The 115,343-nt window shown below is 44.4% G+C and carries 94 protein-coding genes, 1 tRNA gene and 1 other RNA gene (1 of these 96 only partly in view); 85 read left to right on the top strand and 11 right to left on the bottom strand.

The features are described 5' to 3' along the window. Position 1: 1 nt before the first annotated feature. The 18 genes from hisJ to J2X75_RS26870 all read left to right on the top strand — a co-directional run bounded on the left by hisJ (position 2) and on the right by J2X75_RS26870 (position 23,254). Positions 2–826: a histidinol-phosphatase HisJ gene (gene hisJ / locus J2X75_RS26955; RefSeq protein ID WP_150364652.1), complete on the top strand. Its 825-nt coding sequence runs from the start codon at positions 2–4 to the stop codon at positions 824–826. Between the two features lie 80 nt (positions 827–906). Next, complete coding sequence (locus J2X75_RS26950; protein WP_036616184.1) at positions 907–1,854, top strand: ribose-phosphate diphosphokinase; 948 nt, start codon at positions 907–909, stop codon at positions 1,852–1,854. Between the two features lie 256 nt (positions 1,855–2,110). Next, entirely contained in the window at positions 2,111–4,372 is a 2,262-nt protein-coding gene (locus J2X75_RS26945) for a helix-turn-helix domain-containing protein (protein ID WP_307540764.1), read from the top strand. A gap of 447 nt (positions 4,373–4,819) precedes the next feature. Further along, complete coding sequence (locus tag J2X75_RS26940; RefSeq protein ID WP_150364654.1) at positions 4,820–6,409, top strand: extracellular solute-binding protein; 1,590 nt, start codon at positions 4,820–4,822, stop codon at positions 6,407–6,409. A gap of 131 nt (positions 6,410–6,540) precedes the next feature. Continuing rightward, positions 6,541–7,440 (top strand): ABC transporter permease, encoded by a 900-nt coding sequence (locus J2X75_RS26935; RefSeq protein ID WP_124118325.1) that lies wholly within the window; start codon positions 6,541–6,543, stop codon positions 7,438–7,440. A 71-nt stretch (positions 7,441–7,511) separates the two neighbouring features. Then, positions 7,512–8,384 (top strand): carbohydrate ABC transporter permease, encoded by an 873-nt coding sequence (locus J2X75_RS26930; RefSeq protein ID WP_307540761.1) that lies wholly within the window; start codon positions 7,512–7,514, stop codon positions 8,382–8,384. 49 nt (positions 8,385–8,433) lie between these two features. Next, positions 8,434–9,384: a sugar phosphate isomerase/epimerase family protein gene (locus tag J2X75_RS26925; protein ID WP_310342124.1), complete on the top strand. Its 951-nt coding sequence runs from the start codon at positions 8,434–8,436 to the stop codon at positions 9,382–9,384. A 253-nt stretch (positions 9,385–9,637) separates the two neighbouring features. Then, positions 9,638–11,389, top strand: coding sequence for a hypothetical protein (locus J2X75_RS26920; protein WP_310342122.1), 1,752 nt, complete (start codon positions 9,638–9,640; stop codon positions 11,387–11,389). Between the two features lie 600 nt (positions 11,390–11,989). Beyond that, positions 11,990–13,723 (top strand): tetratricopeptide repeat protein, encoded by a 1,734-nt coding sequence (locus J2X75_RS26915; protein WP_310342119.1) that lies wholly within the window; start codon positions 11,990–11,992, stop codon positions 13,721–13,723. Positions 13,724–13,894: 171 nt separating this feature from the next. Further along, complete coding sequence (gene trxB / locus J2X75_RS26910; RefSeq protein WP_036674745.1) at positions 13,895–14,854, top strand: thioredoxin-disulfide reductase; 960 nt, start codon at positions 13,895–13,897, stop codon at positions 14,852–14,854. Positions 14,855–15,016: 162 nt separating this feature from the next. Continuing rightward, complete coding sequence (locus J2X75_RS26905) at positions 15,017–16,048, top strand: AI-2E family transporter (RefSeq protein WP_036616412.1); 1,032 nt, start codon at positions 15,017–15,019, stop codon at positions 16,046–16,048. A gap of 441 nt (positions 16,049–16,489) precedes the next feature. Beyond that, positions 16,490–17,440: an ROK family glucokinase gene (locus J2X75_RS26900; protein ID WP_017691252.1), complete on the top strand. Its 951-nt coding sequence runs from the start codon at positions 16,490–16,492 to the stop codon at positions 17,438–17,440. Positions 17,441–17,491: 51 nt separating this feature from the next. Beyond that, on the top strand, positions 17,492–18,391 hold the full coding sequence (gene rapZ / locus J2X75_RS26895; RefSeq protein ID WP_017691251.1) for an RNase adapter RapZ: 900 nt from the start codon (positions 17,492–17,494) through the stop codon (positions 18,389–18,391). Between the two features lie 13 nt (positions 18,392–18,404). After that, the gene (locus J2X75_RS26890; protein ID WP_017691250.1) at positions 18,405–19,391 is read left to right on the top strand and encodes a gluconeogenesis factor YvcK family protein; all 987 of its coding nucleotides are present in this window, start codon (positions 18,405–18,407) and stop codon (positions 19,389–19,391) included. Positions 19,392–19,397: 6 nt separating this feature from the next. Beyond that, entirely contained in the window at positions 19,398–20,336 is a 939-nt protein-coding gene (gene whiA / locus J2X75_RS26885; RefSeq protein WP_076216883.1) for a DNA-binding protein WhiA, read from the top strand. 254 nt (positions 20,337–20,590) lie between these two features. Beyond that, positions 20,591–20,860 carry an HPr family phosphocarrier protein gene (locus tag J2X75_RS26880; RefSeq protein WP_017691248.1) on the top strand — a complete coding sequence of 90 codons (270 nt, stop codon included), beginning with the start codon at positions 20,591–20,593 and terminating at the stop codon, positions 20,858–20,860. Positions 20,861–21,016: 156 nt separating this feature from the next. Beyond that, entirely contained in the window at positions 21,017–21,769 is a 753-nt protein-coding gene (locus tag J2X75_RS26875) for an SIMPL domain-containing protein (protein WP_074092967.1), read from the top strand. Between the two features lie 387 nt (positions 21,770–22,156). Beyond that, positions 22,157–23,254 (top strand): stalk domain-containing protein, encoded by a 1,098-nt coding sequence (locus J2X75_RS26870; protein WP_310342108.1) that lies wholly within the window; start codon positions 22,157–22,159, stop codon positions 23,252–23,254. Positions 23,255–23,420: 166 nt separating this feature from the next. On the opposite strand, the gene clpP is transcribed toward J2X75_RS26870, so the two are convergent. Then, positions 23,421–24,017, bottom strand: coding sequence for an ATP-dependent Clp endopeptidase proteolytic subunit ClpP (gene clpP / locus J2X75_RS26865; protein ID WP_017691245.1), 597 nt, complete (start codon positions 24,015–24,017; stop codon positions 23,421–23,423). A 176-nt stretch (positions 24,018–24,193) separates the two neighbouring features. After that, positions 24,194–24,268 (bottom strand) — tRNA-Arg (locus J2X75_RS26860). 427 nt (positions 24,269–24,695) lie between these two features. Between J2X75_RS26860 and J2X75_RS26855 the strand changes: the two genes are divergently transcribed. The 16 genes from J2X75_RS26855 (at position 24,696) to J2X75_RS26780 (ending at position 43,746) form a co-directional block, all read left to right on the top strand. After that, on the top strand, positions 24,696–25,721 hold the full coding sequence (locus J2X75_RS26855; protein WP_221822444.1) for a sugar-binding transcriptional regulator: 1,026 nt from the start codon (positions 24,696–24,698) through the stop codon (positions 25,719–25,721). Between the two features lie 106 nt (positions 25,722–25,827). Beyond that, positions 25,828–26,835, top strand: coding sequence for a type I glyceraldehyde-3-phosphate dehydrogenase (gap, locus tag J2X75_RS26850; protein WP_056695277.1), 1,008 nt, complete (start codon positions 25,828–25,830; stop codon positions 26,833–26,835). 151 nt (positions 26,836–26,986) lie between these two features. Next, the gene (locus tag J2X75_RS26845) at positions 26,987–28,168 is read left to right on the top strand and encodes a phosphoglycerate kinase (protein ID WP_310342101.1); all 1,182 of its coding nucleotides are present in this window, start codon (positions 26,987–26,989) and stop codon (positions 28,166–28,168) included. A 36-nt stretch (positions 28,169–28,204) separates the two neighbouring features. Beyond that, positions 28,205–28,957, top strand: coding sequence for a triose-phosphate isomerase (gene tpiA / locus J2X75_RS26840; protein WP_076216888.1), 753 nt, complete (start codon positions 28,205–28,207; stop codon positions 28,955–28,957). 1 nt (position 28,958) lies between these two features. Further along, positions 28,959–30,503 (top strand): 2,3-bisphosphoglycerate-independent phosphoglycerate mutase, encoded by a 1,545-nt coding sequence (gene gpmI, locus J2X75_RS26835; RefSeq protein ID WP_310342097.1) that lies wholly within the window; start codon positions 28,959–28,961, stop codon positions 30,501–30,503. A gap of 240 nt (positions 30,504–30,743) precedes the next feature. After that, positions 30,744–32,030 (top strand): phosphopyruvate hydratase, encoded by a 1,287-nt coding sequence (gene eno / locus J2X75_RS26830; RefSeq protein WP_076291983.1) that lies wholly within the window; start codon positions 30,744–30,746, stop codon positions 32,028–32,030. 212 nt (positions 32,031–32,242) lie between these two features. Continuing rightward, positions 32,243–32,476, top strand: a complete 234-nt coding sequence (gene secG, locus J2X75_RS26825; protein WP_062837740.1) for a preprotein translocase subunit SecG — start codon at positions 32,243–32,245, stop codon at positions 32,474–32,476. 555 nt (positions 32,477–33,031) lie between these two features. Beyond that, on the top strand, positions 33,032–35,824 hold the full coding sequence (rnr, locus tag J2X75_RS26820; RefSeq protein ID WP_310342089.1) for a ribonuclease R: 2,793 nt from the start codon (positions 33,032–33,034) through the stop codon (positions 35,822–35,824). A gap of 260 nt (positions 35,825–36,084) precedes the next feature. Further along, positions 36,085–36,567 carry an SsrA-binding protein SmpB gene (gene smpB, locus J2X75_RS26815; RefSeq protein ID WP_036674736.1) on the top strand — a complete coding sequence of 161 codons (483 nt, stop codon included), beginning with the start codon at positions 36,085–36,087 and terminating at the stop codon, positions 36,565–36,567. Between the two features lie 587 nt (positions 36,568–37,154). Further along, positions 37,155–37,519: a transfer-messenger RNA gene (gene ssrA / locus J2X75_RS26810) on the top strand. Positions 37,520–37,757: 238 nt separating this feature from the next. Beyond that, entirely contained in the window at positions 37,758–38,825 is a 1,068-nt protein-coding gene (locus J2X75_RS26805; protein WP_310342084.1) for a DNA cytosine methyltransferase, read from the top strand. Next, positions 38,825–39,883 carry a DNA cytosine methyltransferase gene (locus J2X75_RS26800; RefSeq protein ID WP_310342083.1) on the top strand — a complete coding sequence of 353 codons (1,059 nt, stop codon included), beginning with the start codon at positions 38,825–38,827 and terminating at the stop codon, positions 39,881–39,883. The genes J2X75_RS26805 and J2X75_RS26800 overlap by 1 nt, the downstream gene beginning before the upstream one ends. 241 nt (positions 39,884–40,124) lie before the next feature. Then, on the top strand, positions 40,125–41,678 hold the full coding sequence (locus J2X75_RS26795) for an AAA family ATPase (protein ID WP_310342081.1): 1,554 nt from the start codon (positions 40,125–40,127) through the stop codon (positions 41,676–41,678). Positions 41,679–41,688: 10 nt separating this feature from the next. Next, positions 41,689–43,164: an LlaJI family restriction endonuclease gene (locus J2X75_RS26790; RefSeq protein ID WP_310342078.1), complete on the top strand. Its 1,476-nt coding sequence runs from the start codon at positions 41,689–41,691 to the stop codon at positions 43,162–43,164. A gap of 223 nt (positions 43,165–43,387) precedes the next feature. Further along, a complete protein-coding gene (locus J2X75_RS26785) occupies positions 43,388–43,567 on the top strand; it encodes a hypothetical protein (RefSeq protein WP_310342076.1) in 180 nt (59 codons plus the stop codon). 14 nt (positions 43,568–43,581) lie between these two features. Beyond that, the gene (locus J2X75_RS26780; protein ID WP_310342074.1) at positions 43,582–43,746 is read left to right on the top strand and encodes a hypothetical protein; all 165 of its coding nucleotides are present in this window, start codon (positions 43,582–43,584) and stop codon (positions 43,744–43,746) included. A 41-nt stretch (positions 43,747–43,787) separates the two neighbouring features. Here the strand turns inward: J2X75_RS26780 and J2X75_RS26775 are convergent, their stop codons facing one another. After that, positions 43,788–44,132 (bottom strand): helix-turn-helix domain-containing protein, encoded by a 345-nt coding sequence (locus tag J2X75_RS26775; RefSeq protein ID WP_310342071.1) that lies wholly within the window; start codon positions 44,130–44,132, stop codon positions 43,788–43,790. Positions 44,133–44,326: 194 nt separating this feature from the next. On the opposite strand from J2X75_RS26775, the gene J2X75_RS26770 reads away from it, so the two are divergent. From J2X75_RS26770 to J2X75_RS26635, 28 genes are all read left to right on the top strand, one after another. After that, positions 44,327–45,322: a copper amine oxidase N-terminal domain-containing protein gene (locus J2X75_RS26770; RefSeq protein WP_310342068.1), complete on the top strand. Its 996-nt coding sequence runs from the start codon at positions 44,327–44,329 to the stop codon at positions 45,320–45,322. A gap of 23 nt (positions 45,323–45,345) precedes the next feature. Beyond that, positions 45,346–46,287, top strand: a complete 942-nt coding sequence (locus tag J2X75_RS26765) for a hypothetical protein (protein WP_310342065.1) — start codon at positions 45,346–45,348, stop codon at positions 46,285–46,287. A 49-nt stretch (positions 46,288–46,336) separates the two neighbouring features. Next, the gene (locus J2X75_RS26760; protein ID WP_310342062.1) at positions 46,337–47,200 is read left to right on the top strand and encodes a hypothetical protein; all 864 of its coding nucleotides are present in this window, start codon (positions 46,337–46,339) and stop codon (positions 47,198–47,200) included. Positions 47,201–47,213: 13 nt separating this feature from the next. Then, complete coding sequence (locus J2X75_RS26755) at positions 47,214–47,456, top strand: hypothetical protein (protein WP_310342061.1); 243 nt, start codon at positions 47,214–47,216, stop codon at positions 47,454–47,456. A gap of 134 nt (positions 47,457–47,590) precedes the next feature. Beyond that, complete coding sequence (locus J2X75_RS26750; protein ID WP_310342058.1) at positions 47,591–48,865, top strand: hypothetical protein; 1,275 nt, start codon at positions 47,591–47,593, stop codon at positions 48,863–48,865. A gap of 160 nt (positions 48,866–49,025) precedes the next feature. Beyond that, a complete protein-coding gene (locus tag J2X75_RS26745) occupies positions 49,026–49,562 on the top strand; it encodes a hypothetical protein (protein ID WP_310342055.1) in 537 nt (178 codons plus the stop codon). Continuing rightward, positions 49,563–51,155, top strand: a complete 1,593-nt coding sequence (locus tag J2X75_RS26740; RefSeq protein ID WP_310342053.1) for a DNA primase family protein — start codon at positions 49,563–49,565, stop codon at positions 51,153–51,155. Between the two features lie 164 nt (positions 51,156–51,319). Beyond that, complete coding sequence (locus J2X75_RS26735) at positions 51,320–51,508, top strand: helix-turn-helix transcriptional regulator (RefSeq protein WP_310342050.1); 189 nt, start codon at positions 51,320–51,322, stop codon at positions 51,506–51,508. 60 nt (positions 51,509–51,568) lie between these two features. Then, positions 51,569–52,681, top strand: a complete 1,113-nt coding sequence (locus J2X75_RS26730) for a site-specific integrase (protein ID WP_310342048.1) — start codon at positions 51,569–51,571, stop codon at positions 52,679–52,681. An 838-nt stretch (positions 52,682–53,519) separates the two neighbouring features. After that, positions 53,520–54,365: a ParA family protein gene (locus J2X75_RS26725; RefSeq protein ID WP_310342046.1), complete on the top strand. Its 846-nt coding sequence runs from the start codon at positions 53,520–53,522 to the stop codon at positions 54,363–54,365. A 2-nt stretch (positions 54,366–54,367) separates the two neighbouring features. Continuing rightward, positions 54,368–54,724: a hypothetical protein gene (locus J2X75_RS26720; RefSeq protein ID WP_310342044.1), complete on the top strand. Its 357-nt coding sequence runs from the start codon at positions 54,368–54,370 to the stop codon at positions 54,722–54,724. Then, the gene (locus J2X75_RS26715; RefSeq protein WP_310342040.1) at positions 54,717–55,400 is read left to right on the top strand and encodes a hypothetical protein; all 684 of its coding nucleotides are present in this window, start codon (positions 54,717–54,719) and stop codon (positions 55,398–55,400) included. The genes J2X75_RS26720 and J2X75_RS26715 overlap by 8 nt, the downstream gene beginning before the upstream one ends. 192 nt (positions 55,401–55,592) lie before the next feature. After that, on the top strand, positions 55,593–56,354 hold the full coding sequence (locus J2X75_RS26710) for a hypothetical protein (protein ID WP_310342037.1): 762 nt from the start codon (positions 55,593–55,595) through the stop codon (positions 56,352–56,354). A 237-nt stretch (positions 56,355–56,591) separates the two neighbouring features. Beyond that, on the top strand, positions 56,592–57,242 hold the full coding sequence (locus J2X75_RS26705) for a hypothetical protein (RefSeq protein ID WP_310342035.1): 651 nt from the start codon (positions 56,592–56,594) through the stop codon (positions 57,240–57,242). Between the two features lie 97 nt (positions 57,243–57,339). After that, on the top strand, positions 57,340–57,537 hold the full coding sequence (locus tag J2X75_RS26700; protein ID WP_310342033.1) for a hypothetical protein: 198 nt from the start codon (positions 57,340–57,342) through the stop codon (positions 57,535–57,537). Next, positions 57,530–58,102 carry an ATPase gene (locus tag J2X75_RS26695; RefSeq protein WP_310342030.1) on the top strand — a complete coding sequence of 191 codons (573 nt, stop codon included), beginning with the start codon at positions 57,530–57,532 and terminating at the stop codon, positions 58,100–58,102. The genes J2X75_RS26700 and J2X75_RS26695 overlap by 8 nt, the downstream gene beginning before the upstream one ends. 827 nt (positions 58,103–58,929) lie before the next feature. Then, complete coding sequence (locus tag J2X75_RS26690) at positions 58,930–59,544, top strand: hypothetical protein (RefSeq protein WP_310342028.1); 615 nt, start codon at positions 58,930–58,932, stop codon at positions 59,542–59,544. 218 nt (positions 59,545–59,762) lie between these two features. Further along, positions 59,763–60,470, top strand: coding sequence for a uracil-DNA glycosylase (locus tag J2X75_RS26685; RefSeq protein ID WP_310342025.1), 708 nt, complete (start codon positions 59,763–59,765; stop codon positions 60,468–60,470). 110 nt (positions 60,471–60,580) lie between these two features. Next, positions 60,581–60,943 (top strand): hypothetical protein, encoded by a 363-nt coding sequence (locus J2X75_RS26680; RefSeq protein WP_310342022.1) that lies wholly within the window; start codon positions 60,581–60,583, stop codon positions 60,941–60,943. 570 nt (positions 60,944–61,513) lie between these two features. Beyond that, positions 61,514–63,655: a cache domain-containing sensor histidine kinase gene (locus tag J2X75_RS26675; RefSeq protein WP_310342019.1), complete on the top strand. Its 2,142-nt coding sequence runs from the start codon at positions 61,514–61,516 to the stop codon at positions 63,653–63,655. Next, positions 63,646–65,424, top strand: coding sequence for a response regulator (locus J2X75_RS26670; protein ID WP_310342017.1), 1,779 nt, complete (start codon positions 63,646–63,648; stop codon positions 65,422–65,424). The genes J2X75_RS26675 and J2X75_RS26670 overlap by 10 nt, the downstream gene beginning before the upstream one ends. 194 nt (positions 65,425–65,618) lie before the next feature. Next, on the top strand, positions 65,619–66,932 hold the full coding sequence (locus tag J2X75_RS26665) for an extracellular solute-binding protein (protein WP_310342015.1): 1,314 nt from the start codon (positions 65,619–65,621) through the stop codon (positions 66,930–66,932). Positions 66,933–67,073: 141 nt separating this feature from the next. Continuing rightward, positions 67,074–67,943 carry a carbohydrate ABC transporter permease gene (locus J2X75_RS26660; RefSeq protein WP_310342013.1) on the top strand — a complete coding sequence of 290 codons (870 nt, stop codon included), beginning with the start codon at positions 67,074–67,076 and terminating at the stop codon, positions 67,941–67,943. 15 nt (positions 67,944–67,958) lie between these two features. After that, positions 67,959–68,834, top strand: coding sequence for a carbohydrate ABC transporter permease (locus tag J2X75_RS26655; RefSeq protein ID WP_017691224.1), 876 nt, complete (start codon positions 67,959–67,961; stop codon positions 68,832–68,834). A 187-nt stretch (positions 68,835–69,021) separates the two neighbouring features. After that, a complete protein-coding gene (locus J2X75_RS26650) occupies positions 69,022–69,663 on the top strand; it encodes a polysaccharide deacetylase family protein (protein ID WP_310342010.1) in 642 nt (213 codons plus the stop codon). A gap of 146 nt (positions 69,664–69,809) precedes the next feature. After that, a complete protein-coding gene (locus J2X75_RS26645) occupies positions 69,810–71,063 on the top strand; it encodes a mechanosensitive ion channel family protein (RefSeq protein ID WP_307540712.1) in 1,254 nt (417 codons plus the stop codon). 189 nt (positions 71,064–71,252) lie between these two features. After that, positions 71,253–72,500 (top strand): macrolide family glycosyltransferase, encoded by a 1,248-nt coding sequence (locus J2X75_RS26640; protein WP_310342006.1) that lies wholly within the window; start codon positions 71,253–71,255, stop codon positions 72,498–72,500. 187 nt (positions 72,501–72,687) lie between these two features. Beyond that, positions 72,688–73,542: an aldo/keto reductase gene (locus J2X75_RS26635; RefSeq protein ID WP_310342003.1), complete on the top strand. Its 855-nt coding sequence runs from the start codon at positions 72,688–72,690 to the stop codon at positions 73,540–73,542. Between the two features lie 109 nt (positions 73,543–73,651). On the opposite strand, the gene J2X75_RS26630 is transcribed toward J2X75_RS26635, so the two are convergent. After that, the gene (locus J2X75_RS26630) at positions 73,652–76,825 is read right to left on the bottom strand and encodes an alpha-mannosidase (protein WP_310342000.1); all 3,174 of its coding nucleotides are present in this window, start codon (positions 76,823–76,825) and stop codon (positions 73,652–73,654) included. A gap of 199 nt (positions 76,826–77,024) precedes the next feature. Between J2X75_RS26630 and J2X75_RS26625 the strand changes: the two genes are divergently transcribed. Then, positions 77,025–77,948 carry a helix-turn-helix domain-containing protein gene (locus tag J2X75_RS26625; protein ID WP_310341997.1) on the top strand — a complete coding sequence of 308 codons (924 nt, stop codon included), beginning with the start codon at positions 77,025–77,027 and terminating at the stop codon, positions 77,946–77,948. A 138-nt stretch (positions 77,949–78,086) separates the two neighbouring features. Here the strand turns inward: J2X75_RS26625 and J2X75_RS26620 are convergent, their stop codons facing one another. The 7 genes from J2X75_RS26620 to J2X75_RS26590 form a co-directional block, all read right to left on the bottom strand. Beyond that, complete coding sequence (locus J2X75_RS26620) at positions 78,087–78,770, bottom strand: ABC transporter ATP-binding protein (protein ID WP_310341994.1); 684 nt, start codon at positions 78,768–78,770, stop codon at positions 78,087–78,089. Continuing rightward, complete coding sequence (locus tag J2X75_RS26615; RefSeq protein ID WP_310341991.1) at positions 78,770–79,891, bottom strand: ABC transporter permease; 1,122 nt, start codon at positions 79,889–79,891, stop codon at positions 78,770–78,772. The genes J2X75_RS26620 and J2X75_RS26615 overlap by 1 nt, the downstream gene beginning before the upstream one ends. 123 nt (positions 79,892–80,014) lie before the next feature. Next, a complete protein-coding gene (locus J2X75_RS26610; RefSeq protein ID WP_124118296.1) occupies positions 80,015–80,581 on the bottom strand; it encodes a TetR/AcrR family transcriptional regulator in 567 nt (188 codons plus the stop codon). Between the two features lie 306 nt (positions 80,582–80,887). Beyond that, a complete protein-coding gene (gene pdxA, locus J2X75_RS26605) occupies positions 80,888–81,889 on the bottom strand; it encodes a 4-hydroxythreonine-4-phosphate dehydrogenase PdxA (RefSeq protein ID WP_310341989.1) in 1,002 nt (333 codons plus the stop codon). Then, positions 81,886–83,181: a four-carbon acid sugar kinase family protein gene (locus J2X75_RS26600; RefSeq protein WP_310341986.1), complete on the bottom strand. Its 1,296-nt coding sequence runs from the start codon at positions 83,179–83,181 to the stop codon at positions 81,886–81,888. Before J2X75_RS26600 ends, pdxA begins: the two co-directional genes overlap by 4 nt. A 92-nt stretch (positions 83,182–83,273) precedes the next feature. Then, on the bottom strand, positions 83,274–84,260 hold the full coding sequence (locus J2X75_RS26595) for a 2-keto-3-deoxygluconate permease (protein WP_124118293.1): 987 nt from the start codon (positions 84,258–84,260) through the stop codon (positions 83,274–83,276). A 166-nt stretch (positions 84,261–84,426) separates the two neighbouring features. Next, the gene (locus J2X75_RS26590; protein ID WP_310341983.1) at positions 84,427–86,109 is read right to left on the bottom strand and encodes a sigma-54-dependent transcriptional regulator; all 1,683 of its coding nucleotides are present in this window, start codon (positions 86,107–86,109) and stop codon (positions 84,427–84,429) included. Between the two features lie 227 nt (positions 86,110–86,336). Between J2X75_RS26590 and J2X75_RS26585 the strand changes: the two genes are divergently transcribed. The 22 genes from J2X75_RS26585 to J2X75_RS26480 all read left to right on the top strand — a co-directional run. After that, positions 86,337–86,555: a hypothetical protein gene (locus tag J2X75_RS26585; RefSeq protein WP_310341980.1), complete on the top strand. Its 219-nt coding sequence runs from the start codon at positions 86,337–86,339 to the stop codon at positions 86,553–86,555. 105 nt (positions 86,556–86,660) lie between these two features. Then, on the top strand, positions 86,661–87,614 hold the full coding sequence (locus tag J2X75_RS26580) for an alpha/beta fold hydrolase (RefSeq protein ID WP_310341978.1): 954 nt from the start codon (positions 86,661–86,663) through the stop codon (positions 87,612–87,614). 204 nt (positions 87,615–87,818) lie between these two features. Next, positions 87,819–88,520 carry a PspA/IM30 family protein gene (locus J2X75_RS26575; RefSeq protein WP_310341975.1) on the top strand — a complete coding sequence of 234 codons (702 nt, stop codon included), beginning with the start codon at positions 87,819–87,821 and terminating at the stop codon, positions 88,518–88,520. 182 nt (positions 88,521–88,702) lie between these two features. Next, positions 88,703–89,734: a TFIIB-type zinc ribbon-containing protein gene (locus tag J2X75_RS26570; protein ID WP_047841485.1), complete on the top strand. Its 1,032-nt coding sequence runs from the start codon at positions 88,703–88,705 to the stop codon at positions 89,732–89,734. Continuing rightward, positions 89,731–90,531 (top strand): TPM domain-containing protein, encoded by an 801-nt coding sequence (locus tag J2X75_RS26565; protein ID WP_397384340.1) that lies wholly within the window; start codon positions 89,731–89,733, stop codon positions 90,529–90,531. Before J2X75_RS26570 ends, J2X75_RS26565 begins: the two co-directional genes overlap by 4 nt. 46 nt (positions 90,532–90,577) lie before the next feature. After that, complete coding sequence (locus J2X75_RS26560; RefSeq protein WP_310341971.1) at positions 90,578–91,633, top strand: SPFH domain-containing protein; 1,056 nt, start codon at positions 90,578–90,580, stop codon at positions 91,631–91,633. 240 nt (positions 91,634–91,873) lie between these two features. Continuing rightward, the gene (locus tag J2X75_RS26555) at positions 91,874–92,104 is read left to right on the top strand and encodes a DUF896 domain-containing protein (protein WP_307540680.1); all 231 of its coding nucleotides are present in this window, start codon (positions 91,874–91,876) and stop codon (positions 92,102–92,104) included. Between the two features lie 132 nt (positions 92,105–92,236). Then, positions 92,237–93,190, top strand: a complete 954-nt coding sequence (locus J2X75_RS26550) for a ring-cleaving dioxygenase (RefSeq protein ID WP_310341966.1) — start codon at positions 92,237–92,239, stop codon at positions 93,188–93,190. Between the two features lie 117 nt (positions 93,191–93,307). After that, positions 93,308–94,396 (top strand): low temperature requirement protein A, encoded by a 1,089-nt coding sequence (locus J2X75_RS26545; protein ID WP_310341964.1) that lies wholly within the window; start codon positions 93,308–93,310, stop codon positions 94,394–94,396. A gap of 456 nt (positions 94,397–94,852) precedes the next feature. Beyond that, positions 94,853–97,642: a glycoside hydrolase family 3 C-terminal domain-containing protein gene (locus J2X75_RS26540; protein ID WP_310341962.1), complete on the top strand. Its 2,790-nt coding sequence runs from the start codon at positions 94,853–94,855 to the stop codon at positions 97,640–97,642. Positions 97,643–97,829: 187 nt separating this feature from the next. Beyond that, complete coding sequence (locus J2X75_RS26535) at positions 97,830–98,021, top strand: hypothetical protein (protein ID WP_062837718.1); 192 nt, start codon at positions 97,830–97,832, stop codon at positions 98,019–98,021. Between the two features lie 450 nt (positions 98,022–98,471). Further along, positions 98,472–99,236, top strand: a complete 765-nt coding sequence (locus J2X75_RS26530; RefSeq protein ID WP_310341955.1) for a copper homeostasis protein CutC — start codon at positions 98,472–98,474, stop codon at positions 99,234–99,236. Between the two features lie 30 nt (positions 99,237–99,266). Next, positions 99,267–100,727: an alpha-L-fucosidase gene (locus J2X75_RS26525; RefSeq protein WP_310341953.1), complete on the top strand. Its 1,461-nt coding sequence runs from the start codon at positions 99,267–99,269 to the stop codon at positions 100,725–100,727. 1 nt (position 100,728) lies between these two features. Continuing rightward, on the top strand, positions 100,729–102,498 hold the full coding sequence (locus tag J2X75_RS26520) for a glycoside hydrolase family 35 protein (RefSeq protein ID WP_310341951.1): 1,770 nt from the start codon (positions 100,729–100,731) through the stop codon (positions 102,496–102,498). Between the two features lie 267 nt (positions 102,499–102,765). Next, complete coding sequence (locus J2X75_RS26515; RefSeq protein ID WP_310341948.1) at positions 102,766–103,632, top strand: sugar phosphate isomerase/epimerase family protein; 867 nt, start codon at positions 102,766–102,768, stop codon at positions 103,630–103,632. A gap of 256 nt (positions 103,633–103,888) precedes the next feature. Continuing rightward, on the top strand, positions 103,889–104,947 hold the full coding sequence (locus tag J2X75_RS26510; RefSeq protein ID WP_310341945.1) for a Gfo/Idh/MocA family protein: 1,059 nt from the start codon (positions 103,889–103,891) through the stop codon (positions 104,945–104,947). Between the two features lie 845 nt (positions 104,948–105,792). Then, entirely contained in the window at positions 105,793–107,205 is a 1,413-nt protein-coding gene (locus J2X75_RS26505; protein WP_310341942.1) for an alpha-L-fucosidase, read from the top strand. A 379-nt stretch (positions 107,206–107,584) separates the two neighbouring features. After that, entirely contained in the window at positions 107,585–108,562 is a 978-nt protein-coding gene (locus J2X75_RS26500; RefSeq protein ID WP_373428286.1) for an ABC transporter permease, read from the top strand. 15 nt (positions 108,563–108,577) lie between these two features. Then, positions 108,578–109,486 carry a carbohydrate ABC transporter permease gene (locus J2X75_RS26495; RefSeq protein ID WP_307540661.1) on the top strand — a complete coding sequence of 303 codons (909 nt, stop codon included), beginning with the start codon at positions 108,578–108,580 and terminating at the stop codon, positions 109,484–109,486. Positions 109,487–109,615: 129 nt separating this feature from the next. Next, entirely contained in the window at positions 109,616–111,253 is a 1,638-nt protein-coding gene (locus J2X75_RS26490) for a type 2 periplasmic-binding domain-containing protein (RefSeq protein WP_083679689.1), read from the top strand. 175 nt (positions 111,254–111,428) lie between these two features. Further along, entirely contained in the window at positions 111,429–113,648 is a 2,220-nt protein-coding gene (locus J2X75_RS26485) for a helix-turn-helix domain-containing protein (RefSeq protein ID WP_310341937.1), read from the top strand. Between the two features lie 50 nt (positions 113,649–113,698). Beyond that, positions 113,699–115,343: the 5' portion of a glycoside hydrolase family 3 N-terminal domain-containing protein gene (locus tag J2X75_RS26480; protein WP_310341934.1), read on the top strand. Its footprint extends 668 nt past the window's final position; the window shows 1,645 of its 2,313 coding nt (coding positions 1–1,645); its start codon is at positions 113,699–113,701; the stop codon falls past the right edge of the window.

Genomic DNA, 115,343 nt, shown 5'->3' with positions numbered 1-115,343 from the left:
CGTGCGTATAGACTATCATACACACCATGAGCGGTGTGGACATGCTGTTGGCAAACTGGAAGAGTACGTGCAACGTGGTGTGGAGATCGGACTATCCCAGATTGGATTGTCCGATCACATGCCCTTGTTGCATGTCGATCCGGCTCAATATTATCCGGAAATGGCGATGCCTATGGATGAACTGCCGCGTTACGTAGAGGAGTGTTTCTCCCTGAAAGAACGTTATCGTGGGCAGATTGACGTACGTGTTGGTCTGGAAGGTGACTATATCGAAGGCTGGGAAACAGAGATCCGTGCGATCATTGAGCGTTATCCATGGGATTATGTGATTGGCTCTGTGCATTTTCTCGGCGAATGGGACATTACGGATTTCCGCCAGACCCATCACTGGGAGGGCAAAGACATCCTTGAAGTATATCGTCAGTACTATGATGCCGTGAGCAAGGCAGCTACGACGGGCCTGTACGATATTATGGGCCATACGGATGTCATTAAACGGTTTGGCTATGTTCCTTCAGCTGAACAGACAGAAGAACGTATCTCACTGGAGAACGCAGCGCTGCAGGCTATTGCCAAAAGTGGCTGCGCCATGGAGTTGAATGCTTCCGGGTTATCGAAGCCTTGTGCCGAGATGTTCCCTAGTCGCAGAATGCTGACGGAAGCCATTCGCTTGGGGATTCCATTAACCATGGGCTCTGATGCACATGACCCACTGAAGCTGGGGGATTATTTGCCCGAAGCTGAAGCACTTTTGCATGAGTTGGGCTGTACGGAAGTCGCTGTTTTTGAAGGCCGTCATCGCTCGTTCATTCCTTTAAATGTATAAGCCAGTAGAGTATAATGAGGGTAGGAAATAACCTTTTAGCTAAGGGATTATATAGGGACTTCAACCCTCGGGAGGGCATTATGCAGCATTCGTTACGTATTTTTTCCGGTTCATCGAACCCTAAGCTGGCAGAACAGGTATGTGACAAGCTGGGTGTACAACTGGGCAAGATCAAGCTGTCCAGGTTCAAGAGCGGAGAAATATACGTTCATTATGAAGAAACGATCCGTAATTGTGATGTGTTTCTGGTACAGTCGTTGTCTCATCCGATCAATGAGCTGTTTGTCGAGTTGCTTGTGATGATTGATGCCGCAAAGAGGGCTTCAGCGCGCACTGTGAACATCATTGTTCCGTATTACGGCTATGCTCGTCAAGAGCGCAAATCCGCTCCACGGGAACCGATCTCGGCCAAGATGGTAGCAGATGTATTAACTACGGCTGGTGCCAATCGAGTGGTGACGATCGACCTGCACGCAGCGGCCATTCAGGGATTCTTCAACATTCCGGTTGACCATATGACATCACTGGATCTGATTAGTGATTATCTGTTAAGCAAAGGAATTGAGAACCCTGTTGTAGTATCCCCGGATGCGGGGCGAGCATCGATGGCAGAGAAGCTGGCGAACCGCCTGGATTCCCCATTTGCCATTATGATCAAGAAACGTCCAAGCCATAATGAATCAGTGATTACCCATGTCATTGGTGATGTAGAAGGACGGACACCGATTATTATTGAGGATCTGATCGACACCGGAACAACCATTCTGAATGTGGTGGAAGGGTTGAAGGAACGCGGGTCCAAAAATGTATATGTATGTGCAACACACGGATTGTTCTCGGATGGGGCAGTAAGTAAGTTGAATCACCCGTCAATTGAAGAGGTGGTAGTTACGGACTCAATTGCACTGCCAGATGACCACCCTGAATGCTTCAAAGTGTTACCTGTTGCGCCAATGCTGGCCCGCGCCGTACGCATTATTGTGGATGGTGGCTCCATGGCCACATTGTTTAAGGATTCTGGCATTTAGAGCATCGAGGATATAACGGTGTGCTGCCAGATGAACTGTTCCGTGTCTGAGTTGTTGTCTGCTCAGCACGGTTTTTTTTGTTTTGGCTCTTGGAATTCAATTCTTGCATTGCTGCTCAGAGGCTTGTGCTATAATAACATAAAATCAGTTATGATAGCGTTATCATTATAGCATTCAGCCCTCAAGGTGAGATGGATGCTGAACAGTAGAACCACGGCTGAGAACATTGGCATCGTGGAGTGAGGAGTGGGGTCTATTGTCTCGTAATTGGTACTACCGGTTACTGTTCTCGTATTTCCCAATTTTTTTTCTTACGGTGACCATACTCATTTTCATCGCGTTTGTTTTCATCAATGACATCTCTAAAGAGGAAACCAAAAAAGCAGACCGGATCTCCTCCAGTTATATGATAGACACGGTGGATCGCACAATCAGGGATATTGAACTATCCATCCTGGAAACGGTACAGAGTCAGCAGGCATACAAACTCTATTTTAATAACACAAACCTGACCAGCTCGGACACGGTGTATGCAATTGCGCAGAATTTACGTGAGTTAACCAATTCGTCCTCATGGATTCAATCCATCTATCTATATGACAAGCGAAATAAACATGTTCTTACCGTAAGTGGTTCCAGAGAAGCGGAAAGTTTCTCGGATAAGGCATGGATTGATCAGATGGCTACCGGGTCTATCGGTTCAGGCTGGCAGCCAGTCCGGGAATTCGATGCGGATTCTGTTCAACGTAACCCGACTCGCGTATTAACCGTGAACAAGGAAATGCCTTTGCCTTTTGGCTCTCAGGGCACATTGGTCATTAATATCAAGATGAGCAGCATTGAACAGAGCGTAGATAGTATGGTTAATGGTCAGCTCTCATTTCTGACGATTACGGATCGGGACGGTAAGGTTGTGTATAATGCACACTCGGACCAAGAGGGCTCGATAGACGGTCAGGAACTGAATAGGCTAGCGCTAGAAAGATTGGGCTGGACAATATCCAGTGGAATTAAGGCCGGCAACTTATTTGGCTGGGTATCTGTCATATCTTATGTATGGGTAATCATTGCCATTGTGACGGTCATCTGTGCGATTGTGTATATCGTGTATATTACTCGTCGTAACTATAAACCCATTCAAATCATCATGAACCGGATTGAGTCTCATCAGATACGGGCGTTTGAACACTCGGGAGCTCGCACGGATGAGATGAAGATGATTGACGGTGTACTTGAGAATCTGATTAATCACATGATGGATTATGACAAGAAAAGCAGGGAAAATGTACTCATGCAGCGTAGCAAGTTGTTCAATGCCCTATTGCATGGTGAACACATCGAAAATGTAGCAGAGCAATTAAAGGAGCTCTCTCCACTGAATGACGTGCATGACTCCTCGCGCTTTGTGGTTGTTGTTGGAGAGATTAACCGTTATGAGAAGGGATTTCAGGAGAGGTACACGAGAGGTGAACAAAATACGCTGAAGTTTGCCTTGATGAACGTTTTGCAAGAGCTGTCACGTAATACGGGAGTACAATGCTGGATGGAATGGATTAGTGTGGATCGAATTGCAATCCTTTTTGTGTTCAAAGAACAGAATGATAGCAACTTGGACATGTCTGGGCAGATTCGTATTGTAGCTGAAGAATGCAAATCATGGGTAGAACAAAATCTACGCATTTCCTTAAGCTTTGGTATTGGACCTCTTGCTCAGGGAATCGGTACAATACGAGATTCCTATATGGCTGCGGAAGCGGTAATGCAACGCAAACTGTTGATGAATGGAGATGTCGGCCAAGCAGACTGCGGTGAACCACAGCATCCTTTGCTGGATACCTATACCTATCTGCAGATGATTGCGGACTTTGTTAAGCGGTTCCGGATGTCGAGTGGACAGTGGCGGGAACAGTTGGAGGAGATCTTTACAGCATTTGAACAGAACAAACTGCCAGATGACGAGATTCGTTCTCTGATTCAGGCCATGTTGCAGATGCTCAGCCGAGAGGTGTCCATGATGTCGGAAGGGCTTCAGGAAGAGCTGTCCGAAGAAAATATCAACAGATGGTTAAGTGCTGTGGAAGAGGCAGAGACGCTTACGGATGTGAAAAGTCTTTTGTTCGATGGTTTGACGGACATGTTCAGAACGTATGTGGCAGTAACGGAAACCAAGAGTTACAAAGCCATGGTCAATGAAATGAAAAATTATATCGAAGAACAGTTTGCGAATCCTGATCTTTCATTGAAACATCTGAGCGACCGATTCCAGATTACGGGCAAACATGCGAGTTATTTGTTCAAGACAGAATTCAACATGAAGTTTGTTGATTTTGTTACAGAGCTTCGCATGAAGGAGACAGAGCAGCTTTTGCTCAATACCGATTACTCTCTGCAGGATATTGCCCTGAAGGTTGGGTATGCAAATGGAATTACGTTGGGACGTGTATTTAAACGGGTAACGGGCATTACACCAGGAGATTATCGTCGTTTGAAACGAGAACATCGAGAACCCGAAGAGTAACGCAATTATGATCTTAATCTGAGGTCTGTAGATCAGGATAGCACAGGGTGAATTTCATGCAGTCACTTTCCACCAGGAGAGCAGGCTTGCAGAGGTTCGCCCTGTTTTCGTTGAACAGTTCTCTGCTGCCCGAGATTGTATGCAACTGTTTTTGCAGGATAACAAGCGTATATTCCTGTTTTTTCCCGTTTACGAATATAGGCTGTGTGTGAAAATGGTTTATCCGAATGGGGACAGGCAGTTCCGAGTCGCGAGGCGTTGAGAGTCATCTTAGCCTAGTGCAGTGCAGCTTTGGGAAAATAATCAGTCTGCGAAAATGGGCTTATCACATAAACTAAATTCCGTTTGTAAGCGCTTCCGAAACTGGTTTATTGCTAGAGTTCGGGAAGATGTGGAATACTCGGAGCAAGCCTTAAACATTCACGCAAAGTAAAAGGGGATGACAAAATGATTGGAAAAGCAACCAAGGGGAGTAAGAAGAAATGGATGGGTCTGGCACTTACGATGGTAATGGGAGTGTCCTTACTTGCGGGGTGCTCGTCTGCATCAGAAAAAGAATCAGCAGAAGGCGGGGCAACAACGAATGGTGAGCGTGTTACTTTGAAAGTGGAGGTTTTCGATCGTGGTAACAGTCCTTCTCCACATACGATCACTAACAACTACTTAACTAAATTTGTTCAAGAGAAATTCGGCGATCCGAATAACATTGATGTGCAATTCGTACCTGTTCAACGTTCAGAAGAAACAACCAAGCTCAACGTGTTAATGGCCAGCCCCAGCGACGTTCCAGATATTGTGTTTGTATACGACTCCAGTGTGTTCTACCGTTATGCTCAGCAAGGTGGTCTAACTGAAGTAGGTGAACTTCTTAATGAACATGCACCTAACTTAAAAGAATATCTCGGCGAAGACCTGTTGAAATTTGGTCAGCTTGAAGGTCAGCAATTCGCTATTCCGGGTAAACGTGCCATTACTTCCCGCTACAATTCTTATATCCGCCAGGATTGGCTCGACAAAGTTGGAATGAAGGCTCCAACGACAACGGATGAGCTTTACGAAACTCTGAAAGCATTTAAAGAGAAAGATCCGGGTAATCTGGGCAGCAAAAACATCCCAATGGGTATGGCACTTGCCCCAGCCCAGTACGAGACATTGATTTACTCATTTATTAAACCCGTACAAGATGGACTTACTTACAGTCAGCGTTACGAGCTACCATTGCATGATGGCTTCAAAGATGCGATGCAGTTCCTTAACAAGCTTTACAATGAAGGTCTGATCAGCAAGGACTTCAGTCTTGATGAAGAAAAAACGCAATTGGTCAAAGACTTCCAGAACGGTAATATCGGCTACATGTCTGAGGACGTAGGTCAGATTCTGTATGCAGATGGTATGCTTGATAATTTGTACAAAAATGTACCGGATAGCAAAGTTGTAGCAGTTGACGCTTACACCAACTCGAATGTGGACAATAAACACATCAAATCACGCTATGGTAGCAACGGTATGTACATCATGATTCCAAAAAGCAGCAAACGTTCGGTTGAAGCAGTGAAATACCTAGACTGGATGGCTTCTGGAACGAACTTGCTAGAGATGAACACCGGTGTCGAAGGTGAAAATTACGATATGGTTGATGGTGTTCCAGTTGTTAAAGATGATGCACCACAGGATGTCAAAGATCGTATCTACAACGGTGGTGACATGGCCATTATTGCCAACGGTAAAGTTGTTGGAGATCAGGCAGCCAATGAAGCCGCATGGATTGCAGGCTTCCCAGAACGTAACCAGGAGCTGATGAGGCAGTCCATTGATATCGCTAATACGGATACGATCGGCCCGGTTATCTTCAGCAAACCAATTGAAGCAGAATCTAAATATGGTACAGCGCTAAATGATAAGTTGAAAGTGCTTATTGTGAAAACTGCGATGGCTAAACCGGCAGACTTCGAAGCGGTATATGAAAAAGAAATGAATGATTTCATGTCACTGGGTGGCACAGAACTGAAGAAAGAGCTTGAAGCAGCACTTCAGTAAACGTTATTAAATAAGCAGGTTCATCTTGTGATTACTAAATCAATATGTAATTTACCGCATAACTTTGGAAGGAACGTGTGCCGCCAGTATGGGCGGCACAGCCGTTTCTCTGTTGATAGGAGGAAACCGACTTGACCATCACATACTTGAAAAGGTATTGGCAATTATATGCGCTCATCTCACTGCCTCTGATCTACTTCTTGATCTTTCGTTACGGCCCAATGTACGGGGTTCAGATCGCTTTTAAGGATTTCAACTTGTTTCAGGGCATCAACGGGAGTGAGTGGATCGGTTTCGATGCTTTCCGTGAAGTATTTGGAATGCGGGACTTCTACACCACATTACGAAATACCTTCATGCTAAATTTCCTCGACCTGCTTGTTTCGTTCCCTGCTCCAATTTTATTGGCCATCATGCTCTATGAAGTTCGATTTAAATGGTTTAAAAAAATATCGCAAACGATTCTGTACATTCCTCACTTTATCTCCTGGGTTATCATCGGGGGAATTGTATACCAATTGTTCGGCAATCAATCCGGTATGGTTAACGGTGTGTTGGAAAGTATGGGCTTAAATTCAATACCATTTTTGACAGAGAAAAACCCATGGCTTGTGACGTACCTGTTCACAGGTGTCTGGCAGAGTGCAGGATGGGGTACCATTCTTTATTTGGCTGCATTAACCGGTGTGAACAAGGAATTGTTTGAGGCCGCCGAGATTGACGGAGCTTCAAGACTGAAAAGAATCTGGCATATTACGTTGCCAAGTATTAAACCAACCATTGTGACCTTGCTCATTCTTAATCTCGGACATATGGTCAGCATTGGTTTTGATCGACCTTATATTATCGGTAACACAGCCGTACGTGAATATTCAGATGTACTTAGTACATTTGTATACAGGGTCGGCCTTGAATCAGGACAATACACGCTGGCAACTGTCGTCGGACTGTTCCAGGCAGTGGTGGGACTCATATTTGTACTTGGTTCTAACTATATTTCAAAAAAGGCAACCGGCGAAGGCATTTTATAAGTTATCAAAGGCATGAAAGATACGCCAATCGGCTTGTATGTATAGACCATCAGTAAAGGAGCTGTGCGCATATGAGTGAACGCACCTCAAATCGGATTTTTGATATCGTTAATATCTCCTTTATCAGTTTGTTTGTTATATTTTGTCTGGCTCCATTTTTGCACACCATTGCGATATCTCTAAGTTCTAACCGGGCTATTACTTCGGGAGAAGTGACTATTTTTCCTAAAGAATTTAACTGGGATTCGTATATTCAAGTATTCTCTGATCAATCCATGCTATATTCACTGGGCTTTACGACTATTCTGACAGTGGTAACCACAGTGTTGTGCATGTTATTCACACTTGCTGCTGCATACCCGTTAACCAAGAAAAAATTGAAAGGGCGCAAGCTCTTCATGTATGTCATCATCATTACGATGTTCTTCAGTGGCGGGATGATTCCCGAGTATTTGCTCATTCGTGATCTCAATATGCTGAATTCTGTTTGGGCGCTGATCTTACCCGGACTGGTAAGTCCATTTAACCTGATTATCCTGATCTCATTTTTCAGAGGCATTCCTGAAAGTCTGGAAGAATCAGCAGAAATTGACGGTAGCTCACATGTACACACGCTATTTAAAATCATACTGCCATTATCCATGCCTGTACTTGCCACATTAGCGCTATTCTATGCGGTCGGTCGCTGGAATGGATTCCAGGACTCACTGTTGTATATTAATGATCCCAAGTTGTATCCACTACAACTGAAGCTCTTCCAAATGGTTCAAAACAACATGGTGAGTGAGCTTACATTGATGGAAGGTGCTAACCGCACACCACTGACTCCGGAAAGTCTCAAGGCAGCTACAGTTGTATTTGCAACGGTACCCATTCTGCTTGTTTATCCGTGGCTGCAAAAGTATTTTGTCAGCGGTGCCATGCTTGGTGCGGTAAAAGGTTGATATAAACTACCAGGCAAGTACCAGCTATTGGGAAGGAGAAGGAAAACAGATGCAGCACATAGATAAGGGTATTTATTCGTTCTCCACATGCTGGAATATCCGAAAACATGATGTCGGGGAAGATATGATTCGGGAGATTGCGGATCTCGGCTTTCGTCGGGTGGAGCTCAATTATAATGTGACGAAGGAGATGCTCACGACGATTGAGCCCATGATTGAGCGTGGAGAGATCGGAATTTCTAGTGTCCACAACACTTTTCCACATGATCCTGATCCAGACTACGGTACAGATTCCATCTTGCTCGGCTTCGAAGATGAAGTGAAACGTAAGCGGGCGATCGAATTGCTGGTAGAGTCGGCTGAATATGCCCAACGTTATGGGGGAGAAGCTGTTGTTGTACACCCGGGAGAGGTACCTTTTCCTGAGGATATCAGCAAAGACCTTGGAAGGATCTATAACGAGGAAGGTCCGGACTCACCGAAGTATCGCAGCAAATGGGCTGAATTGATGGAGCGGCGGGAAGCCCTCAGTTCAGGGTATGTGGAGAAAATTATCGCCAGTCTGGATGAGGTATGCAATCGGGCGGCTGCTAAAGGTCTAAATGTTCGTTTTGGCATCGAGACGAGATCGCGACCACAACAGATTCCTACCCTTGCCGAAGCCAAGACCATCATCACGGCCCTCAAAGGGGCTCCGGTTGGTATCTGGTACGATACCGGTCATGCCATCATGATGGACCGAATGGGCCTTTATGACAGTGTGGGAGAAATGCAAGGCTTGATGGATGATATCGTAGGTGTCCATATCCATGAGACACTTGGTCTCTCTGATCACTGGTGCCCGTATGTACACAGTAAGGATATGAACTTCTATGATGCCTATCTGCCGATGATTCGCAACGCACAGGTGAAGGTGTATGAGTTGAAGTCTGCCTGTAAGGCAGAAGAGATCCATGAGAGTCATGACTTGCTTATGAAAAAGCTTGGAGTGACAGAGTAGGCGCGGTGATGTGGGAAACAGTTTGCATGTTCACAGTATGTGTTTAATGACTGTTTTCTCAGTGACGAAGACCCTAAATATGTAGTTATACAAGCACGTATTTTCTAGCGACTTTTGTTGTTATATGGTATATACTGACGAGAAAAAATGAACTCACTTACGGCGGTATGCTTATGCCTCCGTTCTGAATTGAAGGCGCTGGAGCAACATACTCCTCACATCGGGAGAATGCATTGGTATGGAGGGACTGCACATGTATAAACAATTGGTGGAGAGTAATGACAGAGCGGTAGAAAGAGGCATATCCCGGCAGATGCTTGACCCGGAAAGCCGTTACTATGGAGGGACTATCGATCCCTATACAGGTGTTGCCTGGGTCAACCATACGACTGGAACGCCCACGGATATGTGTTACTGGGGAGCAGCGCTTTCCAATCCGGACTCTATCTATTACCGGGACGAAGCGTTGTTAAATCGACTGCTGTTAGCTACGGAATATGTACTTCGCTTCCAGCATGAAGATGGTTCAATATCGCCAGGCTGGACTAATTACCATTCCCCTCCCGATACCGCATTTGTAGTTGTGGGGTACTCACAGTTGTATCAGCTTCTTCTACAGCAACAATGGGAGCCACTGCAACCTGTATTGAACAATATGAGGCTATTTCTGGAACGGACAATCCCAACCATGCTTACAGGAGGCTGTCATACGCCGAATCATCGCTGGGTGCTATGCGCGGCGCTCGGTTTCTTGCATGAAATTTTTGGTGTGGAGGAAGCTGTGCAGCGCGCAGAGCAGTGGATGGATGAAGGCATGGATATTACACCCGATGGGGAGTGGACCGAACGGAGCAATGGGATATACAGCGCAGTTAGCGACATTATGTTAATTCATGCTGCGCGCCTGCTCAATCGTCCTGAACTGCTGGAACCAGTGAGGATTAATCTCCGCATGATGGTGTATCTGGTCCATCCAACGGGTGAAATTGTTACGGATTATTCAGGGCGACAGGATCTGGGCAGTGTTCATGATCTGTCACCTTACTATCTGCCTTATGCCATTTTGGCTCGGCTGGACGGTGACCCACTCTTTGCAGGTATGGCAGCCTGGGCTGGAGACACATTGACCGATCCGGGAGTATGTTCGGTGAATACACTCATTCGATTAATGCTTGAGCCGGAGCTTCAGCAGACGAATGATACACGTGATGCATTACCGGAACAGTATGAGGTCATGCTGAATGAACATTTTGTACGGGGCGAATATTTGAAACAGATGGACTCAGTAGGGCATCACGGACATATCTCGCACAGTCGGATGCATACGGACTTTGGTGCTCCGGTAGCCCGAATTCGGGATGGCGCTACTAGTGTGACTGTGATGACAGAAGTTCCTTCTTTCTTCGCTCTTCGTCATGGCAAGGTGCGCCTGCTGGCAGTGCAACTGGCTTCTTACTTTAATCCAGGGTATGTACCTATGCAGCAAATGACGAGGCTGTCCGAAGGGTATCGACTAACTGGTGAGCAGAAAAAAGGTTACTACGGCCCAATCCCTGCGAACCTGCTGCCAGAATCGGCTGCATCAGCCATCAGTCCATGGTACTTGTTGCCTCATCAGAGTCGTCAGCTTACTCATGAGCAGACCTTCCGTGTAGGAGCAGAATTACAGCCAACGGAAAACGGATGGACCATGCATCTATCTGGACAGGAACCGGAAGACATTATGATGCAGTTGTCCTTTGTATTCGGAAGCGAAGGTGAACTGACCTGTGAGGACGCAATTGAAACGAGTGAGGGTCATTATTTGTGGAAAGGCGGTACATTACGCTATACCTGCGGAGAAGACTGGCTGGAGATTACCGGGGGCGAGCTGGGGCATCTGGCGGCAACGGTACGTGAGGCAAAACTGCCGGACAAGTGTAAGGTTGTGCTGGTCAATTTCATGACGCCTTTTGATAAAACTATTCAAATTTCACTTTCTCCTTCGATGGGGTTAAAGCTTTAAATCTGTTGGATCTTTAAAGCCATAACATTAGAAGACCGAGCCTATGGAATCGGTCTTCTTTTTTTCACGAATGACGAATGACTGCAAGCAAACAAGCAGAATAAGATGAATACAATTGGTTTTATCTTCGAGATCGTCAATATAACATCTCCTTATAATAATAATGATGTGTCTTTATTTTTAATTACATACGCGAAAAAGAGGCTGACGGACAGAGCTAATATACGTTTTTTTTGGTTTTTGGTGGATATAAACCACTAAAAAGGACGATAAGTATAATAATACCATAGACTACACTCATCTCATCATAACCGGACCGAATCCAGTTAGACGTCCCGTAAGTGATAAGAATGGACTAATGTAATACTGCAAGTAGATCCTTGGCAAGCGAGTGCAGGAGTCTCTAGGAAAAGATGGGTTTCCTTTGAATAAACAACTGAATAAACAACGCTCCAAGGTGATGGGTTTCCGCAAAATGGAATATCACCTTCTTTTGCATTTTTTTCATAAACGACATGAAACTACATATTGAGAAGTGGGCCTTAAGATGTGGTATACTGAAGAGTATGAATGAAATGCAAAGAGGAGGTGCCTTGGAAGATGAAGGGCAAGCTAGTGCGGGCTGAGGGACACCTTGCCAATATTATACCGATTCACTTGGATGCTTCTTTCTTCTTTGAAAGAGCTGTCCGCTCGCTGGACCGAAATCATGTCGACAAGGCATTAAAATATTTTCGCAAAGCTGTTGAATACGAACCGGAAAATCCGGTAAATCATTGTAATATGGCGGGTATATTATCGGAGAAGGGGGATTACGAAGCCTCCAATGCCATTCTGGCTAACGTGCTGGAAGTGGTAGATCCGTCGATGACGGAATGTTATTTCTATATGGCGAACAATTATGCAAATATGGATCGGTTTGAGGAAGCCGAGCAAGCACTTGTTACCTATCTGGAGGAGGACACCCAAGGTCAGTTCATGACGGAAGCCGAAGAGATGATGGAACTTCTGTACTATGAGTTGGATCGTCCGACCAAACTGAATCGAATCAAATCACGCAAAGGTGTAGTGGAGCACGATCAGGCACGGGAACTGCTGGAAGAAGGGAAATTTGCACAGGCTGCTGAATTGCTCGAAGGCATGTCTTCTGATTATCCTGATTACTTGGCTGCCCGTAACAATCTGGCACTCGCCTACTATTATATGGGTCTGTTTCCCAAAGCAAAAGAGACCATTGCCGAAGTGCTAGAACAGGAACCAGGTAATCTGCATGCACTCTGTAATCTGGCCATTTTCCATCAAAATGAGAACCGGGCTGATCAAGTGCTGCTTCTGATCAAAAAATTGCGGGTCATCGTGCCGTTCCAGCACGAACAAGTCTACAAACTGGCGACAACGATGGGAATTCTGGGCCAACACGATACGGCTTATGTTCACTTCCGGCGTTTGCTCAAGGACGAAGAGACAGCTGCTGATCCGGCACTTGCTCATTATGCAGCCGTGGCGGCTTATAATACAGAACGTTATGCTGCTGCTGAGCGTTTATGGCATCATGTGTCCAAACTTGATCCGGGTTCCGAAGTGTCCCGGTATTATCTGTCAGGTCTTGAGGCTGTAAAACAAGGCGAGCAAGAGCCAGAGAAGCTGAGTTATCACTATCATCTGCCATTTGATGAACAATTCAGACAGTGGGAGAACTATGGTAGTGGTATACCTGAAGAAATGAAAAATGATCCACTGATTCGCTCATCTTTCTTCTGGGCATTGCGTCATGGTGATCGGGCAACCAAGCTACAGGTTATTCATGCGCTTGGGATGATCGGTGACTATGAGGTGCAGCAGGCTCTGCAATCCTTTATTGAAGAGACTGGAGAAGAACAGGATCTGCTTGAGGCAGCACAAGCTGTACTGAACGGATTGAAATCGGCTGAACATGAGGATCGGAATTCTCAGGTGGTTCGACCCTTTTCTCCTGTAGCCTTGAAGTCTATTGGGAAGGTTCCATCCACATCAGAGCAATCGGACACTGGTTCAACCTCCCATTGGCAGGCTGTTGTTGATCGTGCGTTACAGATGTCTGAAGCAAAGGCTGAGTTGCAGCAAGAGATGGAACGGCTCTGGACGGATTATGTATCCCGGGTACATCCGGAGGTTCCAGGTACGAAGCAGATTGAGGGTTGGGCTGCGGGACTTGAATATTTGGCAGCGAAGAATCACAGTCGGCCCGTTACCTATCAAAGCATTGCTGAGCGCTATGGGATATCGGCATCAACGGTTAGCAAGTATGCTAAACAGATTCATTCGGTTTGTAACAGCAAGCCACCACTTGTATAGAAAGTTCGCTTCAACTCGTTTTCAGAAAGACATCATCAGGTGAAGGATACAACAACCGGGAAAACGGGTAAACTTAACGAATGGGCCTCGTAAACGCCTGTAGGATATCATCTTGGCAAGTTCATCGCTAGTACAACACATTCTCACCTTAATTAAGGAGGCTGTATCTATATGTCTAAATACAGAACGATTGTGATCGGAACGGGACCTGCGGGTCTGACAGCAGCGATATATCTGGCCCGTGCTAATCTGAAACCGCTGGTTATCGAAGGTCTTCAGCCGGGTGGTCAATTGACGACGACAACGGAAGTTGAGAATTTCCCCGGTTTCCCACAAGGTATTATGGGTCCGGAACTGATGGACAACATGCGTAAGCAAGCTGAACGTTTTGGAGCGGAATTCAAAAACGGTTGGGTGGAAGAGGTTGATTTCAGCAAACCGCCCTTCAAGGTCAAAGTTGGAGGAATCGGTGAACTGGAAGCTGAATCGATCATTATCTCCACAGGTGCTTCCGCTCGTTATCTCGGTATTCCGGGCGAGCAGGAAAATGTGGGACGTGGTGTAAGTACATGCGCGACATGTGATGGCTTCTTCTTCCGTGGTAAAAAAATCGTGGTCGTTGGTGGTGGAGACTCCGCGATGGAGGAAGCGAGTTTCCTGACTCGTTTTGCAACAGACGTGACATTGGTTCACCGTCGGGATGAATTGCGTGCATCCAAGATTATGCAGGATCGGGCTCGCAGCAATGAAAAGGTGAAGTGGGCACTGAACCGTACTCCCCTTGAGGTCGTACCTGAAGCGTTGGGTGTCAAAGGGCTCAAGGTGCGCAACAACGAGACGGGGCAGGAAGAGTTGCTTGAAGCAGATGGCGTATTCGTTGCCATTGGTCACACACCGAATACCGGATTCCTGGGTAATGCGATCGCACTGGACGAACATGGCTATGTTGTCGTTAAACCGGGAACAACGGAGACTAATATTCCGGGTGTATTCGCCTGTGGTGATGTTCAGGATACGAAGTATCGTCAGGCTATTACGGCTGCAGGGTCAGGATGTATGGCCGCGATGGATTGTGAGAAGTTCCTTGAAGGAAGCATTGTCCATGATTGGAGCGAAACGTTGGATAAATAAGCATTACATGCGTGAGGTTAGGCATATGCTGGGAATAAGAGACAACGGGAAGTCTCATGAAATGAGAGAAGCCGGAAGGCTTCTCTTTTTTTGAAACTACAGTGGGCATGAGATCGTATACATATAGGGCATATTAGCTGTGAGGTGAAGATTTTGGGGGAAATGATAAAAGATTGGTTACAGAATGCGACAGTGAGACGGTTTTTGATCCTGCTCTTGTTCTGTTTAATTTTGTTCAGTATGGGGAGTATGCTGCACATGATTCTGCTGTTGTTCCTGGTGACATATGTCATGAACAGGTTACAGCATTTCATTACAGGTGGTTTGAATCGGTTGTTTCCAATCAATTATAAAGTTGTGGTCATCCTGCTCTATATGATTGTGATCGCAGTCATTGTGCTTGGCATTTCCAGATATTCACCACGGATCGTGGATCAGGTCGTTCAGTTGACAAACGAGATTATGAAATTTCTGGATAGTGCAGACGGTGATAATTTTGCATCCAAAATTGCAGGTTATCTTCAATCCTTCGATATTAAAAATTACACCAATGATGCATTGAAATATATTTTCGCTTTGAGCAAATGGCTGGAGTTTATTCTGCTCGTCATTATTCTGAGTCTGTTCTTCTTATTGCAGAAGCAGGAGATATCCAAGTTCACGTCCAAGTTCAAAACTAGTAAAATTGGATGGTTCTACAATGAAGTTGCTTATCTGGGAGACAAATTCGTGTCTTCTTTTGGTAAAGTCATTGAGGCACAGCTTCTTATTGCGGTGTTTAATACGGTACTGACGATACTGGGCTTATGGATTCTGGGTTTCCCGTATCTGTTCGCTTTGACCATTCTGGTGTTCATGCTCAGTCTGGTTCCCGTTGCGGGGGTTATCATCTCACTTGTACCGCTCTGTCTGATTGGGTATCAGATGGGTGGACTGAAATTAAGCATTATTGTGATCATTATGATTATTGTTATTCATGCCTTGGAGACGTACTTCCTGAATCCAAAACTGATGGCACATAAGACCAAATTGCCAATGTTCTACACCTTTATCGTACTAATTCTGTCGCAACACTTCCTGGGGATCTGGGGACTAATCATTGGTATTCCGATCTTTGTCTTCCTGCTCGATATTCTGGATGTGAACAAGATGGAGAAGACAGAAGAGCCGGTACGTGTGGAAACGAAGTTATAACGTAGAAAAATCAACTGAGTCAGCCCAATTTCTACAATTTCAGATTTTCATAAAAGTAAGGGCGCCTTCTATATGTGGAAGGCGCTTTTTTGTTGACAATACCGTCATTCGATAGCTCTCTGTATGAGAATGACAGGTGGCGGGGTGCATAAGACGAGTCACCTATATGAGGGGGCGAAGTTCATCTTTTATGAATGGAACGAGTGAAGATGCAATATCATGAGTTGAGGCTTCCTCTGTTATGGAGGAAGGAATAAAGCGTGTTTATAAATGAAGGTAATAAGATTGTATACGTATTCAAAAATGCTATGTGATGTAGTTCACAACCCTGGTGAAACATGATGTATGCAAGGTCTTATCGTCTTGACCCAGGCGTATCCTTCAATTATAGTTGGTACGTAGGACTTAAACTATTTTAGATAGATAAAGGTGGCTTGCAGCATGTCTGAGAAAATCTACGTTGGGGTCGATCTCGGCGGAACAGCAATCAAGGTCGGTATATGCGATGAACAAGGTCAGCTAATGCATACGTATGAAGGACCGACTGAAGTGGATAAGGGCGTAGACACGGTCATCGCCAACATCGAGAAGTATGTCCGACATATCGTAGCCGAATCACCTTACAGTTGGGAACAGCTTGAGGGTGTAGGCGCTGGAGTGGCCGGTTTCACGAATGTACGCGAGGGAATTATCGTTCATGCCCCTAACATCGGATTTCGGAATGTAGCCATTCGTTCGATTCTGGAAGAACGTCTGGGCAAGCCAATCAAAATAGATAACGATGCAAACGTGGCTGCACTGGGTGAAGTATGGGCAGGTGCCGGCAAAGGCGTAGACAACTGCGTATGTTATACACTCGGTACGGGTGTTGGTGGTGGCTTGATCTTGAATGGTAACATTTATCAGGGTTTCTCCGGTATGGCGGGAGAACTGGGTCACATCAGTGTTGTACCTGATCTGGAAGCCATCAAGTGCGGTTGTGGTAAAATGGGATGTGTAGAAACAGTATCTTCTGCAACAGGAATTATCCGTATGGCGAAGGATGCAGTAGAACGTGGTGATCATACGTCACTGGCACTCGTCGACAAGATTGCAGCCAAAGAAGTATTTGATGCTGCCAAGGCAGGCGATGAAGTGGCACAGCGCATTGTGAATCGTGCGGCCTTTTACCTGGGCAAGTCCATGGCTACTGTAGCAGCTGTCATTAACCCGGAGATGTTCATCATTGGTGGCGGCGTATCCAAAGCGGGCAATTTCTTGTTTGATGAAATCCGTACTGTGTTTGCTAAGCTGACGCCAGAACCGTTGCAAGATGGGGTTCAGATTCTGGAAGCTACACTTGGTAATAATGCAGGTATTGTGGGTGCAGCAGGTCTTCTCTTGCGTTCCTAGTGACCTCGTAACAATATATGAAGACAGCAATATGATAAGGAGGGGACATTTATGCTTGAAGGTGAAGGCTCACCAGGCACAGGCGCCACGCTCATTATCATTACGGGCATGTCCGGAGCAGGTAAAACCATTGCAGTACAAAGCCTGGAGGATCTGGGTTTCTTCTGTGTGGATAATCTGCCGCCGGTATTGATTCCGAAATTTGCGGAACTAATTGAACAGTCAAACGGCAAGATTGGTAAGGTTGCATTGGTTATCGATCTGCGCGGGCGTGAATTCTTTACGGCTCTGTCCGAGTCTTTGAACTATATTAAAGATCATTTTACCATTCATTGCGAAATTTTATTCCTGGATGCTACAGATTCTGTCCTTGTTCAGCGTTACAAAGAAAGCAGGCGCAGACATCCTCTGGCTCCTGAGGGCATGCCGCTGGACGGCATCCGACTGGAACGCAAGATGTTGGAGGAACTCAAAAACTCTGCGACTCAGGTACTGAATACAAGTACAATGAAGCCTGCCCAACTGAAAGAACGCATCATATCCCGCTTTTCTCATCTGGAAAGCCAAATGCTGTCAGTGAATATTACGTCGTTTGGATTCAAATATGGCATTCCAATTGATGCTGATCTGGTGTTTGATGTACGTTTTTTACCGAATCCGCATTATATTGATCATTTACGACCGAATACGGGACAGAATAGTGATGTGTACGAATATGTTATGAAGTGGCCAGAGACACAGGCGTTTCTGACCAAGCTGCTGGATATGCTGCATTTCCTGATTCCGCAATACCGGAAGGAAGGCAAAAGCCAGGTTATTATAGGAATCGGCTGTACCGGAGGCAAGCATCGTTCGGTAGCAATATCGGAATATTTGGGCAAGATGTTGGGAAGCAGCGAGACAGAAGCTGTCACCGTAAGCCATCGCGACGCTGACCGGGACCGTCATTGAAGAGGGTGAAGGGATGAAAGAGGCCGGACCACGAAGAGAACGTCCGAGAATAGTTGTAATGGGCGGCGGAACCGGATTATCCGTGATGTTACGCGGTTTGAAAGAAAAGCCGCTGGATATCACGGCCATCGTCACAGTTGCAGATGACGGTGGAAGTTCAGGCATCCTGCGCAATGAGCTACAGATGCCGCCTCCGGGCGACATTCGCAACGTGCTTACGGCACTGGCTGATGTAGAACCATTGCTTTCAGATATGTTGAAGTACCGTTTCAATACAGGCGCGGGGCTTGCAGGCCACAGCTTGGGAAATTTGATTTTGGCTGCAATGACGGATATTTCGGGCGACTTTGTGACCGCAGTGCGGGAGCTTAGCCGCGTGTTTGCCGTTCGAGGTGAGGTATTGCCAGCAGCCGGGCAGGCCGTTGTGTTGCATGCGGAGATGGAAGATGGGACAATTATTACAGGTGAGTCCAAAATCCCTGAGGCGGGTGGACGCATCAAACGTGTTTTCCTTGAACCGGATCACGTGGAGCCGTTGCCAGAGGCAGTAGAGGCCATTCGTCAAGCTGACGCCATTCTGATCGGGCCAGGCAGCCTCTATACAAGCATCCTTCCCAATCTGCTCGTACCTAAGCTTGCAGAAGCTGTGGTAGAGGCTGATGCGGTGAAGATGTTTATCTGTAATGTGATGACACAGCCTGGAGAAACAGATAACTATACGGTAAGTGACCACCTTAAGGCGGTACACGAGCATATAGGTCATCAGCTCTTCGACTATGTTATCGTAAATAATGGTGATATTCCGCTGCAAGTGCAGAATAAGTATGCGGAAAAAGGAGCAAAACCGGTTGTACTGGATATGAATGTACTCGAAAGCGCCGGCTATCAGGTGGTTGCAGATACCCTTGTTCTGTTCAAGACTTATCTGCGTCATGATGCCGACAAGTTAAGTCATCACATCTACCAGCTGGTACAAAATTGGATGTTACGGAAGAGGTGAAGTCCCATGTCGTTTGCAGCACAGACCAAAAAAGAGTTAACCATGATCGAGAGCGAACCGTGCTGCGAAAAGGCGGAACTTTCAGCCCTCATCCGTATGCTTGGTGCAGTGCAGTTATCGAATAAAAAAGTGATCTTGGATATTTCGACGGAGAATGCCGCCATTGCAAGACGGGCATACTCTCTGCTTAAAAAGCATTTTCAAGTGCATACGGAATTACTGGTCCGCAAAAAAATGCGGCTGAAAAAGAACAATGTATATATTGTTCGTATTCCAACCATGGTACAGGAGATTCTCAATAGTCTTCACATTGTATCGGAAGGTTTTCTGTTTACGCCAGGGATTAATACGGAGTTATTTCAGCAGAACTGTTGTAAACGGGCCTATCTTCGCGGTGCATTTCTGGCCGGTGGATCGGTTAATAATCCGGAAGGTTCCTCGTACCATCTGGAGATTGCGTCCATGTATGAAGAGCACTGTCAGGCACTAGTTGACCTGGCCAATGAATTTCATCTGAATGCCCGGTGTATAGAACGGAAAAAAGGATTCATCCTATACATCAAGGAAGGCGAGAAAATCATTGAGCTGCTCAGCATCATTGGTGCTCATCAGGCCTTGTTCAAGTTTGAAGATGTGCGAATTATGCGAGACATGCGTAACTCCGTTAACCGGATTGTCAATTGTGAGACTGCCAACCTGAATAAAACCATTGGCGCTGCGGTAAGACAAATCGATAATATCCGGTTGTTACAAAAGGAAGTTGGTCTGGAATCGCTGCCTGAGAAACTTCGCGAGGTGGCTGAGGTTCGACTGGCTCATCCAGATATCAATCTGAAGGAAGTGGGCGAACTCCTTAAAGGTACAGTCAGCAAGTCAGGAGTGAACCATCGGCTTCGTAAAATTGATGAGTTGGCTGAGAAAGTGCGCGCAGAACGTTATGGATAAGTTGGCATAGGGTAAAGTAACAAGGTCGGCTGTTTCTGCTGAACAGAAAGGTCGGGAAAGTCAATCGTTAAGGATCTAGAAGACTTACTTAGGTCATTGGATGTGCTGTTCAAAAGATGAAATAGGGCAAGATAACGTCCGTCAAAGCACCCTGAGTTTTTTCTTCTAGTGTCCTGCACGGGTTAATGGTATAATGTTGTATAAATATAATTGTGTATTTAATGTCCAGATTTCATAAAAGGGGGTAAGTTTCCATGACAAAGCACCCGGTAGTTGTCCGTTTGAAAACGGGTCTCCATGCCAGACCTGCGGCACTGTTCGTTCAAGAAGCGAATAAGTACTCGTCTGAAGTGTTCGTCGAGAAGGACGACAAAAAAGTTAATGCAAAAAGTATCATGGGGATCATGAGCCTTGCAATTAGCACAGGTACGGAAATCCAGATTAGTGCAGAAGGCGCGGATGCCGAACAGGCTGTAAACGCTTTAGTTAGTCTGGTAAGCAAGGAAGAGCTCGAAAACCAATAAGATATGATCAATCCAATGAAGAAGTCCCGAAAGGGGCTTTTTTGCGTTTTTCATGTTTATGCTATCGTCAAGTGCAACATTATGGAATTTGTCCCGTCTGTTAAGGTATCAAATCGATTAAAGTTTGAGATGTTAACACATAAGGAGGCTATCGTGATGGGTAAACAATGGATGAAACCGTTTGGTGCGGTGTTGGTGGCAAGTACGTTGCTTGTTGGAGGAACAGCATGGGTTGCGCCAGGCAACTATGCTTACGCTGCAGAGGTTCAGGGAGTACAACAGAATGTGATTAATGTTGTGGGTAAAGGTGAGATTCAGGTGAAGCCTGATATCGCTTATCTGTCCATTGGTGTGAACAGTACTGCAGAGACAGCTGCATCTGCTCAAAAAGCGAATGCTGCCAAAGTTCAAAAAGTATCCAATTTGCTGAAGAACACGTGGAAGATCAGTGCAGACGACATTCAAACGAGTCAGTTCTCTGTACAACCCAACTATACGTATAGCGAAAAAGACGGACAGCAAATTAAAGGATATACAGCGCATCATACGCTGACTGTCACATATCGTGAGATGGACAAGATCGGCGAGTTGCTCGATGCTGCTTCGGGGGCAGGTGCCAACAATATTGAAAACGTGCGCTTTACTGTAGAAAATCCGGAAAGTTATGAGTCCCAAGTGATTGAGAAGGCTGTTGCCAATGCAGATGTGAAAGCTGGCGCCATTGCAAAAGCAGTTAAACGTCAACTGGGTGCTGTTCTTTCCGTAAGCCAAGGTGATGCCAATGTGCCTGTGTTCTATGCAAGCGAGGCGTTGATGTCCAAAGCACAAGATACAGCAGGTGGCACTGAGATTGAAACAGGCCAGGTTAAAGTAAGCACAATCCTGAATATCACGTATGAAATGAAATAAACAAGATTGAACTAAGGGTTGTAAGCTCAAGTAACCTTTTCAAGTGTCATTTGAAGGGTACAACGAAATAATGACAAAGACTTTGTCCTGTGGACAGAGTCTTTTTTTGTTGGAAAAGCAAACTTTGATGAAGTTAGATAGGAGGGTACCTTTTGAAGCAACATGAAATGCTGTATATTGGTATCTTTTTTGTATAGTTGTTCGTGACAAAAAGGTCATATCCCCATATATTTTCGGTCTGATATTCATCAACATTGTAACTCGAGCTGTAAACCTTTCCGAAATCGGGTTAATTATAATAGAGAGGTGAGCGTATGAGATATGCGATCAGGTCAGGATTACATACGCAATGATCCCTAATTGTGAATTCAGAGAGGAGTTTTATATATGACATCATGGAAAAAATGGACAAGTGCTTTGCTTGCAGCAGGAATTATTGTAGGTAGTGGTTCGGTGTGGCAGGACAGTTCGGTTCAGGCAGCATCGGTATCCTCGAAAGTGACAACCACAGCTGAGGTGACCCTGAAGACGGGTGGAAAAACACTCGCTCAAAAAGGACTTCTTCAAGGTGGCTCAACTTGGGTATCTCTTACGGCGGTTAAAGATGTGGCAGGTGGGACTCTGAAATATGATGCGAAAACCAAAGAGTACGCTTTGACAGCAGCCAATAACACGATGACGATCAGCCTATTGGATGGCGAGCCGAGTGTTCGAATTAACAACTATTATCCTCAAGTGGACGCAAAGCTGATCAACGGCAGATTGTATATTCCATTCTCAGCAATGAGAGATTATTTGGGTGTACAGGGGAATTGGGATGGCAAAACCAAAACGTTGACACTCAGCAAGGTGAAACAAAATAACGTTAAAATTAAAGCGGCAACAGTTAATGTCACTGTAAAAAATGCTGAAGTAGATGTTCAATATCCGCAAGTGAGTGGACTTGCCAGCAAAGAAGCTGAAGCGGCAATCAACAAAGTGCTCAAAGACGAAGTGGATGCTTATGTAGCTGACTTCAAAAAACAGACATCTGAATTCGGCGGTGCAACAGCCAACCGTCCATATGCATTTGAGAGCTCCTATGTAGTGACGTACAACGAAAAAGGCGTGCTGGGACTCATTACACAACGATACGAAGATTATGCTGGCGCTCATGGTATGACATACCGTACGGGCCACACCTTTGCACTGGACACAGGCAAGGAGCTTGCGTTAGATGATGTGCTGCAAAATAACAAAACCATGCGTGAGACGTTGAGTAAAAAAGTGGGTGAACAACTGAAAGCCCGCGGCGGATACCTCGATGGTTATAAAGGGTTGAATAAAGATCAAGATTTCTATGTGACACCAACGGGTGTGGTCGTGTTCTTCCAGTTGTATGAGTATACGGCGTACGCAGAGGGATTCCCTGAAATGCCATTTACGTATAAAGAGCTTCTCCCTAAAGGCACAGAACCTTTCAGTAATGTAACGGGAACCAAATAAAGAATCATTATTATGCAATCTTAAGTTATCTTTCTTATAAAATGAAAAAAGAAGCCCTCATCATGATTATGATGAGGGCTTCTTCCCGTATAGACAACACAATGAGGTGTTGCTGATTATGTTAGGTGTTGATATATTAACGCGTAGCCCGTGGTCTACATAACACTTAGATGCCTTGGGAACCTACGTTTTCAATAACTTTATCAATGATACCGTAATCGGCAGCTTCAGCAGCGCTCATGAAGTAGTCACGATCTGTATCTTTCTCAATCCGCTCCAGCGGTTGACCTGAACGCTCAGAGATGATGCGGTTCAAGGTATCACGCATTTTCAGGATGCGGCGAGCACGAATTTCGATGTCAGAAGCTTGACCTTGAGCACCACCAAGTGGTTGGTGAATCATGATCTCACTGTTAGGCAACGCAAAACGTTTACCTTTTGCACCGGCATTCAACAAGAATGCACCCATGGAAGCGGCCATACCTACACAGATGGTAGATACATCCGGTTTGATGAATTGCATTGTATCGTAAATCGCCATACCGGCTGTAATTGATCCGCCTGGGCTGTTGATGTATAAGTGAATGTCTTTCTCCGGATCTTCCGCAGCCAGGAACAACATCTGTGCCATAATGGCATTAGCCACTACGTCATTAACATCGCTACCAAGGAAAATAATACGATCCTTCAGCAATCTGGAGTAGATGTCGTAGGCGCGCTCACCCCGGTTGCTCTGTTCAACGACCATTGGAATAAAACTCACGTGAAAAACCTCCTTGGAATGTAAATGTTATTGGTGTTTATACTTAAACTGTTACCGTATTACCCACATAATAAACAATTCCAAACAAAAAGTCAAAGAAAGTCAAACTAACTTACAAAAAAAAGAAACCTTTCCGGTTTCATTGGTTAAATGGGTTATGAGCTGTTAAATAAAAATGGCGCGCCCGCCAAGAATCGAACTTGGATCTCAGGCTTCGGAGGCCTACGTCATATCCATTGGACCACGGGCGCACATTATGTGACAGCAATAATGATTATAGCTCATGAAATATTTAATTGCAAGCAGTTCGTTGTGGTAGTTGGTTTGGATTCACCTGAAAATGATCATGATGAAGAAGAGTGGATAAAGAGTGCATTTAAGTAAATGCTATTAGAGGTTTTGGACATGCGGTATGAAATGTGATTCTGAGCGATATGTAGATGGAATTCATTTGTTTCTTCTATATATGGTATGTGCGAGCTAGTCCTTGATCATGGAAGTCTAGGATTGTGAAAATAGGCGCGTACAAACGCTGAATGCGTGTCGAAATAACACGTTGAAACACTTGCATGTCACGTCAGTTTTAGGTAGAATAGACGTGGGACTTAAAAAGTTAACCCGGGACGTTTTAGGGCCACGAAAGAGAGCTTGGAACGAGAACTTGCGGGAGTGGAAAGCATGCGAACGATTTTAGAAGTACAAAAGCAGCTTCTGCCTGATCTCATGGATATCTTGAAAAAGAGGTATACGATTCTGCAACAGATCATGTTATCGGATGTGATCGGACGGAGAACGTTAGCTAATTCCATGCAGATGACCGAGCGGGTTCTGAGGGCTGAGACCGATCTGTTAAAGGCTCAGGGACTTATTGAAATTGACAGTGCAGGAATGAAGATCAGCGAGGCAGGGTATGATTTGCTGCAGCAGTTAGAGCCCGTAGCCAAAGAGTTGTTCGGATTATCCGAGCTGGAAGAGCGCATCAAGCAAGCCTACGGTCTGCAAAAGGTAGTTGTGGTTCCTGGTGATTCGGACGTTTCTCCATTTGCCAAAAGGGAACTGGGCAGAGCCGGAGCGAAGGCTCTCGGCAATATCATGAGTGACAACGACGTTGTCGCCGTTACTGGCGGATCAACAACGGCCGAAGTCGCAGAGCAACTGACTCCGCCAACATCGCTCAAAGGTGTCTGGTTCGTACCGGCACGTGGTGGACTTGGAGAAAGCCTTGAAATTCAGGCAAATACGATTGCATCCACGATGGCAAAACGGGTAGGAGCGCAATACAAACTCTTGCATGTACCGGATTTGCTTAGTGATCATGCCTATGAATCATTAATCCAGGATCCCAGTGTTCAGGAGATTCTGCAGCTGATTCGGAAATCGCGGATTGTTATTCATGGAATTGGTGATGCCGTGGAGATGGCGACAAGACGTAAACTTGCGACGGAGATTATAGATGAACTTCAGGAGCAAGGAGCCGTATCTGAATCTTTCGGTTATTACTTTAATGATCAGGGTAAGGTGGTACATACCATGCTTACACTGGGTATGCGACTTCAGGATATTGAACGAACCGATGTTGTGATTGGAATTGCAGGTGGCAAAAGCAAAGCTGCTGCTATACATTCCGTGTTGCGATTTGGTCAGGAAGATATTCTGATTATTGATGAGGCAGCTGCCGAAGTCATCGTTGCTGAAATGGAATAAGGGTTTACTTTGCAACACAACTATTGTTGTCTTGACGGACTTCACCGTCTGTCTTGAATATATAAGTTTCATAAAAAATTAATCAAAACTTGGGAGGAACTTACTCATGATTAAAGTAGGTATTAACGGTTTTGGACGTATTGGACGCTTGGCATTCCGCCGTATTCAAAATGTAGAGGGCATTGAAGTAGTAGCAATCAACGACTTGACTGACGCTAAAATGCTGGCTCATTTGCTCAAATATGATACAACTCAAGGTCGCTTCGATGGCGATGTTGAAGTACACGATGGCTTCTTCAAAGTGAACGGCAAAGAAGTTAAAGTATTGGCTAACCGTAACCCGGAAGAACTTCCTTGGGGCGACCTGGGCGTAGATATCGTTCTGGAATGTACTGGTTTCTTCACAACGAAAGAAGCAGCTGAGAAACACTTGAAAGGTGGAGCTAAGAAAGTTGTTATCTCCGCACCAGCTACTGGCGACATGAAAACCATCGTTTACAACGTAAACCATGAAATCCTCGACGGTACTGAAACTGTAATCTCCGGCGCATCTTGCACAACAAACTGCCTGGCACCTATGGCAAAAACGCTGCAAGACAAATTCGGAATCGTTCAAGGTTTGATGACTACAATTCACGCTTACACTGGCGACCAAAACACGTTGGATGCTCCACACCCTAAAGGTGACTTCCGTCGTGCTCGCGCAGCAGCTGAAAACATCATCCCTAACACAACGGGTGCTGCTAAAGCAATCGGTCTGGTAATTCCAGAACTGCAAGGCAAATTGGATGGTGCAGCTCAACGTGTACCAGTAGCTACTGGTTCCCTGACTGAGCTCGTAACAGTTCTGGGTAAAAAAGTTACTGCTGAAGAAGTTAACGCAGTAATGAAAGAAGCTTCCGATCCACAAACTTTCGGATACACTGAAGACGAAATCGTATCTTCCGACATCCAAGGTATCACTTTCGGTTCCCTGTTTGATGCAACTCAAACTAAAGTTCTGACTGTTGGCGACCAACAATTGGTTAAAACTGTAGCTTGGTATGACAATGAAATGTCCTACACTGCACAATTGGTTCGCACTTTGGAGCACTTTGCAAAAATGATTAAGTAATATCTGCAATAACATAGAGCGGAAACAGATGCTATATTGTTTCCGCTCTTTATATATCAATATTTTGCAAATTTCTCAAAAACACCAGGATTGACAAGGGATTTCAGCCCTTGATGGGTCCACCAAATACATGGGTGCGGAGGAAATACAGATGAACAAAAAAAGTGTACGCGATATCGAATTGACAGGAAAACGGGCTTTTGTCCGTGTAGATTTCAATGTGCCGCTCGAAGATGGTAAAATTACAGATGACAAACGTATTCGTGCAACGCTCCCTACAATCAACTTCTTGATTGAAAAAGGCGCTAAAGTCATTTTGGCAAGCCACATGGGTCGTCCTAACGGCGAAGTGGTTGAATCCTTGCGTTTGACTCCAGCAGCTGAGCGTTTGTCTGAATTGTTGGGTAAAACAGTCGTTAAAGCTGACGATTCTGTTGGTGACGCTGTTAAAGCTCAAATCGCTGAACTGAACAACGGCGACGTATTGTTGCTTGAAAACGTTCGTTTCCACGCAGGCGAAGAGAAAAATGATCCGGAACTGGCAAAACAATTTGCTGAACTGGCTGACGTTTTTGTTAACGATGCGTTTGGCGCGGCTCACAGAGCACACGCTTCGACTGAAGGAATCGCTCACTTGCTTCCAGCAGTGTCCGGTTTGTTGATGGAGAAAGAACTTGAAGTGTTGGGTAAAGCAATCTCCAACCCTGAGCGTCCTTTCACAGCTATCATCGGCGGATCCAAAGTTAAGGACAAAATTGATGTAATCGACAACCTGCTGAACATTGCAGACAACGTGATCATCGGTGGCGGTCTGACTTACACGTTCTTCAAAGCACAAGGACATGAAATTGGACAATCCTTGCTGGATGAATCCAAACTTGATGTTGCTCTCGGTTTCATCGAAAAAGCGAAAAAACTGGGCAAAAACTTCTACCTGCCGGTAGATATCGTAGTGTCTGACGATTTCAGTGCGAAAGCAAACACACAAATCGTTGACATCGATGGCATCCCAGCAGATTGGGAAGGTATCGACATCGGTCCTAAAACACGTGAGATCTACGCTGACGTTATCAAAAACTCCAAATTGGTTGTGTGGAACGGACCAATGGGCGTATTTGAAATCGAGCCATTCTCCCACGGTACTCGTGCAGTAGCGGAAGCTTGCGCTGAGACAGAAGCTTACACTGTAATTGGTGGCGGTGACTCCGCAGCAGCAGCTGAGAAGTTCAAATTGGCTGACAAAATGAACCACATCTCTACAGGTGGCGGTGCATCGCTCGAGTTCATGGAAGGTAAAGTACTTCCAGGCGTAGTGGCATTGAACGACAAGTAAGTTTTAGTAGTCTATAGCATGAAGGAGTTGAAACCCATGAGAACACCGATTATCGCAGGTAACTGGAAAATGTTCAAAACGGTTTCCGAATCCAATGACTTCATTCAGGAAGTTAAAGGAAAAGCGGAAGTTGAAGGCGTGGAGACTGTAATCTGCGCACCGTTTACAAATCTGCCATCCCTGGTAGAAGCCGTTAAAGGCACAAACATCAAAATTGGTGCACAAAATCTTCATTTTGAAGATAACGGTGCATTCACAGGCGAAATCAGCGGTGTAATGCTGAAAGACCTGGGTGTGGATTATGTCATTATTGGTCACTCGGAGCGCCGTCAATATTTTGCGGAAACCGATGAGACTGTCAATAAAAAGTTGCATGCAGCATTCCGTCACGGATTGACTCCAATCTTTTGCCTTGGTGAGACGCTTGAAGAGCGTGAAGCGAACCAAACAAAAGACGTATGCAAAGTGCAAACAGTAGCTGCTTTTGCAGGTCTGTCTGCAGAGCAAGCGGCACAAGTTGTTATCGCTTATGAGCCAATCTGGGCGATTGGTACAGGCAAATCCTCGACTTCCCAAGATGCGAATGAAGTTATTGCTTACATCCGTACGCTGGTGAAGGATCTGTACAACGAGACGGTTGCGAGTGCAGTTCGTATTCAATACGGCGGCAGTGTTAAACCGGAAAACGTAACAGAATACCTCGGACAAAGCGACATCGACGGTGCGCTTGTTGGCGGTGCCAGCTTACAGCCGGCTTCGTTCATCGCGCTTGTTGAGGGGGCGAAGTAAGATGACAGCTCCAAAACCTGTAGCACTGATCATCATGGATGGCTTTGGTCTGCGTAACACGGTGGAAGGCAATGCGGTAGCGCAAGCTAAAAAACCGAACTACGACCGTTTCATGAGCCAATTCCCACATACAACTCTGACTGCTTGCGGTGAAGCTGTAGGTTTGCCAGAAGGACAAATGGGAAATTCCGAGGTAGGTCACCTGAACATTGGTGCCGGCCGGATCGTATACCAGGATTTGACCCGTATCTCCAAATCCATTCGTGATGGCGAGTTCTACGACAATGAAACACTTGTCAAAGCTGTTCGCGAAGCGAAACAAAGCGGCAAAAAGCTTCATCTCTACGGTTTGTTGTCCGATGGCGGCGTACATAGTCACATCGACCACCTGTTTGCTATGCTGGATCTGGCCAAAAAAGAAGAAATGAACGATGTATATATTCATGCCTTCATGGATGGCCGTGATGTTATGCCAGACAGTGGTAAAGACTTCATGCAGAAGCTGATCGCCAAGATCGAAGAAGTTGGTGTAGGACAAATCGCAACGGTTCAAGGTCGCTATTATGCGATGGACCGTGACAAACGTTGGGAACGGGTTGAGAAATCATACCGCGCCATCGTTTATGGAGATGGACCAAAATACACTGACCCACTCAAAGCGGTTGAAGAATCGTATGAGAAATCCGTATTTGATGAATTCGTTGAACCAACGGTTATCGTCAAAGCGGATGGTGAGCCGGTAGGTTTGGTAGAGAGCGGCGATTCCGTTATCTTCCTCAACTTCCGTCCTGACCGTGCAATCCAGTTGTCGCAAGTATTCACAAACCAGGATTTCCGCGGTTTCGATCGTGGTCCGAAGTTCCCAGTGGGCTTGCACTTTGTATGTTTGACTTTGTTCAGTGAGACGGTTGAAGGTTATGTGGCTTATTCGCCGAAGAACCTCGACAACACCCTGGGTGAAGTTCTGGTACAGAACAATAAAAAACAACTGCGTATTGCAGAAACGGAGAAATACCCGCACGTTACCTTCTTCTTCAGCGGCGGTCGTGATGTGGAGCTTCCGGGCGAAACTCGCGTACTGATCAACTCACCAAAAGTTGCAACGTATGATCTGCAACCAGAGATGAGCGCGTATGAAGTAGCTGACGCATGTGTTCGCGAGATCGAAGCAGACAAACATGATGCCATCATTCTGAACTTTGCTAACCCTGACATGGTTGGACACTCCGGTATGCTGGAGCCTACCATCAAAGCGGTTGAGGTAACAGATGAGTGCATGGGCCGTGTTGTGGATGCAGTACTTGCCAAAGGCGGCGTTGTACTGATCACTGCGGATCATGGTAACGCGGATATGGTGTTCGATGAGCAAGGACGTCCGTTCACAGCTCATACAACGAACCCGGTTCCATTCATCGTTACGGATGCTAACGTTACCTTGCGTGAAGGCGGAATCCTGGCGGATATCGCGCCAACGATCCTTGACCTGATGCAATTGCCTAAACCGGAAGAAATGACAGGAACATCTGTTATTGCTTCACGTAAATAAGTTACGCAACAAAATATATAAATGGACGGTTTGGCGTTTGCACATTGAACGAAGGTAAGCAGAAATAGTCTGAAGAAGCAACGCGTTCGCCTTTATCACATGATTTCAACTTATGAAAATAAGTTCAAAGAAATCAGGGGATAACAGTGATCGGAAGACGATTCTGCTGACGTAGTGAAATAAGGGCAAACACAAGTTGGTCCAAAAATTAAATTCCAACTATAAAGGAGATTATCACAAATGACTATTATTTCTGACGTGTACGCTCGCGAAGTCCTCGACTCCCGCGGTAACCCTACAGTAGAAGTTGAAGTATACCTGGAGTCCGGTGCAATCGGACGCGCAATCGTTCCATCCGGTGCATCCACTGGTGCCCACGAAGCAGTTGAGCTTCGCGATGGCGACAAATCCCGTTACCTCGGTAAAGGCGTTCTGCAAGCTGTTAAAAACGTAAACGAAACAATCGCTCCAGAAGTTATCGGTATGGATGCATTGGATCAACTGGGTATCGACAAATTGATGATCACTTTGGATGGTACGCCAAACAAAGGTAAACTGGGTGCTAACGCAATCCTGGCTGTATCCATGGCAGTAGCTCGCGCAGCTGCTGACGCTCTGGACCTGCCATTGTACGTTTACCTGGGTGGATTCAACGCTAAAGCATTGCCAGTTCCAATGATGAACATCATCAATGGTGGTGAGCATGCTGACAACAACATCGACGTTCAAGAGTTCATGGTTCTTCCAGTTGGAGCACCAAGCTTCAAAGAAGCTCTTCGCGTAGGTGCGGAAATCTTCCACAACCTGAAATCCGTATTGAGCTCCAAAGGTTTGAACACAGCAGTAGGTGACGAAGGTGGTTTCGCACCGAACCTTGGTTCTAACGAAGAAGCAATCACTACAATCATCGAAGCAATTGAAAAAGCTGGTTACAAACCAGGCGTTGACGTATTCCTGGGTATGGACGTAGCTTCCACTGAGTTCTACAAAGATGGTAAGTACACACTTGCTGGCGAAGGTAAATCTTACACTTCCGCTGAGTATGTTGACCTTCTGGCTTCATGGGTTGAGAAATACCCAATCATCACAATTGAAGATGGTATGTCCGAAGATGACTGGGATGGTTGGAAATTGCTCACTGAGAAATTGGGAGACAAAGTACAACTCGTTGGTGATGACCTGTTCGTAACCAACACTGAGCGTCTGGGCAGAGGTATCGAAGAAGGTATCGGTAACTCCATCCTGATCAAAGTTAACCAAATCGGTACATTGACTGAAACATTCGATGCAATCGAAATGGCTAAACGTGCAGGATACACAGCTGTTATCTCCCACCGTTCCGGTGAGTCCGAAGACAGCACAATCGCTGACATCGCTGTTGCAACTAACGCTGGTCAAATCAAAACGGGTGCTCCTTCCCGTACAGACCGTATCGCGAAGTACAACCAATTGCTCCGCATTGAGGATCAACTGGGTGAACTGGCACAATACAATGGTCTTAAAGGATTCTACAACCTTAAAAAATAAGCTGGATATCCAGCTTTTACGGACAAGCCGGGTAACCGGCTTGTCTTTTTTATTGAAACATAGTAATGGTATAACGTGAGGATCACGCAGATGGTGAAATTTAGGGCATTGTATAAACTGTACTACTTGTAGTACAACCATAGCTATGTTACAATTAAAGTAACTGTTTTTATGGTGAGATGTTATGCCCACATGGGTAGGAGGTGGAAAGAATGGATATTGCTTTGAAATTGCTGCTCGTTGTCTTCTCTATCGGTCTAATCACTGTAGTATTGCTGCAGCACGGGAAAAGCGCTGGTTTGGCGGGTGCCATCTCCGGTGGTGCGGAACATCTTTTCGGTAAAACGAAAGCGCGCGGATTGGATCTCTTCCTGCAACGTGCAACGGTGGTACTGGGTGCAGGATTTATGATTTTGTCTATTATTGTTACGGTTGTTTCCAAGTAAGACTTGGATCAGCACGGCAATGAATAGCTCTTAAGCTAATGGCTTAATTGATAAACCTTCGTTTCGTGGAGAAACGGGGGTTTTTTAATAAATTCTTACACGTCCAAACTTTTCCAATGATTAATAGACTCCATGATTTTGGTCTTCTTCTCAACTTCTGTTCAGAATTCCTTCCTTAGCGTGAAACACCCCTATCATGTATGGTATGTCCATCGCTTATTCGTTACGCGAATTCACTCCTTATAATGAATGTCATGTGTACAGAAAATTTTTCGGGTCTAGTCCTTTTCCAGATGCGTACTGTATATGTGCCGCATAAAATGTCTGTAGAGATATGTGAAAGCGTGATTATAGCGGAGCGTCAGGCCACTGTGGTTTTTTTGCGAGGTACGGATGGTCCGGATTGAATTCGTGTATACTAGGGTATGAGATAGTATGGTTGCACTACTACACTCTACACGACAATGGCAATATGTATCATGAAAATGGTAAGAATTCCGATACATAAAGAGATGACTTGATTACACTTTTATGTTTCCCGAGGTGAATATATTAATGATAACAGAACAACAATTGCTCGACTTCATGCGGGAGACCGCTTATAAACCCATGACTTATCAGGAGTTGGAACAGCACTTCGCGATCGAAGACGCAGCTGATTTCAAAGCCTTTTTGATTATGCTGAATACGCTGGAGGAATCCGGTAAAGTTTTGCTGACTCGTAACAATCGCTATGGCATGCCAGAGCGCATGGATTTGGTACGCGGACGTTTACAAGCTCACGCCAAAGGCTTTGCTTTCCTCATTCCTGAGGATCGGGAGCACCCGGATGTGTACATTCACGCCAATGATATGAAGAGTGCGATGAATGGTGACACGGTATTGGTTAAAGTCACATCTCAAGGACCTTCAGGCGGTCGCCTGGAGGGTGAGATCGTTCGCATTGTTACTCGTGCTGTGACACAAGTTGTAGGTGTGTTCCAAAGCCATGAGGTGTACGGATTTGTCATTCCGGATGACAAACGGATTAATCGCGATATTTTCATCCCGCGTACGAACTTTGCTGGGGCGGTTGATGGACAGAAGGTTGTAGCAAAAATCGTCAGCTACCCAGAGGGCCGTGCGGCAGCCGAGGGTGAAGTGATCGAGATTCTCGGTCATAAGGATGAGCCGGGTATTGATATTTTGTCCGTCATTCGCAAGCATCAGCTGCCTGAAGCTTTCCCGGATGAAGTCGTAGAAGAGGCGGAGAAGGCACCGGACTCCATCACGGATGAAGAGATTGTACAACAGGGTCGCCGTGATCTGCGCGGACTTAACATTGTCACGATTGATGGTGAAGATGCCAAGGATCTGGATGATGCCGTAAATGTAGAGAAACTGCCTAACGGTAATTACCGTCTGGGCGTTCATATTGCCGATGTCGGCTATTATGTACAGGAGAATTCCAAGCTTGATCAGGAAGCCTACAACCGTGGATGCAGTGTGTATCTGGTAGACCGGGTTATTCCTATGCTGCCACAACGTTTGTCCAACGGGATCTGTAGTTTGAACCCGCAGGTAGACCGCTTGACCTTGTCTTGTGAAATGGAGTTTAACGACCAGATGAAGGTTGTGAAACATGACATTTTCACGAGTGTAATCAAAACCAAAGAGCGGATGACGTATTCCAACGTCCGTAAAATCCTTGAAGGCGAAGAGCCGGAATTGCTCGAGCGTTATAAGGATCTGGTAGATGATTTCCATCTGATGAAAGAGATTGCATTGAAGCTGCGTGCTATGCGTATGCGCCGTGGTGCAGTTGACTTTGATTTTGAAGAATCCAAAATCATTGTGGACGCAGAATGCAAACCGGTGGATATCGTAAAACGGGAGCGTTCGATTGCAGAGCAAATCATTGAGGAGTTCATGTTGGCAGCAAACGAGACAGTGGCAGAGCATTTCCACTGGTTGAAGGTTCCGTTCATCTATCGTGTGCATGAAGACCCGGATCAGGAAAAACTGCAAAATTTCCTCGCCTTTGCGGCGAATTTTGGACACCAGGTCAAAGGACGGGGCAATGCGATTCATCCACGGGCACTTCAATCGTTGCTTGAAGATATCAACGGAACGAAAGAACAGACCGTTATCAGTACGATGATGCTGCGTTCCATGAAGCAGGCGAAGTATGATTCTGAAATGTCAGGTCACTTTGGCCTCGCGGCAGAATTCTATAGTCACTTTACGTCTCCGATTCGTCGTTATCCCGATCTCGTCATTCACCGGGTGATTCGCGAAGTCATTGAAAATAATGGTGCTTTGCCGGAGAACCGTCAGGAGTATTTGGCGGCACGCATGTCTGATATTGCACAGCAGTCTTCTGAACGTGAACGTGTGGCTGTGGAAGCTGAGCGGGATACGGAGAAAATGAAAAAAGCCGAGTACATGCTCGATAAAGTAGGCGAAGAGTTCGAAGGCATGATCAGCAGTGTGACCAGCTTCGGTATGTTCATTGAACTGGAGAACACGGTTGAAGGTCTGATTCGTCTGAGTGCGCTCACGGACGACTATTACCATTTTGACGATCAGCATATGGCTCTGATTGGTGAACGTACCTCGAAAGTCTTCCGCATCGGTGATGAAGTGAAGATCCGTGTGGCACGTGTAAGCATGGAAGAGTATACGATTGATTTTGAAATGGTAGATATGAAACCTCGCGCTGAACGTCCTGGCGGCTTTAGTGGCGGACGTGGCGGTAAAGGTGGACGTCCAGGTAGCGGGGGCGGACGCGGCGGTGCCAAGGGTGGACCAGGTGGTTTCAGCGGTTCGCGTGGCGGTAAAGGCAGCTCAGCTAGCGCTGGAGCTAACCGTGGTGGCAGATCTACGGAAGAGAGCAGCAAAGGTGGACGCGGTCGCAGTGGAACAGCGAGTGCAGGTGCGGGCGCAGGCTCATCCGGTGGCTACACAGGTAAAGGCGGCGGCAAACCGAAAGGTGAGCGTCGTGCTGGTGAAGCTGGTGCATCGACTGGCCGGGGCAAAGGCGCTGTAAGCTTTGGTTTTGGCTCAGGTAAAGGTGGTTATGGCTCTACATCGGGTGGACTGGATAGTGGTTCAACCGGTGGACAAGGAAGTGGCCTGAACGGCGGTAGCGGTCGCGGTGAAGGCAGCTTTAAGTCCGGCAAGGGTGGCGGTAAAGGTGGCAAAGGCGGAAGTGGACGCAAAAACACTTCCCCGAGCGGCGTGTTTATCGGAGAAGCTGCAACACCTGGTGGTGCTCAGGAAGGCGGAGCACCACGACGCAAACGGAAGAAGAGCAAAGGTGCAGCTGGTAACGGCACGGCAGCTTTTGTACGAAAAAAGAAAAAATAAAGCTAACGTAACTTGAAGAGATGGATTACAATTCGTTCCTCCAGGTTAAGCGTTGGAGAAAATAGTCAATTCAGCCGGTGTGTTGTTTCGCACAGTCTGAAAGTGGTGTAATGAGGAGGGGCGGCAGAGGTCGCCTCTTTCTTGATTTTAACAGCCGTACTTGCTACAATTAAGGTCTGGCACGTGGTACCTTGGTGCAACATGGGGTGCGCTGCTATAGAGCATGGTACCGGCTTATTTTACGGAGAAGGAGTGAGGACATGGGCAAGAATGATGGACAGAGTAAAGTGCTCGCACAGAATAAAAAGGCTTCCCATGACTACTTCATTGAAGATACGTATGAAGCGGGCATGGTGCTTACCGGAACGGAGATCAAATCTCTTCGTAACGGCCGTGCGAATATTGGTGATGCATTTGCCACGATTCGGAACGGTGAGATTCATATTCACAATATGCATATTAGTCCTTTTGAACAAGGGAACCGAAATAATCCGCTCGATCCGACACGTACGCGCAAGTTGCTGATGCATAAAGTACAGATTCACAAGCTGCTCGGGCTGTCGAAACAGGATGGGTACAGCATTGTTCCGCTGAAAATTTATATCCGCAACGGTTACGCAAAGCTCTTGCTTGGACTGGGTAAAGGTAAGAAGCAATACGACAAACGTGAAACTGCCGCGAAGCGCGATGCTCAACGTGATATCCAACGGGTACTGCGCGAGAAGCAGAAGGTTGCACGATAAGTGGAGCGCTGGGCGCGAAAGCTTTACTTTAGGTGTATAAGTTAGTTTTTGTGATGGAGCTAGGAAGATTGATGTATGAGTTAAGGAGTCTCAAGGTTTGTCCTGCAAGGGGCAAGATTGAGGCTTTTTTATTTTTAGTGGAAAGGGATGTGATGTGAGTAGCCGAAGTGAGCAGTGAGCTGATTTTTGTTGATGTGTGACTAAGAAAACAGCTAGGAGCCTGGTGCTAAGTGCGGTGATGAATCTAAATTATCAGCTGTTGCGTAAGTTGACTAAATCGTGGGTAAGATACTTAGGTGCAGTTGTTCGTGATCCAATCTGGGTAAACTTTACTTCCGATTGGTGACGCGGTATAATATGTAGACGATTGAGCCTGTTGTATTGGATAACCTTGTACACATGCTCAGCCTGCTGGAATGTCTTCCAGCAATCTATACTATTTCGGTGATGTGTCCTGTGTTATGATTACTCATGTAGCAGACAGGAATGCCGAGTTTGAAAGAAGCATCTTTTTACCTTGGAGGAAAAAGATGTGCAGCACCTTTGCTCCGTATTCACGGATTAATCCTGGAGCCCTTCTTATATGAGGGGGCGTTTATGGATTCGACGGGGATAGTTCGAGCATGGGTAGCGGGTAGTGGGGACGCGTCCGCTTCATCAACGCTAAAGCCTATTAAACGGCAAACAACAAACAAACTACGCTTTCGCAGCCTAAGAAACTGTGTGCGTGCTTCTACCCTGCATCGCCCATGTGACAGGGATAGGGGCTAACTAGTAGTGGGATACGCTGTCACATCTCCGCCTGGGGTGTGCTGAAGAAGACAATCAGGCTGACCCAACGTATAGCCGGTTACGGGGCGATACTCGGGTGACATCAAAACTGTGACTACACCCGTAGAAGCTTATGTGTCGTTATCTTCGGACAGGGGTTCGACTCCCCTCGCCTCCATTCTAAAAACCCGCTCATTGAGCGGGTTTTTTCATTTCAAGGTAAAGTTATGTAGACATTTTGTAGCCTTCCGTTACTTTGCTATCGATTTGAAGATTAGATATTGAAAATTAAAGCAGTAACAGATATTCTTTCATAAGACCAAACTTAGATTATTTATTTCTAGTCTACTAGGAATGGGAGCTAATGTTTGCTAAAATGATGGTATAGAAATAATGTGTTATAAGGAGATAATTCTATTATGAATAATAAATATAATGAAATTGCCGCTATAAGTTTGTTTTCAGGTGCTGGGGGAATGGACATAGGTAGTCATTTAGCTGGTGTTCCTGTAGGCTATAGTACGGATATTGAAAAAGATTGTGTTGACAGTCTTAAAATTAACGAAGTATTTAATGATACAAAAATAGTACACGGAGACTTATTTGAAACAACAAGTAAGCAAATATATGACGAGTTCAATAAGAAAAAAACTAATAAAATGATTGTGATAGGTGGTGCACCATGCCAACCCTTTTCAAAGGCAGGGTATTGGGTGACTAACAAAGTTAGAAGGGGAATAGATGATCCTAGAGCGCAGCTTGTCGATGAATATCTTAGAGTTGTAACAGATCTGTCACCAGATGGATTTGTTTTTGAGAATGTAGAAAGTTTATTACATCCGACCAACAAAGTCATCGTCGACCAGTTTCTTGAGATTGTTCAGAATGCCAATTATGACTTTAAAATCGTTAAAGCGAATGCTTTAGACTATGGAGTCTCACAAGGTAGAAAAAGAATTTTCATAATAGGAACTAAAGGTGAGTTTAAATCAGATGAACCAAAGAAAACACATGGTCCTAGTGAGACATGCGAAAAAAACAATTTGAAGCCATATGTTAACGTTGGAGAAGTTATAGGTGAGTTTGACGATGAGAAATATTTTGAGGCATACGAAGTAGCTAAAGGTGGAACTTATTATGAAGATCTTTGTGAAGTTCCTCCAGGGATGAACTATAAAGCACTGACTGCTTGGGCAGGCTATGAAAATCCCAAGTTTATAGCTGATAAACGATTTTGGAACTTCTTATTAAAGCTTTCACCAAATAAACCATCTTGGACAATAACCGCTCAGCCTGGGCCATGGGTAGGCCCATTTCACTGGAATAATAGAAGGCTTAGAGTTCCAGAAATAGCAGCAATTCAATCATTCCCTAAAGATTATAAATTTTCCGGGTCGAGACGTTCGATCCAGAAACAAATTGGAAATGCCGTTCCTCCGCTTCTTGGCAAAGCAATGATAGAGCACTTAAAGGAGAGTCTTATATAATGAATGTTGTCAGTGTCTTTTCGGGTGGAGGAGGAATAGATCTTGGATTTAAAAAAGCAGGATATGAAATTCTCTATTCCACTGATCATTGGGCTCCAGCTTGTAATACTCTTGAACATAATAAAGTCGGAAAGCTGGTAGAGTGCAAGGATATTCGTGAAGTTGATTTTAAAAGCATTCCTAAAATATTCAATATAGATAAAGTTGATTGTTTAGTAGGGGGGCCCCCTTGTCCCGCCTATTCAAAATCAAGATTCTATAGAACGGAAAAGAAGAGAGCACTTGAAGACGAGAGTGCGTTCACCTTAAGTGAATACTTTCGAGCCTTGGAAGAGTTGATGCCAAGTGTATTTTTCTTTGAGAATGTTTTTGGGTTTATTTACAAGCCACATCAAGCTGCTTTTGATTATTTAAAAGAACAATCTGAAAGATTAGGTTATGAAATATCATATAAAGTTATCAACACAGCAAACTTTGGTGTCCCTCAAACAAGAGAAAGATTTATATGTATTGGAGTCAAAAAGGGTTTCGCGAAACCTTTTGTTTTCCCAGAAGAAACTCACTATGACCCCACAAAAATTAACAATGATTTATTCAATGTTGATTCATCTAAAAAACCTTGGGTTACATGTGGAGAGGCTATAGGGGATCTAGATATTGACTTACCGGAAGATGAACATATGCAGGCAGGTTCGAAGCATAAGGATTTATTGAAGTTGATCCCGCCAGGAGATAATTATCTGTATTTTACTGAAGAACGGGGTCATCCTGAACCTATTTTCAAGTGGAGGTCAAGATATTGGTCATTTCTACTGAAGTTATCACCTGAAAGGCCTTCCTGGACTATACAAGCGAGCGTTTCGAATAATATGGGTCCCTTTCATTGGAAAAACAGATTTTTGAGAATTTCAGAAATTAAAAGGATACAGACATTTGATGATGATTATGAAATATTGGGTGATTTTAAAACACAATGGAGACAAATAGGGAATGCAGTTCCACCATTACTAGTCATGATATTGGCCGAAGAAATTAAAAAACAATTTTTCCAGCAGTAAATTAGTTAAATTAAAAATTGAGAAAGTGTCCATTTACTAATGGGCGCTTTTTTCATTTATCTTTTCTAAAGAAAACTATACTCCATGGATTATTTCAATTACAATTATATGTATTCTGGTAAAAACTAAGATGATTGGGGATTATAAACTGAAGAGAAATAATAGAATTTGTTACATACAGTATCCAGTTTAGAATTAGTCCTTAGTTTTTAATAGAAAATATAGAATCGGGGGAAAAGTCATGGCGGTATATAAGTGGGCAGAATCAAATGGAGTAATAGTAGAAAGTGAATACGATAGAAGTGTCGATTCATTAAGTCCTGTAGAGGCTAAGAATGTGCTGATTGAGGCTCTTAGTGCTTTTGGGAACGTGATTCATTGCGAACCCATTAGTGGCGATTTAAATGAGGTTTATAAGATAGATATTCAAGTTCCAACAACAAAATATTCTGTAATTGTTAGTATAAAAGGAACTACTCCTGGGGGAAGAGCAAGTTTAAAAGATGAACAACGTATTCAACAAAAAAGTAAACACCTAAATTATATACATGAGCAGTTTAAAAATGGTGAGAATGCTACTACACTGGGTGTCTATAAAAGAGGTGATAATGTAATATTTTGTGCTTGGTCACCTAGTTACTCAGATGCTTCTTCAGGTGAAACACCAATATCTAAACAAATAAAAATTGAAACTATAGCAGGTGCTCTACAAGATGGTTTTGTATATCAACATAAGGGTTATAGGGATTTCGCATATGCATTTAGAAAAGAATTTATATATTTTTACTTAAAAAATTTAAGTTGGATTCATACAGATAGAGTAACCGAATTTTTTAGTCATACACCTCCTCTACCTTCTCATTCAGAAATAGATCAAAGCTTAAAGGCGAAATATAACCGTATTTTATTCGGTGCCCCGGGTACTGGGAAAAGCCATAGATTAAAAAAGGATTGTGAAGAGAATTTCGATTCAGAAAATTATGAGAGGGTTACGTTCCACCCTAACTACTCTTATGCCCAATTTGTAGGTACATATAAACCTGTCCCTACTGCTGATGTAATCACTTATAAATACGTCCCAGGCCCCTTTATGAGAGTGCTCGTTAAGGCTCTAAGAGAACCTGATACCAATCATTTGCTGATTATTGAGGAAATAAACCGTGCCAATATTGCAGCGGTATTCGGAGATGTTTTTCAGTTATTAGACCGCAAAGAAGGCAAAAGTGAGTATCCTATTGAGACAAGTGAAGATGTTCGGAAATATTTATCTGAAGTTCTACCTCAATATGAAGGTGGACTCACAAAACTAACAATACCTAGCAATATGTATATTTGGTCAACTATGAATAGTGCAGATCAAGGTGTGTTTCCAATGGATACAGCCTTTAAACGCAGATGGAGTTTTGAATATATAGGTATAGACGAAGGAAGTGAAACATTAGTAAATAATAAAATTGAGATATCCAGTAAAGGATATGAAGTTGAATGGGATAATTTCCGGAAAGAAATAAATCGCTTATTAATAGAAAAGTGTAAAGTCAATGAAGATAAACTATTGGGTCCTTTTTTCTTAGGATTAGATGTTCTAGAGAACAGTATTAAATTTAATGAAGCTTTCAAAAGTAAAGTGCTTATGTACTTGTATGAAGACGCTGCTAGACAATGTCGTCACGTATTATTTAAAGAGGGTTGTACAACCTATTCTGGTATATGTGAAGCTTATGATCAAATTGGCGAAGAAATCTTTGGACTATCCTTTGAACATAATTCGGCCTTAATTGGATCTGGATCGTAGGTGAAATTTAATGAAGGCTGCCTATTTCAGAGAACTGAAACGCTATACGAAAGAAGATATAGCTACGCTACTAGGTGCATCAGTTGAACAAATACTTCCTGTTATTCGTAAACTTAAATCTTATGGAATATTAAAGGCAGTGAAAAGTTCAGCACTTGAGTTAAAGCAATTCGAACTATCCGAACAAGAAGTTATAATCAGTGATATTGATATACAGACATCAGAAATACTTCTTGTATTTACTTATGTTGGTGTTGTTACAGTCGATAACTATATATTTAAGTGTTATCCTAAATATATAGTCCAAAGTTCATCACCATTGACCGAAATGAAACAAGTTCTTCAAGTTATTGCGAGATATGACTCTAGAGAGCAAATCTTAAAATTATCTGATGGGTTAAATAAATCTAGTGGATTTGATATGTTGTCTTCCATGTTATTCTTAATTAATGATTATTTGGAGCACGGGGTATATTCAAATCAGAAGGAAATAACTGAACTAGATGGTGAGGGAGAAATACTATGGGAGAAAACTATTGATGAGACGTATGCCTTTATTCACTTGAATACACCATACTATTTAAATTTGTATACCCATACTGTAATTGACGACGATTTTGAATATTTTAGACGTCTGCATAGTTGTATTGTAACTGAATGTTCAAGAAAATTACATGAAACAGAATTAGATCAATTATTCTCTATTAGTGGAACATATCCGAGTGATGAATATATTGATGATTTTGGAGATAGAGATCATATTATTTATCGTATAGAAAGAGAGATGAACGTACAGTTTGTTACTAGAAAACAAATGCTACTTAAAGTGATGCATGCGTTCTTATCTAATGACAGTATGACTCGAAGTAATCTCGGGTTTAGTATGTATGGCACAAATACTTACAATTTAATATGGGAGAAAGTTTGTTCAGAAGTTTTTGGAAATATGCTCGGTACAAAGTTATCGAATTTACCAATGAGGATTTCTCAAACTTATTCTCAACAGTCTGACAAAAAGCTTATACAATTGATCGATAAACCACTGTGGAGAGTGTTAGATCCTAATGCTAATGTAACTCATAGGGTCAAGGATACATTAACACCCGATTTAATTAGTATCTATAAGGTTGATAATTCTAAAATTTTTGGTATATTTGACGCAAAGTATTACAATATTAAACTAGATCATCAGGGGGTTGCAGGTCATCCTGGCGTTGGAGATATTACCAAACAGTATCTGTATCAGGAAGCGTACAAATCATTCATCGAGGAACATTCATTTGAAAATGTCATAAATGCTTTCCTTTTTCCTAGCGATCAGATGAATACTGAATTGATTGGAGAAGTGGAATTGTCCATTTTTCATAATTCTGAAGATGAGTTCTTAAAACCTATAAAAGTTGTTAAGTTATCTGCTAAGAAAATGTATTCATATTATCTAAATGGACAGAGAATGAGTATCCAGAATGAATTTCCATTCGTCTAGTTAGATGATTTACACAATACGCTTAATATCTTTAGCTTTTGACAGACAATAGTTTTAAGTTCTGTTTACAGAGCATTCTTCAAGGATTTAAGTATATATTATAATAATAGTTGACCTATAGATATCTGTACTAAGACAGAGAACTTCTGATTTCATTAAAGATCAGAAGTTCTCTGTCTATTTTTGTATGGAGATATTTATTCTACAATGGGGGTGAAAAAGTTTGATTAGAAATCCATTTTCAGCAATTCAGGAGACACTACACATTGCAGCAGGAACTTTAGTTGGGGGAGCGACAGGGGCAGCTGTGGGTACGATAATTTTACCTGGTGCTGGGACAGCAGTTGGCTATTTAATAGGAGCCAGCGGTGGTATTGCCATTGTAAAAAAATCAAAAAAGTAGGAGGTACAAATAAGATGTATGACCGTTTAAAACAGGCTCAAAATGCTGCTTCTGATGCAGTTGTTAAAACTTTGGAAAATAGATTTGATCTATTTAAAACAGCAAAGGATTTACATGAGAAATATAATAATAGAGAGTGCGAAGGTGTAATTTTTTCAGATAAGAAAACTGAGAAATGACTTATAAAGAGGTGAGCGTACCACCATACGCGCTCATCTCTTTATTTTTTATCTTTAAACATGAGTAGTTGTTGAATAAAATAATATACGTCTTCTTGTTCATTTGTTGTTCTACTCTTTAGTTCATATACAATCTTATCAATGTATTCCGTAGTGATAATGTTTTCAAGTTCAAGGTTTGTTTCGAATATATCTTTAATATTAACATCTAAAGCTGAAGCGATTTTATCTATAACGGAGATAGTAGGGCTTTTTTCGCCGCGTTCAATTTGTCCTAGATAGGACGTGTTTAAACCAGCTTTGAGGGCTAGTCTTTCTTGACTTAGTCCTCTTTTTTGGCGTGTGGTTCTTATATTTCCCCCAACAAGTGAGTTAACTTTGTTCATACATACCACCTGTTTCCTAAGAGTTACTTTAAGGAAACGATAATAGTATAAATGAATATGCTCAACGTGTTATAGACGTTTATTGAATTAGTTACTAAAAGCATTGAAAATGTAGTTCGTTTTACCTATAATCAAGTAAGTGTCTTGTAATAAATACCATTATATCTAAATTCACTAGGGGAGGCATACAAATTATGTTAAGAAAGAAACTATTTCTTTTGTTGCTCGTTGTTAGTCTATTTTTTGTTGGGACATATTCAATGGTGTCTGCATCAGAAGTCAATCCAAACATTGGAGAACAGTTTATTCTTCAGGCTAAAAATAAAATAATGCTAGTTAATGGTAGGAGTGTATTAATTGACTCTACTCGGAGGATAGCACCTGTCATGAATAAAGGGACCCTCTATATCCCAGCTAAGAATATATTGAGGGAACTAGGAGGTGTTATTGAATATGACAAAGTCCAAAAGAAAATTACTATAACTTTAGACGACAAGGTCTTCACCACATATTTAGGAAGCAAAATGATTAATATTAATGGTACTTTAAAACAAGTAAGCAATGAACCAATGTTAGTTAATGGTATTGTATGGATACCTATCCGATCTATAACCTATGGTTTCGATTTGAGTAGTAGATGGGATCAAATAAACAAGCGTTACATCTTTTACTACGGTGGACTGGGAGAACGATGGTACGAGAAAAATTATACGACCAAGGTTTCGAAACAGTACGGTAATTATAAGGACCAAGCTATTGGTTACACAATAAATTATAAGTTAGCTTGGGGAGACCCGTTAGTTATCCAAAGAGATAATGAAACTATAAAAACGATTTTTTACGAAAGTAGTAATTTACAAATTTATTCTTATTCTGATTATATGTTATCTTCCTATTCAGACGAGGAAGGGCTTATTTTAGAAGAGTCATACGAAGAGTATCTATATAGAGTAAATTTGATGAGCGATGATGTCAGAGAAGAGGCACCAGGAGTTGTAGATAAACTGTATACGACTATGAAAGATGATGGGGAGAACATAGTATTGGATGTGATTTCTTTTAAAGGAGATCAGGTCGGAGTAATAAGTATTGCTGTGCAAGGTGAGTTAAGTGATAAAGAGCTAAAGGTGTTAAAAGAATGGCAGCGCCTTATGGATACCAGCTTCAAACCAGACGGATCAGTGGGTTAATAATTATACTAAAGGAGAATTATATGCTTAAGAATAAAGCAATAAGTTTATTAGTAGCCATCATTTTAACGGCACAATTATTTATGGGTCATGTGTCTAACGCTGCAAATAGTTACACAGGAACTTGGAGCGATCAATATGAAATTGGTTCGTATGGATTGAATCAAATGGATCTTAATATGAAGGAAAAGGGGAAAAAAATAGAGGTGGAGGTTGCTAATACTCACTATTTGCCTATCAATGATAGTCGAGGTAGTTTTTTAGAAGCAACGGGAAGGTATCGATCTAGTGTAATAACTGGGACAGTGATATTTAATTCGACAGGTAAAGCCAGTTTCAGCTATAAGGATAAATACAACAATGGCCAAATGACAATCAGTGTAAAAAATGAAACAGTTATAATAACCTGGTCGGGAAAAGAGAATAGTGATTACTCTTTTCCTAAAGGAACGTTCAAATTGAAAAAGAAAGTGGCCCTATCTCCTTCTGAATCAAAAAAAATGGGCGTTTTTCTTAGCAATTTTACTGAGTTGCAGTTATATAAATTTGATTCCGAGAAAGTGAATAATTCGGAACTCATCCGTTTTGGTATATGGCATAACTACATTAACAATTTTAGTTCAAGAATAGGATCAGTGAACGGTAAACTTTATATTTCAAAATCATACGTAGAAGCATCAATACTAAAATATTTTAGTATAAAATTTAAGGATCATCGTACCACTCAGAATTTCAAATACAATGGCAGAGGATACACATTTGAAGGGTCTGATGGGGAAAGAATTTACTATGTTCAGATAGATGGTGTTTACGATCTTGGTAGTAACAATTATAGGATACATGGTCATTTGTACGATGCTGATTCTGGTGAAGAAGTTGTGAGTCGTGTCAGTGCAACTGTGAAAAAAATAAAGTCGGGCAATGGGTATAACTACGCTCTTAAAAAAATGAATGTTAAATATTAATTGCTTTTAGAGGATTGTCTTAAAACAGTCCTCTTAGAAGGAGAATATAATGAAAAAGACTATATTTCTTATCTTTGTGGTAGTTATGGCTGGATGCGGAACAGAAACCGATCAGGCTGTTCAGGATGTGACCTCAAAAGTACAAGAACAGTTCAGTAATATTACAGATCAAAACAATGAAAAAGTACTTGGCGTAAAGAATGGCTATTTTCAGTCCTATCCTAATGAATCAATTGGTGAAGCATTTGACCATTTTTTTGAGAACAATACGTGGAAATACTTTAAGACAGAGTCGAGTGAGGATGTGGTGGAATTCACTGGAAATACAGTTTATAGAGAAGCTAAGGTTAAAGCAAGGCTTCAATTTATTATAGATAAAACTAGCGGATTCGAGGTAGCAGCACTGTCCTTTAATGATGTTCCACAAGATAACATGATTAAAGCAGCGTTGCTTAAAAGTGTTTTTGAGAGTGGAGCCAGCACAGAAGAAACTAAATCTACATCTATGAATAATGAAATGACATCTGAAGCAGAAGAGGCAAGTAGGGAAGTAACAAAAGAGGTTCAGAGTGAACAAAATATTATATCTAAGAATGATGTATTTCCTGAACTCAGCTATGATGAAAAGAAGAGGCTAAATCTATTTTTTAGCAATTTAAGTGAAGCTTATTTTAATCAGTTTAATAAGGATAATTATAATACAGAGAAATTAATTGATTTTGCAGTCATACATAACAAAATCAATTACCCAAAGCGAATAAAAACGGAACAAGTTAAAGGTGAATTTTATGACACACTTGAGAATAAGTATGTAGTTGACACAATCAAAAGATTTTTCGGTATTAACATCAAAACGGTAGCTACTCAGGCTTATTCTTTAAAGGGGGGGGAGATATCAATGGTTATCCGCTGACGGCGAAGAGTACATGAATTTCTCACAGGTTACTGACTTATACGATAACAATGATGGTAAATTTACAGCAAAGATTCAAATTTATACCTCTGATACTGAAAGTCAGGGCGAAAGTATTTTGTATGAACCCAAGGATGAGGCATGGGGGAATGAAATTGGATATGATAACTATGGAACTGCTACTGCTATCATAAAAAAGGCGAGATTACTGAATAAAGATACTTATCAGATAATTGATTATAGTGCAACTCGTTAATAATGCTAAGAGATGTTCCTGAGACATCTCTTAGCATTATTGGTAGTCATTATATACTTTTAGTCCAAATAATGTCTAGAATTGGGATGCGTGTAGTGTTATATTTTTAAAAAAATAGAATGGATGAAATAAGGATGTTTCAATATTGCGAAGACTCCAAAAGAATTTTACAATCAATCCTAGGTTTTAAGTTAGACATAACGGATGGTGAAGAAATAGCAAGTTTAAATATGTTATTAGAAAATATAAGTTTTGGAGATGTAGTGAATCATATACTGATTCCATTAGACCTGGATACTTTAGAATTTAAAAATTCTTTAATTAACAGTGCACTTTTTGCATTAAAAAGAAGCGTTGAAAGAGAAATATTATCATTTGAGAGCCTGGGCGAGACTCTAGAATTTTGTAATATAGATGAAAGAGACGATCAAGGAGCAACAGATATTTATGATAGTCTTGTATTTTCTTCTGTGGATGATTATTACGAGATATATGGAGAATTGATTCAGAAATTTTTGACTAAGAAGTGGAATAGCCAGATTGATATACATAGTAGTATTGAAAAGTTGTTCCTAAAGCAAGGAAATAAAGTTTTGAAGAACGGTTCAATATATAAAATCTTTGCAGATACATCTATTAGGTACAAAAAACCCTTAAAGAAAATAATGAATCCCTCACGGTTGAATAAGATTGACCTACAAGAGATTAAAGAGAATACAAAAATTTTCTTAAACTTGATAAATAAGCTCGAAGATATATCAGTTGTAGACGAGATTTATGATTTTGAATTAGATACTGGCGCCTCCTTTGTGTTTGATCTATATGATTTATTCAATGGAATGGAAGAGAATAATCTATATAGTAAAACACAAATGCAGACAATAGCTTCTGTTTATATGATTGAATCTCCAGAACTGAGAAGAATTATTTTGAAGTCTATAAGAGAAGAGGGTCTGGGTTTCATTGAAACATTTATCATAGGACTTATGAAAATTAGATATTTTATAATACCTCTATTAGAAGATTTTTTGAGAGAAACTATCCTTATTAGAAACTTTGAGAATAGAGGATTCACGGGGAATTATAGGCTAAAATCTTGTGTTAATCTCTATATTTTTTTATCACAGAGTCATTATTGGGATCAGAAGTCACAGGAGAGCATAAACAATATCAAGCAGATAATAAGCATAAAAAACAGTTCTTTAAATAATAGAATATTCTCAAGAGTCCCATATAATTTGAACTTGGTCAGGGATAGATTAAAAACTATGGATGGTATTATAATAAACAATATAAATACAATTAATTCCAATTCTGAAGATGATAAAAACAAGAAGTATCCGTTAGATCTCTTAATTTCTAGAGAGCATGACTCCTTCCTAAATAAGGTAGTAAAAATAAAAGAATAAAAAATCACTAAACACTAATTCTTATGAGTTAGTGTTTTTCTTTATATATAGAGGGTTCTACTGTATAAAAAATGATTGTGGCTCTTCTTACAGTAAAAAACGACAAGGTATACTTCGATTTGTAAGCCATTAAGGCAAATTGGAGAGGGGTTCATAGGAAATGAAGATACCACACATTCATGAGAACGAAATTAAGCTCTTAGATAACAAAAATGTTGATCGAGATGATATCCAGTGTTACATGATTCAAGGTGAGAAATCCGTAATGTACATCAACGAGTGTAACCTAGACAAAGGTAATCTATTTATTGGATTTATAGAGGGAGATAAAAAAATTGTGATGGCACGCCATTCTAATAGGTATTTGTCTCAAGGAATAGATGAAGATAACAGCTTTTTACGAGTTACTTTTGATTGTCGAAAAACAGATATTAAATTCCATGTTGTTCAAAATGATAGGTATCTGAAGCTAAAGAACAGCGATGATTCTAACAACGTCTTCATGATTGTAATGGTGGAATGTGCTGAGTTTCTACAACTTTCGTTATACGATGGAAGCCTTGAACAAAAAGTTAGTCATATATTTGTAACAGCAGCAAATATTAAAGATAAGCTAAGGGTACTTACATTTAGTATGTTGAATAACCGCTTTCCTTCTTTCTATGATAATCTCAAATTTCAAATGGAGGCCGAATAAATGAGTAAGCAAACAGGGGAGTATTGGAATATAGACATCTCTAACGATAGAAAAACTGTTAGTTCTGAGTATGTAGGAAGAAGTGAAACAATTGATGATAATTATGTAACAGTAGTTAGACAGGAAAGTAAACCATCAGAAGTTTTTATGAAAAAACACAGTGATGAAACTGATTATAGCCTAGTCCATAGCAAACAATTGGAGGGAAAACAGTCAGTTTCCCATCACGATAAAGTTAATGACAACCAGGTCGCTGAGTTATTTAACCAAAAGGGAAATCAGAGTTCAAGAGAAGATATTGCTTACAAAGTAGCCAGTGCAATGATGAATAAAATTACAATAAGGTGCTGTGGCAAACAAATTTACGTATATGACAATTCAAATGGATATTTCGAAGAAGTATCAGAATCTCAATTTACAGTTTACGTTAGGAAAAACATCTCTGCGGAGATGGATAAGAAATTGAATAAGAATCGAATGATCGAGTTGATATACCGGATAGAGAGCGATCCACATTTGCAAATAAATCATAAAGACTTCAATAGATTTATCCATCTGATCAATTTTAGTAACGGTGTTTATAATCTTAAAGACGATACGTTTAATAGACACAAGCCTGATTATCTATTTACAAATTTCATAGATGGAAATTATGATCCTAAATTTGCTAATAAATTTAGTAGGTATACTAATCATTTCACAGAGTTTCTTGATGAATGTACTCAAGGCGATAGGTACAAAATTATGTCTCTTCAAGAACTTACAGGGTACATTTTGAGCAATTATAGCAATGCCAAAAAATTCTTTATATTACTGGGTCAGGCCCATTCTGGAAAATCATTATGGCTAAGTATCTGGCGAAGCTTGATCGGTGAACGTTTCACTACAGCGGTAACCCTAAAACAACTTGGAACTAATAGATTCATGGCTGCAGAGTTATTTAAGTCTAGGCTTAATATATCACCGGAAATGAATGAGGAAGGAAGTTTGAAGGGAGTGGATGTCATTAAAGCACTGACAGGTGGAGATTTAATTACTGGAGAGAAGAAGGGGAAAGATCCCTTTTACTTCTATAGCAAAACAAAACTTGTAGCAGCTGGTAATCACATGCCTAGCTTGAGCAAGGCAGATACAACTGGTGCACTAACAGACAGGATGATGTTCATAATGTTTAATCAATCTGTACCAGAGGAAAGGCGAGATAAAGCACTTCTTGAGAAATTGATGAAAGAAAAGAATTATATCATAATGTGGGCTATTGATGGCTTAAGGAGATTAAAACAACAAAACTTTGTCTTTACAGAGAGTAGCGACGCTATAGAGTTTAAAAACCAATTTAAAGCTGAGAGCGGGATTACAGGATTTATAGAAGACTGCTGCATAATTGATGTAGGCGATAGAGAACTCAAAACTCATAGAAAACTATTGTATGAGACATATATTGGCTACTGTAAAAATAACCAGTCAAAGGCTATGAGTTCAAAGGACTTCTTCAATGAAGTTATTAAAACTGGAATTGAGCCAGCAAAGTTTCGTATAGACGGAACCACACCATTAGCAGGATATCGAGGCATTAAATTAAAGCACTCATAATTACAGGCTACAGTGGCTACGTTTATCAATAAAGTCCGGTATCATAAGGGTTTAAGAGTTCGTAACGTAGAATTTCAATTCTACAATGTATCTCGTAATGTAGCTACGACAGTGAAAACTACAAAAGTTAAAGTATATATTATTTTCGTGTGGAGGAATAGATTATGAATCTGAATAACCAAACTGATCATAAAGAATTTTATTCAGTATCTGATTTGCTGAAATTATTACCTGTTGGGAGGAATGCAATATACAAACTTGTAAACGAGACTGATTTTCCGAAAATTAAGATAGGTAGTCGAATCGTCATTCCTTCACAGCAGTTTTGGGCCTATATTGATCAGAAGTTATAAATATGAATACTATTCGGGGATGTCTTCCAATGTAGATGTTTCTGAAGGGGAGGGATAAGATTGGCTGGTAGTATACAGAAAATAGGCAATAAATTTCGTCTAACAATGGAAGTAGGTGTTGATGTAAAAGGTAGGAGATTAAGAAAATATAAAACTTTTCAAACGGAACGAGAAGCTAAGAAAGCATTGAATGATTTTAATTATAATCAAGAAAGAAACTTATTAGTGCACACCCCTAAACTATCTTTAAGTCAATTTCTCAATCATTGGATGGAGGTCTATGTTCAAACTAACTGTGAACAGACGACACAGTATGGTTATAAAAATATAATAAAACATATCATGAGTTATATGGGTAGCATGTTTCTTGAGAATCTCAGACCTGATCATATCCAACAGTACTATACGTATTTAATGAATGAGAAGGGTCTTTCAAGTAATACGGTACACAAACATCATGCTATACTACACAAGGCTTTTGATTTCGGTTTAAAGCAACAATATGTCTACAGGAATATAGCTGATGCTGTGATGTTACCAAAAAAATTAAAATACGAAGGCCAGTCGTACACTAAAGAACAACTTAGACTACTTCTAGAACTTGTGAAGGGTACTAAGTTAGAAGTACCTATCTATCTAGCAGGATTGTTGGGTATGCGGAGAGAAGAGATTGTCGGATTACGTTGGAAGTATGTTGATTTGGACAATAGGATTTTGTATATCCATGAAGTTCGAACGAGCGCTGGGAAAGAAACTATAATAAAGAGGCCTAAAACAGAAAAAAGCCGAAGATCACTTCATATTGATGATAGCTTACACAGTATTCTTTTAAATCACCGACAACTGCAAGCCTCATGGAAGCAGAGTTCAGGAGCGAATTTCGAAGATACTGGTTATGTCTTTACTAAACAAGACGGCAGACCATACAGAGTGAATTCTATTACAGAACAGTTTGCTGCATTTCTCGTAAAACATAATTTACCAAAAATTAGATTGCATGATTTACGCCATACATGGTGTAGTATACTTTTTAATGAAGGTGTATCTCTTAAATCTATCTCGGAAGCAATGGGGCATTCTGAGATTGGAACAACAAGCAGGATTTACGCTCACTCGTTTGATAAAGTACACAAGAGTACCGTCAACGCTATATCTAAAGCTGTAATTGATTAGTGTAGTTGTTTGTAGACGTGAAGTAGACAAACCAGTTAACACATCATAATCTGTCTTAGTATTGTATAATCACCGACTCACTAAAAAATTTAGTTAAAATACCTTTTTCAGACTAGATAAACAGCAGTAACACAGCTTAAAATGAGGGAGACAGGGGTTCGACTCCCCTCGCCTCCATTAGTAGTATCAGTGAGACCGCCTATTCAGGCGGTCTTTCTTTGTTATATGCGCGTATGCTTACAAGAGTTTTAAGAGGAATTTTCACATAAAAATTCTACGATCTATTAGATATGGTAATGGCGATCCGCAGATGTGGATGAGGAATAATGCTTTGTTGAATAAGACAATAGTAGCAAAAATATAGTTCATTAGTATCGAAAAAAGCCGACGACTACCTTTACAGACTTTGGGCAATGTGAGAACATGTGTATATAGAATAAATCTGTTTCAAAGGGACTGATTAGCGTGTAGCTGAACTTCGTATAAGTATTCGCTGAAAACCCTCCTGACTGGGCAATTAGAGAAATAATTGGATTACATTTCCATTAGCTATGGAAATGAGCATAGAGAAAGTTAGTTAAATTGCAGGGAATGTTACTTATATCTAGTTTGGAAGTTATTAAGTTAAATAGATGATAAGCAAAAGAAGGGAATTGCATCACTTGCCGATAACCTACAGGGTGGTTATAGAAGAAATCCAATTTTTTATACATATATAGGTCTGGAAAGTTGCTGAGGCTGGCATTGGCTTTTAATATGGTTCCTCTCCGTAACTATAAAAGCGTAGTATCATGTACTTAAATATACAATCACACTATTTAAAAGTGAGGCGAAGTAAGTGAGTAGTTTAAAAAACGGTCAAATAATATCTTTTATTAATATGAAGGGTGGAGTCGGTAAGACTACTCTAAGTATTGGGGTTGCTGATTATCTAGCTAACGTTCATGAGGAAAAGAAGAAAATACTCATTATTGACGTTGATCCACAGTTTAATGCAACTCAGGCACTGCTTGATGCCTATTATAGCGGTGATTATTTTGCTGATGTGTTACCACTTGAGAAAACAATCAATAAACTATTTAGACCTCAAGTCGATTTTAGAGAAGGTTACTCATCCCCTACTAAGGATAGTTTAATTATATCCCTGACAGAAAATCTAGATATTATTTGCGGTGATTTAAATCTCGTTCTGGCGAATAAATCTAGTGATTACACACATGTTAAGAGATTGCGTAGATTCATTAATGATAACCGTCTTAGAGAAATATATGATCTTATTATTATTGATTGTCCCCCTACTTTAACAATTTACACAGACAGTGCTCTACTTGCATCTGATTATTATTTGATACCTAATAGAATTGATAGATATTCTATAATTGGTATATCATCTTTACAAAAGGCAATACGAAATTTAACAAGAGAAGAAGAAAAAGAGTTGAATTGCATTGGTTTAGTATATACGATGAGGGAGGATACGTTGTCTCAGAAACAAGAGAGAATGAAGGCTAGTTTTGAGGAAAAAGAAGATGTCGAGGGGGTACATATCTTCACTGGATATTCATGCATAGTGAAAGACTTGCAAGTAGGGCTACAAGGACCTATACCTACAAAATATAAGCGATCTTTAGAGGATATTCGAGCAGTATCGTATGAATTATTACTTAGATTGAGAGGGGAATAGACATGGAGGGTCAGTTTCATTTATATCAAAGTGAACTTCGATCAAAAAATATTCCTCGATATAAAATGACAGGCATTGTTACGGAGATTCTCCTTTCGAAAGATGTATTTCCTAGAAACGAGGATATTTCTGCGTTTCTGAAGAATGTTTTTGATATCGCATATAAGGAATATGTATTAAAATCAAGAACTACTATACTGGCTAGGTGTATCAGAGATATATATATGGTTGAAGAGAACGTTTATGAACAATACCGTAGAAAATTGTTAGACTACGTTAAGTCTGGCAGTGAGGTTAAACCCACTTCAAAAAAAGTTGAAAATAGCTTGCATAAATGGATGGATGGAATAAATGAATAGAATCTATGACCCTACTTTCGAAGAACTCAGAATTGTTAAAGGTGAGATACAAAGTTTTGTTAACGATAATTTTAATCCTTCGTCAGAGCATCTGAAAAATTATTTTATTAATATATGCAAGAAGATTGTATTAGTCAAATACCTAATAAGACAACTACCAACGGACTACAGATATAGAGCTTTGCTATCTGACTTGTATTACCTCTTAAATAGCATAGAACTGGGCGAACTAAGATATTATTATCTAAATATCCGTTCTATAATTGAGCAATCTATGAGAATAGTTGTAGATATTGCAGATACCACTACCATAACTTATGTCGAACTTATGGAGAGTGTGTCTGGCTTTAGAAATACTATTAACCATATTAGAGAGGTTAATATAGGAATTATTCAAGACGAATACAGTAAGGCATGTCTGTACGTGCATGGGAATTCTAACGCACAAATGGGCCTAGCTGAATATTACAATACTTCTTTTCGGACAACTAAAAGTATTGAGGGATTAGAAACAAAATTAAATCAATTGGTGGGACTATTAAAGTCAGTATTCAGTCTAATAATACTTAGTCAAGCGGGAGTTACGGATGCAGCATTTCATAGGAGAAAATCTATATTAAGATATCTGATAAGCGATGATAATCTGGTTAATTATGTGATCTTACAAGATGCCTAAAAGCTGTGAATTACGGATCACTTACGATGCGTCCGCTTCATTAAGACGGAAAAAGAAACTTAGTTGACCTCAAGATCGAACAGAACATGAGCGAACTCGAAAAATGCAAATATTTTAGTTGTTTTGAATAGAGCTTTTCATTGAAATAAATAAAAAACAGTTTGAGTTGAGTACTAAAAAAGGAGAGTAAGCATGACTAAAAATTATAATGAAGTTGAATCAGATAATGTGGTAGGAAGGCTATATAATTTGATTGCTACACTTAAACAAACTAGTAAAACCAATGCCGAAGGTGCATTTAGTAAGGTTTTTTCATTAGAAGAGAACGATAGAGTTTCAATCTTGACTAATTACGCTGAGTTATTCAAAATGTGCAATATTGGAATAAATGAGTTAGAAAGATTAAAACCGAAAAAATTAGAAAAATACAAAAATACTCTTAGTCAGACTAGTGAAGGAATTGCCAAAATTTATTTTAATGCAAATCCATTAACGGTTAATAATGGAATGGATAAATTTAAGGATCATTTTTCAAGTAGTTTAATGCAATCACTCGAGAGTTGTGCAGATTATTTATCTGAAAATAGTTCTGAAGAAATTGTTGAAAATGAAAAAATTCATGAATTACTCAAAGAAGTCTATGAACTTGAAGAATCTATAGTTAACAGTAAATTACTTAGTGGCCTAGAAAAAGTACTTATTTATCAACTAAACAATGTTAGAGAGTCCTTATTAAAATACAAATTCTATGGCTCACAGGTCATTATCGACAGTGTTGCAACTACACTAGGAACAGTAATTATGAATCGGGATAAAATTGAAGATAATCAAGATAAAGGTAACATTGAACGGCTTTTAAAGCTCATAGCAAAAATTAATTCAATTTTTAGTTTCAAGGATAACAGCATTAAATTAGTAGGTGAAATTTTTAGAAAATTAACTGGTGGGGAATAATTACTGTATCAACAGACACTGAGATGACTCGTAAGGGATAACGGGCGACATCAAAGTTGTGACTACACCCGTAGAAGCTTATGTGTCGTTATCTTCGGATAGGGGTTCGACTCCCCTCGCCTCCATTAATAGTAACAACAGCGGCCACCATTTGGTGGCTGTTTTTGTATATCAATCTATTATTCTGGTAATACTAATTATTATATTAATAGATTTGGAGTGAGGACATTGACCTTAATGGCTATTAAGAAAGAAAACCATATACACATTTCAGATTATAAGAATTTAGTTAGAGAAATAGTCAGGGAAGGATCGTTGTTTTCGTTATTCAAATTTCAAACTGAAATGATACGAAAGTTAACTGCTGATAATGGAACAGACTTCACACAGCAGAGAATTGTTGACTTTTTGAGTATATTAAAAGAAGTAGCTGACGATTGCTTGTTATGCAATAAGTGCAATCAAACATATAAATTTAGGATTTGTACCGGACTGAGTTATAAAAAAGACAATGCAATTGAGTTAACTTGTGAAGGGTGTGGCGATTGTTACACTCATTCTGAGGAACGAAGTCATTTCACCTATTTTAACTTTGAAGTATGGAGAGAAGTAGATAATTTAAGGAAGCGATCTAGGGGATTCACTATAAGCTATCGACTTAGTAGTTCACCTGAGAGGGCACTTCTTTTTATAAATGATAATAAAGAGATACGCCCTGAAATATGGATTAATGGCCATCGAGTTTTTCAAGCAGAGGAAGTGAAAAATTACTGGAATCACTCAAAAGAGCTAATAAAAAAATGGAAAAAGAATGAGGAAATACAAGCTAAATTTACACGAAAAGAGAATGAAACGATTTATGAATTAGATGAAAGAAAAGATGGATAACTATTTAAGCTATATAACACCACTAATCAGTGTTCTGATTGGTGGTATTCAGTCTGTGATATAATAGGGATAATTTAAAACTGGAGGGGGACTGAGAATGTTTACAAATCGAAAACAACTCCAAGAAATTTTAAACAAAGCAAGTCAACATGCACGGAAACAAGCTAAAGAATCAGGGGCCTCTATTTACTATATAAAGAATAACAAACGCGTTCGTGAGGATGCTGCGGGTAATAAGTTCGAAATTATATTTGATGCTACTGGGAAACGCCAGGAGTTGGAGTATCATGAGTGAAATCAGACCAGTCATGACTGTGTTTGCGGGCACCAATGGAGCAGGGAAAAGTACACTTAGCATGCAAATGAGAGAGTGGCTTGGTGAACTGGTTGATCCGGATCAAATTGCAAGAGAGTTGAAGCCAGAGAATCCGCGCAGTGCTGACCTGTCTGCTGGTAGGGAAGCTGTAAAAAGAATCCGATCACTCATTAAAAGTGGTGTAAACTTCGCTATTGAAACGACATTGTCCGGATCATTTGTTTTAAAACATATGGAAATAGCAAAAGAAAACAATTATGAAATTGTCGTTTACTATATCGGTCTTGAGGATGTTCAAATGCATATAGATCGTGTTGCCTCTCGTGTTGAACAAGGTGGACATTGGATTGCAGAAGAAGACATTCGTTATCGATATGGTGAGTCATTGAAGAACCTTAAACCGGCTCTAGCCATCGCAGATCAGGTTATCATCATTGATAATACATACGAGCCTTTAATTGTTGCAGAAATCATACAGAGTAATTTGATCTATTGTGTTGAGTTCATACCTGCTTGGGCTAATCCTGTTCTTGTGGGTTACTGATACTTGGGTGACATCAAAACTGTGACTACCCCCGTAGAAGCCTATGTGTCGATATCTTCGGACAGGGGTTCGACTCCCCGACCTTGGTTACGAATCATTGTTGTATTGTAATTGTTTTAAATATTCGTTGTTACCTCTTCGATACTACATGCATCGATGGGCCTCCATTCACTGATATGGATAAACGTGAGGGGAAACACGGGAGAATAGGCATTGTGGTTCCCGAGAGGAGCCGACTGTTGATCGCCGAAGTCAAGTTTAGAATACGTGATACGAAGAACTTTAATACGGTTGACATCGATGATTTGTGTAGAACATTTCCAGTTGAGATTGGAAGTATGGGGTATGGCTTTGACCCCAATCACATAATGGGCTTTGACTTTTTTCTGTTCAGACACAATATAAAATTTGGCCCTAAGCAACCTCCTCGAACAATCTAAGCCCACGTGTCGGCGAATTGTGGATTTTGCGTTTCAGGGAGATGCAACTTCAAAAATAGTTCAACACGCTCTTTATAAAGAATACTTTAACTACGCAACTGAAAATAAACCCATTGATTTAGATTTCGTGTAACAATATGATCTTTGAACTTTGATAGCACTGGCGTAGCGCTTACTCAGTAACTGGGGCTCGTACCTTCTTTGCTTGTGTTCAATAATCGATTGCTCAAGCTTTAGGACTTCAAGCTCGTTCAGCATTATCATGACTCTTGGGTGAAGTCTGACTCTCTGAGCATACGTAATCCCTTCGATTTTGAAAGGATTCTTTTTATGGATATCAATTCATATTTTGAATACTACTAAACTTAGGAAAGGATATAATAGAAAATGCAACAGGACAATAACCAAGAGATTTTAGAGCAGAGAGATGTTGATAATTTACTTATCTTTATTATCTATTTTCTAGTAGTGATATTAGGGAATGTACGCTTTCCTGGATTCTATATGGCGATACTCCTTTATATAAGTACATTGTGGTACTTTAATCGAGTGGGCTTATTTCGTAAGGTCAGTAAATTAAGGCTTGTTATTCTGGCACTGTATGTGCAAATTATCTTACCGTTACTTACGACATTAACCTCGGTGACAAAACTCATAGAAGTTATACCAAATAGTGTGTCGGGTAATGTGCGAATGTATATAGTTTTAGGTTTTTACATATTTGCTCCTATTATCTTGAACCTTATAAGTTTTGCAGTCTTCAAAAAGCATGAACATTTCCGTCTTAATCAAAAACCAGCTTTAGAGATAGGAAGAATGTTGATCTGGGGAACTACTCTCACCCTTAGCATTTTAGTTATTACTGATGAAGTTAATGATGCTTTTCTAAAGGTTTCATTGTTAATAGTAATGGCTCCGTTACTTATGTTTAACTATGCGGTTAAGATAGTATATGAAAGCGATAGTGCTCTCGATGAATACAAATATCCAAAGAATAATTAGAAATAAAAAACTAGTTAAGCGATATCCTTAAAAAGACGCATCATAACAAAACAACGAATTGTGGATTTTATAAGCCACGGTTCGCCTCCATTAGAGTCAAGTCAAAAACCACCAACCAGTGTTCTGGTTGGTGGTTTTTCTGTTTATGATATAATCTTTGTAAAATAAGCTGATGCAAGCCCGATATACTCTGTAATCTCCCAAAGGAGGCAAAAAAAATGAGCCAAACGCAGCAAGAGATCCGCGAGTTTGTTGCAGGGATACAAGCGTATGTCTCGCCAGTAAATGTGATTAATCCTTGGAAAGATTATGTGACGGGCTATGATATCGGCCCCGAAGCGGTGAAGATTCGGTCGGAACATTTGGTCAGGTATTTCGAACCAAGAATGTGCAAGGCTCGGTACATTTTTATTGCGGAAGCGGTGGGATATCAAGGGGCGAGGTTCTCCGGCGTACCCTTGACGTCTGAGCGAATGGTTACCGGGCATCACTCGCTGGTGGATCACCAGATGATTTTTCCAGGTGAGCCGGGTGTCCGAACCAGCTTGCCCAATATCGCCAAACCTAACCGGAGTCAGGCAATGTATGGATTCGCAGAACCGACAGCATCCATCATATGGGGCGAAGTGTTATCCAGTGCAAGGTGGAAGCCAACGGACTTTATATTTTGGAACATCTATCCCTTTCATCCCTATCAATCTTCTGAGAACAGGATGACGAATCGAACGCCGACTTTGGCAGAGTTGGAGGATGGTGTGTTATTCGCCAGACAGCTTATGCAACTGAATCCAGATGCTCAGATCGTGGCTATTGGCAGAAAGTCAGCAGACACATTAAGCGCCCATCTCATTAAACATCATCATGTTCCCCATCCTGCAAATGGAAGGGCAGTACAATTTCAAAAAGCAGTAAGTTCCATTATCTAGCCCATTTCGAACGGGAGGAATGTTAGGCTAACATATGTACCCTTATCGTTCCAAATGCTCTACGCGTAATGTAATGACCTATCCCTATAAAGATTGGTTGGTGAAGCTAAATGAGTGAAAAATACTGGCTTGTGGTGCAATATCCGCTGAAGAGTGCGCAGGGCAGCAAACGAGATCATTGGTTGAAGGAAAAGGTGATGGAATATCTGGAAACCGTTCTGACCCAGGCTGAGTTGGGAGAGGTGGATGGATGTGATCTGGGTAGCCGTGTGGCTGATCCAAAGGAATATGTAATGAACATTTTCTGTGTGGTAACGGACAAAGATCGGAGCATAGCTCTAATTAAAAAAGTGCTGAGAGAGAGTCGGCTGGATTACACCCGCATCCAAATCGCTACGATGCCATATGGCACAGAAGGAAGCTACACGCTCAAATATGCCTCCAAAAAAGGCGTTACCGAATTCTCGCTTTGATCACGATTTGCTGTTTCTTACCATAACGAACGGTACTTCTCCAGCCTGAGGGCGGTGTGCCCTCGACACTTTCCTCACTTAAATTCATCATACAAGAAAACGATGATTGAATTTTACAACCTTAACCACTCGATCAACACACGGCCCATAGTAAGATTTGTGCATGCTCGTACATATCGTAATTCTGCTCAAAAGTATGCGCATTTCAAGGTAGATATTCATCAGCGTCTCTTAATATTAAGATCTTCCGCGTTCCCCGCATCACTCTCCATCCGGCACAAACCACGACTTTTTATCTCTACCTCCGAAATTTTATAATAGTAGTGCTCCTTGGGGTTTCAAGTCAAGGGGCCCCATACCCGAAGTATTCACAACAACCGTCTTCCCACATCCTCATTTCTACTTTACTCAGTCATGTCATCACCAAGCGATAAATAGAATTGAGCCTCCTCCATACACCGTCCTATAATATACAATTGTATAAAATCCGAGAGAGTGGTGGATTTCACAACAGGTCATCCGATCACAACCGATAAACCCATCACACCTCGGAACCAAAGGAGGGTCACAGTGAAACACAGAGCTGAAGAAGAAATAACAGAGGCAGAAGAAGCACCAGAAGAAGATGCAACGATTGAAGCGAAAGCAACAGCAACAGCATCAGATGTCGAGACCAATGCAGAAGCAAACGAAAATACGAAAGATAACACCAGTGCAATGAAGAAGAATTGGACTCCCCGTTTCAAAGAGTTTATTCGACGCAAACCCAAGACGCTGGCTTTTAAAATCCCGTTTGCCTACTTTGTCATTATTCTGCTAACGGTGGCGTTCAGTGCATTGGTGTTGAATCGAATCTCGGAAAATGACGCGCAGCGAAAGATCAATGAAGCATCACTGCAGACAATCACATCCATTGAGACCAATGTTAATCTGATGATCGGGAACGTAAACAATTATTCGAAGATGATTTTCTCCGATCCCAATTTGCAGAACCTGCTGCGACAGGGCAATGTGTACTCCAATTTACAGACACAGTCCAAGGTTAGCGCGTATTTGACCAATCTTATGCAAGCGGTTCCAATTATTGATTCAGTCTATATTTACGATAATTCGGGTCACCGATTCTCGGTCGGTACACAGGAATGGCCCACGTTTATGGAAGCGAGTGTGAAGGAAGCGCCGTGGTACGAACAGGCTTTGAAGCACAACGGAAGATATCTGCTCAGGCTGAATGGTGGCAACAACGACAGCGGAGTCTCGGCGACGGGAGAAAATGATGGGCAAGAGGTAGTCTCATTTATTCGCCTCATTCGGGATCTGGATGATACGTCTCCGCTTGGATTTCTGGTCATGAACATCAAGGGGGCATCCATCGCTCAAGCCTACGCCAACCTGTCTGCACCGGATTCATTTCAGGTGGCCATTCTGGATGAGCATCAGCGGGTGATCGCAACCAACGCAACTGATGGAAAGAAGGGCGTACCTGCGGTATCCGACGCATCCATATCCTTGTCTGCGGCTTCTGGACAGGAAGGGATGTACGAGATGTTAGAGGCCAATCAGGCCAAGTTAAAACAAATATTTCACGAGCAGTCCTCCGGCTTCATCACCTTGCAATCGGGTGGTCAGGAATATGCGGTAACCTATCGTTCGGCTGGTGATGATCAATGGAAATTCATCAGCATGAGTCCATACCGGGCTATGGATACCCGTAATAAATCCATGGTGCTGCTTGCGTTGATTCTACTGGCGGTGAACGGAACTGTCTTTTTTGTCAGTTCGTTCATCATCTCGCGCAGTGTCATCAAGCCGATTCACAAGCTGCTTCGCGCCATGCAGAAAGCGCCAAGTGGCAACTTCCGCAAAGTGACGGTTGAACTGAACAGCTACGAGTTCGCACAGCTATATGGAGGATACAACCAGATGATTGAGCAGATTGACCAGATGCTGAAACGAATCATTCAGGAGCAGCAGACAATCCGCCGTGCAGAGCTGAATACACTTCAGGCGCAGATCAAGCCGCATTTTTTATACAACACACTGGATTCCATCACCTCTCTGGCCATGTCGGGCATGAACGATAAGGTATGTGAGCTGTTAGAAGCGCTTGGAAGTTACTATCGACTGAGTGTCAGCAAAGGCCGTGAACTGATTACACTGCACGAGGAGGTAGAGATTGTACGCAATTATCTGACGATCCAGCAGGTGCGCTACCCCGGTGTATTTGAGGTGCAGTACGATATTGCTCCAGATTGTGAGCGGGTGATGATTCCCAAGCTCGTACTCCAGCCGCTGGTGGAAAATTCACTGTATCATGGCATTCGCCCCAAAGGCAGCCCAGGCACGATACGCATTCAAGCACGTCGATTCAAGGAAGGGGTACTTCTAACGATTACTGACGACGGAGTCGGCATATCCGGGGAAGAGATACAGCAGGTTCAACGCAAAGAAATACACAGTTCTAACCGTTCTGACTCAACTAACTCATCTAACCGCTCTAATTCAACTAATCTTTATTCTTCCGATCTTTCTAATCTTTCTAAGATTACCTATAACTCTAAACACAATCCAAGCTTTGGCTTATGGGGCACGATGGAGCGGCTTCGCATTTTCTACGAAAGAGAGAATGGACTCAAGCTGGAGAGCGAGGTTGGAAAAGGAACCACCATTATGATAACGATCCCGAAGGGAGCCAATGAATCATGGAATTAACTGTGGAACCTTTAAAGGTATTGATTGTGGACGATGAATACCTCATCCGAAATCTGCTGCGTATGCGTATCGATTGGGAACAACAAGGCATGTCCATCGTTGGCGAAGCCTCCGATGCTGTGGAGGCTTTGGATCAGGTGGAGCTGTTGCGTCCAGACATCGTATTCACGGATATATACATGCCGAAGATGGACGGCATTGAACTGAGCGGCATTCTCATGCAGCGTTACCCGAACATAAAAATCGTGGTAGTGACGGGACATGATGAATTTGAATATGCTCGTCAGAGTGTGAAGCTGGGCATATCCGATTTTATTTTGAAACCCATTCGTGCTTCTGAGTTATTACAGGTTACGGCGAAGCTGCGATTGGCGATTGAGCAGGAGATTGGACGTGAGTACGAGCTGATGAAGTTACGGGAGGAAATGGAGCAGAGCTTGCCTTATCTCAGAGAGAGGTTTGTAAATCAATGGTTAAGTCATGTGGTGCCTGAGGATGAACTATACGAGAAGGCGCGATTCTTCGGCATTCCTATCTCGTCTGGTGAACCTGGATTACGCATCGCAGTAATGGAGGTTGAGGTTGCTGTACCGCAAGCGAAGATAGCTGCACCAGAGGTATATCCACATCTGCCCGAGACAGCTCATCAAGTTCATCAAGCTCATCAAGCCCGTCAACCTCACCAACTCAGCCAAGTTCAACGAGAGCCTCAACACGATCAAACCCATTTAAGCTGGCATCAGACAGAAGCCCATCCACAACCCGCTGAGGAAATACATATTCTGCTCCGAATGGTAGGCATGAAGCAGGTGCAGGCATTTTATCCGCAGGATTCGCAAACCCTTATCGTCATGGATCCGCATAACCGGATCGTTGTGCTCTCGCTTGGTACGGATACGGAATTTGCCAATCAGGTGCAGCAGCTTCAGGAAGAACTTCAACATTCGCTTAAACTCGAAGGATGCGAAGTGGATGTAACCGTAGGGATTGGGCAATGGCAATCAAGATGGGAAAAGGCTTGTGTGGGCTACCGGGAAGCTTGTCGTGCACTCGATTATCAGGCATTTGTGGGAAAAAATCAGGTCATTTGCTTCGAGGATCTGATCATCGAAGGCGTGAAAAGGCCCTACCACTCGGATGTGCAACTGCTCCAACAACTGCAATTTTACGTCAGTGTTGGTGCGGGGGAAGAAGCCGTATTGTTACTGGAGCGTATACTGTCTGTGTCGTTCTCGGATGTTTCACAGTTTCGGATGGCAGCCTTGGATGTGGTTACGGAGTGCCAGCGTGCTGCTATAGAGCAGCAGCTTGAGGGAGAGCACGCATTGAACAAAGAGGCCGTTGCGGCCATTTTTACAGCAAATCATCTGCCCGAACTAAAAAGTATGCTGGAGCAGCATATCCGCACCGTATCGGATGTCATACAAGCCAAGCGACAGACCAAGGAAGGCAATCTGATCGACCGGGTCATGGCTTATCTTGAAGAGAACATGGGCAATGCGGAAGTGGGGCTTTCCAGCACCGCGGCTGCTTTTTACGTAAGTTCGGGCCATTTGGGGCGGCTGATGAAAAAAGAAACCGGGCAGACATTTGTGGAATATCTGACCCAACTCCGCATGAAGAAGGCTGAACTGCTGCTGAAACAGACGGATCTGAAAGGTTATGAGATTGGGGAACAGGTAGGCATCCCGGACCCACACTATTTCAGCGTCTTGTTCAAAAAACATATCGGCCGATCCATGAATGAATATCGAAATGTAAAAACATGAAAAACGAGAGTGTAGTCTGGAGTGTTGGGGGAGTGTGGGGAGTGCAGATAAGGTGTGAGTGTGCACTTCCGGTTCCAATTCCACATATGTTCGAAAATTACAAATCGATGCCTGTTTTCTAAATGGAGAACAAAGCACAGTTTGACTAAAATATGGGCTAGAACCAACGAAAACACATAGGGAGGTCCGTAGATATGAAAGCGCTATTAAAAAAATCAGCAAGTCTAATTCTGACGCTGGGCATTGTAAGTAGTCTGGTAGCATGTTCATCCGATTCGTCCGGCGGTGCACAGGGGGAAAGTAATGGAAAGATCAAGCTGACGCTATGGGATCAATCGGTCGGCAATACCGATCCTTCGGCCAAGCTGCTGCCCGAGATTGTGGAGAAATGGAACAGCGAGCATCCAGACATTCAGGTTGAACGTACGGGCACAACAGGAGAACAGTACAAAACCAAAGTCAAAACATCGATTGCGGCTGGTGAAGCGCCAGACCTGTTCTATGGCATGGGCGGCGGCAGCTTCATGCAGCCGTACATCAAATCCGGTAATGTGCTGGAAATCTCAAGTTACCTGACGGACGATATCAAAGAACGGATGGGCCCGGGTATGGCTGAGGCGATCAATATGGACGGCAAAATCTACACGTTGCCCGTGTACACACATATCGCCAACCTTTACGTGAATACGGAACTGTTCGAGCAGGCAGGTGCCAAGATTCCGACCACCTATAACGAACTGCTGGATGCAGTCTCCAAGCTGAAAGCGGCAGGTATCACTCCAGCTGTAATTGGGGAAAAGGACCGCTGGCCGGGCATGTACTGGTACGACATTATTGCGATGCGTCAGGCAGGCAATGCTGCGGTGATGGAAGCCTTTAAAGATCCGTCAAAGTGGGATTCGCCCGACTTTGTTGCCGCCGCGACCAAGATGCAGCAGCTTGCGCAAGCAGGGGCTTTCAACAGCAGCATGTTCAGCATGAGCTATGACGAGATGCTCGGGGCATTTAATGCAGGCAACGGGGCGATGATGTTCCAGGCCAATTGGGTGAATGCAGGAATTGAGGACCCGTCTTCGGCAGTCAAAGGCAAAGTGAAAGTGATTCCGTTCCCGGTGTTTGAGGATGGGCAAGGCACAAATACCGAAATCTTCGGCGGAGCCGTCGATGGTTTCTACATTAACCAGAATACCAAGCATCCGAAAGAAGCGGTGGAATTCCTCATGTATCTGAGCGAACAGCTCGGTACGCAAGGTTTCCTGGCCGGAGCTGGTCTGCCAAGCTGGAAAACCGATGCACTCGACACGTCCAGTCTGTCCTCCCTGGATCTGTCTGCGGCAGATATTATGAAAACGGCGACCTCATTCATCGCGTGGTGGGATAACATTCTGCCAGCGGAGTCTGCCGAAGCGCACAAAAACCTGATTGCCCAACTGCTTGCCGGCGATGTAACACCGGAGGAGTTCTGCAAACAGATGGCACAGCTCAAACCAACAGAGCTGAGCCTGTAGATCGCACAGGCTAATATGCGCATAATCCATACACGTGTAAGCTCGTGAGCTTGCCAAGCTGAAGCCTGCTAACAATGAAGATGAACCCAAACAAGGCGTGGTCCGGCATATCCCGGTCACGCCTTTGAGAGGAGAACAACAATGAACTCTGTATTTTCCAATAAAGGCACCATAGCTGTCTTTGTACTGCCCACACTGATTCTGTTCTGCGGGATTGTGCTTATTCCGATCTTTGTCTCCAGTTATTACAGTCTGCTGGACTGGAACGGCGTAGGTAGGGGTACATTTATCGGTCTGGACAACTATGTGGAGATGTTTAAGGATACCCGGGTGCTAAATTCGATCAAAAACTCCCTGCTGTTTGCTGGTGCTTCGGTGTTCATTCAACTGCCGATCTCGCTGGTGCTCGCACTGATTCTGGCGTCCAACGTCAAGGGGGAAGGATTCTACAGGACGGTCTATTTCATCCCGGTGTTGATTTCGACCGTGGTTATTGCCCAGTTGTGGTCGAAAATCTACAATGCCGATTATGGTCTGCTGAACGTGCTGCTGCAAAGTATCGGCTTATCCAGCCTGGCACAGGACTGGCTGGGGCAGAAGGACACCGCCCTGGCGGCATCGTTTATTCCAACCTTGTGGCAGTACGTGGGGTATCACATGCTGTTGATGTACGCAGGGGCGAAATCCGTCTCGCAGGATGTGCTTGAAGCTGCAAGAATGGATGGTGCTTCACGTCTTCGCACGGCGTGGTCCATTATGATCCCTTTAATGAAGCCCATCCTGAAGGTAAGCCTTGTATTTTCGGTCATCGGTGCATTCAAGGTGTTTGACCTGATCTATGTGCTAACGGGCGGCGGGCCGTTCTACACCACTGAAGTGCCGAGCACGCTGATGTACGCTACCATTTTTGATACGTTCCGGTACGGATATGGCAGTGCAATCTCGGTCTTTATCATTGTGGAGTGTCTGGTATGTACGATCCTCATTAATTCATTGTTCAAAACGGAATAGAAGGAGGCATGAGGCATGAGTACCGTAGAAGTCATGTTGCAAAAAAAGCCCAAGCCAAGGTCCATCTCCGGACCGATCGGGAAAGTGTTCCTGCAAGCGTTTCTGATCCTCGTTGCAATTGTGCAGATCTACCCGCTCATCTGGCTGGCGCTGTTTTCCTTGAAGGATAACAGTGAAATCTTCAGCGGCGATGTTGCCGGATTGCCGAAGGCGTTTCTGTGGAGCAATTACACCAAAGCCATGTCCGATGGCCATGTGCTGACCTATTTTATGAATAGCGTGCTGGTCACAGCTGCCTCCATTGTCTTGGTACTGATCTTGTCTTCGATGACGGGATACGCAATCACAAGAATGAATTGGAAGCTCAGCGGGCTCACGATGACGATTATTTTGCTGGGTATGATGGTGCCGATCCATGCGGCGCTGCTGCCATTGTTTATTATTTTGAAGAATCTGAGCCTGCTCAACAGCTACTGGTCACTGATCATTCCCTATGTGGCATTTGGCATTCCGATGGCGGTATTCATTCTGGGCAGTTTTTTCAAAGGTATCCCGAGAGAGATGGAAGAGTCGGCGGTTATCGACGGCTGCGGCATCTACCGGACGTTTTTCTCTATCATTCTGCCTCTGGTAACCCCGGCTATATCAACGGTAGCCATCTTCACGTTTTTGTCGTGCTGGAATGAGCTGATGTTTGCGGTCACGTTTATCAATAACACGGCTTATCAGACATTAACGGTGGGCATGATGTCGATGGTGGGAACGTACATTACGCAATGGGGCATCATTGGTGCGGGACTGATGATTACGACGGTGCCAACGGTGGTCATCTATCTGCTGTTGAACAAACAGGTGCAGAAGAGCATGATCGCAGGTGCGATCAAAGGTTAGCTGGAGGCTGGACTGGAGGGCGTGGCGGTAGAAGCGCTTGCTGCTCGCTCACTGTACTCTCTTTCTGGTAGATATCGGCTTGATTCAGGATTTCGCAAGGTGTGATCTCTGGACTGGACCGCGGTCTATGAACATGGAATAATAAGGGGTATGTAGCCAGTCAGTTGCAGAGAGGGGTCATTAGGGTATGGTCAATATCGCGATGGTAGAGCAGGAGTCTGTTCGGGAAAAGGTTGTGGCGTTTACGTTTGATGATGGGCCGCATCCGGTGTATACACCTCAAGTACTTGAGATATTCCGTCGTGCCGGTGGGCAGGCAACGTTTTTCATGATTGGTAAAGAGATAGAGGCTCATCCGGAGATTGCGGCGGAGGTATACCGTGAAGGGCATGAGATCGCAAACCATACATACACGCATCCCGACTTGACCAAGCTGACGCTGGAGGAAGCCGGGGAAGAGTTGCAACGCGCAGAACATCTTGTTCAAGAAGTTACGGGGCAACCTGCCCGCTGCTTCCGCCCGCCATATTTTGGTGTAAACGATGATATACTGTCTCTGGCAGCGGAGCGTGGATATCGCACGATTGGTGCGGTCAATGGTGATGCGAAAGATTGGGATAATCCTGGCGTTGAGCATATCGTGGAGCATACCCGGTCTGCGGTAAAACCTGGAAGCGTGCTGATATTCCATGACGGGTACGGGGATCGTTCCCAGACGGTGGAGGCGGTTCGTGTGCTGGTGGAGGAACTGGTCGCAGAAGGGTATCAATTGGTTACGGTAACTGAGCTGCTGGACATTTCTTATGAGCAGGATGAAAAGATAACATAATCAAGTGGACCCATCATTCTTTGAATGACAGGGTCCTTTTTATATATAATTTATATAGGAAGAACGGAGCGAAAGCACAAACTTTGCTTGCCCTCTCAAACTACTTTATAATAATAGGCTAAACTAGATTATGTCAGGAGGAAACAATGGACTTTATCAAAAATCAACTAGAAGAACTCGGCATGAGTGGACCCTCCATTGGTTATCTTTCAAACATCATTATGATTATTTTTATAGCAGTGATCTCGATATTGGCGAATGTGATAGCCAAGCGAGTGGTACTGAAGACGGTGCATCGTATTGTAAGTAACAACCGTTTCAAGTGGGGCCACATCGTGGTTCAGAAAAATTTATTTCAGAAGCTGTCGCATCTCGTGCCAGCCATTATAATCTATTATTCGGCTTATATTTTCTCGCCCTATCAGGCCATAATTGAAAAAGCAGCAATGACCTACATGATAGTCATCATGATCACGGTACTGAATGCTTTGCTTAATGTATTCGATGATATCTATCGTACCTATGAGGTGTCGAAGATTCGCCCAATCAAGAGTTACATTCAGGTAGCCAAGATCGTTCTGTTCATTATCGGGGGTATTATCGTCATCTCTAGCCTGATCGGACAAAATCCGCTCATTATCCTCAGTGGACTTGGGGCACTATCGGCGGTATTAATGCTCGTGTTCAAAGACTCGATCCTTGGTCTCGTGGCTGGTGTACAGCTATCGTCAAACGATATGGTGCGCGTCGGAGACTGGATCGAGATGCCCAAGTATAATGCGGACGGCGATGTAATCGACATTACATTGAACACAGTGAAAGTGATGAATTTCGATAAAACGATTACGATGATTCCAAGCTATGCCCTTATTTCGGACTCGTTCCGGAACTGGAGAGGCATGCAGGTGTCCGGTGGCAGAAGGATTAAGCGGAGTATCTATATTGACATCAGCAGTATTCGTTTTTGTACGGAAGAGATGGTGGCGGAATTTGAGAAGATTCATTACCTGACGGATTATGTCACTTCCAAACTTAAAGAAATTCAAGCGTACAACATGGAGCACCAGGTGAATACTGAAAGCAACGTGAACGGCAGACAGCTGACAAATGTCGGTGTATTCCGGGAATATATCCATCAATATTTGAGAAATCATCCAAAAATCAATAAAGATATGACGATGATTGTGCGACAATTAGCACCAGAAGATCGCGGGCTGCCTCTGGAAATCTATGCATTTAGCAATGATATCAACTGGGGTGTATATGAGAACGTTCAGGCGGATATCTTTGACCATATCTTCGCGGTGGCGTCAACATTTGGACTGCGGGCCTTCCAGAATCCAACCGGACATGACATTGTGCAACTGAAAGAGGATAAACAATATTCGAGCGGATATTGAGATTCGAAGCACCGTAAAGGTGCTTTTTTTTGTTTAAAAAGTGACATACATACCATTTAAAAAAATGGAAATTATTAATAGTATATTTATATGGGTCTGATTTCCATATTCTATTTTTTTTATCTTCTCAATCATATGGATATACATGTACCGCTTTGATTATTGGAAAATTTGATGGAGGTGAGCTTCGTGGCACGTGTGTTAGTTGTGATGATGCCTGCAGAAGGGCATATCAATCCGTCGCTCGGATTAATCAAGGAGTTGATAGAGAGCGGAGATGAGGTCGTCTATTGTTGTACTGAAAAATACCGGACGAAGATTGAAGCGTTAGGTGCTCAATTTAAAGCTTACTCCTTCAGCGAGGCAACCCTACTCAACAACCCCAATATGAAGCCATTTGAAATCAAGCATCCGTACCAATTCTTATATATGATTCTGAAAAAAATAATTCAACGGTTTATTCCGGATGTTCTGAATCTGATCGAAAAAGAAACCTATGACTATTTAATTTTTGATTCCTTAATCGGCTGGGGCGGACAAATTTTGGGCGAAAAGCTGGGGATACCCACGATCTGCTCGACCAGCACCTTTGTTTTTGTAGAGCCTCTCGGGTCAGGTAGTCATAATCTGAAGGATGACAATGAGGAGGTTCAGGAGCTATATAATCGAATCATGGAGATGTCCAAGCAATTGGCTGCCCAGTTCAATGTAGCTGTGCCTTCTTTGAAAGATCTTTCAGGGCATTCAGGACAACTGAAGATTGTCTATACAAGCCGCTATTTTCAACCCATGGGGGACAAGCTGGACGACAGCTTTGTGTTCACTGGCCCCTCCATTATTCCTCGTAAGGATGCGCCTGCTTTTGCATACGAGTCTCTTCGAGCTATGTATAAACAGGCGGTTTATATTTCGATGGGGACCATTTTAAATAGAGACCTTGATTTGTATAAGCTCTGCTTTGCAGCCTTTCGTGATTTGCCTGTGCAATTTATATTGGCTTCGGGAAAGGATACCGATCTGGAGCCGATTGCGGATCTTATTCCCGACAATTTCATCATTAGACCGTACCTGCCTCAGTTGGAAGTGCTGCAACATGTCGATGCGTTTCTGACACATACAGGTATGAACAGTGCAAGCGAAGCGTTGTATTACCATGTGCCGTTGATCATGCTCCCGTTAACCTCGGATCAGCCTCATGTAGCAAGCCGTGTGCAGGAGCTGGGAGCGGGGGTCATCGTGGATAAAAACAACCTTACACCTGAGGTGCTGAGAACCGCGGTGTTAGAGGTGCTCGGCAATGATTCCTACAGGGAACATGCAGGAGTGATTGGGAACACACTGCATGATGCTGGCGGGTATAAGCGGGCAGCTGCTGCCATCAAAGACTTTTTGGGCAATCGACCTTTATCAGCCAAGACTATCTCTTCCCTCGAATGAAGAGGCGACTTTCCTCTTATTAGAGAGGTTGGCTTACCGTGTGAACAGAGCGAGAGGTCGAAGGGATTCTCGATGATGATGTACAATTGATTCAAGCGCTTAAGGAAAGGTTAGAGATAACCGAGAGCACATGTCATTTTGTCGCATTAAAATAGGAAGCATACCTTTCGTAAAGGAGAGTTCTCACATGAATCATCACATTCCGGAATATACATTGAACGATGGCTTGAAAGTACCTGCAATTGGATTTGGTACCTATAGTTTAAAAGGTGAAGAAGGTGTTAAATCGATCGCGTCCGCAATGGATGCGGGGTATCGATTAATAGATACAGCGTATAACTATGAGAATGAGGCAACGGTGGGCAGAGCAATCAAGCAAAGCTCCATCGCCAGAGAAGAACTGCTCATTTCCTCGAAGCTGCCGGGGCGTTATCACGCTCAGGATAAAGCACTCGTGGCGATCCAGGAATCCCTGTACAGAGCGGATCTGGATTATTACGACTTGTATCTGATTCACTGGCCCAATCCGAAGAAGGACATGTATGTCGAGGCATGGCAAGCGCTGATCGAAGCCAAAAAGCGTGGATATATCCGATCCATTGGAGTGAGTAACTTTCTTCCTGAGCACAATGAACGGCTGATCAAGGAAACGGGCATAGCACCGAGTCTGAATCAGATTGAGCTGCATCCATTCTTCGACCAAGCCGATCAGCGTGAACAGGATACGAAGCATGGCATCGTGAACGAATCCTGGAGTCCGATTGGACGTGGCAATGATGCCGTACAGGATATTCTCAAGGATGAGAACATTCTTCGAATCGCGGAAACGCATGGCAAAACGCCAACCCAGATCATTCTGCGCTGGCATGTTCAGCTGGGTTCCATTCCAATTCCGAAAGCCGGCTCCTTGCAGCATCAGCAGGAAAATATCGATATATTCGATTTTGAGTTGAGCACAGAAGAGATGCAGGTCATCTCTGCATTTAATCGTCCGGATGGACGGTTGTGGGATCAGGACCCAAGCGAGTACGAAGAATTTTAAAGAACGACAAATGAAGGGCTGCTCCCATGTCAGATATGACAGGAGGCAGCCCTTTATTGTTGAAGCATAGTAAGCATTGTTGCAGTTTTCCATGTTACGTAAGTTCTGTTTAGTGTCCGGCAGGGATACGGAAGGTCAGAATCTCATACGGTTTGATATCAAAAGTAATTCGACCATTTTCCACGGCGCATTCTGCTTCGTTGTTCTCGAGCAAATCACACGCATACGCCGTAGCACCTGCTCCCTCAGGCAATTGCAGGGAAGCACGGCTGCGGCGGCCATGTGCTTCATAGAGACGGATGATCATATCATCGTTGTTCTCGGCTTTTTTGATAACCTCCAGCACGACATTATCCTGATCTACCGATGCCAGTGACCATATTCCCGGCAATGTACCGGTTTGCGATGCAATCTCACGGGCAACCAGAGGACGGTTGAGATCATAAGCGGCTTGGATGACACGTCCTTCACGGAAGTCGCCCTGATGCGGATAAAGTGCGTAGGTGAATACGTGCTGCTCTTTGTCGGCATTTTCATTCGGGTACGTTGCGCTCTTGATCAGTGATAGTCGCATCACCGAGTTATGAATGTCATATCCGTATTTGCAGTCGTTCAGCAGTGCCGCACCGTACCCGTTCTCCGCCAGATCAGCCCACTTCTGTCCGCACACTTCGAACCTGGCTTGATCCCAGCTCGTATTACGGTGGGTAGCACGTTCAACGTTGCCGTACTGGATTTCGTAGACCGCTTTCTCACTCCAGATGTCCAGCGGGAAGGCGGTTTTCAGCAGCAAATGCTCCTGTTTCCAATCCACAAACGTACGGAAATCAATTCGGCGTGTATGCGCGTAGAAGATGATCGTTTGTTCAACGACAGAGTCCAGGAACTGTCGCGTCACTTGCAACACGGAACGCACCGGCCCGCTTTCAACCCACTCCAGTGACTGTAGGTCGTTAATCTCCCACATATGCTGTTCATAATAGTCGTCAATGTTCCATGCCTCGTATTCCGCAGGTCGATCCTCGAACACTTGCAGCACATTACCACGCTTGCCAGACTGAAGCAGCTCACGCCCCTCCAGCTTGTCCCATACGGATATGAACTCGGCACTTTCATTCAGTTGAATATCGTACCAAGGTGTATGGATATGGCGCTGATTGGCTTCCCACTGTGCAACCGATACGCCCGCGACAAGTTCGTCTGTCAGATCCGGTGTAATTCGGAAGGATTTATACCCTGATGCAGGTACGTTCTCTGCAAGGAACACGAGTCCGCCTTCGGGAGTACGCTGGCTGGGTACAGGGCGATCTCCATCATAGACGGTCACTTTTCTCGCAAAAGCAGGCAGTTCAACCACATCCGTCCGTACAAATCCGGTCGTGTTGAATACTACAATGGCTTCGTCATCAGATGTAATTTGGCTCGCAATGCCTTTCAGTGCGCTGTCTTTCAGCTCATCCGTGACACGCAGAACTTCTTCATATTGCTCCTTGGAATCCACATATACCTGCTCAATGGAGCTGCCCGGCAGAATATCATGGAACTGGTTCAGCATCGTAAGCTTCCATGCATGCTCCAGTGCAGCGGTTGGATAGGCCGCCTGTGCATTCGCCTGACGATGAATCATGGCATACAGTTCGGCATCGGCCAGTGCAAATTCGCTATGACGGTTGTACCGTTTGTTGCGCGCCATGGACGTGTAGGTACCTCGGTGATACTCCAGATACAGCTCTCCCGACCAGCGGGGAACGGAAGGAACATCCGCCAGATTTTGCTCCAGCTTCTCGAAAAACTCGCGTACAAAGGTACGTTTCACCGCGGGTACACCCGGCAATCCGACATCAAGTCGTCTGCCATGCTCCAGCATCTCCTCAGTTGGTCCGCCGCCGCCATCCCCGAATCCGAAACATTGCAGGACATCTGCATTGATGTTTTTGTTCTGGTATCGCTGCCACGTGCCTTTCACTTGCGAAGCATTAAATCGTCCATTATAGGTCGTTTCGAAGCGGCGCTGCCTGAAATCAGGATGTTTGTCATAGTCTGTTGCTGTGATGAAATGGGTCAGGACCTCTGATCCGTCGATTCCTCTCCAGTACATCGTGTCGTTTGGAATCTGATTTGTATCATTCCAGGCAATTTTGGTTGTCATAAAATAATCAATGCCGCTCTTACGCATAATCTGCGGCATCGCTGCACTATAACCAAATACATCCGGCAACCAGAGCACACGGTTCTCTACGCCGAACTCTTCCTTGAAGAAACGTTTCCCGTATATAATCTGACGGATCATGGATTCGCCGGAGATTAAGTTACAATCAGCTTCCAGCCACATCGAACCTTCGGCTTCCCAGCGGCCTTCGGTTACCTTTTCCTTGATTTTTTCATAGAGAGACGGGTAGTCTGCTTTCAGGTACGCATATAACTGGGGTTGCGAGGACATGAACGTGTATTCTGGAAACTTGTCCATCAGATACAATACACTCGCGAAGCTGCGAATGACCTTCTCCCGGGTCTGATCCAATGTCCATAGCCATGCCACATCGATATGCGTGTGTCCGATACAGTGAACGGTTGGGATGTGATCACCAGCAGGGCGGACATCACCATAGACATGATCTTGCAGATATTGGCGCGCTTCCGGTACCGACGCATGGAATTCTGCGCTGTTCTCCTGACGCAAATCCAGTAGATTCACGGCTTTATTCAGATGTTCGACCAAATTCAGCCGCTCCAGATCATCCTCACGTAGCAGATCCGCAGCATCGAGCGCAGCCTTAAGATCGTAATATAGATCGGTGACAGGCTGATGATGCTCAGCTACATAGACATTGAGAAAGACATCGGCCGCCGAAGTACTACAGTACGCATATAAAGCCAGTTCGAATTCTTCCCCTTTTGCCGCAGCAGGTGTCAGGTCAATTTCCGTATGGTTCACATCCAGACCACAGATCAATTCCCCATTGAGGAATGCCAGGAATTGCGGATTATCATAGTTCCAGATATCATCCGCACCGGTGACAATGGTACATACGACTTTTTTTCCTTCCATATGATCCGGGATGCGAATCCGGGTTTTGAAGCAGCTGTGTACATCTTTACCGCCCCAGCCATCACCTTTACGAAATACGTTCCAGGAGGAAGGGTCTTCATGCACCAGTTCCCAGGAGTGGTAACCACTTTCTTTATGATAAAGCTCCGGTATATATGTCTTTGAGGTCAGTCGTGCACGTTCCAAGTGTTTAACTATGGTATGGATCCGAGTATACAAGGAATTCATTTTCATGTTGGTTTCCCACCTTGGTTTGTAGTAAGTACAGGCTGTAGTCTTTAATGAAGCGAAAACATTGCAAGCGCTAACATATCAACTCTATCATAACAAAGGGGAAAGGGAGCAAACTACGTAATGTATGCTGAAAAAGACGTCTTTTTATTGCATTTCATGCTAAAATAAAGTCATTAGTATCGGGATAGGAGGCATGTCCATGACAACATCCGTTTTGACATACGAGCAGGGATATGTAATCCATGTCAATCAGCCTGGAGACGAACTTTTTTATCATCTGGACTATGACGAACGCTCCCATGACTTGAATATGGAGTTTCAGCACTTTCATGATTTTTATGAAATCTGCATTCTTCTGGATCGTACGGCTGCGCATATTATTGAAGGCAGTTTATATGAGATTCAGCCATTGGATATCGTGCTGCTGCGACCTTCTTTGCTGCATAAGACGCAGTATCCGAAAGGTACACCGCCAAAACGGTTGATGATTAATTTTTCGATGCCTCGCCATATGCCAGGACTTGAGAACGGTTACAATGAACTATTCTCCATTTTTGATGAAGAGGTTCCGATTTTCCGCTTCCCGGAAGAACGGCGCAAAGAAATCCTCGCGCCCATCAATGATATTTTCGCCATATCCCAGCAGCGCTCTACGCTTCAACCGGTTGTGATCCATCATAAATTTATAGAATTTCTATGTGCAATTCATCGTTACGCGGCAGAGAACGGGTATGTGCGAGAAGAGACAGGATCATCGATGTCCCGGCGCATGTATGCCATTGCATCCTACATTCACAGCCATTATCAACAGGATTTATCTTTGGACGAGGTATCCAGGCGGTTTTATGTAAGTGCCCATCACTTGTCCCGCCAATTCAACAGGGTCACTGGTTTTACCTTCACGGAGTATGTGCAGATGACCCGTATTCGAAATGCCCAGCAATTGCTGCTGAATTCGAGTGAAAAAATTACGGACATTGCTGCACAGTGTGGATTCGCCAGCTTTTCCCAGTTCAATCGCATCTTCAACAAACAGAGCGGTATGTCACCAAGTGCCTATCGACGGAGCAGACCATCTCAGAGCAAACATGAAATGATGCTTGTGGGTGAAAGACCCGAGTGACGTTAGCGCCTAGCGTGAGATAACAAGCGGAGTGATGGACAGGCTTAAATTGCTAGTTAACGGGCTATTTTTCTGGACAGGAGATTTTTATGAAAATAATAATAGCTAAGGACATGGTATAGGGTTGGGTCCATCTATTTATGAATTAGATAGGGACAAACCGCCATCATACATCCGATATACCTTGTCACAATATTCAAGCATGCGCTCATCATGGGTAACCATAATGGCTGCTTTTTGGCGTGATTTCACTTCTTGTGCGATTAGACTAACCACTTCATGGGCTCGTTTGGTGTCCAAACTGGCGGTTGGTTCATCGGCTAAGATGATGTTGGGATTATTCATTAAAGAACGCGCAATGGCTGTCCGTTGTTTCTCACCACCGGATAACTCTTCGGGAAAACTTTTTAACTTCAAACCGAGCCCCAGTTCTTCCAGCAGCTTGGTGGCAAATGCCTTATCCTCTTTTTTGACCGTTCCCGTCATTCTTTTTACAACCAGCAGTTGATCGAGAACATTTAGATAGGGAACCAGATTTGAAGATTGCATAATAAATCCAACTTCTTGCAGCCGTATAGTAGATAGCTCTTTCTCCGTAAGCTTCGAAATATGATTTCCGTTTAGTTGAATATCTCCTTCGGAGGCTTTCAGCATTGCCCCAGCAATAGATAAGAATGTACTTTTACCAGAACCAGAAGGTCCAACCACAGCAACAAACTCTCCCGGCTCTACGGATATGGATACATGATCGAGCGCGGTGATCCGATTGTTTCCTTCGGCATAATACATGGTGACTTCTCGCATGTGCAATCCCTTACTCATTATTCAACCCTCCCGAGCGCCTTAAGCGGATCAATCTTTGTGATTTTGCGAACAGATACCAGTGAACTTAACATAGCGATAACCAGCAGGATAATAGAGTAATTGAAGACAAGACTGGTTTCCAGCTTAAATGGCATTCCTTTTGGCATAATTGCTGCTGTCCCATAAGTCAGCAAGATTCCAACAACAATGCTAGTCAGGGAAAGGACAAACACTTGCGAGATAATGGCTTTTCCCAAGAAACGGTTACTAGCACCTATCGCTTTCATAATGCCGAACTGGTTGGTCTTTTGCATCGTAATGACATAGAAGAATACCCCGAGTACAAATGCAGAGATCGCGAGCAGAAATGCAAGCATCATCAGAATCGTTCCGTTCTCTTCTTTGTATCCTGGCATGCCTTGCACAGCTTCCGACCGGGTAACTGTATCCGTACTGGATAACTCTTTATTTATAGCTTCTGGATCAATATTCCCGCCTTGTAACATGATCGCATTAACCGGTCCGGCAATTCCTTTATCTGAACCTGGAGCCGCAAAGGCAATCTTCCGCCATTCAGCCATCGGGGTAAATACGGATGCAACGTGGTTATAGGTCTGATTCTCCACAAATCCGATAATGGTCAATGATTCCGTCGTGCCATCCAGTTGAAAGGTGTCCCCGATATTATAGCCCTCATCTTTTAGGGTCGAATTCACAACTACCCCGGTGGGATTCTCGGAAGACAGGCTCTCACCTTCTACAATAGCTGGCTCCAGGAAGCTTCCTGGGTTAATTCCTATAATCGCTATATCGACTTTATCTTCATTCTTGGTACTCGTCTCTTTCATTGCTGTTGCCATCGTACTTCCCATAGGGGATGCGGCATCCACATTAGGAAGTTGTTCCGCCTTCGCCACCAGTTGATCTGACAGCAGTGACTTGCTCATGGAAGACTGAGCCCCTTCTTCAAAGATGACATAATCAGCCTTCATGGTCTTGAATGTTGATGCGGCTAGCGTGGACAATCCATTCCCCAGACCGGATAAAATAAATACCAGCCAAGCCATCAGTACGAAGATAATGATAATCATCAAAAACTTCATTTTACTATGCATTAACTCCTTCATCGCTAAAAACATGATCTGTTCAACTCCTTCTCTTTCTTTTTTTGACACATGTGTCAAATTGGATGCGCGGCCACGCGGTCTTCATCATTAAACGACATAAATGACACTTGTGTCAAATTAAATCCAAGAACAAAGTTAGCTCTTGGCTCCTCCGATCCACATTTGGAACAACAGCTTTCCCCAATCAGGCGTAGGGATATTCATCATGTTAGGCGTATTAATTAAGTTGAAGAATACACCAACAAGTACAGGTAGAGGGATATCTTGCCGGAGGGCCTGATCCTGCTGTGCACGTTCAAATAAGCGTGATAATTGAATTTTGAGGGTCTTATGTGCTTCCTCAATAAATTCAAGATCTCTCGCTGCCGCAGCAGAATTAGTCGTATTAATTTTACTGGCATCTCCCAGAAGTTGATGGAGCGTCGATTCTTCTGCGTAGATCAGAAGCAGTTGCTCAAGAGCATCCATGGGATCAGTCTCATCAACGGCTAATGAATTCTCCAACACGGTTGCTATTACACGCTTCATACAAGCAGCAACAATCTCTTCTTTATTAGCGTAATATTGATATATCGTGCTCCGGGCTCCAGACAGATGCTGTGAGAGCAGCTTGAGATGAAAACCGTCGTAGCCATGCTCAAGAATTAATTTCTTGGTCGTATCCAGTAGCTCTGTTTCGGTAAAAGATTGTTTTCTCCCCATTGAATCTCTTCCTTTTTCTAATTTAAAGTCGGTGTGAACTTTCACGTAATCGATGTGTACTGCAAGTCTAAAGGAGTTCTGCACTTCCTTTGTTTATTATGATCAGTTTAGCATATGTTTGATGGCCATAATACCAACCAAGACGATTGGTCTGAATAAATGGGTGGACGATATACAAAAAGGCAAACCCTTGAACTTACAAGGGTTTGCCTTTTTCTTTCTATTCATCGAATACCGACGTAACACCGATACGTGTACAATTGATCTTACGATCAGACTCACGCATGTACCGGATGAATCTTGGTGTTATCCCTGATCCTTCGGTGCCAGCTCAATGGCGGAGCGGATGGCTGCCAGCATGCTTTTGTCATCGGCGATGTTCTTACCTGCGATGTCGAAGGCTGTACCATGATCGACAGACGTACGAATGATGCCGCCCTTCAGACCAACGGTGATGTTCACGCCTTCCTCGATGCCCATTACCTTAATTGGTGCATGGCCTTGGTCGTGATAGCAAGCTACAACGATATCGAAGTCGCCGCGGCCAGCGCGGAAGAAGAGTGTGTCCGCCGGGAGTGGACCAACAACGTTAATGCCTTCCTGCTGCGCACGCTCAATGCCGGGCTGCAGTTTCTCTTCTTCTTCCCCGTTGCCGAACAGTCCGTTCTCTCCGGCATGAGGATTGATTCCGCATACGGCTACGCGCGGATTCTCAAAGCCTGCTTTTTTCAGCGTATCATGGGCAAGCTTCACAACGGTGTAGGTTCTTTCCGGGTTGATACTCGCGATGGCATCAATCAGACCCATGTGTGTCGTCAGGTGAATGACTCTCAGATTAGGCGTCGTCAGCATCATCGAGAAGTCCTGTGTATCCGTCAGGTCCGCCAGAATTTCGGTGTGTCCTGGATACAGGTGCCCCCCTTGATGCAGAGCTTCTTTGTTCAAAGGTGCTGTGCAGATGGAGTGAATCTGGTGTTTTTTGGCGAGATCAATGGCTTTGGCGAGAAACTGGAATGCTGCATCCCCAGCCACGGCAGATACTTTGCCGTATTCCAAGTCCGCCGGGACAAGGTTCAAATCAATCACATCCACAGTGCCGAATTCATACTTGGCTTCGGAAGGCTCTTGAATAGCATGGACGTTCAGCGTTGATCCGATAACCGGCAGCACACGCTCCAGAATCTTCGCATCACCAATCACGAGTGGATTGCACTGATCATACATCTCTTGATGACCCAGTGCTTTCATAATAATCTCCGGTCCAATACCTGCTGCGTCGCCCATCGTAATTCCGATTGTAGGTTTCATACGAGAATACCCCCTTTTAATTTTTGAATCGCATGGATAAAGACATCGGGTTTGCCGAATCCGCCTGCTTTGGTAATCACATGCAGATCATCAATGCCTATGAACTTGGAGATCGGCACGCCGATTTCAAGCTCATCCAGCAGCTCGAAGCCGCTAATATTCCATTTCAGACAGATTTGTTTTGCCGTATCGCCACCAGTCATGGAGACACCCTTGAACAGTCCCTCTTCCAATAGTCTGGCGCAGATCTCACCCATCGCGAGTACGATTTCATTGCTGACTTCGGTGTGATTAAGCCCCCGAACTTCGCCCGTGGCACGAGCCAATTCGATATCAATCTGTTCAGCGGTGGAGTAAAGAACGACATCTTGTCCTTCCAGCGCTTTGTCTCGGACCTCGTTATAGACACGTTCCATCTCTTCCGCGCGGTCTGCGGTTGCGGATACCGCTTTGAAGGAATGGAAGGAGACTGAAGCCACGCGGGACTTGCGCATCAAGCGATGCAGCTGCTCACGGGAGTTTTTGTTGACGCTGCCTACCACCGTGAGGATGGGGCCGGAATTCTCCGGGATATCAAGTGAAGCAGCCCTGGATTCCAACTCGTAATGTGCGGGGAGATAATCGGCAATGCCCGCCGAACCTGCCCAAGTAAAGGTATAATCCAATTCACGGGTCATCTGCAGAATCAGTTCCAGATGGCGTTCTTCGGTGGAGTCCACCATCACATACGGAATGTTATTTATTTTCAACTGTTCTAGCTTGGTGCGAATATGATTTTGCCCGGCTTCCAAATCTGCGACGGTGATCTCGCCAACTTCGTACTTGGTTTGTAGTTTCAACAAGTCCGGAAGGTAGGAAATCGTAACAGGTGTCTTCGGATCATGAGCAATTTCAGTATCTGCCAGCGGAACGCCGTTCAGGTAATGAATTCCTTCCAATATTGTCCGTTTATTTTTGGGATATCCCGGGGCAATCATCATAAAGTCCGGCTTAACTACATCATATACAGCATCAATCTCGATGCCGATATTGCCGCGCATGGTGGAGTCCATTTTTTTGAAAATCGTCTCAAATCCGTTGTTCGTCAGCAACTCAGCAGCCCGATATACACGGTCATATGCTTCCTGAGGGGATATGGAACGACTATCTGTATCAAAGACGACAGCATCGTAATGTGTAAGAGGTTCTTCATTCATATTAAAAAGAACACTGGTCTTTAAGCCATGACGGGCAAGCTGCACCCCGCTGTCATTGGCACCGGTCAAATCATCTGCAATAATAGCTAATTTCATGCAGTCATCCCTCCTTGTAAGCAAAATTTCATAATAAGTCCGTCAGATCATCAATTGTACAGATTAAACATATCGGATCAGGTGATAACCATTTATGTGGTTGGTCGTTGATTGTATTTCTCGACGCCACCTGATTTCTCCAGTCGTTTGGAGAGGAACCCGATGAAGATGGGTAACAGGATAGCTGTCGTTACAACGCTCGCCGCAATTTGCACAGTGGCAATCTCCGCAATCGGGCCAAATGAAGCATTGGCAGCCACGATGGCAGCGGGTGTACCTACCGCATTCCCGGCTGTTGAACCTTCGGAAGCACCAACGATCGGGTTCCAGCCAATGGCTTTGAACACCAGATATCCGATTCCGCCTGTGAGAAGCACGGTCAGAACACCGAGGAGAATGCCACCTAGTCCGCCTTGAATGATGGATGAGAAATTGATTCCCATACCCAGGGAGAATGCAAAGAACGGAACAAGTTTGTCACTGCCTTTGTACAGCCAATCCCCCAGATTACGGTCCAGATTACCAATAATGACACCAACGATGAGTGGAAGCAATACAGCAACGAATGCCATCGGTGAGAACATGCCGTTCGCAAAGCCCATTGCACCAAAGATCGAGAGCGCTACCATGGTCAGGAACGGACCATCGCTAAGCGCGAGGAACGGGTAAGCTGCCTTGTCATCTTCTTTACCGTATTGACCAGCGAGTGCGATGTACAGACCACCGTTAGAGTTGGTCATCGCAGCGATAATGGCAAGTGGGGCCAGACCCAGGAATAAACCGCTTGAATCCGCAAACAAAATAGCGATAAAACCAAGGCCTGCGCCAATCACCCATTTGAACGTAAGCAAGGTTAAACCTTTGCCGACAGATGAACCTGCTGTTTTGAACGTAATCTGTGTACCCGCAATTAACAGGAACAGCGCAATCAACGTACTGGCACTGTTAACGAAGAGAGCTTCCGTGAATCCGCCAATGCGCAGGGCATTTGGGAAGAATGTATTGATGGTTGCACCAATTAACAGGGGAACGACCATCATACCGCCAGGGATGCGATCTAAAGTTGCTTTAATGTTCATAGTAGTAGCTCCTTATGAAGTAATCGTTTTTATGAAGCGCTTGCAGGGATTATGTTATCCCATATCGTTTAATATAGCAACAATTAATTATTGTAAATTTTAAATACTTGCTCAATTGTTTAAAAATGCAACACATTAAGGCAATAAAAAAGACGCAAACTTAAAGTTAATCTTTAAGTTTACGCCATAATGTGGCCCGGTTAATCCCCAGACGTTCTGCGGCCTTTGATTGATTATTATTTTCCTCCTGAAGCACGATCTGAATAACTTCTTTCTCGATCTCCTTCAGCGTACCGTTCAACTTGATTGGGCTTGAAGAAGGTTGCTGATCAAGCAAGCGGGATAAGGTAGCCGTGGTAATTATATATTCCTGTTCATTAAGTGCAGCCTGCTTAATCAGATGTTTCAACTGGTTAACATTCATATGTGTGATCTGTTCTTGGATCAGCTGTAGTGCATCTTCTTTTATTCTCACCGCAGTAGTTCCGTATTTGTGGTAGTAGCCGGTAAGGAAATGCTGCATCAGTGGAGCCAGATCCTCTGGTCTATCCGCAAGATTAGGCATCATGATTGTATTAAGCTCCAAATCGAGTGACCAATGTGGATTTATTACCTGTTCCCCGAGGATAAACACCCCAATTCGGCTTTGAAGGCAGCTCTGGATAAAGGAGAGCAACTCCGGATCTTCCATACGTGTTTCCATGTGGTTAATTTCTATATTTCTAACTTTGGCGAGTGGTATCTTGTGCAAATGACCAGGCGGAACTTGCGAGAGATCGATCTGTAATAACAGTCCGCCACCGGCGTACATCTGATGAATATGTTTGACCAGAAAAGATTTACCGGAATCCGCTTCACCCCGCAGATAGATCGGTTCATGATTCTCGTAAAGTGCCCGAATGTTCTTCAATACCGCCTGCATGGCAGGGGATTCGGCAACGATAGGCTCCATCGATGCGTCGGTAAACGTTGTTATGCCGAATTGTGCAAATGCATAGGGTTGTCCTTTTTCCAGCATATATACCTTGTAGTTTTTGTTGTCCAGGGTCGTTTCATAGGCGTTAACCGTGAGTTGGTAATCGTCCACCATGAACACATTTTGAATCTGGGATTGATGGAATTCCAGACTCGTGTTGGTCAGATACATGTGATTATCGGTCAGCGGATTTTTCTCGAAATCAGTCAGGTTCTCGAATACGACTTCATTCCGTTCATTTAAAATAAGCAAATTCGGATGTTCCCGTGTAACCAGGTCATTCAGTATGATCGATATCGCATGATTTTTGCTCAAATAACGGTAGACCAACTGCGCATCTTCCATCGCTCTAAGGATGGATTCCTGACCGGATTGGATTAACAATCCCTCCAGACCATAAGTCTTCGCGGTGTTGACGGTAATCACATCTCCGACAATCTGGCGGTACCCGGAAGCTTTCAGCTCCAAGAGCAATCGTGCCACGTCTTCCGAGCTATGTATGGTATAGACCTTGAGGGGCAGATCCATCAGATCAATTATCGATTGTGCACCAGAGGTGATGTTGGAGAAACCAACAATGGCTGTTTGGCCGTTAAACTGGCTTGCGAGGGTAAGTGAACGAATCATATCATAACCCGATAACTGCACATCAATGACAGGAATGGTTACTGCTTTTTTAATCAATTGGGCGGTACCGCCGCGGCTGATGATAATCTCTGCCCCGTTTTTCTCAGCTTGGGTTGCTAGCTCCACGCCTTTTGCCAAGTCGCCCACGTCTGTCTGAATGGTTAACTGGGGAAAGCGAGGAATGCACTCTTGTATAATAGGAATCATCGATTCGTAGGGAGCAATAAAGTGAACTTGTGTACGCATAATTTTCCTGCCTTTATCGAAAACTTTGATCCCCTTATTATAGCCAACTTGCGAAGGAATGGCACCTATGGGGGGAATCAACAATGCTACATCTGAAAAACGGCTGTGGATATACGCCCTAACTCTCCGAGTGGAATGTGATGAAGTGCACTGAATCGAATCCTTAACTATTTCAAAATTAATACATAATTGCACACGTTAAGTATAGAGAAATGAGGAGAGATCGTATGGGAGACATTCATAAAGTAGCTGAGCCAGATCACGTCATTAAGGATGTTGTCGCAAAGTTCCCGTGCAGGGTGCTGTGGAGTGAGGGCCGCCCATGTCTAGAGTATCAGAGGGAAGAGGATGTGGCGTTAATAACTGAATACGTCCATAAAACGTATAACGTTGAATTATTGGATGTGTTTTTCACAGCGGTGGAGAGCCTTCCGGTTGAGCCATAGATTAGGTAGGGATTTGTGGATTGCGAGAAAAGGATTAAAACCCATACACCTTCCAAAGTACATGGTAAAATAAATAGAAGTGTACATCATGTTGGAGGGGAACCAATGAGAATTGTGTTGAAGAGATTGGGGTATGGTGCCTTGGCACTATTGGGTGTCATGCTATTGTTCATTGTAATTAGTTTCACGAATCATACGATTAAACTCAAGAGTGAGTTGACTATTCTGTCGCCGCCAGGTGCAATGGTTAACGTGAATAATCACCAAATGCATGTCTATACAGAAGGTTCTGGGGCACAGACGCTGGTCTTTCTGTCAGGTGGGGGTATATCCGCTCCTGTATTGGATTTCAAGGCGCTCTACTCCAGATTATCGGAACAATACAAAATTGCTGTGGTGGAGAAGGCAGGGTATGGCTTCAGTGAAACGGCCAAGGTGTCCCGTGATATCGATGCGATATTGGAAGAAACTAGAACAGCTCTTACTTTAGCTGGCCTAAGTCCACCGTATGTGTTGTTTCCACATTCCATGTCAGGCGTTGAAGCACTATATTGGGCACAACGGTATCCTAACGAAGTGAAGGCGATCATCGGATTAGACCCTGCCATTCCGGAAGTTTATGAAGCATATCCTTTGCCTTCGAAAGGCATGATGAGTCTGACAGGTTTGGGAGCACGCATAGGGATTACACGCTTTTTCCCCGGGATTGTGGATTCATCGGCTGCGATTAAGGAGAATCGATTGTCTCCTCATGAAGAGGAACTTTATCGGGCGTTGTTCTATAAGAACACGCAAACATCAAATATGAATGATGAAGTCAAAATGATTAAACAGAATGCAGCAAAAGTTGCCACACAGGGGATTCCGGATGTGCCGATGTATTTTTTCATATCTAATGGTGAAGAGTTGCCGATTGAGAATTGGCAAACGTACCTAATACGTTATATCGAGTCTGTGAAGATTGGGCAATATCAGGTTTTAAATAACGGCCATTACATACATAATACCGATCCAGATCGGATCGCAGATGAAAGTATGCAATTCATTAACGAACTGTGATTGAGGAAGAATGATACTGATAAGTACGAGAAATTTTTTGGATTATAAGGCGACACTATAGGTGTTCGTCTTTTCTTTTATTACTCCATCATTACCCGACTTTGGTACAGGGGGACTCCACTTGCCATCGTGAAATGTGAAACGTATGTGGGCGTATTCATGTATTATAGTATACATATGAACTTTTCGGAGGAGGAACAAGTAATGGGAATCTTATCGAGGTTTAGAGACGTGATGAAGGCGAATGTGAACCACATGTTGTCTCGGGCGGAAGATCCTGAGAAGAGTGTGAATGAGTATATGCGAAGTCTGAGCAGTGATCTGGGTCAGGTAAAAGCGGAGACAACGGCGGTGTTGTCGGATGAGAGCCGGGCAAAGCGAGCATTGGATGAGTGCAGCGCCGAGGTTAAGAAATTACAGCGGTATGCAGAGAAATCAGCGGAGTCGGGAGACGAAGACAAGGCACGTGGTTTTCTGGAGAAGAAAGTGAAGTTGGCTGACAAATTGAACGAATTACAAGCCGCCTATGAACGTGCTTCCGCCAAAGCCAAGATGATGAAGCATATGAACGATAAATTGGTTGCAGATCTGGGGCAATTGGAGGCACGGCATGCAGAACTAAAAGGTCGCATGGCAGATGCGAAGGCGCAACAACAGGCTAATGAACGGAATGCACCTGCGGGCAGAGCTGATGCTGCATTGAAGGCCATGGAAGACAAGGCGAATCAGGCGCTGAACGAAGCAGAGGCTTTGGCAGAACTTCGTGCTGGGGCACAGGAAGATGATCTGGACGAATTAATTGCCCAGTTGGAGAGGGACATGAACGCAGATGCGGGTAATAATGAGAATGCGTCGCCAAGTGCAGAGGAAGAACTCGCAGCGATTCAGGAGAAGCTGAAGAAGTGAGTTTAACTTGTACACTACAACGTAGAGGGCAGAAATAAGCTGAAGAAGCGGAGCTAAAAGCTTTCTGAAAAGCTGCATCGGAGCAAACACTTCGCCTTTAAGAGCGATCGGAAGCTTTGTTCTGCCAGCGAAGTTATACAGTGTCAATTAGAATCATATTTCGTTAACATTGAGGTGAGCAGATGCCGGTTATTGAATATAAATGTCCAAACTGCGGCAGTGGTATGATCTTTGACAGTGTGTCAGGTGCACTATCCTGTCCCAGCTGCGGCCGCCAGGACAACATAGAGCAGATCCCCGATCCCTTGAAGAGACAAGTATTCACCGAAAATGAGGTCAAAGAATACCACTGTAACAGCTGCGGAGCTGACATTGTCACGGAGCCAGAGACCAGTGCGACGACATGCAGTTTCTGCGGTGCGGCGGTTGTACTCAGTGATCGGCTGACGGGCAATCTGGCCCCCGCGATGGTGATTCCCTTTTCGATCAACAAGGATCAAGCCAAGCAGGCTTTCAAAAAGTGGTGCAAAAACGGCCTGTTAACGCCAAGTGGCTTCATGTCGGCCGATCGGATTCAGAGCATTACCGGTATGTACGTGCCGTTCTGGTTGTACGAGTTACATAACAAAATCGAAGTGCATGGTCGTGGCACCAAGGTCAGATCCTACACCCAGGGCGACTACCATTACACGGAAACACAGCATTTCGATATATACCGCCGGATTCGGCTGAATTACGTGAACCTGCCCATCGATGCATCGGAGAAAATGAAGGATGAACTGATGGATAAGCTTGAGCCTTTTCCATATAATCAGCTGAAATTGTTCAAGACCCCGTATCTGGCGGGGTACATTGCGGAAAAATATAGTTATACGGACGAGGAACTTTTTCCACGGGCCAAGGATAAAACGAGATCGTACATTGATTCTTATATTGCCTCAACCGTATCCGGTTATAGCAGCGTGAGCTACACGGACAAACAGATTGATACTACGCTCAAAAATGCAGACTATGTGCTGCTCCCGGTGTGGATGGTCAACTATGACTATAATCGGGCACAGTATACCTTTGCCATGAATGGTCAGACAGGGAAAGTGGTCGGTAAACCGCCGATCAGCAAAGCCAAAGTGGCCGGCTGGTTCGCAGGAGTCTCTGCGGTGTCGTTGCTGTCACTGAAGCTGGTTTCCTGGATGATGGGAGGTGGATTCTTATGAGAAAAAGAACCCCTCTGGCCGTGATGGCTACGCTCATTTTACTTATGATCACCTTTGTCGCACCGTCGATTTCCATGTCATCGGCATCCGCAGCTGATAGCAAAAACCTTATCTACGATGAGGCCAACCTGCTTAGTGAGCAGGAGAAAAGTGAACTGAACCTACTTGCGAATCAGTATGGTGCGGAACGGCAGACGGACTTTGTTATCTATACAACAAATAATGTTGAGAATCAGGATGTTATGCTCTTAACAGAAGATTTTTATGATAAGCAGGGGCTAGGGTACGACAAGAAATTTGGCAATGCTGTCATATTAACGATGGATATGAATAATCGCGAAGTGTATCTGGCTGGATTTTATAAGGCAAAAGAATATTTGAGTGATCAGCGGCTTGATGCTATCCGTAATCGAATTACCTCTGAATTATCCAGTGGGGATTATAAACTCGCATTTGAGAAATACATTGAGCTCTCTTACAAATATATGGGGTATGAACCTGGTGTGAATCCGAACAACATTTTGTTCAACGGCTGGTTTCAGTTAGGAGTATCTGTGGTTCTTGGCGGTATTGTTGTTGGTGTGATGACCTATCGTTCCGGGGGACGTGTCACGGTCAATCGTGCGACTTATGAGGATTCAAGCAATTCCAGTGTCATTGATCGTCAGGATCGTTATATCCGTACAACCGTCACCAAGCGCAAAATAGAGAAGAACAATAACAACGGTGGCGGAGGCGGCGGTGGAGGTACCTCCCGAGGTGGTCACTCACACAGTGGAAGTAGAGGTTCGTTTTAGTAACTGAGTAATCGGATTACGTTAAATAGAAGGGATGGGAACAAGTATGGGATTTTTCAGAAATCAATTTTCGAATGTGGTGGAATGGGAAGAATTCAGAGATGACATGATATTTTGGAAGTGGAGCAACCGGGAGATCAAGAAGGGGAGTAAACTTATCATCCGTTCCGGTCAGGACGCCATTTTCCTGAATAACGGTAAAGTGGAAGGGATTTTCGAGGACGAAGGATCGTTTAATATTGATTCCGAGATCATTCCGTTCCTTTCTACCTTAAAAGGGTTCAAATTCGGATTCAACAGCGGTATGCGGGTCGAAGTATTGTTTGTAAATACCAAAGAGTTCACCGTGCGCTGGGGCACACAAAGTCCTGTGTTGATTCCGACTCCACAACTCCCGGGCGGGATGCCGATTCGGGCCAACGGAACATTTAATTTCAAAGTAAGTGACTATGTGACCCTGATTGATAAGATTGCAGGCATCAAACAGAGTTATCTGGTCGAGGATGTCAAGATCCGAATCACTTCAGTGCTTGATCAGCTTCTAATGAAGTGGATTAGCCGTGAAGGGAAGGATATGTTCAACCTGCAGGCCAATGCATCGGATATTGCCAAAGGTATTCAGGAAGATCTGGATATGCAGATGATGGACATCGGCATTGGGATTACCGGTTTCCAAGTGATGAGCTTCAACTATCCAAAAGAGATTCAGGATATGATTACAAAGACCGCTTCGCATGAGATGATTGGTAATCTGCAGAAGTATCAGCAGGTCAGCATGACAGACGGCATCTCATCCGGTAAAGTACAGGGCGGCGGCGCAGCTTCGGATATGGCGGGCATGATGATGGGTATGAACATGGCCAATGAAATGATGAAAAACATGAACCAGAACCAGAACCAGGGCCAAAACCAGAACCAGAACAATAATTCCAATTCGTCTCAGAATCAAAATAACGACCAGAAACCAGCGGGAAATAGCAACGGTGATTCAAATACATCTTCATCTACAGAAGGCAATAAGAAGCCAAACTTCTGCCCGAACTGTGGAGCCAAAAATGAAGGAGCCAACTTCTGTCCGAACTGTGGTCAAAAGCTAGGCTAATAAAATAAATACATGAGGGCTAGTCCACTGGTTTAGATATCACGGGGCTAGCCCTTTTTGTTTGGATTCTTATTCAAAGCAACATGACGTAAGGTGGAGAGCAGGTCCATTTATTTTAATTTTGATAAAACAGTTGACAACTAATCACAAATCATTTATCTTTAACTTAAGATATTTAATTTAAATATAAATAACAACTTAAACAAATATCTTTAATCCATTACACAAGGAGAGATCAAGATGATTATCCCAACATTGACCAGAATTAATGAACTTGCAAGAAAAGCCAAAGAGGGCGGATTGACGGAGATGGAGAAAGAGGAACGGGTTAATCTTCGCCAGGAATATCTGCAAACTTTTCGCGGTTCGGTCAACGACATTCTCTTGAATGCAACCATCTATGATCCGAACGGCGATGACGTTACTCCTGATAAATTGAAACAAGAACAGGCCAATCAAAATAACAACTAGAATACAATTCGCTAGCTCATATATCTTAATTTAAAGATAATGCAAACTTACTATAAATCAATCAACTAACTAAACTATCTCTAATACCTACTCAATTTAAAACATGCTTACCAAACCAAGGAGGAATTAATCATGACTATTCAAACAACAGGTATTCACCATATTACAGCTTTCGCAGGAGATCCACAGGCCAACGTTGATTTTTATGCCGGAGTTCTGGGACTTCGTCTGGTGAAAAAAACAATCAATTTCGATGCACCTGATGTATATCATCTGTATTTTGGCGATGAGCACGGAAGCCCAGGTACCATCATTACCTTCTTCCCATCCGCTGGATCACCACGGGGGAAAATTGGCGGAGGTCAGGTCGGCATCACTTCCTATGTCATTCCTCCTGGGTCGATTGGCTTCTGGCAGAATCGGCTGGAACAGTATAACATTGAGGTAACCAAAACAAGTCGCTTTAATGAAAACCTGCTTCAATTCGAAGATGGCGAAGGCCTGCGGCTTGAACTTGTTGAACGGGAAGAGGGAGCAACCAGCACTTGGGCACACGAAGGCATTCCAACAGATAAAGCAATCAGAGGCTTTGGTGGTGCTGTCCTGTTCAGTGTTAACCCACAAAGAACGATGGATGCTCTTGAGAAAATTTTGGGATTTGTCAGAGTGAGTGAAAATGAAGAGTATGCCCGTTTCCGGTCCAGCGGGGATATCGGTAATGTCGTAGATGTTCCAGTGACCCGTATGGCTCTGGGTATGGGCGGCGCAGGAACCGTGCACCATATTGCATGGCGCGCCAAAGACGATGAAGAGCATGCACAGTGGAGTGAAGCTGTACGTGATTACGGGTACCAACCGACTCCAGTTCGGGATCGTCAGTACTTTAATGCAATTTACTTCAGAGAAGCTGGCGGCATTCTGTTTGAAATTGCTACAGATCCTCCGGGCTTTGCCAAAGATGAACCTGCTGATTCGCTTGGACAAAAATTGATGCTGCCAGAGTGGTTTGAGAAATACCGCCCTCAAATTGAGGACAATCTGCAACCGATCGAAGTCAGAACGCTCGTACCTGCTACAGTACAATGAAGTAAGGTAGATGGCGCTCAGAGTTTTTCCTCTGGGCGCGTCACCAGGTCAGCGGGAAGGTAACTGAGTTAGCAACAGGCGTTGTATTATGAGAAAAACCTAAAGGAGCAACGAAGGATGATGGAGAAAAAGGTTACCTGGCTGGAGCTGTTTTACGATCTGCTCTTTGTAGCAGCGGTCTCCAAAGCGGGTCATGTCTTGTTACATGCCGAACATGGAGTAATTACGTTTGAATATTTAATGAAGTTTGTGCTTATTTTTATCCCTGTTTGGTGGGCATGGGTCGGTCAGACCTTGTTTATTAACCGCTATGGTCAAGATATTCTGATCCATCGAATATTCCTCATCCTTCAGCTTCTGTCCGTTATGGTCATGACGGCGAGCCTCTCTACCCATTTTGACCAGTACTACCTGTCCTTCTTCATCGGATATATCGGCTCACGGGCATTTACGGCGATTCAGTATCTGACGGCTCACAAGTCAAAAGGCGAGCACCAGCAGCAAGCGGCTCGTTACTTGGGTATCTGTTTCCTTATTGGCATATTGATCTCATCAGGTTCATTGTTCTTCGATTCCTGGTTACGCTACGTGATTTTGTATGCGGGGATTGCTGTGGACATCGTACTTCCGTTGATCGGACGCAAAAATCTGGTGAAAGTACCAGTTCAGACCCATCACTTATTGGAACGTTTTGCGCTCTTTACACTTATCCTGTTAGGTGAATCGGTGGTAAGCATTATCGCTGTGTTGCAAGCCGATCATTGGGATATGAAATCCATTCTGTTTGCCGCCTTTACATCCATATTTGTCATTGCGATATGGTGGCAATACTTCGACAACGTGGAGAAAAAAGTCAGCAAAGAGATTCAGACTGCCGGGCAAGCGATCATATACGGTCATCTTTTCATCTACATCTCCATGAGTATGATCGCTGCTTCAATTCAGCTGTTATATCAGAATCAGTTAAACTATGTGTTCATGCTAGGGTTTGTATTTGGATCAGCGCTACTGTATTTCTTGTCGACCTCACTTGTGTTCCATCGTTACAGACACGCACATCTACGACTCCGGCCACTTCATCTGGCGGTGATGCTAGGACTACTGGTGGCATTTGTCCTTGTTGATCTGGTCTACCGGGTTCCTGGTTATGTGATCATGGGCGAAGACATGCTGTTCTTCCTGGTGTATGCGAAACTTACGACTTGATATAGTGTATTAAAATGAAGAAAAGTCACGGACAACAGGTGTCCGTGGCTTTTTGTTATGCCACTAATCGTGGACATTTTTTAATAATATAAATAATGCACAAATCTAATTTAATTTCTTCTATAGAATCTGTTAATATGAGACTATGTACAAGTGAATCTACCAGATCACAGAATATCTTTTATATAAAATGAGTGTACGTTTTGTTATATAAATTGAACTAAACATTTATACGAAACGGAGAGGACAGAAAAAACCTGAAGAAGCGAAAGCGTTCGCCTTTATCCCCGGATTTTCCCCATATAAGGGGGATTCATAAAATCTGGGGATAACAGCGATCGGAAGGTTATTCTGTCATCGGAGTGTCCAGTGTAAATATTCTTTAGTTCAATTTATATAGTTCACTTTATATATAGCGATTCGTAGATATGGGGATGACAATCAGGAGGGAAATCATTGAGCACACATCAAATTGGAGTTCCATTGGAAGGGTTTGCAGAGTTTAGTCGTACGGTTGCCGCAGAAGGAGCCGTTTTAGTCAGAAATGAAGGCCAAGTGCTTCCACTTCGTGAAAACGAAAACGTTTCAGTTTTTGGACGGATTCAAGTCAATTATTATCGGAGCGGCACGGGTTCAGGCGGTAGTGTTCATGTGGCCTACACAACAAATCTATTGGATGGCCTGCGCAGCAAAAAGAATATAACGGTCAATGAAGAGCTGGCAGCTGTCTATGAGAAGTGGATTGAGGAAAATCCATTTGATGATGGCGGAAAAGTATGGGCGGCCGAGCCATGGAATCAGAAAGAAATGCCTTTGACGGATGAACTTGTTGCACAGGCTAGAAGCAAATCCAGCAAAGCCATTATCGTGATTGGACGTACAGCAGGAGAAGATCAGGATAATGCGGATGCGCCAGGAAGTTACCAACTGACAGAAGATGAGAAAGCGATGCTGAAGCAAGTCACTGCGCAGTTTGAACACACAATCGTAGTGCTGAATGTCTCGAATATCATCGACATGAGCTGGTTAAACGAAACGTATCTACATCCAATCCAAGGCGTAATTTACTCCTGGCATGGCGGTATGGAGGGTGGCAACGCGATTGCTGATGTGCTGGCGGGAGACGTTACACCAAGCGGTAAACTGACAGATACGATTGCATATTCCATCGAGGATTATCCTTCGACAAGCAACTACGGCAATGAGTTCAAGAACCTGTATCAGGAAGATATCTATGTAGGTTATCGTTATTTCGAAACGTTTCGACCTGAGCGTGTTCAGTTTGAATTCGGTTACGGCCTGTCTTATACGACGTTCTTGGCTCAGCATGAAGAAGCGAAATCTGTGTCCAAAGACGGCGAAACCTACATTGAAGTTCGCGTCAATGTGACCAACTCAGGTACAACATATGCGGGCAAAGAGGTTGTGCAAGTCTATTATGAAGCCCCGCAAGGAAAACTGGGACAACCGGTGAAAGCTTTGGTGGCTTTTGGCAAAACAGGATTGTTGCAGCCGGGCGAGTCAGAACTTCTGACGATCAGCTTCCCGATCCATGCCATGGCATCTTACGATGATGCAGGTGTTACGGGTCATGCTTCCGCATACGTTCTGGAAGAAGGCACATACCGATTGCATGTAGGAACCAGTGTGAAACAAGTGCAGCATATCAGCGTTGATGGCCAGGATGGCTATATTATTGAATCTCTTCAATTGGTGGAGCAACTGCAAGAAGCGATGGCCCCAACTGAAGATTTTACACGGATGAAACCAGGTTCGCGCAAGGAAGATGGATCTTATGAACTGACTTATGCAGAAGTACCTAAACGTAAGATATCCATGGCGAACCGGATTGAGCAGAATCTCCCGCAAACGCTGGAGCAGACGGGTAATCAGGGCCACAAGCTGAGTGACGTTAAGGCTGGCAAAGTGAGTCTGGAAACCTTCATCGCTCAACTGAGTGATCAGGATCTGGCGGCGATTGTCCGTGGAGAAGGCATGAGCAGTCCGCTCGTTACTTCGGGGACGGCATCTGCATTTGGTGGTGTCAGCGACAGCCTGTTTAACTACGGTATTCCGGTAGCATGTACGGCAGATGGCCCGTCCGGTATTCGTATGGATAGTGGCGAGAAGGCAACACAGGTATCCATTGGTACTTTGCTTGCGGCGACATGGAACAAGGATCTTGTTGAAGAGTTGTATGTGATGGAAGGACAGGAATTGCTGAGAAATCAGGTGGATACCCTGCTTGGACCTGGACTCAATATCCGCCGGAGCCCGCTCAATGGCCGGAACTTTGAGTACTTCTCCGAAGATCCACTGATCTCGGGTGTATTTGCCGCAGCATGTACAAAAGGTATCATGAAGGGTGGTCCCAATGCCACACTGAAACACTTTGCCTGCAACAACCAGGAGAAACACCGTAGCAAAGTAGATGCCGTTGTCTCTGAGCGCGCACTGCGTGAAATTTACCTGAAAGGGTTCGAAATCGCTGTAAAAGAAGGCGGAGCGAACTCCATCATGACTTCCTACAACCCGGTTAACGGACACTGGGCAGCATCTAACTATGACCTGAACACCACAATTCTGCGCGGCGAATGGAATTTCGAAGGAATCGTAATGACCGACTGGTGGGCGATTATGAATGATGTGACCGAAGGTGGAGAAGCGGATCGTAAATACACCAACTGGATGATCCGTGCGCAGAATGATCTCTACATGGTTGTACCGAACTACGGCGCAGAGATCAATGGCTGGGACGACAACACGATTGAATCCTTGGGAAATGGAACATTGACTCGCGGAGAGCTGCAACGCTCGGCGATCAACATCTGCAAGTTCATCATGAATGCACCGGTGTCCGGCAGAAAACATGAAATCGTGGAGAACGTCGCTTCGTTCCAAGCGAATGCATCCCTATCTGCTGCACAGGCTCAGGCCCAGGCTCTGGTTGAGAACGCACAGGTGAAACCTGCGGTTGCTGGACCCGTCTACATGAAAGTGAGCGAGGCCGGCCATTATCGGATTATCGTACAGATCATGTCCCCTGAGCCGGAATTGGCTCAAAGTGCATGTAACCTGCTCCTGAATGACCAGTTGGTAACCACCATTCAAACAAATGGTACGGAAGGCAAGTGGATCAGACAGAAGCTTGTCAAAGTAGACCTTGAAGCAGGTCTGTATGAATTGAAACTGGACTTCACCAAACCAGGTCTCCAGATTGATTGGATCGAATTCAAGCAGGTTTAGAGGTAATCAGAAATATCTTGTGATAGCAGCAATCGAAAGGTTGTTCTGTCATCAAAAGCAGAATACGTTGCGAATGACAAAGGACACTGTACGCGGGTGTCCTTTGTTGTAACACAGAATAGCTACTGTTATGATAGTGTTATGAGATTCGTAGTTCTGAACAATGGGGTCAGGGGTGTTGCTAGGAATGAGAAATTATAATTTTTTGAGTCCAATCCTGCTGGTTGTGGTGGCGCTGATTGTAAGAGGCCTGGTGACTAACCTGGGAGTTCTTTTCGGCTTATCACAAGAAGTGGCGAGTAATATTGCCATGATAGCCATGATTATTGCTGCTCTGATTATGTTTAATCGAATGACGAAGGCTCGGCGTAAAAAATAGAAAAAGCTCCGGTAACCAGAAGGTTATCGGAGTCATGAAGACACCCTAGAGGTGTCTTTTTTTGTATTGACGTTCTGATCCTAACGTTTTAGACTATTGCTAATAAATAATAACACTATAAATAACAAAAATAACAAAATTCATTAGATGAAGTGATGAAATCCGTTGCGCTCTCTATTTGCTAGCCCATTTCGGTCCCCAAAGGAGAATCCAATCATGAAGATCATTGCCGACAAACCATATATCGCTCAGGAAGGTCAGCCTTTGCAGATTGCGATCTGGAAGCTGACCGTCGTCAAATAATAATGAAGAAGGACCGCAGGAGCGCTGATGAAGCATTCAGTCGGTCCTTTATGTCATGGATCAGGCTGTGTGCAGTTCGAGTGATGTCTATCGATACGGGTTAACGGTTCTAGAATATTCAATGATGAAGTGAAGGGAGCAATCCTCATGAAGAGACAGCCTGTATTGGAAGTCATTGCTGTGGATGTGGAAGATGCCAAGGCAGCTGAGGAGGGAGGGGCCGATCGGATTGAGCTGGTGTCTGCGATGTCTGAAGGAGGACTTACCCCCAGTTATGGCGTCATGGAGCATGTGGTGTCCCAGGTATCCATTCCGGTGTATGTCATGATCCGTCCGCATAGCCGCTCGTTCCGCTATAGCGCAGATGACATCCACGCCATGACCCGGGATGTACGCGTGGCGAGGGAACTTGGAGCCGCTGGCATCGTGATCGGCGCCCTCACGGGAGAGGGCGAAGTGGACCTTCTATCCTTGCAATCATGTATGGCCGAAGCTCAGGGTTTGGGCGTTACGTTTCATCGTGCAATTGATGTGACCACAAGCCTGACTGAGGCGCTCAAGACCATTAACACATTGGGCAATGTGGAGCGTGTGCTTACATCGGGAGGAAAACGGACAGCGCCTGAAGCGATGCTAGAACTGAAACAACTTCAGCAATTGGGGCAAACCTTGAACATCGCTGTCATGGCAGGGTCGGGGGTCACCATAGAGGGAATTCAAACCCTAGTGAGGCAGACGGGTATCACAGAGATACATATGGGATCAGGCGTGAGGTACGAAGGCAGCTTTAATTATCCCATTGATCCACATTTGGTTGAAGAAGCCCAGCAGCAGTTATTGCTTGCATCACAGCCATTCATGGACAGTAGTGCACTGAGTAGTGGTCCAAGCAAGGGTGGTCCTATGATATAGGGATGCGCTAAATAAAAGGAGTGATACGCCATGAATTATGAACTGCAACCAGCCGAATGGATTAAGTCCGCAGCACAGGTCAGCCCATCCGAACGCCAGCTGAGATGGCAGGAGATGGAGTTCTACGCGTTTATTCATTTTACGGTAAATACATTTACGGATCAGGAATGGGGCACTGGGGAGGAAGACCCGTTGATCTTCAATCCTTCTGAACTGAGCGCAGCGCAATGGGTGCAGGCATGCAAGGCTGCCGGGATGAAGGGGCTGATTTTGACGTGTAAGCATCATGATGGATTTTGTTTGTGGCCAAGCCAGTTTACAGCGCATACGGTCGCGGCCAGTCCATGGAGGAACGGTGCGGGGGATTTGGTTCAGGAAGTCGCCGATGCCTGCCGTGAGGGTGGATTGAAGTTTGGCGTGTACCTGTCTCCTTGGGATCGGCATGAAGCCACTTATGGAGATTCCGAGAGGTATAACGAGTTTTTCCTCCAACAGTTGCGCGAGCTGCTCACGAATTACGGCGACATCTTCTGTGTATGGTTTGACGGCGCGTGTGGTGAGGGTCCGAATGGCAAAAGGCAGGTCTATGACTGGTACGCCTATTATGCGCTTATTCGTGAACTTCAGCCCGAAGCTGTCATCTCGGTATGCGGCCCGGATGTACGTTGGTGTGGCAATGAAGCGGGACACACACGGGAATCGGAATGGAGCGTTGTGCCAGCGCATATGCAGGATAATGAGAAGATTCAGGAGCAATCGCAGCAGGTGGATGATGGTGAGTTTGCAACAAGAGTCAATACACAGGACAGTGATTTGGGGAGCCGAGAGGTCATTCGTTCCCAAGGTGACCAACTGATCTGGTACCCTGCCGAGGTGAATACCTCAATTCGCCCAGGATGGTTCTATCATGCCAGTGAAGATGATCAGGTCAAAACACTGGAAGAACTGCTCGCCGTTTATTACGGCGCAGTGGGGGGCAACGCCACCTTTTTGCTCAATCTGCCACCGGATAAGCGTGGTCTCATTCATGAACAGGATGTGGAGCGACTACAGGAATTGGGAGATTCACTGCGCACTATTTTTCAGGAAAATTTCGCCTTGCAGGCGCTAGTAAAAGCATCGGAGACGATGGATGAACAACATGCCGTATCGGAAGTGCTGACGGAACGCCGGGAAACGTATTGGTGTCCTCACGAAGGAACGGAGCAGGCTTGGATCGAGCTGGATTTGCAGGAGGAACGATCGTTTGACCGGGTGGTGCTGATGGAACATATCCAGACAGGCCAACGGATTGAGCGTTTTACACTGGAGTCACAAAGGGCAGATGGGGGTTGGGAAGAGTTTTACAAGGGGACGGTGGTGGGGCATAAGCGAATTTGCTGTTTCCCACAGGTCACATCGAGAAAGATGCGATTAAGCATTCATGAATCCAGATGGTGCCCAACGTTGTCTAGGTTAGGCATATATCTGAGCGAGCGGGGAGGGTTGTAGAATGGCGGTGCTGACGTATAAAGGTTCACAATTTATGTATGATGGCGAGCCCATTCGGATTTTGTCGGGTGCCATCCATTATTTCAGAGTGGTCCCCGACTATTGGGAGGATCGGTTACTCAAGTTGAAAGCCTGCGGTTTCAATACAGTGGAAACGTATGTGCCGTGGAATGTTCATGAGCCGCAGCCGGGGCAGTATTGTTTTGAAGGTTTGGCTGATCTGGAACGATTTATTCGCATTGCGGGAGATGTGGGTCTGCATGTGATTGTTCGTCCAAGTCCTTATATATGTGCCGAGTGGGAGTTTGGCGGATTACCTTCCTGGCTGCTTGCAGCTGATGATATCCGTCTTCGGTGCAATGATGCAAAATTTCTGAAGCATGTGGATCGTTATTATGATGTGCTTTTGCCCAAATTGAAACCTCTTCTGAGCACCCATGGCGGGCCAATCATTGCAATGCAAATTGAAAATGAGTACGGCAGCTTCGGGAACGACGCGAGTTACCTGCAATATTTACGTGATGGCATGGTAGCACGCGGTATGGATGTGTTGTTATTTACCTCGGACGGACCGACGGACCATATGCTGCAAGCGGGATCAATCCCGGGGCATCTGGCTACAGTTAATTTTGGATCAGGAACGGAAGAAGCGTTCGCCAAGCTGCGTGAATATCAGACGGACGGACCTTTAATGTGCATGGAGTACTGGAACGGCTGGTTTGACCACTGGGGCGAGTCGCATCACACCCGAGAAGCTGCAGATGTAGCTGTTGTGTTTGAAGAGATGCTTCGGGCAGGTGCTTCGGTTAACTTTTATATGTTCCACGGTGGAACAAACTTTGGATTTTATAACGGGGCCAACTGTCAGCAGAAGGATCAATATGAACCCACCATTACAAGTTACGATTACGATTCACTGCTCAGTGAATCCGGGGAGCCGACAGCGAAATTTCATGCCGTACGTGATCTTATTGCTCGGTATATCAACGAAGATCTGGGTGAGCTTGTGCTGCCAGAATCAAAGGGAACCATCGCCTATGGGCGAGTTGAGTTGAACCAGCATGCGTCATTACTTACGCAATTGGACCGGATATCAGCCCCGTTGCAACGCACGAATCCAGAACCGATGGAGAAGCTGGGTCAGGATTATGGATTTATTTGTTATCAAACCCGAATATCCGGGCCCAGAGAGCGACAGGAACTGGTGGTTCAGGAGGTTTGTGACCGTGCGCTTGTGTTTGTTGATGGGCAATTTCAAGGTGTGCTCGAACGGGGGAATACAGCAGGATCGATTTCTTTTGAAGTACCGCCAGAGGGCGCAGAACTATTGATCCTTGTCGAAAATATGGGGCGAATCAACTATGGCCCGTATTTGAGAGATCCGAAGGGGATTACGGAGGGGGTACGACATGGCTTTCAATTTCTATATGATTGGACGATTCATTGTCTGCCTTTAACTGATCTGTCTGGCTTGCAATTCAGCGATGTGATTAGCGAAGCAATTAACGAAGCCCAGGGACCGGCATTTTATCGAGGAGAGTTTCATATCACGGATGTAAGAGATACTTTTCTGCGACTGGATAACTGGACCAAAGGGGTTGTATTTGTAAACGGATTCAATCTGGGTCGCTACTGGAATAAAGGACCGCAAAAAACACTGTATGTACCAGCCCCGCTCCTTCGTGAAGGTGAGAATGAAATCATCGTACTCGAGCTTCATCAGACGTCTGAACTGGCCGTAACGTTTGTGGATACACCGGATTTGGGTTAGAAAAAGGAAAATAGGTGAGCCAAACGATTATTGAGAATTGTCGTGTCCGCCGGAAAAAGGTATACGTTGGGTATGGACATTGACTAGGGCGTGTCTGAAAACTCCGAAGGACGCAGATTTTGCCGAATTTTCGTTCCAAGCAAGGAAATTTTCCGCAGGCGTGCCGGGGCACGTCAAGGGAAAGTGACGCAGCAGGGGGCGAAAAGGTGGTAAAAGATGCACTTCAGTGAGTTTTGAGACACGTCCTAAAGGAGAGGATGAGGAAAAATGAAAGTTGGACTCAGCACCTACAGTCTGCAACAAGCACTGGATCGCAAAGAATTAACCGTGCCTGATGCCATTCGCTGGATTGCTGATCAGGGCGGAGAACATGTGGAGATTGTTCCAATGGGATTCAGTCTGATCGATAATCCGGAATTAATTGATGAGATCAAAGCTGTGGCAAAAGAGGTAGGGATCGACATTTCCAATTATGCCATCGGCGCTAACTTTGTTGTGCAGGAGGACGCCGAAGCGTTGGAGCAAGAGATCCAGAATGTGATGCGACATGTGGATGTGGCTGCCGCGTTAGGTGTGAAACTGATGCGTCATGACGTGGCTTTCCGCCCTGCACCAGAGGGAACTGTAGCACAGTTCGAGATCGACCTACCGGTACTGGTGAAAGCCTGTCAGCGGATAGCCGATTATGCAGCGGGTTTTGGAATCACAACAAGCGTGGAGAACCATGGGTACTATGTGCAGTCGAGTGAGCGAATTCAGCGTTTGTTACACGAAACGGCGCGGAGCAACTTCAAAACCACACTGGATGTTGGCAATTTCCTTTGCGTGGATGAAGATCCAGTGAGTGCCGTAAAAAATAACATTCCGTACGCGTCGATCGTGCACGCCAAAGACTTCTACTGGAGACCTTCCTACCGGAACCCCGGTGAAGGCTGGTTCCAAACCTCGCATGGCAATTACCTGCGCGGTGCCATTGTGGGCCATGGCGATATTAACATGCCCGAGGTCTTCCGTGTGTTGAAACAATCCGGGTATGACGGATATATCTCGGTTGAATTTGAAGGCATGGAGGATTGCAAAACCGCCTCACGTATTGCTATGGATAACGTCCGCCGCCTATGGGAAGAGGCATAGGGCTGAGTACTTGTTTTAAATGAAATAGGACTTGTTATGTATGGCTCAAACAGAAAGTTAATTCAGTCAGAAAAAGTAGTGGAGGGGGCGAAATCGATTCTGAAGAAGCGAAGCGTGCGCCTTTATCCCCGGATTTCCTCTTTGCAAAAAGGTAAGTGAAGAAATCTGGGGATAAGAGCGATCGGAAGAACGATTCGCAACCGGAACGTCTACTCTGCAGAACTTTAATTATTTTATTTATGGAGGAATCAGTACTATGTCCAAATTGAAAGTCGCCGTCATCGGTGCCGGATCAATATCCGATTGCCATTTGCAAGCCTATGCCAGTAACCCGGACGTTGAAATATACGCCATCTGCGACCTGAATGCAGCACGTGCCGCAGAAGTCGCGAAGCAATATAATGCACCTCATGTGTTTACCGATTATAAGGAACTGCTCGCAATGCCCGAGATTCATTCCGTCAGCATCTGTACATGGAACGACTCCCATGCTGAGATTAGCATTGCTGCTCTGGACGCGGGCAAAAACGTGCTATGTGAGAAACCACTCTGCCAAACGGTGGAGGATGCCCTTGAGGTAGAGAAGGCCGTTCATCGCAGCGGAAAACTGCTGCAAGTCGGTTTTGTTCGCCGCTATAGCGACAATGCACAGATTCTGAAGAAATTTATCGACGAGGGTGAACTTGGCGAGATCTATTATGCCAAAGCCTCCAGTCTGCGTCGTCTGGGCAATCCAGGTGGCTGGTTCTCGGATATCAACCGCTCCGGCGGCGGCCCGCTGATTGATATCGGGGTGCATGTGATCGACATTTGCTGGTATCTGATGGGCAGACCGAAGGTGAAATCCGTCTCCGCTAACGTGTCCAACCGATTGGGGAACCGCTCGAACATTAACAATCTGTCGTTCTACAAAGCAGCAGATTATGATGCGGAACAGAACACTGTTGAGGATATGGCGAATGCCCTGATTCGTTTCGAAAATGGCGCGAGCCTGCTCGTGGATGTAAGTTTCACGCTCCATGCCAAAGCGGATGAGACTTCGGTCAAACTATATGGCGACAAAGGCGGTGCCGAACTGGAGCCGGAAATTTCGATCATTGGCGAGAAATTCAACACCATTTTGAACATGACGCCACAGGTAGATTTCAAATCATTCGATTTTATGGGCTCATTTCGCAATGAAATCAACCATTTTATCGACAGCACACAGGGCCGCAAAGAAACACTTAGCCCCGTCGAAGACGGCGTCGAAGTGATGAAAATGCTCTGTGCCATCTACGAATCGGCACGCCAAGGCCGCGAAATCACGCTGTAAAAGGAGCATTGCATGGCGTTGGTAGGCTACGTTGATACTTTACTACTCCCGTGGCATTAAAAGTTATGAGTACTTCGCTCCCTTTCAATGAAAGGCTCCGCTCCGGGCGGGCGTGGATTCGTCCTCTCCGCTCGCCGTTGGAGCAGAGTAGGGAGCGAGCGCTAACGAATCTGAGGCGTCTTATTCAAGGATTCGAAGCGCTAGCAGAAATCTAAGGAACCTAGCACAAGATATATAAGAATAAACAGCAGTTTACAGCGTTTTTACCACCTAATTTCGGGAAATAACGTGTCTGATGTTCCTTACAATTTAAAAAGAGGACCAAAAGGCTAAATAAGACGCCCTGTTTTCTTAGATAATTTTCGACCCATTCGCAGGATCAACTGCTTGGATTTCGAGACGTTATAAACGCGCTGACATCCATCATCGTAAATCTTCCCTGAACTGAAGTTGAAGACACATCCTATAGAGACTTACCGTTTACGCCATAACAGAGAGTGCAGAACCAATCCGAAACAACGAATCGCACTCTCTCTGCTCTTGTATTTCCCTATAGAAACGAGGGAAATAAGGAATCCATAGTAATTGGAGAGGGCACCGCACTCGAAATAACAAAGTTACTACGCCCCTTAACAGTTAAACTAAGCGTTTACGCCAAAACGGAGAGTGCAGAACCAATCTGAAGAAGCGAAGCGCTCGCCTTTATCACCGGATTTCCAACAATTATAAAGTGAAATAAAAGAAATCCGGGGATAACAGCGATCGAAAGATGGTACTGCACTCGGAGTGAACAGGCGTAACATACAAGGTCTATCTTTTATCTAATCCAGAGGAGATGAAACAGGATGAGCGAAACCAAAGAAACCGTACTGGAGCAGGAAGAGCAGATTGTCGAAGCCGGCGTGCACAATTTTAGCAAAGAGGAAGAGTGGATCAAACCGGAGGATCCGCTGCTGAATGAGCGGTTGGAGTGGTTCAAGGACCAGAAGCTGGGGCTGATGATGCACTGGGGGCCGTATTCCCAGCTTGGTCTCGTCGAGTCCTGGGCGTTGAGTGACGAGGATGGCGATTGGTCGCGCGATGACATTGACTGGACGGATGACATGGAAGACTTCAAGCGGGAATATTTTGATCTGAACAAAACCTTCAATCCGATTCGTTTCCAGCCTGAGGAATGGGCACAGATGGCGGCAGATAACGGGTTCAAATACTTCCTGTTCACCACCAAGCACCATGACGGTTTCTGCATGTGGGATACCAAAACGACGGATTACCGGATTACGGGTAAGGAAACCCCTTTTCATACCCATAAGTATGCGGACATCTGCCGAGCATTATTTGACGCTTTCCGGGCCAAAGGACTGGGTATCTCAGCGTACTTCTCCAAAGCGGACTGGCATACCCCGTATTACTGGGCACCGGGCATGGAGCGTGGACGTCATATGTGGCGCGGCCCTTCGTATGATCCCCATAAGTATCCGTGGCTGTGGGAGAAATTCGTGGAGTTCACACATGAGCAGATCATGGAACTGCTGACCAATTACGGGCGGATCGAGTGTCTGTGGCTGGATGCCGGTTGGGTGCGCGAAGGTCGCCATGGTCAGGATATCAGGCTGGGAGAAGTCGTGGAACGGGCGCGTCAGACCACACAACCTTGGCTCCTGTCCGCAGATCGCACCGTGGGTGGACCGTATGAGAATATCGTTACCCCCGAGCAGACCATACCGGAACATCCGATGAACATTCCATGGGAGAGCTGTATTACCGTGGGGAACTCCTTTGCCTTCGGATTCGATGATCAGTATAAATCGGGAAGACAGCTGGCACATATTCTACTTGAAGTTGTGTCCAAGGGCGGTAACCTGGCGCTGAATGTAGGACCACAACCCGATGGGCGTTTGCCAAAAGGGGCAATTCGAGGCATCAAGGGCCTCGGTGAATGGTTAGGTACTCATGGAGAAGGTGTCTATGGAACCCGGATCTGCGGGCCATATTTTACGAAAGATTGGGCTTTCACGCAGAAAGAAGAGATCAACACCGTATATGCCTTCCGTTTGTACCGAAACGAGAATGAGACCGTACAACTACAGTTAATCATTCCTTATCTGGAAAAGGTAGAGCGGATCGAACTCGTCGGTAGCGATGACGTACTTTCGTATCAGCAGACGGAAGACGGACTTCTCGTGGAACTGCCACAATCCGCTACAACCGGTGCATTACCCATCACACATACGTTCAGATTGATCACAAGCGCATAGAGATTGTTCCAGTGTGTTCCCCTTCTCGGTGCTGAATCGGTAACTTTTTGAACATGCATGCATAGAATGCCATGTCAATTCCGGGGGAGATATAACCACCTCCGGGATTTTTTTATTCATACATAAGGAACATAATTCCCACCAAAAACAGCTCGTAATCGCTTGCCACACAAGGGTTTATGGAATAAAGAGAAGTCGGAGAAAATTGCAAATTGATAAAAGTTTACCGGGCGATGTACTATCAAATCAAGAAAGCGCTACCTGGTATGAATGTTTACATCGTTTATGTTTAACAAGGAAACGAGAACAGAAAAAAGGATGTTTAAGGGATGTAAATGTAATGTATTATTACACTTGAGGTGTAGAAGGAGTGACGCAAATGAGTCGAGCTACGGAAAGCATACCCGCCAAGATGGAACTCCAGCAGAGGAAACATGTGGAGCCCAAGCGGCAGCATCCATTCATCAAAAGCCTCAAGAAACACTGGGAGCTCTACCTGCTCGTGCTGCCCCCGGTGTTGTATCTGTTGATCTTCAAGTACATCCCTATGGTGGGTGTCCAGATTGCCTTCAAGGACTTCAGTGTGGTCAAAGGAATCTGGGGAAGCCCGTGGGTTGGATTCAAACATTTTGAAGCCTTCTTCCAATCTCCAAACTTCTGGCTGTTAATCAAAAACACGATAGGCATTAGCTTCTATTCCTTAATTGCGGGTTTCCCTATTCCCATCCTGCTGGCGCTGGCGCTGAATGAGATTCGAACGGGTTACTTCAAGAAGACCGTGCAAATGGTCACTTACGCTCCGCATTTTATCTCAACCGTTGTCATGGTATCCATTATCATTCTGATGCTCTCCCCACATGTGGGCGTGGTAGACAAGTTGTTCTCACTGCTCGGCTTCCCAATGACCAACTTCATGGGCATTCCGGAATACTTCAAATCGATCTATGTCTGGTCAGGTGTGTGGCAGGGCATGGGATATTCATCCATCATATATATCGCAGCTCTTGCTGGTGTTGATCCATCCCTGTATGAGGCAGCGAAGATGGACGGCGCATCAAGACTTCGGAAAATCTGGCACATTGACCTTCCAACACTCGTTCCAGTCACCGTCATCATGCTGATTCTGAGTCTGGGCAGCATTATGGGCGTGGGCTTCGAGAAAATATACCTGATGCAGAATCCGCTCAACACAAGCGCTTCGGAGGTCATCTCCACGTATGTGTACAAGGTGGGTCTGATCGGAGCGAATTTCAGCTTCTCCTCGGCAGTAGGGTTCTTCAACTCCATTATCAACCTGATCCTGCTGGTTATCGTCAACGGCATATCGCGCAAAGTATCCCAGAACAGTTTGTGGTAAAGGAGGAGCTTATCCATGTTCAACCTGATTAATCGTAACCGGATCAAGGACCCGCTTGGTGACCGCATTTTTATGACACTTAACTACATCTTTCTGTTCGCCATACTGCTAACGGTGTTTTACCCGCTCTTGTATATCATCAGTTCTTCGTTCAGCTCTTCACGAGCCGTGACATCCGGCCAGGTGTGGCTGTTCCCGGTAGACTTTAACATTAAGGCGTACATCTCCATTTTCAAAAGCCAACAGCTTATGCTCGGTTTCTATAACACGATCATCTATACCGTGGTGGGCACGTTCATTAACGTGGTGCTGACCGTCATGCTGGCGTATCCCTTGTCACGAAAATCGTTCTATGGACGAGGGGTCATCATTATTTTCATGATGATCACGATGTTCTTTGATGGTGGTCTGATCCCCACCTACCTCTTGATGAAGGATTTGCACCTGCTGGATACACGCTGGGCGATGTGGCTGCCCGGGGCGCTCGCAGTATTCCAGGTCATCGTGGCAAGGACTTTCTTCCAATCTTCCATCCCGGAAGAACTCGGGGAGGCCGCCGAAATGGACGGTTGCCGGGATATCCGGTATCTGATCAGCGTAGTTCTTCCCTTATCAAAGCCCATTCTGGCGGTCATGACACTCATGTATGCCGTAGGTCACTGGAATGCGTACTTTGATGCACTGATCTACCTGCGTTCCGAGAAATTGTTCCCTCTGCAATACGTGCTTCGCAATCTGCTCATCCTGAATGCGGCTGATCCGGCGATGCTCGCCAATACCAGCCAACAGATGCGGGACCAAGGGTTCGAGCAGGTGTTGAAATATGCACTGATCGTTGTGGCGAGTATTCCCATTCTGATCATGTATCCATTTGTACAGAAGCATTTTGTTAAAGGGGTCATGGTTGGTTCCCTGAAAGGTTAATCCTTGTGAGTTAAGCCCGGATGCCTCTTGAAAGGAGGTGGAAGGAACACGCCGGCTTCCGGGATCGATTTTATACACGTGCAGTACAAGTCAATAATTTGCCGTTATGAACAAAAAGGAGGAGTCAGATTGAGAAAATCTTGGATTTCGATGTTGTTTCTGGTCTTTGCTTCGATGGCTTTGTTGTCCGCATGCAGTTCATCCGAGGAGTCGGGTGGAAGTAGCGACGGTAGCGGGGAGAGCGGCGGTCCTGTAACCATGACCCTTTTTGCTCCGCAAGGCAAAGCGTCCATGGAAGAGAATGAATTCACCCAATTTATCGAAGACAAGTTCGACGTTACCCTGAAATGGGATCTGGCCCCAACGGACGCCTTGCAGGATCGCAGACAATTGCTGCTGGCTAGTGGTGATTATCCCGAAGTGTTTCTTCACGGCAAGTTCACCACCTCAGACCTTCAAACCTATGGAAAACAGGGCGTGTTCCTTCCGCTACAAGATCTGATTAAGGAGTATGGTCCGAACCTGACCAAGATTATGGAAGAGAAGCCATACTTCAAAGAAGCCATTACGGCACCGGATGGCAACATCTATGCACTGCCAATCTTCAATGAATGTTACCACTGTACGTATGCACAGAAATACTGGATCAACACAGAGTGGCTCGATAATCTGGGTCTGAAAATGCCAACCACAACCGATGAACTGTATACCGTTCTGAAGGCGTTTAAGACACAGGATCCCAACGGTAACGGGAAAGCGGACGAGATTCCACTTACGGGTGCACCGAACAAGTATGTATGGAATGGCAACATTGATGCCTATCTGATGAATAGTTTTATATACAATGACAACGACAAATACCTGATCGTGAACGATGGTAAGGTGAGTTTTGCCGCCAATCAGGAAGGCTGGAAGAAAGGGCTGGAGTACATGAACAAGCTCTATGCAGATGGCCTGATTGATCCGGCTTCCTTTACACAGAACGATCAGGCAATCGGACAACTGGGCAACAAGGAAGGCGATGAAGTGGTCGGCTCCATTACAACGGCGCTGGTCAGTTATCTCGTGAATACTTATGACAAAGACATCACCCGTCACCAACACTGGGAGATCGTTCCTCCATTGAAAGGACCAGATGGAGTGCAGACAACAGGCGCCACACAGAGCGTCGGTGAGTTTGAGTTTGCCATCACGAACAAAGCGACAGAAGCACAGCAGATTGCCGCCATCAAAATTGTGGACTACATGTTCAGTGAAGAAGGTGCGCTGTACGCAGAGTATGGACCAACCGAAGGCAAGGGCTGGAAAAAGGCAGATGCCGATGAGAAAAACATCAATGGCGAGCCTGCCAAATACAGCTACTACAACCTGCCTGAGCGTGATCCGAACGTTGTTGTGAACGAGAGCTGGTCTCAGATCGGAGCGCATGACTTGTCCAACACATTCCGTAATCTGTTTGCCGAAGGACAGAACCCTTTAGAAGCAGAGGGTTATGGTACACGTCTAGCTCAAGCAACCAATGTGTATGAACCTTATGCACCAAAAGAAGTATACCCTGCGAACGTATTTATCCGTCCAGAGGATACGGAATCAGCTGCACAACTGACTACGGCCATCAAGGATTATGTGCAGACGAATATGGCACAGTTCATTATTGGCAGCAAGAGCATTGATAAGGAATGGGATTCGTATGTCAAAGGCTTCGATGGTCTCGGACTGAGTAATTACCTTGAGATCTACCAGCGTGCCATTGAGAAGAATCAATAATTGAAGGATTGAATATAGAGGCTGTCCCGTCTGTCACCCGTGACCGGGATGGTCTTCTCCTATGACAACCCCACGTCATCCGATATAATGTACTGAATATTTATGGAAAATTAGCGATCAGCACAGATGTTTGTCGTCATTCAGCATGAACAGTAATGGTGGGGGGATCTCGGAGATGAACAACAATTGGTTTAGACGTTTGCTGTTATCGTATCTGCCTGTTTTTTTTATTGTGACGACCATTCTATTCTTTATTTTCTTTCAAGTATTCAATGAACAGAACCGTAGAGAAGCGCTCAAGGCCAATGAATTTCTGGCCTCTCAGGTCACGCAATATCTGGACAACTCCCTGCGCTCCATCGACTTCAAGGTACTGCGTGAGATTTTGACCAACCCTAACTTGAAGAATTATTTCTCGGTATCTGGCAGCGATGATGTGTATGCCGGCATTCAGGCGGTCCAGGTGGTTGATGAATTGAAAATAGAGTATCCGCTGATTGATTCTATTTATCTCGTTCGATACGGGGATGGCACGGTCTTCAGTAACGGGAAGGCTGTTCCGATTGAAGAGTTCCCGGATGCAGACTTTATTGCAGATAGCCGGTCAAGGGATGAACAGAAGTGGGCAGGAGCACGAGCGTTCCGAGCTTTTCCTTCGCAAGCAACTGAGCAGGTGATTACGATTGTGCGAAGTGTAGGAAACGGCAAAGGACTTGTGGTGACAAACGTGGACCTGAGTACCCTGAGAAAATCCATTATGCAGATGTATGATCCGGAATTTACGTTTGTGAACATCTTCAACCGTTCGGGCGACAATCTGTGGGATAGCAGCATGCCAGGAGGGGTTGCAGCTTCTACTAAAACCACGTCGGGAGAAGTCTTCTCCGAATTTACGTCGAGTTATAGCGGTTGGAAAGTGCAGACAGGTCTCAATAATGGAAAAATCGTCAAATGGACTCTGCAATTTTATAATATCTGGTTTGCCTTTGCTGTAGTGGTTGTGTTGATCGGGGTGGTGTGGGTGATCTACGTGACCCGTAGAAATTACAAGCCGATTCAGCAGATTGTCACGTTAATTCAGACCGTCTCTTCACAGAAGCAATCCGGACTGAACTATGGCAAAGAGAATGAATTCCGATTCATCCATACAACGTTGGAACGCATGATTGATCAGACGAGACAATATCAGGAGGAGCATGAAGAGAATTTGATTTTGCAGAAAAAAATGCTCTTTCAGGAGTTGCTGGAAGGCACACGAGACTTTACGAGCACAGAGCTGACAGCAGAGATGAAGAAGTTCAAAATGCCTGAGCTGGAGCATCGTTGGGCCGTCATGGTAATTGAAATGGATCGGTATGATGCATTTGTGACGGAGTATCATCATCAGGACCAATCCCTCCTGAAATTTGTGTTGTCCAGTATTCTGCAGGAGAGTGCACGCCATGAAGGAACGGAAGTATGGGCTGAATGGATCTCCGATCAGCGTCTGTACGCCATCCTCTGGATGCCGGAAATGGAACAGGCCGAGGAGACTGAGCATCGATTACTCGCTGGTTATCTGGACAGAATCGATCAGTATCTGAACTTCACCGTCACCATTGGTGTGGGTCGGGTTGCTGTCGATATTCGGGGGTTGAGAGCTTCATTGAAAGAAGCTGTGCACGCGCTGGAGTACAAGGCTGTACTGGGGATAAATCGTATCATTCCGTGTAGCGATGTGCCGAATTCGACCAATGATGTGTATGAGTTCCTGAAGACCATCTCACTGCTGGTACAGGCAATGCGTTTATCGGACGATGTCTGGGAAAAACATTTTGAAAGACTGTTTGAACAAATCAGTGAGTCCGTCCTGTCCCGTCAGGAGATTATGAATACGATCCAATTGTTATTTCAACATTACAATCGGGAATTCGCCGAACTTCCACGGGAGTATCAGGATTCGTGGGCCGCTATATTCACCCCGCTTCTCCCAAGGCTTGAGGGCTGGGAGACTTTAGACGATTTGCGCGAGCTGTGCTGGGAAGGGTTCCGGGAACTGGCCCTGCAGATGAAGACGCTGCAATGTTCGCGAAAACACAGATCTCATATTCTCGAGATTCGAAAATACATTGAAGAGCATTACAATAATCCCGATCTGTCGCTGAACTACCTTAGTGATCTATTCGATATTAATCCGAAGTATCTGAGCAAGCTTTTCAAGGATGAGATTGGGGAGAAGTTTGTGGATCTGCTCATTAGTCATCGCATCGAAAAAGCCAAATTGCTCATGCAGGAGACGGATAAGGCCATTCAGGAGATCAGTGAAGAAGTGGGATATACCAACTATAATTCCTTCAATCGGGCTTTCAAGAATGTGGTGGGTGTAGCGCCAAGTGACTACCGCAAAGCTATGTGACGCAAGTTCACGCGCCTAACTAATTCCGAACGCATAAGGAGAATGTGCATATGGACTATAAAGATGCTTCGCTTCCCATTCAGGAGCGGGTTCAGGATCTGATCGGACGGATGACAACGGCAGAGAAGATTGGACAACTCATCCAGCCGATGGGCTGGAAGACGTATGTCAAGGCAGCAGATGGCACAGTACAGGTCACGGAAGAGTTCGAAGCGGACATGAAACAGGGCGGTGTCGGTTCCCTGTATGGCGTACTTCGGGCCGATCCATGGACTGAAGTAACGCTGGAGACAGGTCTGACACCACGGCAAGGAGCCGTTGCCACAAATGTCATTCAGCAGTATGCCTTGGAGCATTCCCGGCTGGGCATTCCCATTTTGTTCGGAGAAGAATGTTCCCACGGGCATATGGCAATCGGGGCAACAGTTTTTCCGGTACCGTTAATGGTGGGCAGCACATGGAATATGGAGTTATACCGCAAGATGTGTGAAGCCATCGCTGTGGAGACCCGGAGTCAGGGGGGAGCGGCAACGTATTCCCCGGTGCTGGATGTAGTGCGTGACCCGAGATGGGGACGGACGGAGGAATGTTTTGCCGAAGATCCATACTTGATTGGTGAATTTGCAGTAGAAGCCATGAAGGGACTACAGGGTGACCGCCTCGATTCCAACCAGACAATTGTGGCGACACTTAAGCATTTTGCGGCTTATGGCAGCTCAGAGGGTGGACGTAATGCTGCTCCAGTTCATATGGGATTACGTGAATTGCATGAAATAGATCTGTTGCCGTTCAAAAAAGCAGTGGAAGCCGGGGCTTGCTCCGTGATGACCGCGTATAACGAGATTGATGGCGTACCTTGCACGTCAAGTACGTATCTGCTGAATGACCTTCTGCGTGAGCAGTGGGGTTTTGATGGGTTTGTGATTACTGATTTTGGCGCCATTCAGATGTTAGTCCATGGACATAACACCGCTGAGAACGGGGAGCAGGCCGTGGCACAGTCCCTTCAGGCAGGTGTGGACATGGAGATGTCTGGGTACATGTATCGCAAACATCTCGGTCAGGCGCTTGAGCAGGAATTGATCGAAGAGAAGGATCTGGACTTGGCTGTGCGGCGGGTGTTGGAGATGAAATTCAGACTCGGGTTATTCGAACAGCCTTTCGTTGATCCAGAGTTTGCAGAGCGGGTTATCGGATGTGAAGACCATACTCAGCTGGCGAGGGAAGTTGCACAAGAGGGGATTGTTTTACTGAAAAATGAAGGAAATATCCTTCCGCTTGCCAAAACAGGTACGAAGTTAGCTGTCATTGGTCCGAACGCGAACCATATCTATAACCAACTTGGGGACTATACCTCGCCACAGCCGCGAGAACAGATCGTCACCGTACTGGATGGTATTACGCGCAAGCTTGGCGTGGATTCGGGTCAGGTGTTGTACGCACCGGGTTGCCGGATTAAAGGCGATTCCAAAGAGGGCTTTGCGCAAGCGCTCGCCTGTGCGGAACAGGCGGATGTCATCGTGATGGTGATGGGTGGTTCCAGCGCCCGCGATTTTGGTGAAGGCACGATCGACTTGCGGACAGGAGCGTCTGTGGTAACCGATGACCCATGGAATGATATGGAGTGCGGCGAAGGCATTGACCGGGCTTCCCTGAATCTCATGGGTGTTCAATTGGAGCTGGTGCAGGAGGTTC

Source organism: Paenibacillus sp. 2003, from assembly GCF_031455635.1.
In the GTDB taxonomy this organism is placed as follows: Bacteria; Bacillota; Bacilli; order Paenibacillales; family Paenibacillaceae; genus Paenibacillus; species Paenibacillus amylolyticus_B.
This window is presented reverse-complemented; position numbering and strand designations above follow the sequence as displayed.

Coding starts and splice junctions, on each gene's coding strand:
- J2X75_RS26950 (WP_036616184.1), top strand. CDS start 907: ATGCAGCATTCGTTACGTATTTTTTCCGGTTCATCGAACCCTAAGCTG.
- J2X75_RS26940 (WP_150364654.1), top strand. CDS start 4,820: ATGATTGGAAAAGCAACCAAGGGGAGTAAGAAGAAATGGATGGGTCTG.
- J2X75_RS26930 (WP_307540761.1), top strand. CDS start 7,512: ATGAGTGAACGCACCTCAAATCGGATTTTTGATATCGTTAATATCTCC.
- J2X75_RS26925 (WP_310342124.1), top strand. CDS start 8,434: ATGCAGCACATAGATAAGGGTATTTATTCGTTCTCCACATGCTGGAAT.
- J2X75_RS26920 (WP_310342122.1), top strand. CDS start 9,638: ATGTATAAACAATTGGTGGAGAGTAATGACAGAGCGGTAGAAAGAGGC.
- J2X75_RS26915 (WP_310342119.1), top strand. CDS start 11,990: ATGAAGGGCAAGCTAGTGCGGGCTGAGGGACACCTTGCCAATATTATA.
- trxB (WP_036674745.1), top strand. CDS start 13,895: ATGTCTAAATACAGAACGATTGTGATCGGAACGGGACCTGCGGGTCTG.
- J2X75_RS26905 (WP_036616412.1), top strand. CDS start 15,017: ATGATAAAAGATTGGTTACAGAATGCGACAGTGAGACGGTTTTTGATC.
- J2X75_RS26900 (WP_017691252.1), top strand. CDS start 16,490: ATGTCTGAGAAAATCTACGTTGGGGTCGATCTCGGCGGAACAGCAATC.
- rapZ (WP_017691251.1), top strand. CDS start 17,492: ATGCTTGAAGGTGAAGGCTCACCAGGCACAGGCGCCACGCTCATTATC.
- J2X75_RS26890 (WP_017691250.1), top strand. CDS start 18,405: ATGAAAGAGGCCGGACCACGAAGAGAACGTCCGAGAATAGTTGTAATG.
- whiA (WP_076216883.1), top strand. CDS start 19,398: ATGTCGTTTGCAGCACAGACCAAAAAAGAGTTAACCATGATCGAGAGC.
- J2X75_RS26880 (WP_017691248.1), top strand. CDS start 20,591: ATGACAAAGCACCCGGTAGTTGTCCGTTTGAAAACGGGTCTCCATGCC.
- J2X75_RS26875 (WP_074092967.1), top strand. CDS start 21,017: ATGGGTAAACAATGGATGAAACCGTTTGGTGCGGTGTTGGTGGCAAGT.
- J2X75_RS26870 (WP_310342108.1), top strand. CDS start 22,157: ATGACATCATGGAAAAAATGGACAAGTGCTTTGCTTGCAGCAGGAATT.
- J2X75_RS26855 (WP_221822444.1), top strand. CDS start 24,696: ATGCGAACGATTTTAGAAGTACAAAAGCAGCTTCTGCCTGATCTCATG.
- gap (WP_056695277.1), top strand. CDS start 25,828: ATGATTAAAGTAGGTATTAACGGTTTTGGACGTATTGGACGCTTGGCA.
- J2X75_RS26845 (WP_310342101.1), top strand. CDS start 26,987: ATGAACAAAAAAAGTGTACGCGATATCGAATTGACAGGAAAACGGGCT.
- tpiA (WP_076216888.1), top strand. CDS start 28,205: ATGAGAACACCGATTATCGCAGGTAACTGGAAAATGTTCAAAACGGTT.
- gpmI (WP_310342097.1), top strand. CDS start 28,959: ATGACAGCTCCAAAACCTGTAGCACTGATCATCATGGATGGCTTTGGT.
- eno (WP_076291983.1), top strand. CDS start 30,744: ATGACTATTATTTCTGACGTGTACGCTCGCGAAGTCCTCGACTCCCGC.
- secG (WP_062837740.1), top strand. CDS start 32,243: ATGGATATTGCTTTGAAATTGCTGCTCGTTGTCTTCTCTATCGGTCTA.
- rnr (WP_310342089.1), top strand. CDS start 33,032: ATGATAACAGAACAACAATTGCTCGACTTCATGCGGGAGACCGCTTAT.
- smpB (WP_036674736.1), top strand. CDS start 36,085: ATGGGCAAGAATGATGGACAGAGTAAAGTGCTCGCACAGAATAAAAAG.
- J2X75_RS26805 (WP_310342084.1), top strand. CDS start 37,758: ATGAATAATAAATATAATGAAATTGCCGCTATAAGTTTGTTTTCAGGT.
- J2X75_RS26800 (WP_310342083.1), top strand. CDS start 38,825: ATGAATGTTGTCAGTGTCTTTTCGGGTGGAGGAGGAATAGATCTTGGA.
- J2X75_RS26795 (WP_310342081.1), top strand. CDS start 40,125: ATGGCGGTATATAAGTGGGCAGAATCAAATGGAGTAATAGTAGAAAGT.
- J2X75_RS26790 (WP_310342078.1), top strand. CDS start 41,689: ATGAAGGCTGCCTATTTCAGAGAACTGAAACGCTATACGAAAGAAGAT.
- J2X75_RS26780 (WP_310342074.1), top strand. CDS start 43,582: ATGTATGACCGTTTAAAACAGGCTCAAAATGCTGCTTCTGATGCAGTT.
- J2X75_RS26775 (WP_310342071.1), bottom strand. CDS start 44,132: ATGAACAAAGTTAACTCACTTGTTGGGGGAAATATAAGAACCACACGC.
- J2X75_RS26770 (WP_310342068.1), top strand. CDS start 44,327: ATGTTAAGAAAGAAACTATTTCTTTTGTTGCTCGTTGTTAGTCTATTT.
- J2X75_RS26765 (WP_310342065.1), top strand. CDS start 45,346: ATGCTTAAGAATAAAGCAATAAGTTTATTAGTAGCCATCATTTTAACG.
- J2X75_RS26760 (WP_310342062.1), top strand. CDS start 46,337: ATGAAAAAGACTATATTTCTTATCTTTGTGGTAGTTATGGCTGGATGC.
- J2X75_RS26755 (WP_310342061.1), top strand. CDS start 47,214: ATGAATTTCTCACAGGTTACTGACTTATACGATAACAATGATGGTAAA.
- J2X75_RS26750 (WP_310342058.1), top strand. CDS start 47,591: ATGTTTCAATATTGCGAAGACTCCAAAAGAATTTTACAATCAATCCTA.
- J2X75_RS26745 (WP_310342055.1), top strand. CDS start 49,026: ATGAAGATACCACACATTCATGAGAACGAAATTAAGCTCTTAGATAAC.
- J2X75_RS26740 (WP_310342053.1), top strand. CDS start 49,563: ATGAGTAAGCAAACAGGGGAGTATTGGAATATAGACATCTCTAACGAT.
- J2X75_RS26735 (WP_310342050.1), top strand. CDS start 51,320: ATGAATCTGAATAACCAAACTGATCATAAAGAATTTTATTCAGTATCT.
- J2X75_RS26720 (WP_310342044.1), top strand. CDS start 54,368: ATGGAGGGTCAGTTTCATTTATATCAAAGTGAACTTCGATCAAAAAAT.
- J2X75_RS26715 (WP_310342040.1), top strand. CDS start 54,717: ATGAATAGAATCTATGACCCTACTTTCGAAGAACTCAGAATTGTTAAA.
- J2X75_RS26710 (WP_310342037.1), top strand. CDS start 55,593: ATGACTAAAAATTATAATGAAGTTGAATCAGATAATGTGGTAGGAAGG.
- J2X75_RS26705 (WP_310342035.1), top strand. CDS start 56,592: ATGGCTATTAAGAAAGAAAACCATATACACATTTCAGATTATAAGAAT.
- J2X75_RS26700 (WP_310342033.1), top strand. CDS start 57,340: ATGTTTACAAATCGAAAACAACTCCAAGAAATTTTAAACAAAGCAAGT.
- J2X75_RS26695 (WP_310342030.1), top strand. CDS start 57,530: ATGAGTGAAATCAGACCAGTCATGACTGTGTTTGCGGGCACCAATGGA.
- J2X75_RS26690 (WP_310342028.1), top strand. CDS start 58,930: ATGCAACAGGACAATAACCAAGAGATTTTAGAGCAGAGAGATGTTGAT.
- J2X75_RS26685 (WP_310342025.1), top strand. CDS start 59,763: ATGAGCCAAACGCAGCAAGAGATCCGCGAGTTTGTTGCAGGGATACAA.
- J2X75_RS26680 (WP_310342022.1), top strand. CDS start 60,581: ATGAGTGAAAAATACTGGCTTGTGGTGCAATATCCGCTGAAGAGTGCG.
- J2X75_RS26670 (WP_310342017.1), top strand. CDS start 63,646: ATGGAATTAACTGTGGAACCTTTAAAGGTATTGATTGTGGACGATGAA.
- J2X75_RS26665 (WP_310342015.1), top strand. CDS start 65,619: ATGAAAGCGCTATTAAAAAAATCAGCAAGTCTAATTCTGACGCTGGGC.
- J2X75_RS26660 (WP_310342013.1), top strand. CDS start 67,074: ATGAACTCTGTATTTTCCAATAAAGGCACCATAGCTGTCTTTGTACTG.
- J2X75_RS26655 (WP_017691224.1), top strand. CDS start 67,959: ATGAGTACCGTAGAAGTCATGTTGCAAAAAAAGCCCAAGCCAAGGTCC.
- J2X75_RS26650 (WP_310342010.1), top strand. CDS start 69,022: ATGGTCAATATCGCGATGGTAGAGCAGGAGTCTGTTCGGGAAAAGGTT.
- J2X75_RS26645 (WP_307540712.1), top strand. CDS start 69,810: ATGGACTTTATCAAAAATCAACTAGAAGAACTCGGCATGAGTGGACCC.
- J2X75_RS26635 (WP_310342003.1), top strand. CDS start 72,688: ATGAATCATCACATTCCGGAATATACATTGAACGATGGCTTGAAAGTA.
- J2X75_RS26630 (WP_310342000.1), bottom strand. CDS start 76,825: ATGAAAATGAATTCCTTGTATACTCGGATCCATACCATAGTTAAACAC.
- J2X75_RS26625 (WP_310341997.1), top strand. CDS start 77,025: ATGACAACATCCGTTTTGACATACGAGCAGGGATATGTAATCCATGTC.
- J2X75_RS26620 (WP_310341994.1), bottom strand. CDS start 78,770: ATGAGTAAGGGATTGCACATGCGAGAAGTCACCATGTATTATGCCGAA.
- J2X75_RS26615 (WP_310341991.1), bottom strand. CDS start 79,891: ATGTTTTTAGCGATGAAGGAGTTAATGCATAGTAAAATGAAGTTTTTG.
- J2X75_RS26610 (WP_124118296.1), bottom strand. CDS start 80,581: ATGGGGAGAAAACAATCTTTTACCGAAACAGAGCTACTGGATACGACC.
- pdxA (WP_310341989.1), bottom strand. CDS start 81,889: ATGAAACCTACAATCGGAATTACGATGGGCGACGCAGCAGGTATTGGA.
- J2X75_RS26600 (WP_310341986.1), bottom strand. CDS start 83,181: ATGAAATTAGCTATTATTGCAGATGATTTGACCGGTGCCAATGACAGC.
- J2X75_RS26595 (WP_124118293.1), bottom strand. CDS start 84,260: ATGAACATTAAAGCAACTTTAGATCGCATCCCTGGCGGTATGATGGTC.
- J2X75_RS26590 (WP_310341983.1), bottom strand. CDS start 86,109: ATGCGTACACAAGTTCACTTTATTGCTCCCTACGAATCGATGATTCCT.
- J2X75_RS26585 (WP_310341980.1), top strand. CDS start 86,337: ATGGGAGACATTCATAAAGTAGCTGAGCCAGATCACGTCATTAAGGAT.
- J2X75_RS26580 (WP_310341978.1), top strand. CDS start 86,661: ATGAGAATTGTGTTGAAGAGATTGGGGTATGGTGCCTTGGCACTATTG.
- J2X75_RS26575 (WP_310341975.1), top strand. CDS start 87,819: ATGGGAATCTTATCGAGGTTTAGAGACGTGATGAAGGCGAATGTGAAC.
- J2X75_RS26570 (WP_047841485.1), top strand. CDS start 88,703: ATGCCGGTTATTGAATATAAATGTCCAAACTGCGGCAGTGGTATGATC.
- J2X75_RS26565 (WP_397384340.1), top strand. CDS start 89,731: ATGAGAAAAAGAACCCCTCTGGCCGTGATGGCTACGCTCATTTTACTT.
- J2X75_RS26560 (WP_310341971.1), top strand. CDS start 90,578: ATGGGATTTTTCAGAAATCAATTTTCGAATGTGGTGGAATGGGAAGAA.
- J2X75_RS26555 (WP_307540680.1), top strand. CDS start 91,874: ATGATTATCCCAACATTGACCAGAATTAATGAACTTGCAAGAAAAGCC.
- J2X75_RS26550 (WP_310341966.1), top strand. CDS start 92,237: ATGACTATTCAAACAACAGGTATTCACCATATTACAGCTTTCGCAGGA.
- J2X75_RS26545 (WP_310341964.1), top strand. CDS start 93,308: ATGATGGAGAAAAAGGTTACCTGGCTGGAGCTGTTTTACGATCTGCTC.
- J2X75_RS26535 (WP_062837718.1), top strand. CDS start 97,830: ATGAGAAATTATAATTTTTTGAGTCCAATCCTGCTGGTTGTGGTGGCG.
- J2X75_RS26530 (WP_310341955.1), top strand. CDS start 98,472: ATGAAGAGACAGCCTGTATTGGAAGTCATTGCTGTGGATGTGGAAGAT.
- J2X75_RS26525 (WP_310341953.1), top strand. CDS start 99,267: ATGAATTATGAACTGCAACCAGCCGAATGGATTAAGTCCGCAGCACAG.
- J2X75_RS26520 (WP_310341951.1), top strand. CDS start 100,729: ATGGCGGTGCTGACGTATAAAGGTTCACAATTTATGTATGATGGCGAG.
- J2X75_RS26515 (WP_310341948.1), top strand. CDS start 102,766: ATGAAAGTTGGACTCAGCACCTACAGTCTGCAACAAGCACTGGATCGC.
- J2X75_RS26510 (WP_310341945.1), top strand. CDS start 103,889: ATGTCCAAATTGAAAGTCGCCGTCATCGGTGCCGGATCAATATCCGAT.
- J2X75_RS26505 (WP_310341942.1), top strand. CDS start 105,793: ATGAGCGAAACCAAAGAAACCGTACTGGAGCAGGAAGAGCAGATTGTC.
- J2X75_RS26500 (WP_373428286.1), top strand. CDS start 107,585: ATGAGTCGAGCTACGGAAAGCATACCCGCCAAGATGGAACTCCAGCAG.
- J2X75_RS26495 (WP_307540661.1), top strand. CDS start 108,578: ATGTTCAACCTGATTAATCGTAACCGGATCAAGGACCCGCTTGGTGAC.
- J2X75_RS26485 (WP_310341937.1), top strand. CDS start 111,429: ATGAACAACAATTGGTTTAGACGTTTGCTGTTATCGTATCTGCCTGTT.